This is a genomic window from Bradyrhizobium sp. Pha-3 (assembly GCF_042258615.1).
Lineage (GTDB): Bacteria > Pseudomonadota > Alphaproteobacteria > Rhizobiales > Xanthobacteraceae > Bradyrhizobium.
On record NZ_CP170152.1, the window covers coordinates 2,908,920 to 3,024,262 of the forward strand.

A 115,343-nucleotide genomic window follows, 5' to 3' on the forward strand; every position below is an offset into this window, starting at 1 on the left:
GCGACGCGCTGCACGATCCAGCCCTGGCGATAGTAGTTGTACATCACGAAGACGCCGTCCTGCTTCAGCACGCGGCGGACGTCCTGGAACGCCTGTTCGGTGAACAGATAGCTTTCGAGGCGGATATTGGCGTAGCCGCTGTGCAGGATCAGCGAGTCGACGAGCGCATACACGACCAGATCGTACTTGCGCTCGGTGGTGCGCAGGAAATGCCGGCCGTCGTCGAGATGCGGCACCACCCTCGGATCCTGATAGGGCTTGTCGGGATGGTTTTGGATGCCGATGGCCTGGATCACCGGATCGATCTCGACCGCATCGATGCGCTCGACGCCGAAGCGCAAGGCGTGCGCCAGGTCGTTGCCGGAGCCGGCGCCGATGATCATGACGTCCTTGAACGGCGCGCCGCCGCTGTGCTTCTGCAGCAGGTGGATCAGCGAATAGGACGAGCCGCGTTCGCTGAACGGCATCATTTCCTGATGGCCGATGCTGTTGACGGTGATCACGCCGTTCGATTTGTTGAGGTCGACGGCGTAATAGGGCGACCAGCGGATGTCGTGGCTGCCGGAACGATCGGTGTAGAAGGCGGTAAATCCCACCACGATGATGATCGTCGCAAGGCGCAGGATCGACAGCGCCTTGTCCTGGTAGAGCAGGTAGACGATGCCGGCGCAGCTGACCCCGAACCAGACCACCGGCGGCGCCTGGGCGAACGACAGCAGCGAGAACCCGACGATGCCCGCGAGGCTGCCGCCGATATTCAGCGAATAGCCGGCGACGCGGTTGGGGTAGGCGTCGAAGGCGCGGCCGAGCGTCTGGCCGAGGCCCACGAACATCAGCGCGATCAGCACGAAGAACAGCCCGGCGATCGCCTCGATCGGCACGACGAACTTGGCGAGATCCGGGTTGCGATACTCGGTGCCGAAAAACACTTCCTGCGGCGATGCCTGATGGCCGACGTCGACCGCGAACTGGCCCCAGTTGGAATACAGCATCATGATCGTGACCACGGCAGCGAAGGTCACGAGGGCGAGCCCCGGAAACAGCGCAAGCCAGTTGGTCGTCCGCCGCGCGGCAAGGCAGCCGCACGACATGCCGAGAAAGGCCGCCAGCAGCACGATATTGGTGAAGAATTGCAGGAACACGACCTTGGCCGAGAACCAGCGGATGCAGGCCAGCTCGAGAAACAGGATCAGGAATCCGACGAGGAAGAGATTGAAGCCGGCTTGGCGCTGATTGGGCCCTTCGGCCACGTTCGTCGCGGGCATGATCCCGATATCTCCTTAACCATCAAAATCGTCACCAAAACGCCGGCAGACTAGATGCAACCAGTTGAGCAAAGATTGATTTACCCAGCCGCGCACGCGCCGCGGTTGTCGCCGAGGCCATGCACGGAGTCATGGTGTAGGAAAGGTTTCGCTGCGAGCGTGCCATGCCGGGTTTGTCCCGGCATCGATTGTCCATGTGAGGAGCGACAGGGGGTCACGTGAGGCGAGCACTCTCTTCGGCTCCCTCCCCCCTTGCGGGGGGCCACAAGGGGGAGGGAACCCTTTCGTTGGTGCGTCCCTCACGAGAGGTAGGCGAAGTGGTGCTAGAGTCTAAACGTAGGCCTCGCGCCACTCACGCCGCGGCTTCTCCAAACACCATCTGCCAGCCCTTGCGGGTATCCATGTATTCCCGAACCTGCTTGATGCGGCCTGCCTCGACCACGAACACGAAGCAGTAGTCATTGTCGTAGCGCCGGCCGTCCGGCAGCGTTGCGCGCATGCGCTCCTCGACGATCACGCTGTCGCCGTCGGCATGAACGGCGCGGAACGCGATGTCGATCTCGGTGAACAGGCGATGCATCTCGGTTGCGATGAAGCGGGCGATCGCCTCCGCGCCAATCATGTGATCGGTGTGATCGAGCGCGACCGCGGTGGCGTTGCGGGCCGGCGCGATCCATTCGGCATCCGGTGCGAACACGGCAGCAATCAGGTCGGTGTCGCGGGTCCTGAACGTCTGCCAGGCGTTGAGGACGATTTCCTTGTTGGTTGGGCTCGTCATGCGATGTCTCCAGGGGTGATCGATCGGCACGATCTAGGTCAGCGTGGCGAGACCTGCTGGCCGGAATCGGACCTCATCACTGCCCGCCACTTTCCCCGATCGCGTGATGCGCTAGTGTGCGGACATGCTCAGCTTCGAGGTCTGCAACGCTGCGCGGCTGCGGCGCGACGCGCGCTATGACGGCCGCTTCTTCACCGCGGTGAAGACCACCCGGATCTATTGCCGCCCGGTCTGTCCGGTGAAGCATCCGCTGCCGCGCAACGTCACCTACTACCCGACGGCCGCCGCGGCCGAAGCGGCGGGCTATCGGCCGTGCTTGCGCTGCCGTCCCGAAACCGCGCCGTTCTGTCCGGCGTGGAACGGCACCCGCTCTACGGTTGCGCGCGCGCTGAAGCTGATCGACGGCGGCGCGCTCGAGCGCGGCTCGGTTGCCGCTTTGGCCGACCGGCTCGGCATCACCTCCCGCCATCTCGGGCGGCTGTTCGAGCGCCACGTCGGCGCCAGCCCGCAGCAGGTCGCGACCACCCGCCGCGTCCAGCGCGCCAAGCGCCTGATCGACACCACGGATGACGCGATGACCGAGATCGCCTTCCGTGCCGGCTTCGGCAGCGTCCGCCGTTTCAACGCCGCTTTCGCCGACCTCTACGGCCGCTCGCCGTCGAGCCTGCGCGCGTCCTCGCGCGGGCGGAGGTGAGAGGACAGGGACGGGGCGGAGCCATGCGGTACGATAAGGTCAACCCCACTGACCATCTTTACCCATTGCGGCGGCTTGCCATAATCGTCTAGAACGACGGCGTCCAAGCGCTCCCGGCAACCAACCGTCAAGGGTTTTGACCGAGGATTTCGGCGCTCAACAGGGTCTGGCAATGCTGATTCGCGGCCAAATCGATGGGATTTCAGGGGAGGTGGCCCAGGCTACCGCCACGATCCCGGCCGCGGCGCCCACCCTGCTTATTGGCGGCCTGCTTCTTACCTGCCCCTGAGGGCCGGCTGGGCGTTTGCGCCTGGGCACTCAGGGGTTTGTACGAGATCACCGGACCCTGATATCGCCCAAGCAATTGCTCAAGGAGCAACATGACGGGCGCAAAGCTTAAAGGAATTTCTGACATGGCCACCGTGAACAAGTCCGAGAAGGACCGCGTCATCATTTTCGACACCACCCTGCGCGACGGCGAGCAGTGCCCCGGCGCCACCATGACCTTCGAGGAGAAGCTCGAGGTCGCCGAGTTGCTGGACGATATGGGCGTCGACGTCATCGAGGCCGGCTTCCCGATCACCTCGGAGGGCGACTTCCAGGCGGTCAGCGAGATCGCCCGCCGCTCCAAGAACTCGGTCATCGCGGGGCTCTCCCGCGCCCATCCGGCCGACATCGACCGCTGCGCCGAAGCCGTGAAGTTCGCCCGCCGCGGCCGCGTCCACACCGTGATCGCGACCTCGCCGCTGCACATGCGGGTGAAGTTGAACAAGACCCCCGAGGAGGTCATCGAGACCTCGGTCGCGATGGTCGCCCGCGCCCGCAACCAGATCGACGACGTCGAATGGTCGGCCGAGGACGGAACCCGCAGCGAGATGGATTATCTGTGCCGGATCGTTGAAGCCGTGATCAAGGCCGGCGCCACCACGGTGAACATCCCCGACACCGTCGGCTACACGGTGCCGGAGGAATACACCCACTTCATGCGGACCTTGATCGAACGGGTGCCGAACTCCGACAAGGCGATCTTCTCGGTGCATTGCCACAACGACCTCGGTATGGCGGTGGCGAACTCGCTGGCCGGCATCGTCGGCGGCGCGCGGCAGGTCGAGTGCACCGTCAACGGCATCGGCGAGCGCGCCGGCAATGCCGCGCTGGAAGAGATCGTGATGGCGATCAACGTGCGGAACGACAAGTTTCCGTACTGGAACAAGATCGACACCACGCAGCTGACCCGCGCCTCGAAAGTCGTGTCGGCGGCCACCTCGTTCCCGGTGCAGTACAACAAGGCGATCGTCGGCCGTAACGCGTTCGCCCATGAGAGCGGCATCCATCAGGACGGCGTGCTGAAGGACGCCTCGACCTACGAGATCATGCGGCCCGAGATGGTCGGCCTGAAGCAGTCCTCGCTGGTGCTCGGCAAGCATTCCGGCCGCCACGCCTTCATCCACAAGCTGGAGGAGATGGGCTACAAGCTCGGCGCCAACCAGCTGGAGGATGCCTTTACGCGGATGAAGGCGCTGGCCGACCGCAAGAAGGACATCTACGACGAGGACATCGAGGCGCTGGTCGATCAGGAGATGGCCGCCGCCCACGACCGCATCAAGCTGACCTCGCTGACCGTGATCGCCGGCACCCATGGCCCGCAGCGCGCGACCATGAAGCTCGATGTCGACGGCCAGATCAAGATCGAGGAAGCCGAGGGCAACGGCCCGGTCGACGCCGTCTTCAACTGCATCAAGCGCCTGGTGCCGCATGAGGCCAAGCTGGAGCTCTATCAGGTCCACGCGGTGACCGAAGGCACCGACGCGCAGGCCGAAGTCTCGGTGCGTCTCGCCCACGAAGGCCGCTCGATGACCGCGCGCGCCGCCGATCCGGACACGCTGGTCGCCTCCGCCAAGGCCTATCTCGGCGCGCTGAACAAGATCGTGATGAAGCGCCAGCGCGACGTCCCGGCCGCCAAGGTCGTGGGCTGACGGTTCGCTCGATCAACGCATTCGTAAAACGCGGCGCCCCGGCGCCGCGTTTTTGTTTTGAACGCGCACATTCAGACCCGTCATCCTGAGGAGCCGCGAAGCGGCGTCTCGAAGGATGAATCGGTCCCCGCTGCTTCAGCGCGCAACAATCGCCTCGCGGCAAGAGCCGGGCCGTAGCCCTTCGAGACGCGCGTTCCGCGCTCCTCAGGGTGACGGTGAGAGATTGTGTGCAGTCGGTAGGGCGGGTTAGGCGCAGCCGTAAACCCGCCACTTGTTGCGCGCACCGAAGACGGCGGGTTACGTTTCGCTAACCGCCGTACAGTTCTGCCTCGAACCGCATGGAGTGCATCGTGAACGTTCCTCCGATCAGCTTTGTCGACAAAGACTCCGGAGACGAGGGGGTTGTGCTTGTCCGCGTGACCGGAGCCGCAGTCGGACTGGCCGTCTCGCTGCGAAAGAACGGAGATATCGAGGTCGTATTCGGAGCAGAGGAGTTGGATCGCATCATCGGCGCGTTGGAAGCGGCGCGCCTGGCGCTTCATGCGCAGGGAGAGGCTCGATAGTTCGCAGGGCGAGTTAGGCGCATCCGTGACCCGCCGCCTGTCGCGCAGACCGAAGACAGCGGGTTACGCTTCGCGACCTGCCCTGCGTTTCGCGCATTGGATTCGAATTCGTCTTTTTGTTCAATTCTTGGAATCATTTCCCAATAATCCGCCGCATCCCGCACCGCTTTGGAATCTTCAGCGCCATCTCCAGCGCTACGCTGCGTTCTTTCCCCGGGGACGCCGCCCATGCCGCTTGCCTCCATCGACGTCGACATCCCGCGCGCCGCCACGCGGGCGGAGACCGCGCTGACGCGGCGGGTGGACCTCACCACGCTCCGCCTGTTCGTCGCCGTCTGCGACGAGCAGAATCTCACTCGCGCCGCGCAGCGCGAGGGGATTGCGGCCTCCGCGGTGTCGAAGCGGATGAACGATTTCGAGCTGACGTTCGGCGTCACGCTGTTCAAGCGGCTCGCCAAGGGCATGGCGCTGACGCCGGCCGGCGAGGCGCTGCTGCATCACGCCCGGGTCACGCTGCTCAATGTCGAGAAGATCGCGGTCGAGCTGTCGGAATATTCGCAAGGCGTGCGCGGCTATGTCCGCATGCTCGCCAACCTCTCGGCGATCGTGCAGTATTTGCCGGAGGACCTCTCCGCCTTCTTCGCGGCGCATGAGCTGCTTCGCGTCGATCTGCAGGAGCGGCCGAGCGGGCAGGTGATCCGCGGTATCGAGGACGGCGCCGCCGAGATCGGCATCTGCTCGGCCGAGGCCGACAGCCGCGCGCTCGAAGCCTTCCATTATCGCTACGACAATCTGGTGGTGGTGATGCGGGGCGACCATCCGCTGGCCGGCCGCGAGAAACTGTTGTTCACCGAGACGCTCGATTTCGACCATATCGGCCTGCACACCGCGAGCTCGATCTATCTGCGCTCGCAATATGCGGCGTCGCAAGCCGGCAAGACGATGCGGCTGCGCATCAATGTGCCCGGCTTCGATGCGGTTTGCCGCATGGTGCAGGCCAATATGGGGCTCGGCCTGATCCCCGATCGCGCCTTCGCGGTCGTTGGCGCCGGCATGGGGCTTCGCGCCATCCCGCTGCGTGACGATTGGGGGCGGCGCGAGCTGAAGATCGTGGTCCGCGATGCCGCGCATCTTTCCGGAACCGGTCGCCTGATGCTCGACTATCTGCGCGCCGTGGAAACGGATCGGAGAGGGCGGGCCGGCGGGCAGCTCGGCTAGTGTGCCGAATCCGAAGTTCGTGCGATTTCGCGGTAGCCGCTTTCACGAACGTCGCATTCATAAAGCACACTAGAATCATAAGTTTGCTAGTGTCCTTATCGAATCCGACGTTCGCTCCGAAGGTGCGGCGAATGATACGAACTTCGGATTCGGGACACTAAAGCGGGATGAGTTTTGGTTGAATCGGCTTGGTGCGGTCTCGGTTCACCTCTCCCCGTCGGGGAGAGGTCGGATTGCGAAGCAATCCGGGTGAGGGCTCTTGCTCCTCGATAGACCGTAACCCCTCACCCGATTTGCTGCGCAAATCGACCTCTCCCAAGGGAGAGGTGAACTTTCGACGCCGTTCCAGCTCAACCTAATCTCATCAGGCTTTAGCTGCGTGCGTGCTCGCAGCCGGGGATGTTCGTTCCGGACGCAAGCGCAGGCGCGCGTCTCATCCGCCGTCGAGTGCGGCGAGGCGATCGGCTTCCGCGATGTCTTCAACGGTGTTGGCATTGAAGAACGGATCCAGCGGCTCGGTCGGCCACTCGACCGTTGCCAGCGGATAGCGCGCGGTCCAGCGATCGATCTTGCGCACGTCCTCCTCGACGAGCGCGTGGCGCAATTCGTTCCGCAGACGCACGCTCCAGAGACCGATGACCGGATGCGTCTGCCCACCGGATGAAGCGACCGCGAGCTCGGCATTCTCTGTGGTGCGCGCCTGCTCCAGGCGTGCGACAAGATCGCGCGGCAGAAACGGACAGTCGCCTGCCGCGCTCAGCACCCATTTCGCATCCGGCCGGTTGGCCGCGGTCCAGTCCAGCGCGGCGAGGATGCCGGCGAGGGGGCCCGGATAATCCGCGACATCGTCGGCGACGACGGGAAGGCCGAAGGCGGCGAAGCGCGCGGGGTCGCCATTGGCGTTGATGATCAGCCCGCTGCATTGTGGGGCGAGACGGTCGATCACCCGTTGCAGAATGGTTCGGCCGGCGATCTTGCGCATCGGCTTGTCGCCGCCGCCCATCCGCCGCGCGAGGCCGCCGGCCAGCAGCACGCCCGGGATGTCAGTCATTGTCGGCCTCTCCCTTGCGCTTGTGCCGCATCGATTCCTCTTCGACATAGTCGAGGTTCTGGTCGTAGACGATCCGCTCCTGGCCGGACAGCGCGATGAAGCGCTTGCCGCGCGCGCGCCCGACCAGCGTCAATCCGACCTGCCGCGCCAGATCGACGCCCCAGGCGGTGAAACCGGAGCGGGAGACCAGGATCGGGATGCCCATCCGCACCGTCTTGATCACCATCTCGGAGGTCAACCGCCCCGTGGTGTAGAGGATCTTGTCGGCCGGATCGACATTGTGGCGATAGATCCAGCCTGCAATCTTGTCGACGGCGTTGTGCCGGCCGACATCCTCGGTGTAGCAGACCGGGGTGCTCTCCTTGCACAGCACGCAGCCGTGAATGGCGCCCGCTTCCAGATAGAGCGACGGCATCGTGTTGATGGTGTGCGTCATCCGGTAGAGCCAGGAGGTCCGCAGTTCGGCCTTCGGCAGCGCGACCTTCTCGACGGCTTCGAGCAGATCGCCGAATGCCGTTCCCTGCGCGCAGCCCGAGGTCTGCGTACGCTTCTTCAGCTTCGCCTCGAAATTGGTGTGGTGCGCCGTGCGGACCACCACCACCTGGAGATCGTCGTCATATTCGACCTCGGTGACGACGTCGTCGTATTTGAGCATGTTCTGGTTCAAGAGGTAGCCGAGCGCGAGGTATTCGGGATAGTCGTTGATCGTCATCATCGTGACGATCTCCTGCGCGTTGAGGTACAGCGTCAGCGGCCGCTCGACCGGTACCCTGATCTCGGTCGACGCGCCGGTCTGATCGACGCCTGTGACGCGCTCCGTCAGTCGCGGATCGTCCGGGTCCGGAACAATAATGGGAGCGGTGGTCTTCTCGGTCACGGTCGGCGTCCCAATGGGTTCACATGGCAGCGAAGCAGGGGATATAAGCACGATCGGAGACGGACTGGCCACTCTCCGCCGCTTCGCCGGAACTGCCAGGGATTCGTCACGGATGGTCCGGCTTCGAGGATAACGCCGCAGTTCGCGATGTGGATCGAACAAATACTGTCGATGGCCGAGGACTGAGGACATCATGGCGCAGCTTTCCGACGACTGCTTCGCGTTCGGCGGACCGATGATGTCGGTCGACGAGGCCGTCTCGATCATCGCCTCGCGCGTCAAGCCTGTCGGCGAGACGGAAGCCGTTACCCTGGTGGACGCCGACGGGCGCATCCTCGGCCGCGACGTGGCGGCGCCCCTGCCGCTACCGCCGTTCATGAATTCCGCCGTCGACGGCTATGCGCTGTCCGGCACGGACCTGCCGGCGAGCGGCGAGCGTGCGTTTCCCATCGTTGGGCGCGTGCAGGCGGGAGCGCCGGCACAGCCCGCGCGGCGCGGCCAGGCGGTGCGGATATTCACCGGTGCGCCGATGCCTGAGGGCACCGACACCGTGTTCATGCAGGAAGACGTGCGGATCGACGATGCGGGCAACGTGATCCTGCCGTCAGGCCTGAAGGCCGGCGCCAATGTGCGTCCTGCCGGCGAGGACATTGCGCGCGGCCACGTCGCACTGGCGGCGGGCCGGCGGCTGCGTCCGCAGGACATCGCCGTTGCCGCGGCCTTCGGGCTCACCACGCTCGATGTGGTGCGGCGCCTGCGCGTCGGGGTGTTCTCCACCGGCGACGAGCTGGCCGCGCCGGGGAGCCCGCGTGCTGAAGCTCAATTGTTCGATTCCAACCGCTTCATGCTGATGGCGATGTTGCGGCGGCTCGGCTGCGAGGTCGGCGATCTCGGCATCCTGCGCGACGAACGCGCCGAACTTGCTGCCGCGCTCAAGCAGGTCGCGCGACGCTACGACCTGATCCTGACCACGGGCGGCGTCTCGACCGGCGAAGAGGACCACGTCAAGGCCGGTATCGAACAGGCCGGCTCGCTGGTGCTGTGGCGGATGGCGATCAAGCCGGGCCGTCCGGTGGCGATGGGAATCATCGACGGCACGCCGCTGATCGGTCTGCCGGGCAATCCGGTGGCGAGTTTCGTCACCTTCGTCCATGTGGTGCGGCCGACGGTGCAGGCGCTGTCGGGCGCGGTGCCGTCTGCCCTGCTGCCGATGCCGGTCCGGGCCGCCTTCAGCTACAAGAAGAAGAGCGGCCGCCGCGAATATGTCCGCGCCTCGCTGCGCCGGGCGGCGGACGGCGCGCTGGAGGCGACCAAGTTTCCCCGCGAAGGGGCCGGCCTGCTGTCGTCGCTGATCGAGACGGACGGGCTGATCGAGCTCGGCGAGTCCATCGTGCGGGTCGAGCCGGGCGATGCGGTCGGCTTTCTCGGCTACGCCGACCTGCTCTGAGGCCACAGACGCGGTCGAGATCGCCCGAGCCGGATGCTCGCGCGATTGAAAAATCAGATCGACCGATAGGCAAACATTAACAACGGCCTGCGCGGCAACCCGACGCTGCTAGAGGCGTTCTAAATGTGCTTGCCTGTGGCATGCCAGAGAATAGAGTTGGGTTGAACCGGCGCAACTTGCGCAAAGCCGGGTTCCAAGGCGAGGTTTCATGAGTGGAGACGACGTTCACAAGGTCCGCGCGTTCGAGCATCCCGGAGCCGGCAGGAAGCGGGCGAAAGCCACGCCCAAGGGACGCCAGGTCGATCCCGCGGCCGCTCATGAGATCGAGGCGCTGCTCGCGGACCGGCCGCGGCGTCGCGACCTGCTGATCGAATATCTCCATCTGATCCAGGACAAATACCATCAGATCTCGGCGGCGCATCTTGCCGCGCTCGCGGACGAGATGAAGCTGTCATTCGCCGAAGTGTTCGAAACCGCGACCTTCTATGCGCATTTCGACATCGTGAAGGAAGGCGAGCCTGACATCGCGCCGCTCACCGTGCGTGTCTGCGATTCGCTCACCTGCGCGATGCTCGGCGGTGAGCAGCTTTTGAAGGATCTCCAGAATCGCGCCGGCCCGGGCATCCGCGTCGTGCGGGCGCCGTGCGTCGGCCGATGCGACACCGCACCCACTGCGGAGGTCGGCCACAACTTCGTCGACCATGCGACCGTCAGCAACGTGCTCGCTGCGGCGAAGAGCGGCGACACCCATGTGCATCTCCCGCCCTACGTCGATTACGACGCTTATGTCGCCGACGGCGGATACAAACTGCTGACGCGGCTGCGCGCGGGCGAGCTGCCGCGGGACGACCTGCTGAAGGCGCTCGACGATGCCTCGCTGCGCGGTCTCGGCGGTGCCGGTTTCCCGACCGGCCGCAAATGGCGCGCCGTGCTCGGCGAGCCCGGTCCGCGGCTGATGGCGGTGAACGGCGACGAAGGCGAGCCCGGCACGTTCAAGGACCGCTACTATATCGAGACCGATCCGCATCGTTTCCTCGAGGGCATGCTGATCGGGGCCCTCGTGGTCGAGGCGCCCGAAGTCTACATCTACATCCGCGACGAGTACCCGGCGTGCCGCGAGATCCTCGCGCGCGAGATCGCAAAGCTTCCGCCAGGTGGTCCCGTGCTGCATCTGCGGCGCGGCGCCGGCGCCTATATCTGCGGCGAGGAATCCTCGCTGCTGGAATCGATCGAGGGCAAGCGCGGCCTGCCGCGGCACAAGCCGCCATATCCGTTCCAGGTCGGGCTGTTCGGCCTGCCGACGCTGATCAACAACATCGAGACGTTGTGGTGGGTGCGCGACATCGTCGAGAAGGGCGCCGACTGGTGGAAGAGCCACGGCCGCAACGAGCGCCACGGCCTGCGCAGCTTTTCGGTGTCGGGACGCGTCAAGGATCCCGGCGTCAAGCTCGCGCCCGCCGGCATCACCCTGCGCCAGTTGATCGACGAGTATTGCGGCGGCATGGCCGACGGCCACACCTTGCAGGCCTATCTGCCGGGCGGTGCGTCCGGCGGCATCCTGCCGGCCTCGATGGAGGACATCCCGCTCGATTTCGGTACGCTGGAAAAATACGGTTGCTTCATCGGCTCGGCCGCGGTCGTCGTGCTCTCGCAGGCCGATGACGTCAGGGATGCCGCGCTCAATCTGATGAAGTTCTTCGAGGACGAGAGCTGCGGGCAATGCACGCCCTGCCGCGCCGGAACCGAGAAGGCCGTGCTCTTGATGCAGCAGCCGGTCTGGAACAAGGAGCTGCTCGACCAATTGAGCCAGGCGATGCGCGATGCGTCGATCTGTGGCCTCGGGCAAGCGGCCTCCAATCCGCTGGCATCCGTGATCAAATATTTTCCGGACGGGTTTCGTCCGCAGCAAGCCGCCGAATAGGCGGGCCGGGCAGGGCGAACTTCGACGAGGATTTTGAATGAGCAACGATCACAACTCCGGCCCGACGATCCAGTTCGAGCTCGACGGCCACCAGGTCGAGGCGCGGGCTGGCGAAACCATCTGGCAGGTCGCCAAGCGCCAGGGCACCGAGATCCCGCATCTCTGCTATTCGCCCGCGCCGGACTACCGGCCGGACGGCAATTGCCGCGCCTGCATGGTCGAGATCGAAGGCGAGCGCGTGCTGGCGGCGTCCTGCAAGCGGACGCCTTCGGTCGGCATGAAGGTGAAGTCGGCGAGCCAGCGCGCCGTCGCGGCGCAGAAGATGGTGATGGAGCTGCTCGTCGCCGATCAGCCGGCGCGCGAGACCTCGCACGATCCGGACTCGAAATTCTGGCACTGGGCCGAGAAGACCGGCGTCACCGAAAGCCGCTTCCCCGCCACCGAGCGTTGGCACGCCGACACCAGCCACCCGGCGATGCGCGTCAATCTCGATGCCTGCATCCAGTGCGGCCTCTGCGTGCGGGCGTGCCGCGAGGTGCAGGTCAACGACGTGATCGGCATGGCTTATCGCAATCACGGCTCGAAAATCGTATTCGACTTCGACGATCCGATGGGCGAATCAACTTGCGTCGCCTGCGGCGAATGCGTCCAGGCGTGTCCGACCGGGGCCCTGATGCCGGCGGTGATGCTCGACGACAAGCAGACGCGCGTCACCTGGCCCGACCGCAAGGTGGACTCGCTGTGCCCGTATTGCGGCGTCGGCTGCCAGGTCACCTACGAGGTCAAGGACGAGAAGGTGATCTACGCGGAGGGACGTGACGGTCCCGCCAATCACAACCGGCTCTGCGTCAAGGGCCGCTTCGGCTTCGACTACATCCATCATCCGAACCGGCTGACCAAGCCGCTGGTGCGGCTGCCGGGCGTGAAGAAGGATGCCAACGACCAGGTCGACCCCGCAAATCCCTACACCCATTTCCGCGAAGCATCCTGGGAAGAGGCGCTCGATTTTGCCGCGGCCGGCTTGGAGAAAATCCGCGACGAGAAGGGCGCCAAGGCGCTCGCCGGGTTCGGTTCGGCCAAGGGCTCGAACGAGGAAGCCTACCTGTTCCAGAAGCTGGTCCGCACCGGCTTCGGCTCCAACAATGTCGATCACTGCACGCGGCTGTGTCACGCCTCGTCGGTGGCGGCGTTGTTCGAGGGACTGAGCTCCGGCGCGGTGTCGGCGCCGTTCTCGGCCGCGGCCGACGCCGAGGTGATCTGGGTGATCGGCGCCAATCCGACGGTGAACCATCCGGTCGCCGCGACCTTCATCAAGAACGCGGCCAAGCGCGGCGCCAAGCTGTACGTGATGGACCCGCGCCGCCAGGCGCTGTCGCGCCACGCCACGCAGCACCTCGCCTTCAAGCCGGGCAGCGACGTCGCGATGCTGAACGCGATGATCCACACGATCATCACCGAAGGCCTGACCGACGAGCAGTACATCGCCGGCTATACCGAGGGCTATGACGAGCTGAAGGCGAAGATCCAGGAGTTCACGCCGGAGCGCATGTCGCCGATCTGCGGCATTCCCGCCGAGACGCTGCGCGAGGTGGCGCGTGCCTATGCCCGCGCCAAATCGTCGATCATCTTCTGGGGCATGGGCATCAGCCAGCATGTCCACGGCACCGACAATGCGCGCTGCCTGATCGCGCTCGCCCTGATCACCGGCCAGGTCGGCCGTCCCGGCACCGGGCTGCATCCGCTGCGCGGCCAGAACAACGTGCAGGGCGCTTCCGACGCCGGCCTGATCCCGATGTTCCTGCCGGACTATCAGCCGGTCGGCCGCGATGACATGCGCGGCGCCTTCGAGAAACTGTGGGGGCAGGAGCTCGATCCGGTGCGCGGGCTGACCGTCGTCGAGATCATGAACGCGATCCACGCCGGCGAAATCCACGGCATGTATGTCGAGGGCGAAAATCCCGCGATGTCCGATCCGGATCTGCAGCACGCGCGCCAGGCGCTGGCCAAGCTCGATCATCTCGTCGTGCAGGATCTGTTCGTCACCGAGACGGCGTTCCACGCCGACGTCATCCTGCCAGCCTCGGCGTTCGCCGAAAAGTCCGGCTCGTTCACCAACACGGACCGCCGCGTCCAGCTGGCGCGCGAGGTGATCAAGCCGCCGGGCGATGCAAGGCAGGATCTCTGGATCATCCAGGAAATCGCCAAGCGCATGGGACTGCCCTGGAACTATGCGGGGCCGGGCGAGGTCTTCACCGAGATGGCGCAGCTGATGCCGTCGCTGAAGAACATCACCTGGGAGCGGCTGGTCCGCGAGGGCGCCGTGACCTATCCGGTCGACGATCCCGACAAGCCGGGCAATGAGATCATCTTCACGACCGGCTTCCCGACCGAGAGCGGCCGCGGCAAGATCGTGCCGGCCAAGGTGATCCCGCCGGATGAATTGCCCGACGACGAGTACCCGATGGTGCTGTCGACCGGCCGCGTGCTCGAGCACTGGCACACCGGTTCGATGACGCGCCGCGCGCAGGTGCTCGACCAGATCGAGCCCGAGGCGGTCGCGTTCATGACACCGAAGGACATGCGCAAGAAGGGGCTCGCGCCCGGCGACTTCATCCGCCTCGAGACGCGCCGCGGCGCGGTCGAGGTCAAGGTACGCGCCGACCGCGACGTGCCCGAGAACATGGTCTTCATGCCGTTCTGCTACGCGGAGGCGGCCGCCAACCTGCTGACCAACCCGGCGCTCGATCCGTTCGGCAAGATTCCGGAATTCAAGTTCTGCGCGGTCCGCGCCGAGAAGATCGATATCCGGACGGCGGCGGAATAGCCGTTCGGCCAAAACAAACGCAACGCGGCGACGCCAACCCGCAGGGAGATCAGCATGCGAACGATCATCGTCGGAGCACTCTGCGCCATCGCAATGGTCGCGAGCGCACACGCCGCGGTCAAGGAAGAGCCGGTCACCTACTCGGACGGCGAGACCACGATGAAGGGCTTCGTGGTCTATGACGACGCGACGACGGCCAAGCGGCCCGGCATCGTCATGGTGCACGAATGGTGGGGCATCACCCCGCATATTCATAGCGAGGCGCGGAAGTTCGCGGAGCAGGGCTACACAGCCTTCATTGCGGACATGTACGGCGACGCCAAGACCGCCGACAACCCGAAGGATGCCGGCGCGCTCGCGGGGGCGGTGATGAAGGATGCGAAGGTGATGGAGCAGCGCTTCAACGCCGCCCGCGAGCAACTCGCCAAGCAGGCTTCGGTCAATCCCCAGCGGATCGGCGCCGTCGGTTACTGCTTCGGCGGCGCGGTGGTGCTGAACATGGCGCGTGCCGGCGCCGATCTTACCGCCGTTGCGGGCTTTCACGCGACGCTCGGTCTCAACACGCCGGCACCGGCGCCGGGCACCGTCAAGGCGAAAATCCTGATTCTGAACGGCGCCGACGACCCGTTCGTGAAACGCGAGCAGTACGATGCGCTGAAGAAGGATTTCGACGCAGCGAAGGCCGATTACCGGATCATCGAATATCCGGGCGCCGTGCACGCGTTCACGAATCCCGAAGCCACAGAACTCGGCAAGAAGTTCAACCTGCCACTCCGATACGACGCCAAGGCCGATCAGGAATCGAAGGCCGAGGCGGCCAAGCTGTTTGCCGCGACCCTTCAGAAATGAACAGGCGGGCCGCCGACATGGTGCTGCCGCCTTGACGCCCGCCATCCCCAATACCGCGGAAACGATCAAGGTCATCATTTCCGGTGGCTTCGCTGCGGTCTACCGGGAAGTCCTGCCCGAGTTCGAGCGCAGCACCGGCATCAAGGTGGAGACCGGATCCGGCGCATCGGAGGGCACCGGCCCGAAGACGATCAGGCACCAGCTCGCGCACGGCACCAAGGCGGATGCGGTGATCCTTTCGCGAGAGGGGCTTCGCAGGCTGAACGAAGACGGACGGATCCGCGCGGGATCCGACATCGGCCTCGCGACGGCCCCTTTGGCGGCCGCGGTTCGGTCAGGCTCTCCGAAGCCGGACATCGGCACCGCTGCCGCGCTCAGGACAGCCTTGATCGATGCGGGCCGGGTCGTGGCGCCAAGCAGCACCAGCGGACAATTCGTCCGCGACAAGATCTTCCCAGGACTGAACCTGCCGGACACGGTGCAGCTCACCCTCGAGGCGCGCGGCACCGAGGCGGCCGAGGCGCTGCGCGCGGGCAAGGCGAATTTCTCGATCGGTCCGACCAGCGAGCTGGTGCAGGAGACCGGTATCGAGGTCGTCGGCCTGCTGCCTGCGGATCTGCAACTTGTGCAGACCTTCACGGCCGCTGTCGTCAGCGACTCAAAGTCGCCTGATGCCGCCATACGCCTGATCGATTTTCTTTCCTCGGATACCGCTATCCTGCGCGCGGCCATCAGGCGGGCGGGCATGGAGCGGCCGCGCGGATAGGCTGCCGTCACCAACTGGTTGCGTTGATCTTGCGCTGACCGCGGCGCGGCTCAGCGATCCCCGGCGCCGGGCGCCACGTTGAGCGGCGCGCCACCGGTCGAAATCGGACCTGCCGGTTTTGGCGCGCGAACCGGCGGCGGCCTTCTCGGCTTCGGGGCCGCCTGCGCGGCCGGCGCATGCGGCTGGTCGGCCGCTGCTGTGGCCGGCGATGGCACGGGGGCCGGAGCGGGCCGCTGGAGCGCGTCGACCTTCGACGTCAGGGCCGCCAACCGGTCGACGACGGTCTTCAGCTGCTCCTGCTGGTCCGCCACCGACTTGCTGAGCGCGCCGATGTCATCCTCGAGCTTCTGCTGGGTCGCGAGCAGGTCCGGCAACGTCTCCTTGTCGCCTGCGGCCACCTTTTCGCTCGCCGCTTCGTTGCCCAGGGACGGGACCAGCGGCGCGATCTGAGGCCAGGCGTAGACACCCCCGGCGCCCGCACAGGCGAGGATGACGACCAGCAGGAACCACGGCCAGCGGCGGCGAGCGGCGGGAATCGGGCTTGACGGCGCATGGTGCTGCCATGCCTGGTCGGAATCGTTGGTCACCCATGCTTCCTAGTCTGCTTCGGCAGCTGTTGCAATCGATGCCGAGTCTGACCACTTTGGCAGCTATGTCCCCCTCGTCCGGAGCCCCATTGGCGCCCACGCACACGTCCCAACTTCTTGAGGAACTCGTCGCTCAAGCACCGGACGGCCCCGTCGATCTCGAATGGCTCCTCAGCAACCTGGACAAGCGGTCGTTCGGCCTGCTCCTGCTGCTCCTGGGTCTGCTGGTGATCATCCCCGGCGTCGCAACGGTTGCGACGCTGGCGCTGCTGTTTCCGGCGGTCGAGATGATGCGTGGCCGCAGCGCGCCGTCGTTTCCGCGCTTCCTGTCGAAGCGACAGTTCGACTTCAAGCGCTTCAAGCGGTTCACCGTCCTTGTCCGCCCGATGCTGCAGGCAATCGAGCGCGTCAGCCGGCCGCGCTGGGACGCGCGTCGCGACGTGATCGACCGCCTCGTCGGATTGGTCGTGTTTCTCCTGGCCTTCTCGGCAGGCTGGCCGCTACCTCTGGTCAACGTCATTCCGGGAATGGTGGTCGTCCTGATCGCGGTCGCCTACCTGCAGGAGGATGGCCTGCTGCTGACGATTGCGATGGCGGCTGCGCTGATCTGCCTGCTCGGGCTCGGATGGACGCTCTGGGCAACGTTCGGAGCCGTGATGAACTGGATGGGGCTGTGACGGCTAGTGTCCCGAATCCGAAGTTCGTATCATTCGCCGCACCTTCGGAGCGAACTTCGGATTCGATAAGGACACTAGCAAACTTATGATTCTAGTGTGCTTTATGAATGCGAAGTTCGTGAAAGCGGCTGCCGCGAAATCGCACGAACTTCGCATTTAGCACACGAATGCAGCGAGACCTCCCGACTTCAGGGGTCGACATCTCGCGCGGGCATGATCATTATCTCGCCGGACGTCGCGGCAAACAGCGACGCGAATGGGGAGAACACATGCGTTGCATCACGCTCGCGGCGGTCGCCGCACTCAGCCTTGTTTCCACTGCGGCGGTTCTCGCTGCCGACAAGAAGTACGATCCCGGCGCCAGCGATACCGAAATCAAGATCGGGCAGACCATGCCTTACAGCGGTCCGGCTTCGGCGTATGGCACGCAGGGCAGGGCCGAAGCCGCATACTGGAAGATGATCAACAGCCAGGGCGGAATCAACGGCCGGAAGATCACGCTGCTGAGCATGGACGACGGCTATAGCCCGCCGAAGACGGTGGAGCAGACGCGCAAGCTCGTGGAGCAGGATGAGATCCTTGCCAATATCGGCTCACTGGGCACGCCGACGAATTCCTCGATCCAGAAATATCTGAACGGCAAGAAGATCCCGCATCTGTTGATCTCCACCGGGGCCTCGAAGTGGAACGATCCGAAGGAATTCCCCTGGACCACGCCGTTCTATCCGCCGTATGCGCAGGAAGCGAAGATCTACGCCAAGTATATCGGCAAGGAGCTGCCCAACGCGAAGATCGGCGTGATCTACCAGAATGACGACTTCGGCAAGGACTATCTGAAGGGCTTCAAGGAGGGGCTGGGAGAGAAGGCCGGTCTCATCGTCAAGGAGCTCAGCTACGAGGTGACCGATCCCACGATCGATTCCCAGATCGTCAATCTGAAGGCCGCGGGCGCCGACGTGCTGATGACGATCACGACGCCGAAGTTCGGCGCGCAGGCGATCCGCAAGGTCGCCGATCTCGGCTGGAAGCCGACGCACTTCATCGTGTCCGTCGCAAGCTCGATCGGCGGTGTGCTCGAGCCTGCCGGCCTGGAAGCATCCACCGGCCTCATGACGGCGCTGGCGACCAAGGTGGTGGGCGATCCCGCGTGGGACACCGACAAGGGCGTGCAGGACTATCTCGCCTTCATGAAGCAATGGTATCCGGAAGGCAATCCGATCGATGGCAGCAACCAGATCGGTTATCTGTCGGCGCAGTTCACGGCCATCATCCTGAAGAACTGCGGAGACGTGCTGACCCGCGAGAATCTGCTGAAGCAGGCCACGAACCTGAGCAAGGTATCGCTGCCGCTGTTGCTGCCGGGCATCACGGTATCGGTGTCACCGACGGACTATTCCACCTTCGACACGTTCAAGCTCGCGAAGTTCGACGGCAAGACGTGGAAGTTCTTTGGCGAGAACATCAGCACCGCGTCGCGGTGAGGACAGGTGAGGGGACGCAGCAATTGGCTGCGTCCCTGCGGTGGGGGTGGTACACCCGCGCAATCTTCTCGGTCGCCGCGAACCGGACGGCGCGGCCTTCCAATGTTTTGGCCAGAGCAATCAGCGCCGAGGTGTGGAACGACGTCGCTATTTGACCCAAACCGTTCGTTTGCTCTCCACTCTTCGTGGGAATAGTCCTATATTCGGGCTGCGGTAACTCCCTGGGTGAGCAAGCACGTGGGGTGAAGCATGCGCCAGATCGCTGCGATCGCAATCCTGATAGGTGTCTCATCATCCGCCTGCGCAGCGGAGATCGGAACCAAGGACTTTGCTGCCCGAACCGAACTGCGGGCCATCCAGACATTGACGCTCACCGACGAGCAATTCCTTACAGGTGACACCACCGGCAAGCCCACGACTCTCGTCGGTCAGCTTCGCATCGCCCAAGGGGCTGGCCGCCTGCCGGTCGTCGTGCTCCAACATGGCTCCAGCGGCTTCGCGCCCAACATCGAGTACTGGTCGCGAGAGTTCAACGCCGTCGGTATTTCAACCTTTGCTCTCGACGGCTTCACGGGGCGCGGCCTTACGGAAGTGAACAGCAACCAGGCCTTGCTTGGCCGCCTGAATTTCGTCCTCGACAACTATCGCGCGCTCGACGTTCTCGCAGCGCATCCGCGCGTCGACCCGCAGCGCATCGCTCTGATGGGTTTTTCACGAGGCGGTCAGGCCACGCTCTATGCCAGCCTGAAGCGGTTTCATCAGATGTGGAATAAGTCTGGCGTCGATTTTGCTGCGTATCTGCCGTTCTATCCGGATTGCATGACGACCTACGTCGGCGACACTGATGTCGAGAACCGGCCGATCCGTATCTTCGGCGGCACGGCAGACGATTACAATCCGATTTCAGCCTGCAAGGCTTACGTCGAACGATTGAAGGGCTCGGGTCATGATGTGGCGTTGACCGAATATCCAAATGCCTCGCATGCTTTCGACAATCCGCTCGGCGCCCAGCCGGCGGCGGTTTCACCGACGTATGAGAGCGTGCGCAATTGCAGGATTCAGGAAGCGTCCGGCGGAATTCTTGTCAACGTCGAGACCCAGCGGCCATTCAACTACAAGGATGCTTGCGTCGTGCATGGTCCGCATCTGGGCCACGATCCCGCTGCCACCGAAGCGGCCACCCGAGCTGTCAAGGCGTTCTTGAAAGAGACGTTCAAGCTTGATTGAGCAGGCTGGCCGGCAGGGAATCTGGATGAGATCCGCCTGCGCGGGGATGACGGAGCTGGCTCGCCCACCTCGTCCGCGGCGCAACGCGACCGGGTTCGTCCGGAATTGTGTTGCGCATTGGACACGACGGGCAACTCAGCAAAATCCTGTCAATCCTCGGGCGCAAAAATATTTCGCTTTATCCGAAGACCAACTCAGCGTATGAATCCGCCCGTCTCACCCGATCGAGGGGCGCTTCGCGATCGTCACGGGTGTTGCGGTGAGATGCGGTGGACGCTGATTGCGCGACTGACGAGTGCGCATGAGGCGGACGGCGAAGTCGTGTGGTCCTGACGCCCTAGCGGCAGGTGTCTTTTCGAATTGCGCGATGCGCGTTGCGAAGACGGTGACAAGCAAGCCCAGTCTCGCCGGGGAGAGCACGAAGTAAGCCGTAGCCCATCGCGCAGGGAAAGCCGGAGTCTCCGGTTACACCTGTGGTCCTACCCCCGAGCTTATCTCCATTGCTCGGGGCCCATGGGTGCGATCGGCACCCGGCTTTCCCTGCGCCCTCTGTGAGAGGAGGGCGGAACGAAGAGCAAGACTCGGACAATCATGTCGCGAGAACGCGGATGTATGATTCACAGGTGACGCAACAAACTCAGTGTCGTCCCTGCGCAGGCCGGGATCCATAACCACCGGTGGTCATTGATTCACGATGCTGGAACGACGAGTCCCGCTCCCAACTTCCGCTGCGGAGTATGGGCCCCGGCCTTCGCCGGGACGACGACTGTGGATGTGGGTCGTGCGATACAATCGGTGTCGTCCTGGCCAAAGCCAGGACCCATTATCCCAATTGAGAATTGTCGCGCGTCGACAGCCAGCTATGGCCCCAGCCTTCGTGCCCGGCGAACTCGCCATTGCCAAACTTCGCATTGACCGCACCGCCATGGCCGGGCACAGCGTGCGGGCGGGGTCATTGAACGGTCGCAAGAGCCGAAGGGGATACCGCCGTATCGATTTTTGCAGTGCAGCAATGGGGCAAATCAGCCCCTGCTAAAGGGGCAATGGCAATCGTCGTTGCTTGTCTGTAATGGTGCGACCGGATGTCTCGGGGCCGGTATTTCGTGCTCCGCAATTACGCGGGAGGAAACATGCGTAAGTTCATTTTGGCTGCGGCATCGATCGTGGCCTTGACCTTTGTCGGACCGGCCTCGGCGCAGTCGCCGATCGTCATCAAGTTCAGCCACGTGGTGGCCTCGGATACGCCGAAGGGCAAGGCGGCCGACAAGTTCAAGGAACTCGCCGAGAAGTACACCGGCGGCAAGGTGAAGGTCGAGGTCTATCCGAACTCGACGCTCTACAAGGACAAGGAAGAGCTCGAGGCATTGCAACTCGGCGCGGTGCAGATGCTGGCGCCGTCGAACTCGAAGTTCGGCCCGATCGGCATCAAGGAATTCGAAGTCTTCGATCTGCCCTACATCCTTCCCGACCTGAAATCGCTGCGCAAGGTGACCGACGGTCCGCTCGGCGCCCAGCTGCTCAAGAAGCTGGATTCCAAGGGCATGACCGGTCTCGCCTATTGGGACAACGGCTTCAAGCAGATGAGCGCGAACAAGAAGCTGGTCGCGCCCGCCGACTACAAGGGACTCAAGTTCCGCATCCAGTCGTCGAAGGTGCTGGAGGCCCAGTTCCGCGCGCTCGGTTCGATTCCGCAGGTGATGGCGTTCTCGGACGTCTACCAGGCGCTGCAGACCGGCGTGGTCGACGGCCAGGAGAACACCTGGTCGAACATCTACACCCAGAAAATGCATGAGGTGCAGAAGTACGCGACCGTCACCAATCACGGCTACATCGGCTACGTCGTGGTCGTGAACAAGAAGTTCTGGGACGGCCTGCCGGCCGACATCCGCGACGAACTCAACAAGGCGATGAAGGAAGCCACCGAGTTCGGCAACAACCAGTCGGCCAAGGAGAACGAGGACGCACTGGCCGAGATCAAGAAGGCCGGCAAGACCGAGATCGTCACCTTGACGCCGGAGCAGGACGAGGCGATGCGCAAGGCGATGATGCCGGTCTACAAGGACGTCGCCTCGCGCGTCGGCCAGCCGCTGATCGACGAATTCCTGAAGGAAACGGGCCGCAGCCCGATGAACTGAGGCGTGATCCGGAAAAGTGGGCTCCGGTTTTCCGGATAGATCATGCTCAACAAATCGCGGATCTGAACCGCAAATCTAACGAACGCCGCGGCCGCGTGAGGCCGCGGACTGGGTGCCGTGGCCGGTTGCCGCATCAGGCCATGTCAGGGGAGATCAATGCTGCTGAAAATTCTGGACCGGCTCGAGGAAATCATCATCGCGAGCCTGATGGGCGCTGCGACGCTTTTGACCTTCATCACCGTCGTGCACCGCTTCCTGGTCGACGTGCCGGTGCTCTATCCGTATCTGTTCGGCATCAATCTCGCTTGGTCGCAGGAACTCTGCATCTACATGTTCATCTGGATGGCGAAGTTCGGCGCCGCCTATGGCGTGCGCACCGGCATCCATGTCGGCGTCGACGTGCTGATCAACCGCCTCAATGACGCCTGGCGCAAGCGCACCATCAGCTTCGGCCTGCTCGGCGGTGCGCTGTTCACCGCGATCGTCGGCACCATGGGCGCCAAGTTCGTGTTCGAGCTGATGCACACCGACCAGGTCTCGCCGGACATGGAGATCCCGAGCTGGATCGTCTACGCCTGCATCCCGCTCGGCTCCTATCTGATGTGCTTCCGCTTCCTGCAAGTGTGCTGGACCTACTGGAAGACCGGCGAACTGCCGCACCATGACGCCTCCCATGTCGACGGCGTCGAGACCAGCAAGACCGCGCCCGTCGCGCTCGGAGAAGCGTGATGAGCGCAGCACTTATCTTCGGACTGCTGTTTGCCCTGATGCTGACGGGCATGCCGATCTCGATCTCGCTCGGCCTGACCGTGCTCACCTTCCTGTTCACGATGACCGAGGTGCCGATCGAGAGCGTCGGCCTGAAGCTGTTTTCGGGCCTCGACAATTTCGGCATCATGGCGATCCCGTTCTTCATCCTGGCCGGAACCTTCCTGACCCGCGGCGGCGTCGCGCGGCGCATGATCGCGTTCACGACCTCGCTGGTCGGGCATCTGCCGGGCGGCCTTGGCCTTGCCGGCGTCGCGGCTTGCGCGATGTTCGCGGCGATCTCGGGCTCGAGCGTTGCCACCGTGGTTGCGATCGGCTCGATCATGATGCCGGCGATGGTCGATCACGGCTATCCGAAGCGTTTCGGCGTCGGCGTGATCTCGACATCGGGCGCGCTCGGCATCCTGGTGCCGCCCTCGATCATCCTGGTGCTGTACGGTGTCTCGACCAACACCTCGATCGGCGCGCTGTTCATGGCCGGCATCGTGCCGGGCGTCCTGCTCGCGCTGATGCTGGCCGCGGTGACCTTCTTCGTGGCGCGGCGCAACGGCTATCCGAAGATGCCGCGCGCGACCATCGGCCAGCAGTTCACGGCGTTCCGTGAAAGCATCTGGGGGCTGTCGCTGATTGCAATCGTGCTCGGCGGCATCTATGGCGGCATCTTCACGCCGACGGAAGCGGCCGCGGTCGCCGCCACCTATGCTTTCTTCATCACCGTGTTCGTCTACAAGGAGCTAAAACTCTCCGAGGTGCCGAAGGTGCTGCTGCAGGCGGCGAGCATGAGCTCGATGCTGCTCTACATCATCACCAACGCGGTGCTGTTCTCGTTCCTGATGACGCATGAACAGATCCCGCAGGAGATGGCGGCCTGGATCATCGACAAGAACTTCTCGGTCTGGATGTTCCTGCTGGTCGTCAACGTCATCCTGCTGCTCGCCGGCAATGTGATGGACCCGTCGTCGATCCTGCTGATCATGGCGCCGATCCTGTTTCCGCTGGCGACCAAGCTCGGCGTGCATCCGGTGCATCTCGGCATCCTGATGATCGTCAACACCGAGGTCGGGCTGTGCCATCCGCCGGTCGGGCTCAACCTCTACATCGCGAGCAGTATCGCCAAGATGGGCATCAGCGAGATCACGATCTCGGTCCTGCCGTGGCTGTGCGCGATGCTGGTGTTCCTCGGCCTGATCACCTACGTGCCGGAGATATCGCTGTGGCTGCCGCGATTGTTGGGAATGATCTAGCCAGCGCATGATCCGGAAAAGTGTGAAGCGGTTTTCCGGCAAGATCATGCGCAAACAATCAGAAATCCAAAGCGCGACCTCGCGCTTTGGATGTTTCTGACGGGCAATGAAGCGGATTACATCTTGGCAAGAAAGGTCTCTCTGTCCAATCCGTAAGTTGATGGCCGCGGCAGGCGGTATCATCCTCAGGCAAACTTCAAAGGAGGTTTGGATGAAGAAAGTTCTGCTCGCCGGTCTCGCGGCGCTCACGATTGCCGGTTCGACCGCGGTCTATGCCCAGCATCGCCCGTGGATCCATGGCCAGACGCGGATGAGCCCCGAGGATCGGGCCGCCTTCCTCGACGCGCGCATTGCCGCGGTGCACGCCGGGCTCAAGCTGACCGCGGATCAGGAGAAGCTGTGGCCGCCGGTCGAGGCCGCGGTGCGCGACTTCGCCAAGATGCGGATCGATCGCGCCAATGCGCGGATGGCCGCCGAGAAGCCCGATGCGGACAAGGCCGACAGGCCGGATGATCCGGTGGCGCGGCTGCGCGAGCGCGCCGACAACATGGCGGCGACCGCGACGTCGTTGAAGAAGATCGTCGATGCCGCCGACCCGCTCTACAAGACGCTCGACGACAACCAGAAGCGGCGGCTGACCATGCTCACCCACATGGAAGGGCGCGGCTTCGGCGCCGAGGGCTGGCGCCGCCATCGCCTCGAGCGCGGCATGGACCGCTGGGAGCGCGGCGGCCGCGACCATCATTTCGACCGCGATGACGGTCCGGATCAGGAGCGCTCCGGCCGGCTCTGAGAGCCAGCCGCCGGCATCCTCGCCAAGCCCATGAAAGGCCGCCGGAATCCGGCGGCCTTTCGGCTGTCAGAAAGTCGGGAAAAGTTGCGCCAGCTTGCTGGACATCGCGGAATCGCTTTGCTAAACGACGGCCTCTCTTGCGAGGGTCATTTCCGGACAAGTTCCGGGCGCATAGCTCAGTTGGTAGAGCAGCTGACTCTTAATCAGCGGGTCCCAGGTTCGAGCCCTGGTGCGCCCACCACCCTTAAGAGACTGGCCCGCAAGGGCTTTTTTAGATTTCTCGGCAGAACAAACCGGGTCTCGTGCGACGCTTTTGGTGGTCGTACGTCGCACGCCGTGCGACGAGTCGGATAATTTGGGAGCCTTGTTCATCGGGCGCGGGCGATCGTCTATGCTCGACAAGACTGATGCCACCAAGCTGCTGACCAAGATTCGTCGGCAGTGGTTTGCCAAGCGAAAATCCATCGGCGCCATCCTCAAGGAGGTCATGACGAACGAGGCATCGACGCTGCTTGATACCGACGCCCATAACAAGGCGCTTGATGCCGACGCGGCGTTGCAGGAACTGGGGTCGGATCAGATCGGACAAGCCTTTGTCACGGCAACCATTACCGTCTGGGATCGCGATCCCAGTGCTGCCGATGAAAAGCTGAGGCTGGTCGAGAAGGTCATTCAGGGCCGCGATTTCACCTGCATGATCGAGACGGTGAACGCCGTCGAAGCCTGGCTTGGCAGTTTGCCCGGGCACGTCTACGCCAACGTGCGGCAGCCACCGGTATCGACTCTCAACCTCGCTCATATGATTCCGATGTCGGCCGTTTGGGCTGGTGAGGCGAGGGACCTCCATTTCAAGGGTCCGCCGCTTCTGTTCGGCAAGACCGAGGGATCGACGCCGTTCCGATTCTCGCTCCACGTCGGCGACGTCGGTCATACCCTTGTGGTGGGACCGACAGGCGCCGGCAAATCAGTGCTGCTCGCGCTGATGGCGCTACAGTTCAGGCGTTATCCGAACTCTCAGGTCTTTGCGTTTGACTTCGGTGGTTCGATCCGGGCGGCCGCCCTCGCCATGGGTGGTGATTGGCATGATCTCGGTGATACGGACTGAGTTGAAAAGCAGTAACGCTGTTTCCTTCGTCATGCCGGCCGGCGCCAGGCGCCATCGTCCTGCAGTTTCGGGGCGGCTCACGATGGCCACGAACGATCCGAATTCGGCAGGATGCAAGCGTCTCGACGGCCGAACCAGCGATAGCGGTTGCGCGCGACCAAGTCATAGATCGCGTCGCGGATCATCCGTGGGATGAATTGGAATATCCACGTCCACTGTAGAGTCAGGAACGAATGTATCGGCTACATAGTTTTTATCGACCGAACCAAACCGGATAATAGTGTGCGTATAAATCCAACCACCCGGCACTCTGAAACGAAATATGGTTTCGTCATACTGACCGGAGACATGATCTTTAAAGACTTCTTCGTGCGCGTGAAGCTTTTGCTTGGGCATGAACATCTTTCGAGTGCCGCGGCCGATAGCTGCCAAAATCAATTGACTCGCCACGCTTCAAAGACAAAGCTGCGAGGCGGTTGACTTGCTCACCGTTCGACAAACGGCCGTTGTCCCTCTCCAAGACCGCTCTTGAGCGTACTGCAAAAGGTACGCACCGGCGATGTGGTGATGGATGCATTCCAGTTCATCCATCCAGGTTGTCCATGGTAGCGGAGCTGAATTGCGCATGCCACTTCCAAACCACCATCCGGTCATAGTCGTCGTGCCGAAATCCTCCTCGCGTGAGCGCCATGTCACGCCTCTCACGGAACATCCGTCGTCTGTTCGCAGTGCAGATCTCAAGTCAGCCTATGAAATGCCGGCGGCAAGGGCTCACGGACGAGTTCACTCAAGTTCAGGACCTCGCCGCTTTCCGTGATGTCCGAGAACAGGACCTCGACAAAGGGATGCTGGCGGTTGGCCGCGGCGCCGCGCTGGTATTTCGCGCTCACGATCCGCTCAAGCACCGCAAGGTTCAGCTTGCCAAGCGCATTGTATTGACTGCGGAACAGACTTTGTCTTCCTCCAAGGTGCTCAATCGACTCGGCCCAGACGTCCATCACCTTGCGGCCGATGAACGCTTCGACCGGTTCAGTTCCATCTCGGGCAAAACACCGTAACCCGTCCATGGCATGCATTCCGTCATCGACGCGGAATTGTGTAAGCGACATGGAGTCCTCCTCTTGTTGGCGCACGTTCGCACTGCGACTCCTCGCGGAACGAGGCCTTCGCCCACCACGACGGGGCGGCGGGCCTCAAGGGCGCACCGCGCCTGGCATTGCCCGCTGCCGCGGCATCACCACTGGATAATGACCGCGCCGGCAATCATCAGACCGAGGAAAACCGGCACTATGATTGGAGGGACGAACCACTCATGCAGTTTGAATTTTTGGATGGTGGACATACTGACCGCCCACTTTGTGGCGGGAGTACTGGTCTCTCAGTCACCGATAGCAGCCAAGGGTGGACGGTGATAATTGCAGCAGACGCCCTTTCTTGCAGGATGTCGAGAGAAATCGCCAAGGCAAGGCTGTAAGCACTGTTTCCATTATATCGACCGCGCGCATCGCGCGGAGCTTGCTATAGGGTGCACCAGTCTCCATATGACTGATAGCGTCACCGACTTCCTGCAAGAAGGCGTGTTCGAAGACGCGACGCCTTAGCCAAGCAAATCTTAATCGACGAGATCGAGCAGCGGCACGTCGCTCCGGCGTGCGCGTCACCCGTCAGGACAACCTATGCCCATCGAACACGCTTCCGTGCGGGCCATGCACAAGCCCTGGGGCGTCAGCGATCTCCAGCCTTGGAGCGACATCGACGGTACGCGTGACGCCGTGGGGGAGCTGCGGTTCGAGCGGGCCGACAAGAGCGCTCCTGTCCCTGCGCTGCTGCTCAAGCTGTTGTTCACAAGCGAGCCATTGTCCATCCAGGTCCATCCGGACGACACCTTCGCGCGCGCGATGGGGATGCCGAACGGCAAGAGCGAAGCGTGGTACATCATCTCGGCGAAACCGGGCGCGCAGATCGGCATGGGTTTGAAGCGCCGGGTAACGCCACAGGAATTGCGGGCGTCGATCACGAACGGCTTGATCGTCGAACTAGTTCAATGGCGTCCAGTTGCGAAAGACGATGTCATCTTCATCCCGGCCGGCACCATCCACGCTCTCGGCGCCGGCATCGTGCTGGCCGAAATTCAGCAGCGCAGCGACACCACGTTCCGCCTGTTCGACTATGACAGAGCGCGTGAATTGCACATCGAAAACGGCGTCGCGGTTGCCAACACCTGGCCGCTTCGACCCCCAGCCGTCCCGACCCGCCTCACCGATGAACGGACGGTTCTCGTCGCCAGCCGGCATTTCGTGCTCGAGCGCGTTGACCTGCAGGAGGCTTCAAGCTGGGCACTGGTTGCGGAACCGGAGACGTGGATTCTTGTTCTCGACGGCCATGCGGCGATCGGATTGGCCACGGTATCAATCGGGCAGGCGGTATTCGTTGGCGGTGGCCGCAGCAGCATCGAGGTTGGCGCCAATGGGTTGACCGCCCTGATTGCGTATCCAGCGGCCCAGCCAATCGATTCGCTTTTGCAGAGGCTCTGCGAGCTTTCGACCCCACTCGTTCAATCAGCCGCGCCCGCTGATCTGATCGCCCTGGCAAAGGCGCGTACGTGACGCCGCCCCGCAGGATTGCGCTGATCGGCAATTCGCTGCCTCGCCGCTGCGGCATTGCGACGTTCACGACCGACCTGCTACGCGCGATCTCGAATTCAGGGCCAAACCTGCAGGCCTGCGTCGTGGCGATGACCGACCGCGATCAGGCCTATGACTATCCTGCGTCGGTCGTCCTGCAGATCAGGGACGACAACCTTCAGGAGTATGCCCGCGCCGCAGCTTCCCTCAACGCCGGTCGATTTGACGTCGTCTGCCTGCAGCACGAATTCGGGATTTTCGGCGGCGACGCCGGCGCCTACATCCTCGAATTGCTGACGCGCCTAACCGTGCCGGTCGTCACCACACTGCACACCGTTCTGGCAAGCCCCAGCGCAATCCAGCGCACGGTAACGGAGCGAATCGTCGAGGCGTCCGCGAAGGTCGTCGTGATGGCCGACAAGGGCCGTGAGCTACTGCATAGCGTCTATCGGGTGCCGCACGAGAAGATCGAAGTCATTGCCCATGGCATTCCCGACTTTCCGTTTGTCGCGCCAGACACGGCAAAAGCAAGATTGGGATTCAGCGGCCGCTCCGTCATTCTGACATTCGGGCTGTTGTCGCCCAGCAAGGGCATCGAGGTCATGATCGACGCCATGCCTTCGATCCTGAGACGACGACCGGATGCGGTCTACGTCGTGCTCGGCGCGACGCATCCCAACCTGGTTCGCGATCAAGGCGAAGCCTATCGCGAAAGCCTGACGGCACGCGTGCGCGAACTCGGCGTTGAAGATCACGTCGTATTTCTCAACCAGTTCGTTGATCAGGCCACGCTGCTCGAGTTCATCTCAATGTGCGATGTTTACGTCACGCCCTACCTCAACGAAGCGCAGATGACGTCGGGTACGCTGGCCTACAGCTTTGGCCTCGGCAAACCTGTCGTCTCGACACCCTATTGGCATGCGCGCGAGCTACTGGCCGATGGGCGCGGCATCCTCGTTTCCTTTGGGGATGCAGCGGGGATCGGCCACGAAATCGCTGAATTGCTCACCGACGCCCCCCGCCGGCAGGCGATGCGCAAGCGGGCCTATGCCACCAGCCGGTCGATGACATGGGAGCGCACCGCCGAGCGTTACATAACCACCTTCGAGCATGCGCGGCAGGGCCACCGTCTGAAGGTGATCGCGCGCGCAGCGCCTGAGGCGATCGCGCCGCTCAGCCCCGCGGGAGCGCCTGACATGCGATTGGAGCACTTTCTATCGATGTGCGACGATACCGGCCTGTTCCAGCACGCCGTGCATTCGGTACCCGATCGCGCGCACGGTTATTGCGTGGACGACAACGCCCGCGCGTTGCTATTGGCTTGCGCACTCAATGAACCGGGCGAGCAGCCCCTTCCGGAAATTCTGACGGGCTGCTTTGCGGCTTTCGTGCAGCATGCCTGGAATCCCGACACCAGACGATTTCGTAACTTCATGGGCTTCAACCGGACCTGGCTCGAAGACAGAGGGTCCGAGGACAGTCACGGGCGAACGTTGTGGGCTCTGGGCGGTTGCGCGCGCAAGGACGCCAGCGTGTCACGGCGTCGCTGGGCCGCTACCCTGTTTGCCGAAGCACTACCTGCCGCGGCAGCGTTTCGTTCACCTCGCGCATGGGCCTTCACGTTGCTTGGTCTGGACGCCTATTGTGCGACCGCTCCCGATGATCTTCACGCCCGGGAAATCCGTCATCTTCTTGCCGGCAAGCTGATGTCCAGTCTGTCGTCGGTCGAGACGACGGACTGGGTGTGGTTCGAGGACGGCCTCGCTTACGACAATGCGCGCTTGCCTCAGGCTTTGGTCGCCACAGGTATGGCGACGCAAACACCCAGCTATGTCGAGGCCGGGCTAAGATCCCTGCGCTGGCTGACGACCCAACAGGGGGCAACGGGCCATTTCAGGCCGGTCGGTACGGCCGGGTTCGGCGATCGGCGAAAACCCCCTCGTGCGTTCGATCAACAGCCGTTGGAGGCCACAGCGACGATTGCGGCCTGCTTGACCGCGTGGCGCGCGGACGGCGATGCAGAATGGAAGGCGCTCGCAACGAAGGTGTTCTGCTGGTTTCTCGGCAGCAACGATCTGTCGGTTGCGCTCGTCGATTCCGAGACTGGCAGTTGCCGCGACGGTCTGCACCCCGATCGTGCCAATGAAAATTGCGGGGGCGAGTCTGTCGTATCCTATCTCCTGGCGGTTGCCGATATCCGTCAGCTTGGGCGCGCTGATGTCAACCCAAAAAACCCGGTATCGCTTCGGGCCGTTGGCACCTGATCTGGCATGACTCGGGCGAACAGAGGAACTTCATTGCAAGCCACTTTTCTGAATCGGCAGGCACTTCATCTGCGTCCCGACCCCGCCCGCGTGATCGTGCGCCCGTTCAAGCCGGCGACCGAACCGCGCGATCTTAATCCGACCGACAAGACGCGCGCCAACCATATCGTCGAGCGCGTTCTTGCGCTCGACGCGAAGACAGCAGCGGGCCAACTGGCGGACGTGCTGGAGAACTTCCAGGGCCGGCACCCTAACCTCCTGAAGACGTTTGAGCTCCGGGCCGACGAAATGGAAGAGGCGCTTACGACGCACGGCACTTTTTCCGAAGTCCAGCGCCAGCTCATTGGCGCCTATTTCTTGCATGAGTATTCGTTCGAAGCATCGGCGCTGTTCAATCCCAGCATCGTTCCGCACCCCGACCAGTCGGAAGCCCCGCCAGGCAGCCTGCGCTTCATTCTCAGCCTCCGTGCCGTCGGCGAAGGACATGTGTCGTCTCTGACGTTTCGCGCTGGCACCATCGCGGCCGACGGCAGCATTACGGTCGATCCGACGGCCCGGCTCGCCTCGAGTCCAAGGATCGGATATCGGGCACCCGGACCGATCGGCGACGAAGTTGAGGTAATCTTCAGGCCGGAGCAGGATATCAGCGAACGCGTTATCTTTCCGGTTACGGAATCCCAGTCCAACGGCATCGAAGACGCCCGCTTCGTCGAATTCAGCGATGGCGGACGGACGACCTATTATGCAACCTATACCGCCTACAAGGGCACGGCGATTCGATCGGAATTGATCGAGACAAGTGACTTCCTATCAGTTCGCATGTCGCCCCTGCATGGTGCCGCCGCTCGCAACAAGGGCATGGCGCTGTTCCCGCGCAGGATCGACGGCAAGTACGCTATGATCGCGCGACAGGATAACGAGAACCTCTATCTGGTCTATTCGGACGATCTGTACAGGTGGGAAGGCGGTCAGGCGATCCTGAAGCCGCAGTTTCCCTGGGAGTTTGTGCAGATCGGCAACTGCGGATCACCGATCGAACTGCAGGAAGGCTGGCTGCTGTTGACGCACGGTGTCGGCCCGGTCCGGAAATATTCGATTGGCGCCGTGCTGCTCGACAAGCGCGCGCCATCCAGGGTGCTGGCGCGTTCGAGCGAGCCGTTGTTGCGGCCCGAACCAGGCGAACGCGAAGGATACGTTCCCAACGTGGTCTATACCTGCGGGGCGATGACCCACAACGATCAACTCATTCTGCCGTACGCCGTATCGGACACCTTCTCCAATTTCGCGACCATCAAGATTTCTGCGCTGCTGCAGTCGATGTCCTGAATCCGAAATCGCACGGTGCGACCTGCGCGCTCAAAGAAGCGCCCCAAAGAGAGGGCCAAGGAGACGCGCATGGCTCGCGAAACAAGCTACTTCGTCCAGGCGTTCAACGCCGGCCGGGGAGGATTCCTGAAAGCCGATGCTCCGATCGCCTGCAAGACGGCAAGGGGCGCACTGCAGACGGCAGAGAGACTGGCGTTAAGTAAGCTCGGCGTCATTGCCTTCTCATCCACCGGCGATCCCGAGATGGGTGACTATGACGACGAGCCAACCGTCATCTTTCGCAAGGGTGAGCTTCCATCCGCATTCGACTGAGGTCGATCGCGCGCGCCGAAAAAGCTGGTGACCTGGACGGCCGCACGTGCTCGAGGCACAGCTACCGATGGCTGTGGTGGCTCAAGAGTCCGGAATTAGGACGCACAACGCCGCCAGGCCGAATAACGCGTGGCGGCGTTGTGTCAGTCCGGACATTGCAATCCTCCGGTAGCTATCTGTCTGCACTGAGTGTGCCAAGGTTCACGCTCGCCCCGTTGCTCTCGAACGGAGGCTGGAACCAATTTCAAGGGGACAAACCAGGTAAGAGGTGACCGGATGCCGTCCCCCTTGGTATCCGACGAATGACGGCCCCAGTTCTTCCCCCTGCTGGGGCCGTTGTTTACCGGACCAGCAATATCCCCTGGCTCCGTCAATCGATCTGAATACGGACTTACGCCGCCGGCGAAGTCAGAGAAGCGATCGGCACGTCGAATGCGTACACGAAACCGGTCGGCTCGTAGGTCAACCGCACGTCGCCCTTGAGCTGCTTGCCCAGCGTCTCTATCAGCCTCGTGCCGAAGCTGCGCTTTTCTGGAGGCTGGACTGCCGGACCGCTTTTCTCGGTCCATGCAATGTGCAAGCGCTGTGTCTGTGGATCCAGCGCCCAGGCGATGTCGACGTGTCCCTCCGGGACCGACAGGGCGCCAAACTTCGTGGTGTTCGTGCAAAGCTCGTTAAGCGTCATCGCGAGGGCGATGACGGCACCCGGCGTCATCCGGATATCTGGTCCCGAAATCGAGAATTTCGGCGCATCCGGACTGTCAAAGGCTTCGGTGGCGCCGCGGACGACGGTGCCAAGATCTGCGCTGGTCCATCTTGCCTGTAGAAGGAGATCGTGCGCTCGTCCGAGCGCCAGCAGCCGGCCTCCGATCGCGTGCTGCGCGTGTTCAGCTCCCTGCAAAGTGCGCAGGCTCTGGGAGACGATGGCCCCCACGGTCGCGAGCGTGTTCTTGATGCGGTGGTGCAGCTCTTCAAGGATCAGCCTCTGCAACTTGTCGGACGCCTCGCGCTCCCGCGCCTTAATGCAAGCAGACTGCGGGTATTGATCTCGGCCTGCGCAAGCAGAAGCCGCAGGCTGACATTCTCCGCCGCCAGAAAGTCCTGGTGCGGTTCTGCACCGCTCCCGGCGCGCTGGTCTGTGTGGAAATCGTCTTCAGCCATCCCCAATTGTATCACTCTGAGTTGGTTGCCGCACCGATCTTCGGCGGCTCTGACGACGCCATCATACGACGTTGCCGGCATTCGACGTGAAGGCTGCCGTCGCCAGGTCTGGCCGATCATGCTCTGCATCTGGGCTATCATTTGCCTGGCGTCGAGTGGCTTGCCGAAAAACTTGCTGCAGGCAGGCAGATCGCTGTTCGACGGGTTCAATTTTCCCGACACCACAATGATCTTGATCGACGGCCAACGTTCATGCACGGCACGTGCAAGTCCCAGGCCGTCCATGCTGCCGGGCATCTGGATGTCGGTGCACATCAGCGCGATGTCGGACCTGGATTCCATGATCGCGATGGCTTCGTCGGCATCCAGGCCTTCAACCGGCGTGTAGCCGGCGTCTTCCACCATTTCGACTGCGCGCATACGGAGCATCATCTCGTCCTCGACGATGAGTACGACGGCTGGAACGCATGAAGGATCGAGCACCATCGGATGGGCGTCCACGACAACGGCTATCGACTCGGACAGGCGGTCGATCAGGGACAAGCATCTTGGCGCCCATATGATCAATGCCAGAGCGCTCTTTTCCTGAATGCGCGAGCCAATCACTATGCGTGAACGGTGGATCGGGAAGGAAGTCGCACTAAACGGCCGTCATTGTGCCGGCGCGCCGCTCTTGCTGAAGAAATGCTCGTGCATTTCAGCGGCATTTCGCATGACCATTGCCTTGTTCATTGCCTCCGCTGATCTCCCGGCGAGCTTCATCCAGGGCGGCCACCGCTCTGGCGTCCAGCTCCTTAGCCAACGATGGCCGGGTTCTTTTCGTCGAGGCGAACGAGCTGTCTGCCTGAGCCGATTGTGTCGGCCCGCCGAAGTAGACTACCCTTGAATGAGCATCGCGGCGGCGATCAGCACCACAAAAAAGATCGGCAGCAATACCGGGGGCACCAGCCACTCGCGAACACTGAACTTGTAGAGATTGAACATATCGGCCGCCTTTTGGTTGCGGCGGGAACGCAATGCTCTCAGTCACCGATGACGGCCGGGGAAGCGCGCGGTGATATGGAAGATATAGTGACACGTCGCTGAATAGCGAGGTTGGTTGAAACTTATTTGTCGGGGCTGGATCGAGCAGGGTTGTAATCCGATTCCGGCGTAGCCATCTGTACGTGACCGCGACCGGATCGCTTCAGTCACACTCCCGCTGCGCGGGTCTGCAAACGGGCAGGGCGCCTCGTACACCGACAAGCTGATCGGTCACAGCCACATGATTGAGTTTCCAAATCACAGTCGTTCATATGATCGAACGCGGCATGCCGTGCGATTTTGGGGACACGATAGCGCGATAGAGGCATCGTTTTTCATAGACGAAGGCGCGTTGAGGCGCATCCAACCAGAGGCCCATCCTGACGAGTCGGGTCTTCTGACCGCGTTCGATTCCAACCGTGATCGGATATGCGCCGCCGCTGCCAAGGTCTACGTTCGCGGAAGCAGGGGTTCCTACGATCTGGTCGCCGCTAATTTTTGAGCGAGTATCTGTGGCGGAGCCTCGGTCTTGATTGGCGAAAGGTTCGAAACGGCGGAGCAACGCTGGTCTCGATGATCCGATCGCTGAAAGACATTGGGACAGCGGCGCTAGATTCGAATCGAGACTACACGCGATCAACCTCCTGAGAAGACGTCATGGTTACAGATTTTGCGTCGATGTTCCTTGCGTGTGGAGGAATTTTCCTCCTCTCCTTTTTCATGATCTGGGCGTTCTGGTTTGTCGAGCGGCTGCGAGGCGCGAGCGCGCCCCAGTTGGGGAGGTGAGGCCAGGTTTAGTTAGAACACTCAAATATTTCAGATTACGACGGAACGAACGATCTTTGGAGTTCTTGGTCCTCAGCAATCGGTGATCTTATCTCCGAGAGCCTAGCCTACTGACCGGTCGACATTTTGCTCAATGCCCGGCGGAAGGTTTCAAGCGGCCTCAGATGCCACCTGCTCTGAGGCCGTTTCTCTGGCGCCCTTGATCGACCGCGTGCCCTCCGGCAAACAATGGATTCACGAAATCAAGTTCGACGGTTACCGCGTTCAGAACCACATCGCCAATCTCGCGGCGATGGTGTTCACGCGGCGCGGAAGGACTGGACGGACCGGAAGATCGCCAGCAGCCGAGCCGGCCTTGCGCTGCTCCAATTCGGAGACTTGTCAATGTAGCCACACTAGAAGCGCGCCACTCAAGACGATTGGCGACACGCCGAAGGCCATTGCACCCCAAAACAAGGCGTCCTTGAAAACATCGAGGTTACGATGCATGGCAGATCCTTTCCACCTGCGTCGCTTAGTCAAGGATTAAGACCGAAGCGCTCGTCGGCTATAGCCATCGTCAACATTCTCGGCACCGGCGATGTCGTGGCGGCGGCGGGAGCACTCGCAGGTCACGCCCTGTTCAGGACACCGTGGTGTTACGGCCGTTTGCTGTCGCTTTGTGCATCGACTGCAGGGTCGATACGCGTTAGTTCTATGGATTGTCCATCTTCGAATATATTTCCGATCAGCCCGGCCCTCGTGGCCGGGCTTTTCGTTCTAGGAGGCGTCGCGGCGGTGCGGCGGCCCGCTTCAACCCAGTGTGCTCAGCCCCGGGGCGAGGAAAGCCACTCGTTCATCTGGGAGGCCGTATCGGCTTGTTGGGCTCTGCAGATAAGGCGCTCGCGTTTGATGCGCGGCAGAGGGCCCGTCGCTTGTTGGCGCAAACGAACAGCCGCTAGCGTCAGTCTAATTTGACGCATTTCAGATTGTTGAATACGACGATGCCTATGCATGCGCTGCTCCATCCCTTCGGGATTGGCGGGAGCGCGACCGGCGTTCTCATCACCGATGTTTGCCACGGTACCGGGCGGTGACATGGTGATTGTGCGCCCTAAATCCGGGACATGCCACAAAATAAACCAAGGCGTGGAGGGGAACCAAACCCGAAACGCCCCCAAGAGCGGGTAGGCCGCGCCATGTCGAGGGGGGTAGCGGGGCCGATGCGAACTGCTGTAGTCCGATGCGGCACGATGGGCCCTATAACCCATTGCGACCTTGAAACTCCCGACGGCCGCTAAAATCGCTCCAGCGAGGCACAGCGTCACAAAGGTCCAATCGCGTTTCTTCACGTCGGTCGCGGATCCCGCGTTGAGCAGATAGGCGTCGTTAGCGATCTTTTTGAAGCGGCGGGTCCAGTCGTTGCCGCGGCGAGAAGACCTTGCCGGTAGACCGCGTAGTTTTGGCCAATTAACAGAATCTCCTCGCCTTCGTTGCCTAACTTATCGCTCTTACCCTCTACAAGATCGCGCAGTAGAAATGGTTTTGTGCAACGGCCGCTTCCATCTGTGCCCGCTCAGCCAATCCTATCGCAGTGTGGTCGTCCATTTCGTACGCGTCCGGCGAAGACCCCGGCCGCGGAGCTTGAGCGCGTTTAGGCGGCGGCGGCAGTCTTGGATTGCTGAGCGGCTTTCCAAGTCCGCGGAAGCAGCTCGGCGACTTGGCTGGCGGGATGATCAGGAAGCCGCGCCAGCACGCCGGCCAGCCAAGGTTGCGGATCAACATCATTCATTTTGCAGGTCTCGATCAACGTATAGATCACCGCCAGCGTCCGGGCCGGCAAGAGTCTCCGATCGCGATGCCACGCAAGGCACGTTTGGTTGCGTTGTTTGACAAGCAGCCACGACCGTCGTCGAGGAAGCGGGTGAACACTGTCCAGCGGTTGAGAAGGTAGTTGATCGCCTTGGCGGTATCGTTCTTGGTGCAGAGTAAGGCTCGCTGCTGGCGCATCCAGATTTCTCGCTCGGAAAAGCGGACCTGACGCTGGGCAGCAACCCGCAGGCGGTGAGATTGGCCAGAGGCCTTTGCTTCAAAACTCCCGAACAACTGGCTAAACTCGGCGACGAATTCTCCTGATTGCTTACTCGCTCGAATGGGGCAGAACTGCAATTTCGGTTCGGGCGCGCATATCGCGCTGTAAATCTGAGAAAAACTGGCGCACCGCACCGGGTGATGATGAGAACTATATCTCCTCCATAGCCCTCAAAGGCCCTCCATAGACCTGGTAAGCCTGGCAAGCACGGTGACACGTTAGTTCGAATCCCTCCCTCTCCTGCGGCCCTGATCAGTCTGATGCCGCGTTCGCGTCGGAGGCGAGCGCTGCGCGCCATGCTTTCAGCGAGGCGAAGATTTGCCAGGAAATAAAGAGCCCGAGCACGGAGAGCAGTGTCGCGCTGATCGGATGCTCGAAGAAGGTCAGGAAGTTGCCACGGCTGATGATCATCGATCGCCTGAAATACTCCTCCAGCATGGGCCCTAGGATGAAACCGAGCATCAGCGGTGCCGGATCGAAGGACAGCCGCATCAGGATGTAGCCGATCAGCCCGAAAGCCGCCGTCGTGTAGATGTCGTGGAGACTGTTGTTGATGCTGAAGGTGCCGATGCAGCAGAAGAAGAGGATCGACGGAAACAGCACGTTGTAGGGGATCTTGAAGACCGACAGCCAGAACCGCACCAGCGGCACGTTGAGCAGCAGCAGGAAGCAGTTGCCCACCCACAGCTCCAGCATTGGTGCTCCGTCTGCTGCTGCATGCTTACGTCTCGCGCATAGGCCTCACAAAGTCACTGCAGATGCAACTCCTACTGCACCATAAAGCGCGAGTGATACGGTAGGTTGGCTGCTCCCACAGCCTTTGGTGCAACAGAGTTCGCGCCGTAGAGGAAGTCTACCTCGGGTACCTCCTCATGAAGTTCGGAGCATAGCGTCTGCCCGAGTTTCGGCGGTGCGTAACTTGATATGACCACTGAGTTGAAACTGACAAAGCTCAGGAGTGAACGGACAGCCCCGACGAGGTGGCGGCAATACAGGCGACGCCATTCGGCGTAGTACTCTGCGGCAGCCGGCGGCAGGGTTTCCCGTCCGATGTCACTCAGCACGAGCCCATGCCGCTTCAATTCCTCGCGCAGGCGCAGCAGTCCGACGTCATGACTCATGCCGAACCTGCCGCTGTGAATTTGATAGTTCAGGACGAGTCGGCTGTGCAGGTGAGAACCCAGATAAAAGAAGAGAAAATCGGGCAGCGAGCGCGCTACGCCGAACAGGCTTTCCCCGCCTGCAGCCGCCGTTATGTCATCCTGGATGTATACGGAAAGATTAAGAGCGCTCTCAATGCTAGCCTGTAGACTTGGCAGGTCACTCCCCAAGAGCTCTCTCACATGACGTGGTGAGCCTGCTTCGTTGGGAGCCGCCAGTCCGATGCCCGCAACTCGGGTTCGGCTCGATGGCGGAAGCGCCGCGAGAGTCTCCTCGATCTTCGCAGCGAGCGCGCCGGATCCCTGCAAGGCCGAATATGGATGCGCAGCGTGGTGCTGCACCTCGCCGACGAAATCGATGACGGCAATATCGGCCGCGCTCTCGCCGAAGCTCACGCCGATTGAGAATGCTCCCTCGGGATTGAGGGAGAGGGGAATCGTCGGCGGCCCGACGCGACCACGCTGGGCCTCACCTTTCGAGACAAGGCCTTCCTGCTCGAGCGAACGCACGATGACAGATACGGTCTGTGCGGAAAGACCGGTTTTCTCGCCGATCTCGAGGCGAGAAATTCCAGAGCTCTGCAACAGCAGTGAGAGTACCAGGCGTTCATTGTAGCTTCTCACGCTAGGCGCATTCAGGCCGCTCGCCCGATCTGCGATCCGCAGCGGGTTCGGTGGCGCAAATCGCATGTCAGGCAAGGAACTGCTCCTCTCTGAAGAACTCAGGCGGGATTTCACTCAGCGCTGGGACTCGCTAGGCCATCCGATCGCGTCGATCTCCTGCGCCAGCGCTGCTCCCAGCGCACGATGCGCCTCGGCGTTCAGGTGAAATCCGTCTGCTTCGTCGCATTGGCATATCGCCCCCGCGTTGAAGAAATGCACGCCCAGGGAATCCGCCATGATTTCGAATTCAAGGGCAAGCTGTCGTGACTTCTCTGGTCCCCCTGCAAAGATTGATTTCCACTCCTTGATGTCGTCGAGCATCGGAGGAGGTGCAACGATCATGATCTCGGGTACGCTTCCTCCGGGTCCTGGCGCCAGTTCTCGTATGTCGTAAATCAGACACCCCATTCCCATCGCGACCTCCGAAGGTGGCTTGTTGAAGCGCACCTTGAGGTCATTGGTGCCCAGCATGATGATGACGAGGTCGAGAATGGTGTGGCTCTGGATGCACGGGCGCAGATAGGTCCGGCCGTTCTTGTGCGCTCCCTCAATGGGATCGTCATGAACGGTCGTTCTGCCGCTCAGACCTTCCTCGATGACGTACCATTTCGGCCCCAGCTCGGCCTGAAGCACACCCGGCCATCGAATGTGTCGATCGTAGCGCTCAAGCGGTCCGCGACCCGGCATTTGGCCGTGGGTATTGGAATCGCCGAAACATAGAACCGAACGCACCCGCATCGTCCTGAATCCCTGTGCTTTTTCGGTGCCATCATTGTCTGCGCAGTCAAGAATCTGCAACAGATCAATTGATCATTCAATCTGAATAACTATTGACACGAGGATTGACGCTGTGCATCGTAGGCTCGCGGCGGACTGAAAAGCCCGCCAGCACTGGGAGTAGAACGTCAAGAGGCAAGCTCTTCGTCGAGAAGAGCCGATCCATCAACTTGAATGGATGCGACAACGTACGCCGTGCTGCGGCGGACGCGCGCTGACCTGCGCTCTGCTTTCCCTACCAAAGAGAATTGGCGCTTCCACTGCGTTGAAGGAGGGATTCATGCACCAGGGACTTAAACTTCTCGGAATTGGACTAGTCGCCGCGACGTTGGCTGCCTGGACGCAGGCTCGCGCTCAGGAAGTCAACTTGATGAATGGCGTCACGCCACGGCCGGGCGATGAGCGCACGACGGCACCGAACCAGTTCAAGAAGGACGGGCCATGGAAGATCGGGATGAGCCATTTTGGCGTGAACGCCAACACCTGGACAGTCCAGATGGCGCATGACGCGGAAGCGGCCGCTAAGCTCGACAAGCGAGTTGGTCAATTCATCCTGCTCGATGCCAACATCAGTCAGGCCAAGCAAGTCGCCGACATCGAAGATCTGGTTGCGCAAAAGGTCGATGCGATCATCGTGACACCGCTGACGCCAACCTCTGCCGATGCCGGTATCGAAAAAGCCGTCGCCGCCGGCATTCCCGTTATCGTCCACACAGGCCTGACCGAGACAGATAAATACACCGTCGACATCCAGGGCGGAGGTGTCCACTTCGGAAAAGTGATGGGGGACTTCCTTGTCAAGCAGCTCGGCGGCAAGGGAAAGATCTGGGTCTTGCGTGGGCTTCCGGCGCACCCTGAGGACATCAACCGCTACAAGGGGCTTTTGGAAGCGATCAAGGGTACCGACGTCAAGATCATCGCGGAAGATGCCGGCAAGTGGCAATATGACGTCGGCAAGCAGGTCTGCGAGACCCTCTATCTGAACAATCCGCAGGTCGATGGCATCTGGTCATCGGGTGCCGATATGACCCGCGCCTGCGTCGATGTCTTTCAGCAATATGGCGCAAAGATTCCGCCTATCACCGGTGAAGGCAACAACGGCTTCTTTGCCAGGTGGATTGAACTCGGTTTCCCTTCCATCTCGCCGGAGTACGGTCCGGAACAGGGCGCTGCCGGCGTGCGCGCCGCGGTCGCTCTGCTCGAGGGCAAGCCACTCCATAAGCGCTACATCTATGAGCCCGAAGGCTGGGATTTGGAGAAAGCCAAGAAATATTATCGCAAGGATCTGAGCGCGAATGCCTGGTTCCCCACAAGCCTGACCGAGCAGGATCTGCAGAAGTATTACGGCAAGCACTGATCTCCGTTGGTGCCGGCGCCCATTTGGTGCGCCGGCACCAATTCCACTTATTCCTCCTTGGATCGAAGCGATGACCATGCAGCCGCTTGTCCAGATGACATCCGTCTCGAAATCTTTCGGGGGGATTGCCGCGCTCGAGAACGTCGATTTTCAACTGCTTCCCGGATCCGTTCACGCGCTCATGGGCGAGAACGGAGCCGGCAAATCGACCCTCATGAAGATCTTGGCTGGCGTCGTTCAGTCTGACGGCGGCATGATTCGGAAGAACGGGCAGATCGTCCGCTTCGACTCGCCTCGCGAGGCGCTTGATGCCGGTGTATCGACGGTGTTTCAGGAACATTCGCTGCTTCCCAATCTGTCGATTGCCGAGAACATGTTCCTTGGCAAGGAGCCAGTCACCAGGTTCGGCGTAACCGACAGGGCCCGGATGGAGCGGGAAGCGAAGGAGGTCTTGTACGGTCTTGGCTTGAAACTCGATCCAGCGTCCCTCGTCGGAAATCTCTCGATCGCGGAGAGGCAGTTTGTGGAGATCGCCCGCGGCATTTCGGCACGCGCCGACGTGGTCATTCTCGACGAACCAACGGCCGCGCTTAATGCCGCGGACGTCGAAGTTCTCAATACTCAGATTCTGTCGCTCAAGAAGCAGCAGAAAGCTGTCGTCTACATCTCGCACCGCATGGAAGAGATATTCAAGGTCTGCGACACTATCACCGTGCTGAAGGATGGTCGCAACGTGGACACCGTGCCAGTTTCGTCAATCCGTCCCAAACAGCTGATCGCGATGATGGTCGGCCGCGAGCTGAGCGAGCTATTCCCGCCAAGGCCGGATCAAACGCAGGGCGAGGTCGTTCTCTCGATTGAGGGGCTTCGACTGACTGCCGACGCGACGCCGTGTTCAATCGTGCTCCGGCGCGGCGAGATTGTCGCGCTTGCAGGTCTGGAAGGGCAGGGGCAGAGGGAGCTTGTCAGGTCGCTCGTCGGCGAATACGTGCCCCACGGCGGCAAGGTCGCCGTCAGAGGACGCGAGTTCGCCTTCCCGCTCTCAGAAGAGCGCGGCATTCGCCAGATGCAGGCGCTAGGCCTCGGCTTTGTGCCTGAGGACAGAAAGCTCGAAGGCTTGTTTCTTGATCTCTCGCTCGCGCACAATCTCACCATCGGACTGCACAGCCGGCATTTCGAACTGAAGCCGGCTGCGGCTCATCGCGAGGTGATTGCAAACTCGATGAAGAGCCTTTCCATAAAGGCTGCAAGGCCGTCGCTGCCGGTGAACGCGCTCTCCGGCGGAAACCAGCAAAAGGTTCTTCTGGGACGATATCTGGCCCTGGGGGCCGACATATTGATCATCGAGGAACCGACACGAGGTGTCGACGTCGGCGCGAAAGCAGAGATCTACAAGCTCCTTCGCGACTATGCGAACGCCGGCGGTTCAGTCGTTGTCCTCTCGCGCGAGACCCTGGAGCTGATTGGGCTTTGCGACCGGCTGTACGTCATCCATGACAAACATGTGGTTGCCGAGATGCCCGCCAAATCGGCTACCGAGCACGCCATTCTCGAAGCCGCTCTGCATGGTTGAGGGGAACACAACAGCGATGAGCCAATTTGGTCGCATGTTTCTAGGAACAAACTCGCGGGACGGGTTGTGGACGGTCCCGTTGATCGTCGCTCTAGCCTGTTGTGCAGGCCTGGCTTTCTCGACGGCTGAGTTCGCGAGCTCAGAGAATATCCTCAACCTGATCGCACAGGCGGCGCCGCTCATCCTCGTGAGCATCGGACAGATGATCGTGATCCTTGTCAGAGGCCTCGATCTATCAGTCGGCTCTGTCGTAAGTCTGACCACGGGGATTCTGTCGCTTAATGTCCCGGTCTACGTTTCGGTGCCCGCGGTCATGCTCGCGGCAGCAGCGATCGGCCTCCTGAACGGGATCTCGGTAACCACGTTCAGAGTGCACCCAATCATCGCAACCCTCTCCATGATGGGCATTGTGCAGGGCGTTACGATGTTTGTCAGGCCCTCCGCTGGAGGCACGGTCCCACCGGAGATTCTTGCTCTCGTGAGTGGTCGGCTTTTTGGCATCTACATGCCGGTCATTTGGGTGATCGTTGCAATACTGGTGGCGTGGAAAGTGGTGCACGGCTCCCGTTTCGGTTTGCACCTCGTCGCGATCGGCGGAGGTGAAACGGCAGGTACTTTCGGCATCGACGAACAGCGCAATGTCCTCGCCGCGTATGTCCTGAGCTCCTGTTTCGCCGCCGTGGCCGGCATCTTTCTGGCGGGTCGCATCGTTTCGGGGGATCCAAACATCGGGACGCAATATGCGGTCGACTCGATCACCGCCGTTGCGCTTGGCGGCACCCAGCTTGCCGGGGGAATCGGCAGCCTCCACGGCACTGTCATCGGCTGCGCGCTTCTGGCGGTCATCGCAAATGGCATGAACCTGCTCAACGTCTCGGCCTTCATCCAGACGATCGTGAAAGGTCTGATCCTGCTTGCCGTAATCTCGCTCCAGCCACGCAAGACAATTGGCCTGTAGGTCATGAACAGACTTTTCAATCTGTCCCGCGCGGCTTTGCGAGTACCGCCTTCCTATATCGTTTTCGCAGTGCTCCTTGTCACGCTGTGGGTGATGCGGCCCAACCTGATGAATGTCGCGATCCTCGGTACGTTTGCGCGTCAGGTCGTGCCGCTCGGGATCGTCGTTCTCGGACAGCTCCTTGTAATCTCCTCGCGCTCCATCGACCTGTCCGCGGGCGGTGTCGTTCTGCTCGTCAATTATCTGATATCTTCCGGCCTTCTTTACGACTGGCCCGTTTGTCTGGTCATTCTTCTGTGCCTTGGTGTCGGGTTGTCGGTCGGTCTTGCAAATGGCCTACTCGTGGGCAAGCGCAGAGCCTCCGCCGTCATCGTGACGCTTGCGCTGAACATCATTCTTATCGGATTGGTCGAATATCTCGCGAACGGCAAGCCGCCGGGAGATGTGCCGAAGTATTTCCGCGAGCTCTATAACCTAAGGTTCTGGACGCTGCCGGCCCCGGTCATCTTCTGGTTCGCGCTCGCCGGACTTATGAGCGCGTTTCTCGGCAGATCCGTGTTCGGCAGATTCGTCTGGTCGATCGGTAGCAATCCGATATCCGCACATTTCTCGGGCGTGCCCGTCGAACGCACGGTCGTGCTTGCGCACACGATCTGTGGACTCATGTCTGCCGTGGCCGCGCTGGTTCAGACGTCCTCGATCGCGGTCGGGAGCGTGCGATTCGGACCCGAGCTCGTCATGAATTCGATCGCGGCGACCATATTGGGCGGCGTGGTCTTCGGCCGACCTGCGCTTGTGTGGGGCCCGTTCGTCGGCGTCCTCTGCTTCGCCCTTCTGTTCGTGGTCATGACGACCATGGGCGTGCAGGAGCCAGGCAAGCTTATCGCTCAGGGGCTGATCATCCTTCTCGCCGCGATCTTCTACGGCGTTCGTTCCAAATCAAACTCATGAGGGACCGATGACGAAACGTATCCTGTGCTTTGGAGACTCGCTCACCTGGGGATGGGTTGCCGTCCCCGAAGGCTCGCCCACGACCCGTTTTCCCTATGCGGAGCGATGGACGGGCGTCATGGCTGCGAAGCTGGGACCCGACTACGAGATCATCGAGGAGGGGTTAAGCGCACGTACGACATCGATCGATGATCCGGCTGATCCGCGACTGAACGGTTCAGCCTATCTTCCATCAGCTCTCGCAAGTCATCTTCCGCTGGATCTCGCCATCATCATGCTCGGGACCAACGATACCAAGAGCTATTTCCACCGCACGCCCTACGAGATTGCGGTCGGTATGTCGAAGCTGGTGGGACAGGTGCTCACTTCGGGCGGCGGAGTCGGCACCATCTATCCCGCGCCCAAAGTGCTCATCGTCTCGCCGCCGCCACTCGCCAAATTGCCGGACCCGTGGTTCCAGGGAATGTTTGAGGGCGGGCACGAGAAGACCATCGAACTCGCCAATCAGTATAGTGCGCTCGCCGCCTTCATGAAGGTCGACTTCTTCGATGCTGGTAGCGTGATCTCAACCGACGGTGTGGATGGAATTCACTTCACCGCCAAGAATAACGCGGACCTTGGAAGAGCGCTTGCCGGGAAGGTAGCGGATATCTTTGCCACGACCGCGAAACGCGAGAAGGTCTTAACGTAGTCTGCATTCACGCCAGACAAGATGGTGCCTCAACCTCAAGGGATCAGTTGCCATCAGCCGCATTTGCGAATTGCGTCGCGGTTGCGCCGCGTGCGCTCCGTGGTCCCGCATGGGACGTTCCTCCCGAAACTGGTCATGACCTTCATGACCGAGCCCGCACTTCCCACAAGTGCGGGCTTTTTTCGGAACGCCAGCCGAATGTGCGGTTTTGGCCACCCTGCATTCAAAGGTGCGACCGCCTCTTCGAGGAGCGTATCCAGCTCAATCAAGGCATCTGTCCACAGACCATCCAACAACTCCGCCGATCTTTAACTGGCCGATCCGGATTTGACTTAGAAGGGAGCTGGCATAAGATCGAATGAAGGGCGTTTTGTCGCCCGGTGCCCATCTGCCGTGAATTTCGCCAGGCGTAGGCCCGCGAGATGGGAAGTCGGAATCGGGAGGAGTTGTTGGGCACACAAAGCCAGGAAGCGTGGCATGCCCCCGCCCTTGCAGAGGATATCCGCGAGGATGTCTTTGCAAAGCAGCGGAAGCTGCGCACCCGGCTTCTTGATCGTGGTGCAATCCGCTACGCCCACGCGCGCGATCTAGCCGCACACATGCTTCTTCATCTTGATGACCTGTCGGGCTGCTGGTCGATTGCCACCAACTGGCTGCGGGCCGAACTTCGATGTCAGCGCGTCGACACCGGTTTCGGAATGCGCGAGGCCAGGGACTATTTCCCCGGCTTTGCGGAAGCAAAGGACGCAGACTACGATGTTCCCTCGTTCGGCGGCAAAGCCGTCGACAATCGGGATGTCGCGATGCAGGCGATGTGGCTGGATCCCCGCCCGGTGATCTTTGCCGATATCAAGCAGGACAGCCGCATCACGATGCGACTGCGGCAGAGGCTTTCGGGGGCGCGGACGAAATCAAAGTTCGCTTGGGCGCTCCGGGCCGGACGCGGCAGCTACGGCCTGATCTGCGCCGACTGGACCGAGCATTTTGCCCCTTGGGAATCCGGCCTTTATGATTGCTTCGAGCAGACGGTGGTCGATGTCCTTAGCCCGATCGTTGCCGTTGCCAAAGAGATTGCCGATCGAGACCCGACGAGTCGGAATGGAGAGGCGCAGGGTAGCTATCCACTGACCTTATCCATGAGCCTTTCAGCGACTGCGTGGCTAGCAACCCTTACGGATTCAGAAGTCGAGGTCGCCAGACTGGTCGCGAAGGGCCTGAGCTACAAGGAAATCGCTAGAATTCGCCGCAGGTCCTTTTCCACTATCGATCATCAACTCAGAAGCATCCGGCAGAAGACCGGCGTTTCAAGCACCTCCGCCTTGGTCAGCCTGCTGGCGCGGACCGGCTTGCCGCTGGCCTGAAGAGCAGCGGACGTCGCGCCGACCACATTCGCAACGTCGGGGAGCGAACGTCTACTCCTGACGAAAACCAGCATTCCCAAGATGTTAGATCGATGAAGCCATGCTTCACCGATCCTGATCGGTATCGCGAACCTTCGCGATAGATGGCTCCGCACGTCTCTTGGTAGACCCGTATTGCACGCAAATCATCGTGCCGCGCTGAACCATCTCAGATGGGGGTTTTGCGAAGGGCGGGGGAGACGAGATGACCAAGCAATTGCTTGCGGCAACAATGCTCATGGCTTGCCTGCCAACGCTCGGCATGGCCGAGGGCTTAAAAGGCAAGCCCATACTTACCTACGGCGCAGCCGAAAAGATGATTGCGGCCTGTTTCGCTGCGCAGGCGGCCGCCGGGTATGCGAAGGTCAATATCGTCGTGGTCGACGACGGGGGGCGTCTGATCGCCGCCGCGCGACAGGATGGGGCCTGCAAGGCCTGCACCGGCATTGCGGAGAACAAGGCGATCACGTCGTCGCTGTATGCCGCGCCAACCCGGGCATTCGCCGATCTGTCCTTTGGCGCTAAGCGCGATGGCGTGAACGCCCTATTGCCAGGCGCGGCGTTTGTTCCTGGCCTTGTGGCGTTTGCAGGCGGCCTACCGATAAAGACCGGGACGGGCGATGTCGTCGGCGGGATTGGTGTCAGCGGCGGCAGCGAGGACCAGGACGAAAGCTGCGCGCAAGCGGGCCTTAATGCAGTTTCAGAAAGCCTGAACTGAGTGGCGCCATGATCGAGAACCCGTTTTACGGCCGCGAAACGCAGGGCGAGTTCAAGCTTTACGAACTCGGCAACCTCATCCTTGAAAGCGGCGAAACGCTGCGTGGCGCAAAGCTGGCCTATCGCACCTTCGGCAAGCTGAACGCAGAAAAATCCAACGCCATTCTGGTGACAACCTGGTTCTCGGGAACCGGCAAGGTGATGCAGGACGTATATGTCGGCCAGAGCCACGCGCTTGATCCGGACCGATACTTCATTGTCATTGTGGATCAGCTTGGCAGCGGCGTGTCGTCGTCGCCACAGAACACCCCCGCGCCACAGGCGATGGCGAAGTTTCCGAAGCTTACAATTGGCGACGATGTCCGCGCGCAGCACCAGATGTTGACAGACCTGTTCGGAATCGAACGGCTGGTGCTTGTGGTCGGCGGGTCGATGGGCGGGCAGCAGGTCTATGAATGGGCGGTCGCCTATCCGCTGATGGTTGAACGGGCGGCGCCGATAGCTGCGACGGCCCGTATTTCGCTGCACCAGCAGGTCTTTGTCGAAACTCTCAAAGAGGCGATCACGTCCGACCCCTGCTGGAACGGCGGCTGGTACGCCTCGGGCCTCGTTGTGCGCGAGGGCATGGACCGGATGGCGCGGATCGTGGCGACACTCGGCTGGTCTACGCAGTTCTACCAAGAAGAACGTTGGCGCAGCGTCGTTGGCATGTCGTCGCTTGACGATTTCATCAACGGCGTGATGAAGGCCTATTTCGAGCCGATGGATCCCAATGTCCTATTGTGTGAGATGCACAAATGGCAGCGGGCTGACGTGTCGCGGCACGCAGGGGGCGATCTTGCTCGAGCGCTGGCTCAGGTCAAGGCAAGGACAATGGTCATGCCCATCAGTCATGACAGTTTCTTCCCCCCGCAGGAATGCGAGGCCGACTGTCGCCTTGTGCGGGGCGCTCTGTTTCGGGTGATCCAGTCCCCCGAGGGTCACATGGGCCTGAATGGGTTCGAGCCGGGATACATGGAGCAGGTGGACCGCCATCTGAATGAACTGCTAGCCACCTGACGACTTCCAAAATCAATTTTGACCGCCCCCGAGTGCTGTGGCGCCGGGGAACGGAGGGGCATGCCCCGACGACCGCGCCGGAGGACGCGTTCAAGATGCAACAGATCAAGAGCAAGGCTCTCAACGTCAGAGCTGCCACCAAGACCTACACGACCCAATCGGGCGAAGTTCATGCCCTGAAGGACGTCGATCTGACGGTGCGGCCGGGCGAGTTCATCTCGGTCGTTGGACCCTCCGGTTGCGGCAAGACCACGCTGCTATGGTCGATCGCGGGATTGCACAAGCTAACCTCCGGCGCCATCGCTCTTGGCGAGGAATGGATTACCGGCCCACATCCCAGCATCGGGATGATGTTTCAGGAGGCAAACCTTCTGCCTTGGCGGACGATCCGCAAGAACATCGAGCTTCCGTTCGAGATCCGGGGACATCGCCCGGATACCGCGCGGATCGATACATTCCTGCTGCGTGTGGGGCTGGGCAGTTTCGGCGACAAGATGCCCCGCGAACTGTCCGGAGGCATGCAGCAGCGCGCGTCCATCGTGCGCGCGCTGGCCAGTGATCCCACGGTTCTTTTGATGGACGAGCCCTTCGGGGCGCTTGACGCTTTCACCCGCGACGAGATGAACAAGCTGGTCGAGGAGATCTGGCTGGAATCCCGCAAGACGGTGATGCTGATTACCCATTCCATCGCTGAGGCGGTGTTTCTGGCCGACAAGGTCTACATCATGAGCGCCCGCCCCGGTCAGATCGCGCGAATGGTGGACATTCCATTTCCGCGGCCACGGTCGCTGGACCTGATGGAAACGCGCGAGTTCTTCGAACTCGTCAACATGATCAAGCACGACATCCAGCACCAGCCGCCGGCCAGGCTTGCGGTTGCTGCGGCGAGATGAGGGCAACACCATGAGCCAGACAACTCAGACCGGTTCGGGCATCGCGGGTGCAACAGGAATTGCCAGCGGACTTGGTGACCAAGGGGTCAAGGAAGTGGCCGCGATCATCGCTGTGGCTCTGCTCGTCGTCGGTGGCGGAGAGCTGCTTTTGCGCCTGTTTGGCGTGCCGCAATACATTCTGCCCACTCCATCGGCTATCGCCAGCGTGTTCTTCTCGCACGAAATCTCGACCATCTGCGAACACTATTCCTACACGCTCATCGAACTGTTGGCAGGCTATGCCATCGGAGCGTCGATCGGGTTGGTCCTGGCTGCGGTCATCACGCAATTTCCGTTCGTGGAAAAGGTGATCACGCCGTACATCCTGTTGCTGGTGACCACGCCGATGCTGGCACTGGTGCCGCTCTTGATCCTGAACTTCGGCTTCGGATTCACACCGAGGATCATCGCCGTTGCTCTCGCGTCCGGTCCGATGGTGATGATCAACGCAGCCACCGGATTTCGGCGCGTCGACACGATGAAGATTGCGCTGGCGCGATCCTGCGGAGCATCGACCCTGCAGATATTCACAAAGATCCGCATTCCGATGGCCATGCCGATGGTGATCGTAGGCCTGATGATCGGAGCGATCTTCGGCATGATCACCGCGGTCGGCGCCGAGATGTCGGGCGGTGGGTTCGGGCTTGGCAGCCGCCTGACAACCTATTCTTCGACGCTTCGCATGCCGGAATTCTTTGCTTGCATCGTGATCCTCGCTGTCACCGGGATCACGATCTACGCCTTTTTCTTCTGGCTCGGGAAAAGGCTGGCCGGCTGGGAAAGCTGACCAGAAACGGGCGAAACGCCGCGCTCGACCCGGGACATACCAACATCGCGGCCTAACCAACGAGGGAGGAGATCCTATGACTCACCAAATGATGACGCGTCGGCGGCTGCTGCAAGTCAGCGCCACCGGCCTTGTGACAACCACCGTTCTCGGCGGCGGACTGCTGACCTCGGGCGCGGCCCAGGCCAGGCCCTACAAGTCTCCCTTCACCTGGATTTCGCCACGGGGCACCATCGAGGTGATGGACGACTACCCTTACTGGGTCGCCAGGGAGAAGGGCTACTTCGGTGACCTCGGAGTAGAGACCGCTATGGAGCCGGGCCCTTCGGACGGGACCGCGGTGGTGAAATTCCTGGCGGTGCAACAGGCCGATATCGGTTTTCCCTCGCCGGGCGTTCTTTCCTTTGCGGTCAACGCGGGGATGGACCTTGTCTCGGTGTTCGGCAGCGGCTGTCTCGATCTCTTCAACGTCGCCTTCCGCAAAGGCGAAGGAGTCAAGGATCTGAAGCTACTCGAAGGCAAGACCGTGCTTGTGGGGTCGGCCGCTTGGCAGTCGATCTGCGACCCAATGTTTGCCGCCGTCGGCGTGAATCCCAAGAAGATCACCTATGTGGAGGCGGGCTGGCCGACCTGGACAACTGCGCTTGCCAGCGGACAGGGGCATGCCTGCCTCGCCTGGGAAGGCCTCAGGGCCGATCTGGGCGCAAAGGGTCTCAATTTCGACTACTGGCTGGGCATGCGCGGCTCACCTCTGCCGTCGAATTCGTTGGTCGTGCGGCGGTCCGATCTGGAGGATCCGGATCGGCTGAAGTTCCTGAAGAAGTACCTGAAGGGCTGGGCCATGGGCAGCGAGTTCGCCGACCGCAACCCGCGCGCCGCCGCCGATATCGTGTTCAAGGCGTTGCCGACGACCAAGGCCAACTACGGTCCGCGAGCAGGCACGGAAAGCCTCATGCAGATCCACCGCACCTTCAAGGGCAATATGGCGGCACGCGCAGGCTGGGGCGAGCACAACATTCCGGCTTGGGACAAGTTCTTCAAGACACTCAAGACCATCGGCCAGTCGAGCATCGACATCGATACCACCCGCTATGTCACCAATGAATTCATCGCGGGAGCGAACGACTTCGACAAGGCGAAGGTTCATGCCGATGCCGATGCTTATGCGCTGCCCAAGGAACTCGCGGCGATCGACATGGCTGACGTCGAAGCGAAGTTCTACAGCAACGTGATCAACTGACAGAACCGCGGCGCTGGCGGCGTGCGCACCGAAGCATGGCGCGATCTCGGTCACGTGAAGGACCGGGAACAGGCATCAGCCATGCCACCTCGCCGGGCACCTACCTCCCGGTGCCCGGTGAGGAGTTGCATTCGGGTTGATGTCGCAAACAAGGAGACGATCAGAATGGCGCAGTTCATCAATTCCAAGGAAGACATTGTTCAAGAGGCGATCGACGGCCTCGTCGCCGCTTCCGGTGGACAACTCGTCAGGTTGAGCGGGTATCCGTTCATCCGGGTCGTCGCTCGGTCGGATTGGGACGGATCCCGTGTGGCGGTGATCTCCGGCGGCGGGGCGGGGCATGAACCAGCACATGCAGGCTTTGTCGGCCCGGGCATGCTGACGGCGGCAGTCTGCGGCGACATCTTTGCCTCTCCATCCGTCGAGGCGGTCCTGGCAGGAATCCTTGCTGTGACCGGACATGCCGGCTGTGTCCTGATCGTCAAGAACTACACCGGCGACAGGCTGAACTTCGGTCTTGCCGCTGAACGGGCTCGGGCCCTCGGCAAGAAAGTCAACATGGTCATCGTCCAAGACGATATCGCCATCCCGGACATCAGCCGTCCTCGCGGCGTCGCTGGAACTCTCTTCGTGCACAAGCTTGCCGGCGCGGTGTCCGAGCGCGGAGGCGACCTGGATGCCGTGACTGCAGCAGCACGCCGGGCGGCCTCCAATGTCATGAGCATCGGCATGTCGCTGGATACCTGCACGGTGCCCGGTTCGCGCAAGGAAAACCGAATCCGCCCGGGAGAGATCGAGCTGGGGCTTGGCATCCACGGCGAAGCCGGCGCTTCGCACATCCCGTATCTTGGCGCACGTCAGGCTATGGCGGATGCTGTTGCAAAGCTCCTCCCAAGAATGAACGGCAGCAGCAGCTACGCAGCGCTCCTGAACAACCTCGGCTCTACGACCGAGCTTGAAATGTCCATCCTTGCCGGAGAGTTGCGGCAGTCCGCCATCGGACCCGCGATTTCCCATATCGTCGGTCCTGCCTCGATGATGACGGCACTGGACATGCACGGCTTTTCGCTGACGCTCTATTCGCTGAACACTGAGGACGAAAAGCTGCTGACCACAGAAACGCCACTGCGTACCTGGCCGGGGCTTAAGCCTTTCACGGCGCCCCGCATCGTGCCGTTGCCTGATGGGTTGGCTCCCCTGCGTCCAACGCCATCCGCCGATCCAGCAACCGAGGCACTCCTCATCCGGTGTTGCAAGGCGCTGATCGCGGCTGAGGCCGATCTGAATGCGCTCGATACAAGAGCGGGAGACGGCGATACCGGAACAACCCTGGCCAGGGCGGCGCGAGCCTTGATCCAAAACATTGGTCTGCTTCCGCTGTCGGACCCCACGCAACTCTGTCGCGCGCTGGGGCAAGAACTCAGCCAGACCATGGGCGGCTCTTCGGGGGTCCTGCTCGCGATCTTCTTCGCTGCCGCAGGGGATGCGGCATCAAGCGGGCACAGCCTGATGGGTGCGCTGAAGGTTGGATTGGCAAGGATGCAGGATGTGGGTGGCGCGCAACCGGGTGACCGAACCATGATCGACGCGCTGCTGCCCGGCCTTGATGCCTTGCCACGGGGGTTGGCCTATGCAGCCCGCGCAGCAAGAGAGGGGGCGAACCGGACGGCCACCATGTCCAGGGCGCATGCTGGAAGAGCCACCTACATCAGCGCGGAACAGCTGCAAGGACATGCCGACCCGGGGGCAGAAGCCGTTGCGAGATTGTTTGAGAGCTTGTGCCAAGTCGGTGTTGAATGAGTTGTTGTTCGCATTGACCAGGCGCTTCAGTAGGCCTTCTTCCAGCCGCAGTTGCAGTGCGTCGGCAGTTGGGAAGCCTAATCCTCACGGGCGCTCGCGCAAGCGTTTGTCGTCCAACACTCTTTCTTCGTCACTTTCACACCAGCCGGCTTGACGCGTGCCTTCGCAGGGCAACGGTTCTGCGTCGGCAGGACATCCTGCGATCGATGATCTTGGCCCCGAGAGCATTTTTAGGCCGCTGCACGAAAGAGCCCGTTCTTCAACGCCAGAGCCCCCACTGCCAGGGTCGAAGGAAGCAGGGGATTGTTTCGCAATTTGAGATGGTTGCAGGTCCCCGCAACCACTTTTGTTATAGCTCACTCACTGTTCCGGTTTAACCGCTGGGGCGGCCCTTTCTGGTAACGTGCAGCCGAGCGACAAACGGTTCGGCCGTGTGCAGCGTTACTAGGCCATCGAGAATGACGCGCGGAGGTCGCCGTCTAATGTTTTGCCGCAAGTTCTGAGAAGGGGCGGCCTAGAACTGGGAGGGCATGCGATTGAATCAAGAAAAAATAGGGCTGTATCCTTTCGAGATATCGACACAACTGCAAAGGACCTGAAAGTCCTCTATCCAAATGATTTGTTTACCGGTGTTCTGGGCGGTAGTCGGCTGAGGCTCCACCTAGCAATTCCACGTTTTTCCGTGTGCGTTGGATCCCGGAGGAGAGAACCAATTGCCTTTCGCACGACGGACGCTTCACAATATTTCTCACGTTGCTGCCGATTTTGCATAGCTTCCAACTGAATGGCACCTAGCCTACGCGAGGATATGCGGCCTGACGCCTGCGGCATGTTCCTGGTGCACTACCCGATCGTGCTCTGGATTCAGTACTGGCTTTTCGACGTCGATTTTCCCGCCATCGTCGAGGCGCTGGTCGCTTTCGTGCTTACCGTGGCCCTAAGCTGGGCTGTGACGGCGGCTTTGCGAAAAATTCCCGGCGCGAAGCACGTCCTGTGAGGGAGGTCAGGGCCGGCCGCTCGGCCGCTTACAGGTTGAGGCAATGCGTAGCCCCTTACACTAAGTTAGCCATCAATGTGACTGGGAGTGCGCGCGGGCGTGAGATATCGCCGACGTTGGTCATCGGATTAGCGAGGCCATTTGCTGCGGAGCATGAGTCTCTCCTGTTGGCACGTTTGAGACATGCCAATCGGCTTGAGAATTGTCTGCTTATCGGGCTGAACCGGAATGTGCGGTTGACGGTCAAAGACGCTGCTATTGGGACGCGATTGACCCATGCCGGACATGAAACCTGATCCGCGCCTGAGACTGGTAGCTGCCATTTGTCACCCACAGGACGGCTCTAGGCTGCTATAGTTCAGGGATTGCGCATGGCACGTCCTCGGCGAGGCCACATGCGAAGGCGCGAGTTCATCAAGTGCTTTGGCGGTGCAGCGGCAGCTTGGCCGCTCGCCGCGCTTGCGCAGCAACCGGACATGTTGAGACGGCTGGCCATAGCCGTTTGCCTGGTCCTGCTCGCATCGCATCCTGCCGTTGCGCGCGATCCGGTGTCCTTGCAGCTCAAATGGAAACACCAGTTCCAGTTTGCCGGCTACTACGCTGCGCTGGAGCAGGGCTTTTACCGTGACGCCGGTCTCGACGTCACCATCCGAGAGGGCGGTCCTGATATCGACGCCACTGAGGCGGTTGCCAGCGGCAAGGCAGATTTCGGCGTCTGCAGTTCCAGCGTCCTGCGCGAATGGGTGATGGGCCACCACCTGGTCGTGCTGGCCGTCATCTTCCAGCAAACCCCGGCCATCATTCTGGTGCCGCGCCGGGCCGACATCAGAAGCGTTTCGGATTTGCGCGGCCGCACGCTGATGGACGCGCCGGGCAGCGATGAAATCGCAGCGATGCTAAAGTACGAAGGGGTCGATTATGCGGCACTGCCGCGCGCCGACCACCGGGGCGACCCGCGCGATCTCCTGGTCGGCATGGCCGACGCGATGGTCGCCTACAGCACCAACGAACCGTTCGTCCTTGAACAGCTCGGCGCCGCGTTCCGCACCTTCTCGCCCGCCGCATACGGTGTCGATTTTTACGGCGACAATCTGTGCACCTCCGAAGCGGAGGTGAAGGCCCACCCGGACCGGGTGGCGGCATTCAGGACGGCGAGCCTGGAAGGCTGGGCCTATGCGCTGGCGCACAAGGAGGCGACGGTCGATCTGATCCTGAAAACCTATTCGGCAAAAAAGAGCCCCGAGGCCCTGCTGTTCGAAGCAGCCCGCACGGATCCGATGGTCCGGCGCGGATCCGGCGATATTGGTCATCAGGATGCTGAGCATTGGCAAAAAATCGCCACGACGTACCACAAGCTCGGGTTGTTGGCTGACGATACGCTGCCCGCGGGACTGATGTGGACCGGAGAGGACGTCCTCGAGGGGCGCTGGCTGATCCCACTATTGCTTGTGCCAGTCGGATTGGCGATTGCGGCGCTGGTCGGGTACCGGAGCCGCCACTCCCTGCAGGGGGCATTGGCCCGGTTGGGAGCGTTTGCGCTCGCCGCCGGGATGGGGCGGCCAAGGCTGAGTTTGGTCATGTCGTTGCTGTTCATCGGCCTCAGCATTCCCGTTCTCATTTTCATCCTGATCTACAACTACAACAAGAATTCGGCCGGTATGGTGTCGATCCTGAACGACGCGGTCGCGCAGACCAGCCGGGCCGGTGTCGAGCGCACCGAGAATTTGATCGATAGTACAGAAACTCCGCTGCGCTTTCTCGCCGAGGTGGCCGCGGCGGATCCCGGCTATTTCCGCACCGAGCAAAGCAATGATCTCTTGTACCGCGCGCTGACTTCGGCGTCGCATATCGACGCCGTCTACGTCAGCTTCGAGGATGGCTATCATCGGGTCGTCACCCGGATCGACGAGGACCGCAGGCGTAGCGACCCTCGTATTCCTGGGGCGGCGAATTGGCACGCGAGCTACATCGATGCGATCACCTTTGCGCTCTCGCGGGTACGGCATCGTAAATTTTTTGACGTCTGGCCGCATTTGATCGGCGGCCGCGATGTTGCAACCGACCTCGACATCAGGACTTTACCCGGTTACCAGGTGGCCAAGACAACGCGGACGCTCGCGGTGACCGAGCCGGCAATCAATCCCGACACCGGTTTCCCTATTCTCTCCCTGCGCGTTCCAATATTCCGTGGTGTCGATTTCATCGGCTGCGCGTCGGCCAACATCACCATGGACGTGCTGTCGCGCTTCCTCGATAAGCACCGCGCCAGCGCACGCAGCACCACCCTGATCGCCGACCGCAACAATGGCAAGATTATCGCCTTCCCGAATATGCAAAAGAGCGTGCGCGTCGAGAATGACAAGCTCAAGATCGCGACCCTGGCCGATATCGACGATCCGGATGTGCGCGAGGCATATCGCCAGCACGCCAGCGCCGATACCGACGATTTCGTGTTCCTATCCCCGACCAATGGAGAGGATCTGATCGCGGCGTTCGCCAATTTCCCCGATAGTTTCGGCCGGTCCTGGCAGGTGATCACAGTAACGCCGATCGATGATTTCGTGGGCACGTTGAAGGCGACCAATCGGTTGATCATGGTGGTCATCATCATCCTCACCATGATCGAGCTGTTCTTCATCTATATCGCGTCCACCCGGCTGTCGCGGCCTGTCGAGAACGTGGCGGAGCAATTGCAGGCGATCGAAGGCCTGCGATTCGACGTGCCGGCGGCGCGGCCATCCAATATTCGGGAGATCGCTAGGCTCGAATCCGCGGCTTCACTGCTTCGCAACTCGCTGCAATCGTTCTCGTCGTTTGTGCCGCTGGATATCGTCCGCCAGCTCATCAAGTCGGGCATTCCGCTGACGCTCGGCGTCGAACCGCGATTCCTCACCGTGTTCTTTTCCGACCTCGAAAGTTTTTCCACGCACTCCGAAACCTTGGCGCCGGACGATTTGCTGGTGCAGATCTCGACCTATCTCGAGCAGGTTTCCGCCGCGATCGCGCAAGAAGGCGGGACCGTCGACAAATTCATCGGCGATGGCGTCATGGCGTTCTGGAATGCCCCGGTCCAATGCCCCGACCACGTGTTGCGCGCCTGCGCCGGCGCGTTGCGGGCGGCACGGCGCATGGAGCGCGTCAACGATAGCTGGGAAGCGGAAGGACGGCCACGAATCCGTATCAGGGTCGGGCTCAATTGCGCTACCGTCCTGGTCGGCAATGTCGGCTCTTCGGCCCGGCTGAGCTACACCGCCCTGGGAGACGGCGTGAACGTCGCCGCCCGCCTCGAAGGCATCAACAAACTGTTTGGCACCACCATCTGCATCAGCGACAGCATCTACGACCAGGCGAAGGCCGACATACTCGCGCGGCCGATCAAGCGGGTTCAGGTAAAGGGCCGCAAGACCGAGTTTATGATCTATGAATTGCTCGCTATTCGCGCCGGTGACGATCCGGACCTGAAGGTCCGCGATCGAGATGAGCAACTGAGCGCGATGACCTGGCAGGCCTCGCAAAAGTTTGAGACTGGCAATTTTCCTGCAGCAGAGCGTGCCTATCGTGACATCCTGAGCGAGTTTCCCGAGGATTCCCTGGCGAAGTTCATGATGGCGCAATGCGCCGGAATACGACGATCAGATCTTGCCGTCGTTGCCCCCCGTGACGACAGCTGAGCCATAAAAAACTGCAGCTGCCTGTATTTCGAACCGGTCCATCAAGCGGAGAACGAAACGATCGCGCCAATCAACGAACCGCTTTAGCAGAGGAGAAGGTAAGGCCGTCGCAGTTGGCGGTTTCTTTTATCACGGTGGCTGTTGGCACTTTTCGGACATGGAGCAATGTCCGACTTGAGTCCGTTGTGCGCACCCAAGCGGACTCCGTCGACTGCTACAGATTTATGGGTTCACGCCCTAGCAACTGCGCGCGGCGAAGAGTATGGCGCGTCTCTGGTAGGCTCCAGGTAAGGTGGCCAAAACGCCGTCGCGGCTGCAGTCGACCGCGACAACTCGTCGATTCAGGAGATTGATACGACCTCCGTTTCGATCCATTTTGCGAGAATCGATCGTGTGCGGCTATGCGAAAACGGCAAACATAAGTGGCGAGCTGTGGCGTCCAAGGCACTATCTCAACCCCGCGACGGGGCATGAATTTTCCGGAGTGGCCGGCTTCACTTACAATTTCAAGAACACGGATACGCAACATCAGAGCGGAATTGATTTCTATTTTGACTGGGGTGCGTCGCAGCTCCTCTCAAAGCAGTATTTTGTGGGCCTCGTCGGCTACGCTTATCAGCAGGTGACTGCCGATTCCGGTCAACACCCGATTCTGGGACCTTTCGAATCCCGGGTGATCGGCATCGGCCCCCAAGTGGGCTACATTTTCCCGATCGGAAAGATGCAAGGATATTTGAACTTGAAAGGCTACGGTGAATTCGATGCGGCAAACCGGCCCTCGGGTTGGAATACCTGGCTGACGTTCGCGATTTCCGAGGCACCGCCTGAAAGCACCGTGACGCCGACCCGGCACATGGTGACGAAATGAGTATCGTGTTGACTGATTGACCATGCGCCGCGCTGGCGAACCAGCGTGAGTTTGTGGGAGGTGAGCGCCGTGCCGGAAACTGCGACAGCCAGGTTGCTGCAAAACGAATTTCGCGGCGGCAACGCATGAAGCACATTGCAGGTAGCCGACGGTGGTGGATTGTTCTTGCGGGCGTGCTCATCGCATACCTGATGCTGGCCTATATCATCCTGCCCGCCCTGTGGAGCCATCTCGAACATGAGCCGGGCCTCGCTTCCGTGCCCATGGTAACGCGTACCGCTGACGGTATTCCGGGAGACGCGCTCAATGTCGGGCTTGTCGGCAGCAAGGAAGATGTTCTCCGCGCCATGCATGCGGCCGGCTGGTTTCCGGCCGACCCGATTACGTTGCGCACGAGCATCGACATCGTCGGCAGCGTGGTGCTTGACCGGCCATACCACGATGCGCCGGTCAGCCCACTCTATTACGATGGAAAAAAGGAGCTGTTCGCGTTCGAAAAGCCGGACGGCAGAAGCGCCGACAAGCGACATCACGTCCGCTTTTGGCAGGTCCTGGAAAAGGGAACGGACGGCCGTCCGGTCTGGCTTGGTTCAATTACGTTCGACCGCGGGGTGGGCCTCAGCCGCGATACGGGGCAGGTCACCCATCACATTGCGCCCGACATTGATGCCGAGCGCGATCTCCTGATGCACGATCTGCGCGAAGCGGGAATGGTTCAGGCTTTCTTCAAGATTTCCGGAACGGGTCCGACACTATTTGGCCGAAACGGCGAAGGCGATCCGTACTGTACGGATGGCGAAATCGACGTCGCCAGTCTAGTCATCGACGGCGTCAAGCGAACAGAGGCACCGGTGACACTACCGCCGCCCCCGCTTATCGCGCTGAAGGATGAAGTGTGGCACGGCGTCAGGAGTGCGGTCAGCCAATAATCGTCACGATGTGTGTCGAGCTTTATCGTTTCAAGCGTGCGCGAAGATCGTCGGTCAATCGGGTCAAATCACGATCATTCGGGGTAAGGCGAGAGAGCTGCTCGGCGTATTCGAGGGCGGCATTGATATCTCCGACATCGCGGTTGAACGTGACGAGGGCCAAAATGGTTTCGCGATCGTCCGGATGCCGGGCCAGGTTTTCCTTCAGGACCTTCATCGATTCGTCGATCCGGCCCGACGAATGCAGCGCGATGGCATAGACATAGCCGTATCGGGAACGATCAGGTTCAAGCTCGGCCGCCGTGCGGAATTCAGCGAGGGCGTCATCAGGCCGTTTTTGTCGGGTCAGGGTTAGCCCGAGCACATGGTGCAAGCCGGCGTCCTGGCGTGAAGACGCAATCGCCGTCCTCAGCAAGGTCTCCGCGTCGCCATCCCGGCCAAGCCGCCGATACAAATCCGCCAGATTGATCGCGGCAAGCGCATATTGCGGGCTGAGCCGCAGTCCCGCCTTGTATTCGTTCTCGGCCTCGGCGGTAAGCCCGCGAAGCGCATAGAAGTTTCCGAGCGTCGAGCGGGCTTCGGGCCGATCGGCGTTGAATCGCTGCGCCGCGATAAATTCGGCTGCCGCGCGTTCGAAAGCTTCGCGGTCGGTCGCAGGCTGGTTGGCTACCGGCATGGCGGCCAGCACCGATGCCGCTCTGATGCGAACGCCGCGGCTGGGATCGGAGAAAAGCGGCGAGACAAGGGGCCAGATCCGATTGCCTGGAAGACCATCAAGCATGTCGAGCGCCGCAATTCTCACCATCGGATCGACATCCGCCAGGCCCTTGCGAGCCAGTTCGATGTTGGCGGGCGAAACCCGCGAATGGAGTTCGCTCAGGGCGCTCGCCCGCGCGATCGCCGGCGTTGTCGGGCTGGCGGCGACCACCGCCAGCAGCGCCGCCGCATCCGAACGGTCGCTCCAGGAAGCATGGAACGCCTCAGCGTAGGTCTGGAAGCCTTTCCGCGCCGGTCCGTGCCACTGCTCGATCGTGTCGGCTGCCCATTGCGGGGATCTGTCGGCATGACAGCTGTTGCAGGCATTCGGGGTGCCAAGCTTCACCGACAGATCCGCCCTGGGAATTCGAAGGCTGTGGTCGTGTCGCTTGTCGATCACCATGTATGTGCTGACGGGCATATGGCATGACGCGCAGGTCACCGTCGGCGTCACGCCTTCGTGGCGGGTGTGTGAGACAACTTCATATTTGTCGGCGGCGTGACATTGCAAGCAAACGCCGTCGCCTGAAGCACGGAGCTTGGCGGAGTGCGGTTCGTGACAATCGCTGCAGGTAACACCGGCTGCGAACATCTTGCTCTGCTTGAACGAGCCGTAGTTGTAGACCTCGCCGAGCATCTGCCCGTCTGCATGGTAAAGCCCGCGAGCGAGGGTGGAGACCATGTGAGTATCCGACAACGGCTGTCCCGGGATCCAGTCTTCCGAAAATTCCCCGCGTCGCGCATGGCACAACCCGCAGGTCTCAACTTCCCTGCGCGTAACCGCAGGGGCGACACTGCGCTGTGGATTGCCGGTTTTGGGGTCGTGTTGCCACGTGACGCCATCACGTTCATTCAAGAAGACCGCAAGCCCTTTCAACGGGTCCTCATTTCGCCCGAACGGCCACCAGCTATGCTGGCCATGCGCCCAGTCGACGTGACGTGAGCCTTTGCCGTGGCAGGCTTCGCAGCCAACGCTGATTTCCGTCCACGTCGTGTGGAAGCGATCATTGGCCGCATCGTAGTTTTTCTGCACGCCGGTCGAATGGCATTCGGCGCACATGAAGTTCCAGTTTTGATTGAGCTTGGTCCAGTGCAGAATGTCGTCGTGTTTGATTTCTTCGTTGGGATAGAGATGAAACCAGCGTTCGCCGCCCTGGTCCTTCGGTCGGCTGTCCCAGGCGACTGAAAGCGCCTGTATCCGGCCGTCGGGAAATTCGATCAGATATTGCTGCAAAGGTTCTACACCGAACGTGTACTTCACCTCAAAGGTCGCAAGCTTGCCGTCGCGCCCATCCGTCTCGACGAAGAACTTGTTGTCCTTTTTGAAGAAGCGCGTATGGACGCCGAAATAGTCGAAGCCTGCGTCGTCAAAATTTCCAAGTATGGTAGCGGCACTGGCGTGCTGCATGGCATGCTTGTGCTGGGAGTCTTTCCACAACGCCGTTTCGGTTTGGTGGCATCCGGCGCAGGCTTCGCTGCCGACAAAGGCGGGGGCAGGGGCGGCGCTGCTGGTACGCAGCGCTCCAGGCAAGGCGAATTCGCCCTCGGCGACCAACAGCCAGGCCAGACCACCCATCGCGACGACGATGACTGCCGTCAGCATGGCTATCCGCGGCATCGACCTCCACGAGCGAAGGGGTAAGGCGCTGGTACCGTCGCTCCGAGCGTCTGCCGCGATTCCAACCGGTTTCGAGGTCGCGGCGCGCTTCGATAGCTTGTCGCTCCTGTCAGCCCGGCCCTTGTTGCGCGCCACTGTTTCTATCCGCAAATTGCTGAGCTGCTCAACGGAAGGTTGGTCGAAGCAGCCCATTCGGGCTATGCACTTTCGGCAAATCTCCAAGGTCCTGGCGACGCGTCAGGACATCGCAATCCATCGATCGGGAGTGTTCATCTGCTAATTTGTTCGACGGAGGATTTCTGAGCTTCTCCACGGCTTGCTCGACCGTGAGCGAGCCGGGTCCGGCGACGAGATCGCGCTGGTCGTCGCCATCGAGGTGAACCCTGAAATTCTTGTCCACCGCATCATAGTCCTGCAACAACCTGTTCTTGATATCGGGTTCGCCGGCAGCGGCGATAGTGCTTCTTCGAAACGAACCATGACAGCGGCGTGATGGTGTATTGCTTTGGGATTGTCGTCCGTTTCATTGGCGGCGAGGCAAGAAGCGGAAGTGCGCATGCGCAGCGGCGGATCGCGCCAACGACCCGCCGCTACCGGCGCTGCGTGCCGCGACTAGCCGCCGCCGCCCTTGACTCGTGGCGGATTCTTCATATCCAGCAGCGGCACAGGGTTGTTGGGCTCCTGGAGGTTGGGCCTCCAGTCGTTCGAGGCTCCTCCGGGCGTCCGCTTGATGCTCGGATACTCAACAATCGACTTGTTGAACTCCATCACGACAGGAACAATCAGTGCCAAGATCCAGCCGTTGTCCTGCCCCGCATACTTGCCGGGCGAGGTCTGGGCCAGGCGCGCGGCGACCGCGCCATTGAAGACCATGTCGTATTTCTCGAACGGGTCCATGGTGAGATTGTAGACCGCGCCGATTGAGCCGAGGTTTTGCTCGGAACCGAGCCAGGTGTCCTTAGCCGTCCACAGGTATTTCCACGCGATGCTCAGATCTGGATTGCTTGGATCACCGCCGACGTCCACGCGCGCTCCCATGAAATTTTCGCCATCGACGTAGATCCACGATCTCCGGGCAGAATGCTTTGCCTGGCCGAGGATGTAAGCACTGTTGTCGATGCTGTCGAAGTAGATCGGCTTGCCGTTATTGTCTGTCCACGCGCCCTGTGGCGGCGGGGTGAGCCCGACCATCTTGGCCAGCGTCGACCAGCAGTCGATATGCGACATCATTTCGTCGTACCTCGCGCCGGCAGGGACGTGTGCGGGCCACCACATCAAGCCCGGCACGCGCCACCCGCCTTCAAACGCTGTACCTTTTTCGCCACGGAACGGCGTGGTGCCAGCGTCAGGATAGGCGTCCTGCCAAGCACCGTTGTCCGCCGTCACGATGACGATTGTGTCGGGTGCCTCCGCGCGAATGGCATCCATGATCCGGCCAATGTCGTCATCAAGCTCCAAGAGCGCATCCGAGTAGTCGCCAAGACGCGACTTCCCAGCGAACTTTGCCGCGGGATTGGTCGGGTTGTGCATCTTCATAAAGTTGACGTCCATGAAGAATGGCTTGGCGTCTCTCGCGTGCTTCTTGATGTAGTCAATGGCGGAGTCGGCTTGCCGAGTATCGAAAGTCGTCAGATAGTCATAGGTGATTTCCGAAACTTTCTTCGCTGGTTGACCGGCAACTCCCTCCCATTCGTACATGTTCACGACGTCGAAATAGGCATTCTTGAACTCTGGATTGTACGAGGGGAACCACGGATGGAAGTACCGAGAGGTGTCGCTATAGGTGTAGACGCCCGGATAGTATGCGGCAAACTCCTTCATCTCGTCGAAGCCGTGCTCGATCGGGTAGGCCGCAGCCTTGTCGCCGAGATGCCATTTGCCGGAAAAATACGTCGAATAGCCGTTCTTCTGGAAGAATTCGGCGATGGTGGGCGTTTCCTTCTTCAGCGCATTTTCGTCACCCGGGGCCACCACGATCGAGAGCGCGGATCGAATCGGGATGCGCCCAGTTATGAACGAGGCGCGGCCCGCCGTGCAGCTCGCCTGACCGTACCAGTTAGTGAACACCGCGCCTTCCTTGGCGATCCGGTCGATGTTCGGAGTCGGGTGGCCGAGGGCCGCGCCGCCTCCTGAATAGGCACCGAAGTCGTTCCATCCGGTGTCATCGGTCATGAGCATGACGATGTTGGGCTTCTTCTGCGCGGCCGCCGGAACGCTTGCCACCATCAAGGCGGCGAACGATGCCAACAGGCTGGTCCAGGTGCTTCTCCCTATCCGTTTACTGATCTTCATGATTCCAGATCCTCCGTTGCGAGTTCTGACCGGTAATGGGCAGCGTTTTCGGATTGCCTATGCGGAGCGCGGCAAGAGGTCGTGGCTCTTCGCCGCCGGCCACCACCAGGCCGTCCGCTCCGTTGTCGATCCGGCGATTTTCCAGTGGTTGCTCTGCATGCGCTATGCGCTTTCGGCAACTTGCGCCTATGTTTGCGGATCACGTTGCAGTGTGGCTGACGGCGATTCACCGAAGGTGGTGCGGTACGTCACCGCAAAGCGCCCAAGCTCAAGGAAGCGATGACTTCGGGCGACCTCCGCGACGCTCGCTGTGGCAGGATCGGCACGCCGCAGCGCCGAGCGAGCTTGGTTCAATCGTTGCAACAAGAGATAGCGCGTGGGGCTTACGCCGAGGAAGTCGGCGCAACACATCCGTAGCGTTCGTGCCGGCACGCCGAGTTCCGCACAAAGCGCGGGCATGCTGAGTTTTTGGTCAATGTGTTTGTCTAGCGCTTCTTCGAAACGAACCATGACAGCGGCGTGATGGTGTCTTGTTTTGGCATTGCCGTACGTCTCGTTGGCGACCAGGCAATTGATGATCGCGTGAAGCATTTCCTGCTCCAGCGCTCTTGCGACCTCCGGGCGCTCGATCAATTTTTGTCTGGCTTCCGCAAGATGGCAGGCCTGCGCAAAAAGGCGCTGGAATCTTGATATCTCCGCGCGCGCAGGGCGGAGTATTCTGCTTGCTTGCGGCGGCGCGATCGCCTGGCCGGTCAATGCCTTGCCGCAACTCGCGAATTGCTCGGGCGATAGCGATATCAACCCCCATTGGCATGCTTCGTTAGATCGTTGATGCGTGCGCTGGCCGCGACCGTGCAAAACGATGTCGTCGTTTCGCAACGCAAATCCGTCGGAGATCAGAGATACCGTACCGACCGGAAACGAGAGGAACATCTGCTCGGGGGGCAGTGAGATATAAGCAATGCGCGGGAGGCTTTCGCAACACCGATAGATTTCCAGATCTGTCAACTTCAGCCGTGTCAGCCGTGCTTTGAAATCTCCGGCACCCGTTATCGTGAGATTGACACGTGCATCGCCGAATCCGGCGGCGTAACCATCAGGATCGCTGAACGAAAGTGTGCCGTTTTCTGCCATATGCCCCGTCCCGTCGGACCGGCGGACAGTTCTTGCGACTTGTTGAAGCTATTGGTCTCACCGCGGCAGGCAGCATCAAGCAATTGGCCGCTTTCGACTATGCGGGTTCGGAAGATCGACAGGTGGCGGGGGCGTCCGACGAATATGCAATTCCGGCAAGACGGCAGGCGATCTTGACCTTGTGCCGCTATCAATTGAAAGACTGCCTGACAGCCCGGATACCGTATTCCGAGTCGGGCCGACGATAATCCGGGAAGCGCGGCCGCAGCCGCTATGCAATAATGGCAAGGACGGCGAGTCTGTTGAGGATATTTGCCGAGGCACGAGGGCGCCCGGCGCTGAAATTCTGCTGACGCTGCTGATCCGCGCCGACGAGGTGATCGAATAGGTCCTCTGCAAGCGCTATCGAAGTCGTTCCACTTGCGCCTCCATGTCAGGAAAGCGGCTTATCCGATATGTCGCGTTGCTACATTTGAGAACCCAGACTTCGTGATCCGGCTTCGATCGCTTCGCGTCCCTCACAGCGCTGAGTGGTTTGTCACAGGAAACGCCTTGCATGCGAATCTGTGCAGCCAGCATGTCCTTCGGCGTTTCGCCCGCGGCCTGTGCAGGCGATCCGATCAGGCCACCGGCAACAATCAGAATGGAAACGATGGAGAGGAAGCTCACGCTAGGAGCCAGAAGAACAGGAGTCAAAACAGCAAGGCTCTGGAGATGTTGACGGGCTTTCATGGGACGCCTCCAACGTCAGACGATTTCGAACAAAGCGTCTTCGAACGAAGAATGCCGTGCGCTTTCCGGACTGGCGCAACGACGATACTTGTTTGTTCAGCTTCTTTGCGAGCTGTTGGCCCTGGTATGAGCGTGCATGCCGGTGGCAAGACAACGATCGCGTTCTTCCGCCATTGGCTCGCGGGCACCGTGCTTCTGGAAATGTATGAAGGTGACATCCGTCTTGTCATCGATCACGGTGCCTCGGGAGCACCGGTCATCGATTGCGGCGGTCGCGTTGCGGCGGCTATCAGCAACGTGTTTACTTAAAGTTTGGAGTGGGCATCCCGCCGAATACGAATTTCGACGGCTTGGGGAACCTCCAACGTTGTCTCGGTGCCGGTTCACGGACTGAAGGACCTTCCTCAGCTCCGCTAGGGGCCGAAAGCTCGCGCTACACTCTCTTTAGCCATACTGTATCACGACTAGGAATTGTTTAGGGCGACCGCGAGCAGCTACCCTATCGGGCTGCGCCAGGTTGAGTAGGTGGGCCAGGATAATCAGATCGCAGGTTGTTCGGGTCATTTCGGTCGAACAAATCCTGCCTGAATGCGAAAGGGATCTTGCCGCTACCAGCTGGTGCTGGAATTTTCCACGCATCCTGAGCTGGCGCATGCGTCGTACGCGTTGCCTGCGCCGATGCGGATACGGTCATTGCCAAGGCCGCTGCGGCGACGGCAAGGACGCAGAACGGTTTAAGGAACATGGCAACCCCTCCATAGGGTGCGGGCGGCCGTCGACAAGCTTTGCCAAGTTCAAGCCAAGCCAAGTTATGTCAACTTCGCAGCCACTGACTATGCAGATTCGGCGGCTCTCAACGGCAAAGCCGCAGGTGGTCTGCGAGTTCGAGCGGGGCTCGCTCCATGTGGTCGGCTATGTGGAGCGTGCGCAGTTCTAACATTAACGCGGATCCTGGACGAACAACCGATTTACAGGGTTCTTCAAACGCCATTGATAGCCTCGCACAAGGCCGGCAACCATTCGCCAGTGAGCCTTAGACGCGCCGTCAGTGGAACGACCAAGCATTGGTATCGAGTGGTGATGTACGATTGAGATAGATTGCGGTTTGCTGCTGGGGCCGGCGCAAGGTCTCCGAGGGACACTCCCCAAAAAGCTGCCTGTAAACAACCGAAAAACGGCCAAGCTCCCAGAAGCCGTGGTCGGTGACAAGGCGGGTGACGGTTGTATCGCGGACATCTGCTTTCAACAGCGCTCGTCGCACGAGATGCAGTCGGCGCAAAGTCAGATAACGGATCGGTCCCATACCGAGATGCTCTTTGCAGGAAGCCCGGAGTGTTCGTTCCGCAACCGCGATGCCTGCGCAAATTTCGGTCAGATAGAGCGGCCGGTCACGATTTGCCGCCAAGAATTCCCCGAACAGCCGCATAATGACATCGTGGCGCCATGCACCCTTTGTCATTTCAGCGCCGGCGCCTTCGGCGAGGCACCGTACCATCGCGTGGATTAGCTGCTGTTCCAGCGCGCGACGTACCCCCGGTTGCTCGAGTATGTCCGGCGTATCATGGGCGAGCTGTCCGACACTTCTGTGCAGGCTCAGGAGTCGGTGCATCAGCGCAGCGGGTGGGCGGATAACCGGCTTCTGCGACATCTTTGGTAGCTCACGACCGATTATGGCCTTGGCAGCAATAACCAGCCCATCAAGCGGAAGAGACAGCGTGCCATAACGGAAGTTAGCTTCAGATCGTTGGTGTACGACATCGGATCTGTTCAAGACGATGTCACCGGGGAGGACCTCCAAGCCGCAGTGCAGCAACGGCGCTGAATCAGGTTCGGTAAGAAAGCCAATCGATCTACGACCGCGCTTCACAGCGACCGTACTAATCTCTGGGAGGGATATGTGAACTCGATGCATCAAGAGCCCGTTCATGCCAATTTGCGTAATCTTGGCATGAAAATTTCCCTTCGTTGTGGGAAATAGCTCGACATCGGCAGTCCCAATAGCCGCTTCGCAGGCCAGCGGATCCGCAAAGCTTAAAACTCTACGCAAGAACACTGCCGTCTCCTCCAGTACAGAATCAAAATCAGACCTGAAGTGCTAATTGAATGCTCAATCCCTTCGTCCGCCCGGTTCGAATGTGTCTCGATGGCTTATCGCCCGCGCTTCAGCACGTCTTGCGCAGAAGCAGACACATAGCTGCCGCCATCAAGAACGGCTTGAACCGCATTCGCCAATTCATCGCCGGCGTCGGCCTTGACCACGTATCCGCGTGCTCCTTGTGCCATGGCTTGTCTGATAACGGCCGGCTCGACCCGAACTGAAACGAAAATAATGCGAGCTTCGGGATGCGCGGCGAGGATGTCCCGGGCCGCTGCCAGTCCGCTGTTGCCTGGCATGGTGATGTCAGTGATGACGATGTCAGGCATCTCTAACCCAACAGCCACCATCAACGATTGTGCATCCTGTACGACCTGAACGTCGCAATCGGAGCTGATCAGCGCGCGGAGTTGCTGAGCCATCGCAGGATGATCCTCGGCCAGGACGACGCGTATCCGTGTCACATAGCTGTCTTTCTCAAACGATGGTCAGCCAACTCGGTTACCCTTGTCGCATTTGCACTCCCTTAGTCTCCCTCTTGGGTGTGGTTCAGAGTACGACTGCAATGGCCTGCGCTGACACCATCAGGGCCGCTGCGGTGTAGAAGACGACGCAAACGCTCACGGAAGGGGTGGGAAAGGTAATGGCTCTTGACATTGAGCACCCTCTGCGTCCGCCAGCGAGTGATTATAGGGGACCGTGGTGGCCCCTACGGCCGCGCGATGAGACTACGCGCGCAACTAATCAGTGCATCGGGGAAGGCCCCGGTCTGTCAGGCGTGGGAATCACGGGGGCCACCAACCGGATTTCCCCGATGTCGGACTACTCGGAAACGAGCCCCAGCTTGAGAGCAAGTTTTATGAGATCGGCAGTGCTATTCGCGTCGAGGGTATGGAGCAATTGCGACTTGTGGTCTTCAACAGTCCTTATGGAGATGTGCAGCTCCGCCGCAATTGCCTTCATGCGCTTGCCTTGCGCAATGAGTTGAAGGACCTCTCGCTGGCGCTGCGTCAAGTGGCTTGCTTCCTTACCCTCGGGCTGCGAAATTGCCCGTAGAACGTCTTTGGTGACGTGCGGAGTCAGATATACGCGGCCGGCCATGACAGCCCGGATCGCTTCAAAAAGCTCCTCGCCTGCTGCGGCTTTGAGAAGATATCCGCTCGCGCCTGCGCGCAGCGCTTCCGCGGCGACTTGCGGCTCAGTATGGACTGTCAAAAATATGAAGCGGGACCGCGAGCCCGCCGCTTTGAGCTCGCGCATGGCGTCGAGGCCGCTCAGTACAGGCATCGTAATATCTGATACAACGATGTCAGGCTGAAGTCGCCGCACAGCATCGACGAGTTGTCGACCATCCGTAACTTGCGCTATCAAATCGGCCACATCGCCGATCAAACGACCGAGTCCTTCGGCAACCATCAGATGGTCGTCCGCGAGAATAATCTGAGGTCTCAATGTCTGTCTCCCGGTCCGTCTTCCGTCGGGATGGTCACGGTAGCGACTGTGCCTGCATTGGGCGACGACGTCACCTCAAGACGGCCTCCCAGCATTCTGACGCGTTCACGCATGCTCAGAAGACCTATCCCACGTTGGTCGATCGCGCCGTTCGTTTTGAACCCAAGCCCGTCGTCGGATATGCTCATCACAACATGACCGTTGAAGCGCGCGAGCGAGATGCGCCCTGTCTTGGCATGGGCATGCTTGGCGATGTTGCGAAGCGCTTCCTGTGCGACCCGGTAAAGACAGAGTTTGACGTCGTCCTTGACTTCCAACCATCGATCAGGCACTTCGAGCCACATCTGAGTGCCTGACGTGGCGCTTATTTCATCGCATCGCTCGCGCAAAGCCTCAGGCAATGCAACGTGATCGAGCACGCCTTGATGCAACTCGTGCGACAAGTCTCGCAAGTCTCCGGCCAGATTTACCGTCTGCTGCTGAAGCCGGGACAATTCGCGCCTTACGGCCTCCTCAGAATCCGGCACGCGGCCCTTCAGACCGCTTAGTCCGATGGAGAGCGATGCAACGCGCTGCCCGACGTCATCGTGCAGTTCCCTAGCGATACGGGCCCGTTCCTCCTCCTGTGCGTTGATGAGTCGCCCGGCCAGTTGCCGAACTTGTTCGTAGCTAAAGCGAAGGGCGCTCTCCTTGCTTCGAAGGTCGATCTCCGCCGCTTGGCGGCGGGCTCGTTGCAGGAAAAGACCCACAATAAGGAGGGCTTGAAATAGAATAAAGGAAACCGCTCCGATCAGATACCAGCGATATTGCTCCAATATGGTGGGCTCCCGGTACCCAACCACGCTGCCGGCGGGCAATCGGTTCTCACTTATGTCCCATCTCTGCAGTTCCCTCCAGTCGTACATTGGTGCCCCGAACACCACAGGGGGAGGCTTTATGCCGCCGGGCGCCTCCCCCCCCAAGATACGCAGGGCTGCCGCCGCCGCCTCCTGGCCGAGAAACTGTGTTTGCATCAAAGGGCCGCCGACAATGCCTCGGCCCAGCTCGTAATCGCCCATGCCGAAAATGGGGACGGCGGCAACTTCGCGCATTTTTTCGAGCGCGCGGTCTTGCGAGTAAGGGACGCCTGCTGCGTCTTCCGAGAGTAGGAACCAAAAGATCGCAGAGGACGGCGGCATCGCAGCAGCGCGGTCGAGCATTTCGCTGAACGTCAAATCATTTAACCATTCAATTTTCACTCGATCGGCTAGTCGCTGAAAATCACGTTGAAGTTCGGTGGTCCAGTATCTTTCAACGGGCGAATCTCCAACAACGACGGCGATATCTGTTGTTTCAGGTCGTAGGCGCAGAACGTTCTCAAGATAGGCGGGAAGGTCGAGGTCCAGCAGAACGCCCGTATCTCTTTCGGTCAGAGTAGCGTCGGGTATGCGACGCGTGTCCGCTCCAACGATTAGCATCGGCGTCATCGGAAACAGCTCCTGCCGATGGCGCTGCATGAAGAATGCAGCCGGCGCTCCTACTGGCACGATCAGGTCGGGCCTATGTCCCGAAAGGAGAGTTCGAATATATTCAATGAACGGAGCCTCGTCCTCGGGACTGCGAATCTTCTTCGCAGTGTCCAGCGAGACCTCGAAGAGATCGATCGGATCTGAGGATGTCTTGATCAGCTCCGCACGGAAGCTTCCGGCCATGTCGCTCCACGGCGAGAAGGGATGACCGAACGCGTGCAACAGCAACACGCGCCGCGGCTCGGAAGCCAAAGCGTGGTTACTCAGTCCGAACATTAGAAGGAGGAGGCCCGCCACGGCGGCTCCCACGCGTCTCATCCTTTGTAATCCTCTCGCGATACTGCCGGGTACTAGGGAACTCGGGTCACAGCAGGATCGGGATGGATTGCGCCGTTTTAGTCGAGGACTTGCTCTTGAACTTGGGGCGACGAACGTCAGGAGAAGGCGCTTCGGATCGCAAAAGTGGAGCTTAGTAGTAATGGCTGCAACTGAATTCCCAGTTGTATTTTAGTTTTCCCAATACTTCTGATCAATGTATTTATTTCGACAATGGCATGTTGCATCGCAACATCGCGCGCGATGTCAACGGACTACCGTTGTCCCTAATTACGCCGTCAAGATCTTCGAGCGCAAGCGCGAGCTGATCCGGATCGAGGCGCTCGGAGCGGCGGCCGAACTGCGTGCGCTGCAATTGCTTGATAAGCGATTTGAGGCGCTCAATCGCGCTGTTGCGATGTTCGATTCCGCCGACAATATCGCGAACCGTGCGATGCAGAAGTGCTGTATCTGTCGGAGATCGTCGAGGTCGAGCTGTATGTCCGAGTCTTGTCGAACACGCTGATTCGAAGAAGCAGCTTCACCTTATTTCATCGGGATTTTGGCGGTTAAGCCGGCAAGAGCTGGCTTCCACACACGTTCTGGCGCGCGCCAGTCGATGCCCTCGATCAGCATCGCAAGTTGTGCCGGTGTCAGCCTGATCGAACCGTCGTAACCTGGCATCACCGGCCAAACGAAGCGCCCCTGGTCGATCCGTTGCCGATCTGTTGGAAACGGAACTGCCGCGCCTAGCCTACCAAAACGGCGAGCGTATCGAAGCTCCTGCCGAACACCTAAGGCAGATGTGCGGCTTTACGCGCAGCTGCAATCCAGTCCGTGACATCGTCCGAGTTCAAGATCGCAACTTCCCAAGCACTCTTGGCGGCCGCCAACCGCGCGCCGAACTCGCCGAACGCGAGTTGACCGCCTTTGCCGCATGCATGATCGATCTCGAGTTGGATCTTGAGAAATTCCTCGGCCGCCTTGCGCACCTTGCCGATAGCATGCAATCGCTCCGAGATCGACCGGTCGCGTTGGGTCGTCTTCGGCGCTGCCTTTTTTGGGGCCGGCTTGCGCTTCTTCGCGGACTTGGCGGCCTTCTTCGTCTTCTTGACCACCGACCTCTCCTAACGTTCGGCCGGCCAGGCTACAGGTCACTTTTCAGCGGGCAACCTACGGATGGTGCGGTTCGCCCGCGCATGCCGGCCTCGGGCCTCCAAGGGGCCGCACTTGCCATTTACATCGGCGGAGGGTTGTGTCCGCCGAGAGTGCAGGGGCACGCTTGAGAATAGGTGGAAATCCGACGCAGCAAGCGCAACACAATGAAATCGGAAATTTTCAACTAACCCACTGATATCATTGCCGCGCCATGGCCGCTGAAGATGCGCACTATTGTTTCGCCGTCGCGCTATGATGCTCGAGCCCATTGCGGCAGGACGCACGGAGGTTAGCTGGCAACTTTGATTGTGCTGTTCACGGACTTCGGGTTGCTCGGCCCGTATGTGGGTCAGATGAAGGCGGTGCTGGACCAGATGGCGCCGGGCACATCCATTATTGACCTGTTTGCTGATGCGCCGGTTGGTAATCCCAAGGCTTCGGCCTACCTGCTGGCGGCCTATGCCGCATGATTTCCGGCGGGTACCGTTTTTCTTGGCGTGGTCGATCCCGGCGTCGGCGGGGCACGCCCGCCTGTCATCGTCGAGGCCGACGGCCGCTGGTATGTCGGCCCGGGCAACGGATTGTTCGAACTGGTCCAGCGCCGTGCCGGACAGACGCGGAGCTGGCACATCGACTGGAAGCCGGAGCGCCTCTCGGCCAGTCTTCACGGTCGCGATCTCTTCGCACCGGTTGCAGCCAGGCTGGCGCGCGGGGAGCCGCCTCAGGGCCAGCCATGTCAGGATGACGCGAATCGCCACCCGGATTGGCCGGACGACCTCTGCGAGATCGTGTACGTCGATCATTTCGGCAACGCCATGACCCGGCTCCGATCTACGCCTCGCTGGTCAAGGTCGAAGGCGACGAGGATTTCACCCTGATCTGGTCGCGCCGCAGCGGCGACTGATCCAATCGGATCATCGGTCCCGCTCCTCCGAGGCGGGGCCTTTTTTTCGTTGCTTGCGCCGCTTTGAGAGGGAGGAGGAGCGCCTTTGCGTTCGGAAGAGGGGCTTCGCCGCCTGCAAAATGCGATCAATTGGACGGATTTTGAGCCGGTATTTTGGGCTGAGCGATCGGAATATTGCGTCGGATCTGACTCGGATTTTCGATCTCAGGAGGTGATATTTCGTCAGCTTGCAGGAGCGACGACGGCCCCTTGCTGCAGCGAAATTGTGCCGTTGATGGGCGCGGAAACCGGCACGGCGCACCGGGATTTTCGCGGCCTGCGACGCCACGTGGTGTCGATGCAAGGACCTTGTCACGGCGGAGAGAGGAAGCTTGAGCGAAGTGAGCGTGAAGAGGGGGAGAGCGCAAGATAAAAGCACTGACGCTCGACGAGCTCCAGGTCATTGTCTGCACGTCACAGTTTTGGCGCCCTCGATATCGGCGGTGTCGCTACCCCTCCTCTAACGCAATGATAGGGCTGATTGGTTGCGTCTGTATCTTGGCATGCGGGTGCCGCTCTACATCTTCGCGGGCCACGGCATGCAGGTACGAGGACCATGCAAGAGTTCGACAACGAATTCGACGTGCAGCGCAGACGGATCCGTGATCGAAGGGACTGGAAGACCCTGGCGCCCCTGGCGCGCGTTCTCGTAGCTCGGTGTGTGTGCGACGGCCCCCGAACACTCCAACGCACCCAGAGTGCGTTCCGGCGTCGCGCGAGCATCTGCTCGGGGGCGGAGCATCTGCCTGGGAGCCGCGGGAGGATCGCGTGGCAAACCCCTCGGGGGATCATCGCACGCCGCAATGAATTTGGCAGGCGACGGAACGATCAGCGGATGCTGGTGTTGATTTGCAAGTCCCCATGACTCATACGGTGGATCCGGGCGAACTGGATGAGCAGACTGCAGGCCTTATGGTCAGGCCATGAAGCAACACAGCGTGGCGGTAATCCTTCCTTGTCGCAATGAAGAGGCGGCCGTTGGCGCCACGGTAACAGCATTCCGTGCGGCTTTGCCTGACGCCGTCATTTATGTCTACGATAACAATTCGACTGATAGCACTGTGAATGTAGCTCGCGCTGCTGGCGCGATAGTTCGAACAGAACTGACGCCAGGAAAGGGCAATGTCGTCCGCCGGATGTTTGCAGACATTGATGCCGACGTCTATGTGATGGCCGACGGCGACGCGACCTATGACGCAGCGGCTGCTCCGACGATGGTACGGGAGTTGATCGAAAGTCGGCTAGACATGGTGGTAGGGGCACGAAGTTCGATCGCGAAGACCGCGTATCGGCCAGGCCATCGCCTCGGCAATGCGATCCTCACTGGAATGTTGTCGCGTATCTTCGGTCGCTCGTTCAACGATGTCCTGTCGGGTTACCGCGTATTCTCGCGCCGGTTCGTAAAAAGCTTCCCAGCTCTCTCGGAGGGTTTTGAGGCAGAGACGGAGATGAGCATCCATGCTCTGGAGTTGCACATGCCGGTGGCCGAGGTCGTGACTGATTACAAAGTACGGCCGGAAGGTTCGACGTCCAAGCTCTCCACATTCCGCGACGGTTGGCGCATCTTGTTAACAATCCTGACGCTGTTTCGAATCGAAGAGCCGATGTTCTTCTTCGGTACAGCCGGCGCGGTGCTCGGATTCGTTTCGATCGTGATCGCGGTGCCTGTTGCCGTCACGTATGCTGAGATCGGCTTGGTGCCGCGTTTGCCCACCGCGGTTCTTTCGACAGGACTGATGATACTCGCCTTCCTTAGCTTCTTCACTGGAATGATTCTCGACACCGTCGTGCGTGGCCGCCGCGAGTTGCGGCGGCTTGCTTATTTGGCCCTGCGCCCTCCGGGGCGAGAGACGTCATTCGATCTGTCCCGATCGGCGTCCCGTCAGGACCCGTCCCACGCAGGCGATGCGCCCGGGTCTTCCGCGCACACGAGACTCGCGAGTGGCGCAACTAGTCCCTCCGCCGGCATGCGGCCAGTTCGACGGCGCAAAGGGACAGCATGAGACTCACCATCGGCACTGCGGGAACCAAATATCGCCAGACATCGAGGGTGTGGGCGCCGGCGGCGGTCATGATCGAAGCCGCCCACATCACAACCACGATCCCTGCGCGCGCCGAGAACTCGGGGCGCCGACGCCACACGGCGGTCACCGCCCAAAATATGACGGCGATAACGAAGGCGGTGGATAACGCCTTGAACAGATAGGCGGAGATGCCAGGGAGGTCGGACAATAGGCCGATCCGAACTGGTGCGCCTTGCCGATCGATGGGCTGAGCCGCCCGGCCGTGCCGCGTTATGATGTCGGACACGAGCGGCACGTCGTCGGTCGACACCGGTATGGCGGGCTCGAGTCCGTAGGGCGGCCATGCGACCGACGCTCCATAGGCCATCTGATGGACGAATTTGCCAGCGTAGGCCAGCGGCCGATCGCGCACGGCGGCTAGGAAAATGCTGCGATAGGCTGAGGCCGCGCCGACAGCACTCCCGGTATCGTCGGCGACGTCTCGATCCAGTGCAGCGTCGAAGAGGCACGCGTCGCCGAAGAACCCGAGCACGGGCCAGCGACCCGGCTCCGCAGCGAAGTCGGCGGCAAGCCGTGCCATCGTGGCGTCGGCGCGGTCGCCGGCCGCCGACACTATCTCGCGTCGCGCTGCATCGCTTGCAAGTACGATGTTCAGGTGATTGCAGAACAGTGTCTTGGGGAGGAACACAGTGGACGACTGGTCGGAGTCGGAAGCCCCGAACCGGGAACCGGCGGCGAGGAGGGCCAGCGCCGCCGCGACGGACAGGGCGATCACGGCAAGGCGCGCGGGCGTGTCTGGCCGGGCGACGCAAGCACCCACCAGGACGACGGCGATTGGGACCAGCATTCCCTGCGACCTGAGGCACGCCGCGACTGCTGCACACAGGACGGCGGCTGCGACCGCGCAGCACCGCGCCGTTCTGCCGGCGCAGGTGGCAACGAGCAATCCAGCCGTTGCCAGATTGACGAACACCGCAAAGAGAAGGTCTGCGGTGAGGACGTGCCTGAACAGCAGCAGGCCCGGATACAAAGCCACAAGGATGATCGGCACGAGCCCAGCGGCATTGCGCGTCGCCGTCTGGGCGGTTGCTGCAAGTGCCAACATCAGGACGGCCCACGCCGCCTGCTGCAGCCGCACCACCGTACTGAGGTCACCTCCGAACGCGAACGTCACGGCCAGGAGCGCCGGGTAACCCGGATCGCGCCCACCCGCCACGGTCGGCTTTCCGGTCTCGAGCGTAAGAAGCGCAGATTCAACGAAGGGCGGCGTGTCGCCCCAGATAACCGGGACCGTCGGCCTGAACGACACGACGATCGCCACCAGCAGCGCGGTCCACGCCAGCACGGCCCATGGCCACGGCCACCCGACGCCGCCCAGAGAGGCGGCTCCGCCCATTGTACGCGCTGGAGCATCGCGGTCGGACCGCAAGATCGCCGTCCACTCGGGAGTTCGAACGCTGCCCCAGCTTCATGCTAGACCAAAACGCTCTACGGGACCATCGGAGAGCACAGTGTGCTCCCGTCAGCGGACGAGGCGCATTTTGACTTCGAACGCCGGCTTCACTTCCGGACTTCCAAGAGCCAGGCGAGCGGGGGCATCGGTCGCGCCGCTTCAAGGGGCGGGTCATCGCTGAGGTGAGGGACGAAAGGCGCCGGATTCATTTTCCACTCTCTGCTGAGGCTCGGTCGATTGCGTCGAGCTCGGCCTCACTCAAGCGCCTACCGAGTGCATCGAGATTGGCCCTGGCGTGATGAGGCTTGGTTGCGCCGGGAATGGGAATCACGTGACTGTCGCGCGCCAACAGCCAGTTCAAGGCGACCCGGCTGATGCTGGCGTCGTGCGCGCCGGCAATATCGGCGAGACACGTCAGCAGCACTTTCGTATCCATGCTCTCCGACGGCTGCGTGAGGCGGCCGGACGCAAGGGGAAAATACGCGACCGTGCCACATCGAGCTCACTGCAGGCTTCGAGCACGCCATTTGTTTCCGCTGCTCGTCGGCGTAGTTGACCTGATTGGGGGCGAGCGGAACGCCTGCCCTTGCGAGGTGATCGGCCATGCCGCGCATCTGGTCCGCATTGAAATTTGCCGCGCCGACCGCGCGTGCCGCCGTGTCAAGCACTCGGGGGATCATCGCATGCTACAATAAGATTGGCAGGCGACAGAACGATCAGCGGATGTTTGTGTTGATTATGCAAAACCCACATGCCCCTGCGCTGCAAAGCTATGGCGCGATGGCGCAGGGGCCGTTGGCAACGCTGGTTTTGGAGCAATCCAGGCAGGTGGCGAGCAACGAGAAAGAGTAGCTGCAACATTCGTTGGAAAGGTAGGCGCTCCGCAACCGGGATGAGGGGGCGCGGTCGCCGGCGCCCAAACGATCGCACCACCCACCATGGGGTGGGTGAGGAACATAGGGAGATGGCTATGACCAGAAAGCAATGGCTTCTATCGAGCGTTGTCGCGTTCACAACCCTTGTTTCGACCGCTGCCGGCGCAGGATCGATCGAGAATTACAGCCCGGTGACCGCAGCCCGGCTGGAAAATCCGGAGCCGGGCAACTGGCTGATGACGCGCGGCGACTACAAGGGGTGGAGCTACAGCTCGCTTGATCAGATTAACACCAGCAACGTGAAGTCGCTCGTACCGGTGTGGAGCTTCTCCACGGGTGTGGATTCTGGTCACGAAGCGCCGCCGATCGTGAACAACGGAGTGATGTTTATCTCGACGCCGTACAGTCAGGTGATCGCGCTGGATGCGGCCACTGGCGAGCTGCTCTGGCGCTATAAGCCCAAGCTTCCCGAAGGGTTCAGCGCCCTACACAACACCAACCGTGGCGTGGCGCTGTACGGCGACAAGGTTTACCACGCCGGGCTCGATGCCGTACTGGTCGCGCTCGACGCCAAAACCGGCAAGGTCGCCTGGCAGGCGAAGGTCGAGGATTGGAAGACCGGCTACTACATGACCATGGCGCCCCTGGCCGTGAAAGGCAAGATTCTGGTCGGCGTGGCGGGCGGCGAGTTCGGCGTGCGCGGCTTCGTGCAGGCATTCGACGCCGAGTCCGGCAAGTCGGTGTGGAAGACCTACACGGTTCCGGCACCCGGCGAGCCGGGAAGCGATACCTGGCAGAAGCCCGACACCTGGAAGACCGGCGGTGCCTCCACCTGGATGACCGGCACCTATGACGCCGAGTCCAACACGGTCTATTGGGGGACCGGCAACGCCTCGCCATGGTTCGGCGATCAGCGGCCGGGCGATAACCTGTACACCGCCTCCACGGTCGCGCTCGATGGTGATACCGGCAAGATCAAGGGCTATTTCCAGTACCAACAGAACGAGTCGTGGGACTGGGACGAGATGGGCGCCCCGTTGCTGGTGGACTTCCAGAAGGACGGCGCCACCACCAAGGGCCTGCTGAAAGTGGCGCGCAATGGCTACATTTACTGGCTCAAGCGCAATCCGGACGGCGTGATCTCCTACATCAACGCCCAGGCCTACGTGCCGCAGAACGTCTTCAAGAGCATCGATCCAAAGACCGGGCGGCCTGAGGTCGACATGGCCCACAAGCCGGCCACCGGCAAGGCGGCCCAGTTCTGCCCCGGCCTGTGGGGCGGCAAGGACTGGCCGTACGAGGCCTATAACCCCAAGACCGGAATGGTCTACATTCCGTCCAACGAGAACCACTGCAACAACCTTGAAGGCAAGGTCGAGGAGCGCGTCCCCGGACAGTGGTGGACGGGCGTTGCCATCCCGGATTTTCACTTCTCGGTCGACACCAAGGCGAGCTTCTACGGCGAGCTCCAAGCGTACGACGTTAACAGCGGTAAGCGGGTTTGGCGCAACCTGTATCCGGCCTCGATGATGTGGGGCTCGGTGCTCGCGACCGGCGGCGGCCTGCTCTTCACGGGCGGCACCAACGACCGTGAGTTCCGCGCCTACGATGCCAGGACCGGCGAGCAACTTTGGCGGTTCAAGACTAACTCCGGCATCATGGCGCCGCCTTCGACCTACGAGGTCGACGGCGTGCAATATGTGTCGGTGCAGTCCGGCTACGGAGTCGACCCGGCCTTCCAGCAGGAGCTGATGAGCCAGTTGGTCGGTTGGCAGAAGGATGTGCCGCAGGGCGGCGTCGTCTGGGTCTTCGCCGTCTCCAAGTGAGTCCATCTTGGTTCGCGACCGGCCGCCAGCAATGGCGGCCGGTTTCTCGGCCGGTGGGCGTTGTCTTGTCAAGCGACCTGGTCGGGTCTCACCCGTTAGGGATTCTGACGATGATCCGCTTCTCTGCCTTTTCACTGGTCGCCGCGCTGGCGACCTCTCTGGCCTGGCTGGGGTTCGAACAGGCGCGAGCCGATGATTCGCCTGCCTACGTGGTCGAGGTGACCGACGTGTCCGCCAAGGTCGGCGAGCCGGCAGTGCTGCACGCCACGTTGCATATTCGCGACGGCTACCGCGTTCTCCAGGGTTACAACAATCGCGTGATCGAGCTCTCGTCGTTTGACGATGGGGTGGCGTTCGAGCGTCGCGTGGTGCGAGGCACCATCCGGGAGGGTGGGCTCGACTTCGCGATCGGCGTCCGGGCCACAAAGCCCGGCAGACACCCGATCAACGGCTACTTCAGGGTCGGCTACATCCATGGCCCCGATGAGCTGGCAATGGTGTCGCTGCGCCTGATCGCGAACGTCAATGGAACCGAATAATGGAAGGAGCGAGCACATGCCTTGCGATGACTGGCTGCACTGTCGCTGCTACAAGCGTCGAACGATCCTCGGGCTGGCGCTAGCGCCGCTGCTGTTGGCCGGCCCCGCGCGCACGGCCGAAGAGGGCGAGGGCGCCAAGCCCCCGGCGCCGGACGATCGCTTCGCGTTTTTGACCGGTCCGAAGAAGGGACAAGTGGCGCGGGCCGAGGACCTTGCGCGCGGTGGCCCGCAGGTACAGGCCTATCCGATGGCTCCGGACGGCACGGTGCGCAGCGACAGCCGCCTCAATCTGGTGATCCTGGCGAGGTTCGACCCCGCCGCACTGACCGACGAGACGCGGGCGCGCGCCGCAGACGGCGTCGTTGCCTATTCGGCGATTTGCACGCACCAGGGCTGCCCCGTGAACGCGTGGTCGAATGAGCGAAGCGCGTTCGTCTGTTCCTGCCACGGCGCCATCTACGACCCCCGAAACGCCGCTGAGGTGATCGGTGGGCCGGCTCCGCGTCCGCTTGCGGCGCTCGGGCTGAAGCTCAAGGACGGCGTCGTGATGGTCGCTTCGACCTTTTCGGGTCGCGTCGGTGCCACGCAGGGCTGATCTGCGCCTCACATTGCGACCGTCCGAGCGCCGATAGACCGCCAACGACAACTGCCGCAGAGGTTTCAGCGGCGCGAAGCTACCGCTGGATCCCCGTAAGCTCTAAGGCCTCAAGGTGCGCTCGGGGCGCCGATCATTATGGTGAAGTGCAAGCGTGGGATCCCACCCGGGAACGAAGACCTGGTCGTACAATTTCCCAAAATCGCAGTTGTTTGGTTCGGTCACAGCGACTGCAGGCGAGCTCTTCTTCGCCGGCGGGACCAACGACCGCAACTTCCGGGCCTTCGACGCCACGACGGGCGAACTGCTCTAGGAGCAGAAGACCAACTCCGACCAACAACATCGGTCTCGAAACAACGTGCTCCAAGGCGGCGTGGTCTGGGTGTTCGCCGTCAAGAAGTAGCCCAGCACCAACCGCCGAGCGCGGTATTCGAGAACAAGAAAATGCGGCCGAACATATCCGCCGCATTCCTTTTGTTTGAGCGACCGTTTCGCCGTCGGGTCGATGAACCGGTCTCTGCGAGCAATGCCTCTACGTCTCCAGTTGCTTGCCGATTGGCAGCACCCGAATACGCTTGCCGGTCGCGGCAAAGATGGCGTTGGCCAATGCCGGGGCGAAGGGCGGCACGCCCGGCTCGCCGACGCCGCTCGGCGGCGTGTCGGGGCCAGGAGGCACGATGTAGACGTTGGTCACGCGGGGAGCCTCGTCAATTCGGATCACCTGGAAGTCGTCATAGTTGCGCTGCTGTACCTTGCCGTCCTTGAACGTGATCTCGCCATATTTGGCAAGGCTCATTCCCATGATCGCGGCGCCCTCGATCTGGGACTGGATTCGCTCGGGGTTCACATATGTGCCGCAGTCGATCGCGGTGTCGACCCGAGGCACCGTGAACTTGCCCTTGTCGTCCACGGCCACCTCGACAATGGTCGCGATATAGCTGACAAAACTACGGTGGACAGCAATCCCGAGCCCATGGCCTTTGGGCACCGACCGCCCCCATTCGCCCTTCTCAGCGACCAGCTCGACGACACGCCGCAGCCGCGCCGTGTCGATGGGATAGCTGGAGTACGGCTCGCCATAGTTCCAGAGATCCTTCACGGAAGACAGGTCAACGATTCGCGGAGAGCCGATGAGGTCCAACAACATTTCCTTCTGATCGCGGTTGGTGGCCTGCGCGAGCTCGCCAACCATGGACTGCACGGCGAAGGCGCGCGGGATATTCGACACCGAGCGGAACCAGCCAATGCGGGTGTGTGCGGCCACTTCCGGGTTCTCGCACTGGATATTGGCGATCTCGAAGGGCATGTCGACAAGTCCCATGCCGAGTTCGAAAGGTGCCTGATGCACCGTACCCGCCGCAAATGTCGATGCGATGCTCGGTGCGACACTGCGGTGCCGCCAGGCGATCACCTTGCCCTTCTTATCAAGGCCGGCCTCAATGCGTTCCACCGAAACGGTGTGAAGGAAGCCGTGACGAATATCGTCGCCCCGCGTCCATTGCACCTTGACCGGCGCACCGAGTTCCTTCGAAAGCAGGGCCGCTTCCAGCGCGAAATCGCACTTCGACTTTCGTCCGAATCCGCCGCCTAGCAGCGTGACGTTGACGGTCACGTTCTCCTCGGGAATGCCGAGCGTCTTCGCGACGTCTTCGCGGGTTCCACCCGCACTTTGCACAGGCGCCCAGATATCGGCCTTGTCGCCTTTGACGTCGGCGACCGCGACGGGCGTCTCCATGGCGACATGGGCAAGGTGCGGCAGGTAATATTCACCCACGATCACCTTGTCGGCCCCCTTCAAGGCGGCATCGACGTCGCCCTCCTTGCGCACGATCAGCCCTGGCTTGCGCGCGGCCTCCTCAAGTTCGGCCCGATAGGCGACCGAGTCGTATTTGCCATTAGGTCCGTCGTCCCAGACAACCTTTAGCGCATCGCGGCCCTTGATCGCAGCACCGGTGTTGCGAGCAATCACGGCGACCCCGCCGAGCGGCTGGAACTTGGAGGGCCACGGCCATCCTTTCACTTCCATGACCTTTTCGACGCCGGAAACCTTCATGGCCTCTGCTGCGTCGAACGACGCGAGCTTGCCGCCGGTGACCGGAGGCCGCGCGATGACGGCGTACTTCATGCCGGGCAGGCGCGTGTCGGAGCCGTAATGCGCCGCGCCGGTGGTGATGTCGCGCAGGTCGACGATGCCGATCTCGCCTTTGCCGAGATAGCGAAAATCCTTCGGGTCCTTCAGCTTCAGGCCTTCGATACTCGGCACTGGCTCCTTCGCCGCATCGGCAGCCAGATCGCCGAATCCGATGCGGCGTCCACTCGCATTGTGGACCACTTCGTGATTGGCGGCCTTCACTTCGGTCGCCGGTACGCCCCAGCGTTTCGCCGCAGCGGTTTCAAGCATCGTGCGAGCCGAGGCGCCGATCTGGCGCATCGGGATCAGATAGTGCCGTGTGCTGCGCGATCCGTCAGTATCCTGGTTGCCGTATCTGACTTCGTCGCCATGGGCCTGCTGGACGCGGACGCGCGACCAGTCGGCTCCCATCTCTTCGGCTACGATCAACGGCAGGCTGGTTCTGACGCCCGTTCCCATCTCGGCACGGTGTGCGAGGATCGTAACCAAGCCATCCGGTGCGATCGACACGAAGACACGAGGGTCGACCACGGTGCCGTGCGGCATCTTGCTCGCGCCGGTCTCGTACGCGGCGAAAGCGCGGCGTGACATCACGGGAGCGGCGAGCACGAAGCCTCCGGCGATGCCGAGGCCCTTCAGGATGCTGCGACGCGAAACGTTCTCAACCTTGACCTTGATGAACTGTTCAAAGCCGCGGAGTTTTTTGGGGTTCGTATTGATGGTCATGGTCACACCCCCGTCGATGCGAGATGCACTGCGTTTTCGATGCGCTGGTAACAGCCGCAGCGGCAGATGTTGCCGGACATCGCTTCAACTATCTGATCGTGGGACGGTTTTGGATTTTGTATCAGCAACGCGGCCGCCTGCATGATTTGGCCGACCTGGCAATAACCGCATTGCGGGACGTTGAGTTGTCGCCAAGCCTTCTGAACCCGATGGTCGCCGGTCGGGTGAAGGCCTTCGATGGTGGTGACCTCACGGCCGACCACGTCGGAAACGGAGGTGATGCAGGCGCGTACCGCTTCCTTGTCGACGATGACGGTACACGCACCGCACAGCGCCACGCCGCAGCCATACTTGGTCCCGGTCAGGCCCACCTCATCACGGAGAAACCAAAGCAGCGAAAGATCTGGGTCGCCATCCCAGTTTTGTTCTTGGCCATTAATCTTCAACTTGATCATGATCGTTTCTCGCTCCTCTTGAGCTACTGACGTCTGGTTCGGTGCAAGCGGAACAGGCATCCATTCGCCTGCATCAACCGCTTCGACTTCCCGCACGAGCTCATCGTGTCAGGAAGGCTGACAGACTTCATTGCACGATCTGTTCGACAGTTCTGTTTTGCTCACGGCTCCTGCTTCTCTTGATTGTTGGTTGTTGTGCAGGCGCGCCTTTATCGCCAACGATGTTATCAGAAATTGACATGGAGCTGACTTCACAGACAGTTGTTTTGGCATTTTTCGTTTGTCAAAAGCGGGGCGCCAATTGCCGGAGCTTTTCAATTTTCCAACAAACATGGTTTGAGAGACCGCAGCAGCGACGAGAAAAAATGCCTCGCTCGGCGACTGCGGAGCGAGGCAAGAGTTAAGTCATTGGGGGAGCATGACGCACCTGATCAGACCTGCAACGCGACGCGATCTAAGCAAATCGTATTCTCGAAAGAGGCCAAGTTCACCTTGATCACGGGAAGCCGCTCTGGCCGGAGCCAATGTCCGAGTCGGGTCAACAGGAGACTCGCGCAGCGCAGCAATTACCACCTGAATGAAATTTCGCCTTGAGCGCACAATCATCCGTCCGGCGATCCTTCGCCCTCACAGGCGGATACCCAGATGACCAAGGCGATCATCGACATCGCCGGCCCGCTCGGAATGTCGGTGTATGACCAACATCATCGTCGGCAAGAACGGGCATGCGAGCTTTCGAACGCTGAAGCTGATCCAGTGAGCGAGTGGCGAGCAGTGAGGGAGACTGCACCCCTCTTGTCACCCGCAATTCGCCATTCGCTTCAGTTGAGCGCCATCACCAAGCGTGACCCTATCGTCGTCCGCCCAGGACGCGACCATTTGGCTGTTCTAAGTTGGTAAGAACTGCGGTAAGATTGCAACGTTCACGGATCGCCAAGGAGACGATCCGCCGTTGGTCTTCCTTCAGAGGGAGGAACCATCATGGAGAAGACACCTACAGTAACACCTACAGTAAATCGTCGCGCCTTTCTCAATACGTTGGGCGTGACCGTAGGCGGGACAGGCCTCATCGGCGCCGGCCTGGTCGGCGGCTCACAATTGCTCAAGGCCGCGCAAGATCCTGCCAAGGGACGGGTTCCCGACACGCCCTTCAGAACCGGCCATATGACGTTCTTGACCGGCGCCGGCGCGGTGCTGGGCGAGCCGTCGATCAAGGGCCACACCATGGCGGCGGAAGAAATCAACGCGCAGGGCGGGCTGCTGGGCAAGCGCAAGATCGAAACCATTACCGCCGATGAAGCCGCCGGTACCGACGCCTGTGTGAAAGAGGTGCGGCGGATGAAGCTCGACGCCAAGATCGACATGTTCACCGGCGTCATATCCAGCGGGACCAGCCCGGCGGTTGGTCCGGTTGCCGAGGAGCTCGGACTGCTGACGATCCTGACGGACGGATGCACCGACTTCCTGTTCGACAAGGCGATTCCCAATCCCAAATACGTCTTCCGCATCACCAACATCCAGTCGTCGGACGGGATCACGGCCGCCATCGGCGTGGCGCAGACCTGGCCGCATGTCCGCAAGATCGCCCATATCCATCCGGACTACGCCTACGGCCGCAACGCGTCCGAGCATTTCACTCTCGCGCTCGAGCGGCTGGTGCCTGGAACCGAGGTCGTCTCGGAAAGCTGGCCGAAGCTCTTCACCACCGACTTCACTGCCCACATCACCAAGATCATGTCGGCGCAGCCCGACCTTTTGGTGGCTTCGGTGTGGGGCGGCGACTATGTGGCCTTCTACAAGCAGGCGCTGCGCTACGGCCTGTTTGACAAGATGAAGGTCGCGAGCACAATCGCCTTTGGCGTTGCCCCGCACGCGATCGGCAAGGATCACCCCGAGGGTGTGCTCGCCGGGGTCCACTCCAACTATTACTTCACCTATCCGGGCGGCGACCGCTGGCCGCTGAACAAGAGCTTCGTCCAGCGCTACTTCAAGCGCTGGAACGAGTACCCCAACTTCCAGTCGGAGGGCGCGTACATGGCGCTCTACCTACTGAAAGCCGCCATCGAGCGGGCCAACAGGCTGACCGGCGGCTGGCCCGAGGACGAAGCGATCATTAGCCAGCTCGAGGGCCTCGGCATAGATGCTCCATCGGGCTATCTCTACATGCGGCCCGACCACCAGGCCTACAAGGACGCGGTCACCGGGTTCAGCAAGAACCTTCCCGATTATGAGTTCGCGAGCTGGGATCCGGCCCGGATCATCACCATTCCGATCCGGAACATCACCGCACCGCTCGGCTGGCCGAAGCCCGGCACGACGCACAACGAGTCGACCGCGGCGGCGAACTGGATCAAGACCACCTGGCCGAAGGTGGTCGGGTGACCTCGGCGAAGTGACTTCAGTGAAATCCCCTCGCGCCCTTGCAAACGGGCGCGAGGGGCGCGTGTCGGCGATAATTGCACGAAGCTGTGTCACGTGACCCGTGAACCGGCGGTTCGCGGAAGCTTGGGTGTCCCGGACCTTCGCGGCGACCTCGCGCCAGGATCCAGGGTTGCGTCATAAGCGCCAAGGCGGAGGAGCACCGGGTGGCCTTCCTGACGATTCAGATCCTGAACTCGTTGCTCTATGCCTCGGTGCTCTTCCTCATTGCCGCTGGTCTCAGCCTGATCTTCGGGGTCATGCGGATCATCAATCTGGCGCATGGCAACCTCTATGCTGTTGGCGCCTACGTCACCGCGTGGCTGGTCGGCCGGGGGATTGCGCTGGGCCTGCCGCCGGGCTGGCTGTTCCTCCTGCTGCCCTTGGGGGCGCTGTCGGTGGCTCTCATCGGCATCGTCATAGAACCTTTGTTGCTTCGACCCTTCTATCGCCGCGCCGAGGAATACCAGTTGCTCGTCACCTTCGGCCTCATTCAGATCCTCGAGGATTCGATCCGTTTCATCTGGGGCGGGACGCCCCTCTCCGCGGACGCGCTGATGGACGCGCTGCCGATCATCCATATCGGCGGCCTGCTCTATCCTGCCTACAATCTGGTGGTGATCGGGATCGGCGCGGTGGCGGCCTTGGCCCTCTGGGTGGCAATCTATCACACCAAGTTCGGCGTCATGTTGCGAGCGACGTCCCAAGATCGGCGCATGGCTTCGGCGCTCGGCCTCAATGTGGGCCTCGTCTATGTGATGGCGTTCGGGATCGGCTGCTTCATGGCGGGTCTCGGCGGAGCCATCGTGGTTCCGACCCAGGCGGCCGTGCTTGGCATGGGGATCGATGCGCTGGTCATCGCCTTCGTGGTCGTGGTGATCGGCGGGCTAGGCAGCCTCAAGGGGGCTCTGGTCGGGGCCTTGGTCGTGAGCTTCGTGCGGACCGCAGGAATTCAGTTCTTCCCGGAGCTCGAGTTGGCGGTGCTGTACCTCATCGCCGCCCTGGTGCTGCTGGTGCGGCCGACCGGGCTGTTTGGAACCGCGTGATGAAATCCGATCCAAACGCGCCGCGCGATCATTCGTTGGCACGGCTCGCAGCCGCGATGGCGCCGGTCCTGCTCCTGTTGATCTTGCTGCCGACCTTCGTCGAGACGTATCAGATCCAGCTCGTGACGTACGGGCTGATCGCGGCGATCGCCGCGCTCGGGTTCAATCTGCTGCTCGGCTACACAGGTCTGTTGTCGTTCGGTCATTCCGCCTATTTCGGCCTCGGCGCCTACACCGTCGCCTTCGTGGTGCAGCGTCTCGGACCGCATTCCATGGAGTTCTATATCCTGATCGGGATTCCGGTCGTCGCGATTGCGTCGGCGCTGTTCGGTTATGTCTGCGTCCGGCATACCCGAATCTTCTTCGGCATTCTTACGCTGGCGATTTCGCAGGTGGTCTACAGCCTGGCGCTAAAGTTGTATTGGGTGACCGGCGGCAGCGACGGTCTGCGGGTACCCCGTCCGGCTCTGTTGCTGGGCTTGTTCAATTTCTCGGGCCCCCGCGGCTTCCAGCAATTCATCACGTCCTATTATTACTACGTACTGGCCATCTTCGTCGTATGCGTCGTCCTGATGTGGGTGGTCGTGCACTCGCCGTTCGGCAAAGCGCTTCAGGCCATACGAGATAACGAGGTCCGCGCGCGCTTTCTCGGCCTGAGGATCCGCCGGTTCCGCTGGATATCCTTTCTCGTTTCCGGAACTTTCACCGGGCTCGCGGGCATTCTCTGGGTGCCGCTCAACGGCTTAACGACACCCGACGTCCTCTACTGGACCTTCTCGGGCGAGATCGTGTTCTCTGCGCTGCTCGGCGGCTTCCGCAACTTTACCGGCCCGATCGTCGGCGGCATCGTGTTCACTTATTTGAAGACCTACGCGGTGGCCACGACCGAATATTGGCAACTTCTGCTTGGCGTGGTTCTGGTCACTCTCGTGCTGGTGCTGCCAACAGGCATCGTCGGGGCGCTGTCGACGCTCGGGCTGAGGCTGAGGAAGGGGAGATCCTGACATGCCCCTTCTCAAGACAGTTGACCTGAGGAAGCAGTTTGGCGAGACCCGCGCCTGCGACGGCGTCAATTTCGTGGTGAACCAGGGTGAATTCTTGTCCCTTGTGGGATCGAACGGCGCGGGCAAGACCACGCTCGTCAACCTGATCAGCGCACATCTGCAGCCGGACAGCGGTCAAATCCTGTTCGAGGATCGCGACATCACCTTTACTACGGTGACCGACCGCATCAAGGCGGGAATTGTCCGCAGCTTCCAGATCGTCAACCTGTTCGACGGACTTTCGGTTTTCGACAACGTCGCACTGTCGATCTTCTCGCGTGACGGCAAGGCCGTGCAGATGGCGACCTTGGCCGACCACGACTATGATGTGCGCCGCGAGACGATCGAAGTGCTGGGCGAGTTCGGCTTGACGAATAAGATCGAGGTTCCGGCGGGGGGCCTCGCGCAGGGCGATCGCAAGCTGCTCGACGTGGCGGTCGCCTACGCGCTGCGTCCCCGGCTGCTGTTTCTCGACGAGCCGACCAGCGGCGTGAGCACCCACGAGAAGGCGCAGATCATGGATACCGTGTCGTCGGTGGTGCGCAGAGGAATGGTGACCGCGGTCGTCATCGAGCACGACATGGACGTGGTGTTTCGCTACTCGGATCGCATCGTGATGATGCATGAGGGCTCCTTCCTCGCCGATGGCACGCCCGACGAGATCCGCGCGAACAAGGACGTTGCCAGCATTCTGCTTGGCGCGCCGCTGGCGAGTTGAGGCGAGAAAAGCTGATGCTGCTCGAGGTCAAGGACATCAACACCTATCGAGGCCCTGCCCATATCCTGCGCGGCGTGTCGATCAGCGTCGATACGGACGAGGTCGTGGCCCTGGTCGGACGCAACGGAGCCGGACGCACGACCATCATCGAGAGCGTCACCGGCCTGCTCCCCGTCCGTTCAGGCCAGATCCGCTTTCGCGATGAGGAGATCACCTCGTTGCCACCGCATCGGCGCGCCAAACGCGGCATCGGCTACGCGCCGGAGAACTCCGGCATTTTTCCCGAGTTGACGGTCGCCGAGAACCTGATGATCAGCCGTTGGCTCGCGCGAAAAACGGAGCGCGGCGCCGCAGGCAATGGCAACACCGAAGCGCGGGCGTTCACCGTATTTCCTGAGGTACGCCAGCTTGTCGACCGACAGGGGCAGAATTTGAGTGGCGGCCAGAAGAAAATGGTGGCGATCGCCAGGGCCATGGCGCTCGCCCCTTATCTCTTGATCCTAGACGAGGCTTTCGAAGGGCTCGCACCCGCCGTCGTGAAACGTTTCCGCGAGGCGGTCATGACTATCAAGGCCATGGGAATCTCGCTGCTGATCGCCGAATCGAATCTCGTGAGTGCGGCGACGATGGCCGATCGGCTCTACGTGGTCGATCGCGGCGAGATCGTCTTCCATGGCAAGCCGCAGCAGGCGCTCGCCGATGACCAGGTGATGCGCACGCTGCGCGGGTGATGGCCATGTCCGGTTCTTCCAGGCCGCGTCCCATGGTGAAGCCGCTGAGCCTGCTCGTTGCGGTAGCGGCGACATTGGCGATCGCAACCGCGGGGAGGGGCGGCCACGAGCTGCCAATGTACCCGTCCTATTATCCGCACGAGATCGCCATCGAGACCATACCGCCTGAGCGCGCCGCTCCGTTGCTGCTCGAAAACAAGATTCAAGCCTATCTCGGTCCGCAGCCGCGCTTTTCCGGCGACGTGCCGGTCTCGATCCGTGCGGTGGAGTCGCTCGGCAGTTTCGTCATCGTGCTGCGCAATCCCGCCGCGCCAGCGCCCACAGACGCCGCGTCCGCGTGTGCTGCCGTCGAGACGGTCGTCGGCGACATCGCCGGAAAGCAAGGCTTTGTATTTCATCCCTATCCGATCACGCTTTTTCACGGCGATTATCTCTATTACGCCGATCTCGCCGAGGCCGCGAAGGCGCGCTTTCTGCGTGCGCGCGCCCGGACATCGGCGGCGCCCGCAAATCTTAGAGTCAAGGCCGACGGCGCGTTGCAACATCTCATTCGTCCCGAATGGATTGCACAGGGTCCGGAATGGGATGTCGCGGTCCAGGAGGTCAGCGCGGCGGACCTCGTCGCCTCATCGATGACCTCGGTCAATGGTTGGCTCGGGCCTCCGTGGGTGAAGGCCGGGTGGTTTCACGCCGAGCGCATCCTGGCTGATGCGATCGAGGATGGCGATACGAGGGCTCGCGCTGACGCCATGGTGGGGCGGATCGAGGCGAGCGATTATCGCGATGCGGTCGAGCGGATAAACTTGCAACGCGACCTCGTGACCACGCTCACTAGCAGTTGTCGCAAGCTCGTCGTCGGATACACCGTGAAGCGGCAGTATATCAGCGTCGAATTCAGGGACGGCATCGAGAATATCGGATTCGATTCCATTGAGGGCCTCAATTCGCCGATGTTCATACGCACGGTGAAGCTCAAGAACTTTCCGTGGAACGGTTGGCTCATGGTAGGGATCGACAAAGCGCCGAACGCAGCCTGGAATCCGATCGCAGGATTTAACGACAGCTTCGGACGGCTGCTTTGGTCGGCGGTCGGCGATCCGGCCCTAGTGCCCGCACCTTATGATTCGGGCTGGATGCTCAATCGCGTCTCGGACGTTCAATCGAATTCCGGTCGGTGAAGAGCGAGGGGAGCCAATGTTTCACGTCCGCTTCGTGCTCGCCACGTTTGTATGGGCGTTCTTGCTGATCGCGGCGGGCAGCGCGTTCTTCGGCGCTCTTGCCGCGGAGCTTACCTTCGACCTCAGGGTGGCGCATGGTCGCGTTCCCGACTCCATGCGGCTCATCCGTGTCAGGCAGGGCGATGTCGTAAGGCTGCGATGGAGCGCGGATCAACCGCTCACCCTGCATCTGCACGGCTATGATATCGAGAAACACGTCGAACCGGGCACCACCACCGATCTCACATTCGCGGCTTCTGCGACGGGGCGATTTCCGGTTCACGTCCACGCGCAAGGGGGGCGCCCCGACGGTCACACGCACGAGGAAGAACCGCTGGTGAATATCGAGGTTTATCCGCGCTAGACCATGCGGCAAAGCTGCGTCCTGCCGGTGAGCATATGTTCGGATGTCTTTCGTGACCCAGGCTCTCATCGCCTCCCTGCTCCATGGCGGGCCTGAAAACAACGAAGCCGTACGGTTCGGCCACGTGAAACGGCCGGCCTTCACCTTCGCCGCCGTCGTGGCGGGTGTTTGCTCGCTCGCTTTCCCGGCACATGCCCATGGCTTCGGCCAGCGTTACGACCTACCCCTGCCGCTGTCGCTCTATCTGTTCGGCACGGCGGCGGCCGTCGTTCTGTCGTTCGTCATCGTCGGGTTATTCGCCCGCCATGCGCCAGGCGCGAGTGGCTACCCGCGCATCGACCTCCTGGCGCACCGGCTGCGCCGGCAGATTGCGCGCGCGCTTGGGACCTTTCTTAAGCTCTTCTCGATCAGCCTGTTGGTCTTGACCGTGATCGCCGGGTTTTACGGAAGCCAGAACCCGTATCAGAACATCGCGCCGACGCTTGTGTGGGTGATCTGGTGGGTAGGGCTCGCGGTGTTCTCGGCTTTCTTCGGAGACCTGTGGGTATTGATCAATCCATGGCGTACCCTTTTCGACTGGGCCGATCGGCTCTACCGGACCGGCGGCGGCCGCGGTTTGGGCTTGCGCTGGCCCTATCCCGAGGCGCTCGCAGTGTGGCCGGCATTCGCTTTGCTGTTTGCCGTTTCCTGGACGGAGCTCGTATTTCCGAGCCCGGCGGTGCCAGCCAACATCGCCTGGTTGGCTCTATTCTATTCGCTACTCACCTGGGCCGGCATGGCCGCGTTCGGCAGCGAGGCCTGGGTCAAGCATGGCGAGGTCTTTAGCGTTTTCTTCGGCGCATTTGCTCGCTTTGCGCCGACCGAACCGAGCATCCGCGATCGTTCCGGCGAACATGGATTGGCGCTAAGGCCCTTCGGAGCGGGTCTGCTCGCCAACGAGCCGGCCTCCACCTCGATGGTCGCCTTCGTCCTGCTCGTGTTGTCAAGTGTTCTCTATGACGGGTTGCTGAGCACGCCGGAATGGGCGGAGGTCGAGCGCCAACTCCTCGGTGTGCTGCCCGGTCTTGGGGAAGCTGATTCCATCATCGTCAGGACTATCGGCCTCGTTGCGTTCTGGGCTTTGTTCTTCGGCGCCTATGTGGCCGTAAGCGCAGTCATGAGCATGGTGGCAGCCTTCCACTCGCCCTGGGAAATAGCACGGAACTTTGCCTTCACTCTGGTCCCGATCGCGATCGCCTATCACCTCGCGCATTACCTCGTGTACCTGCTGACCCAGGGACAATACATCGTGCCGCTCGCATCCGATCCATTCGGATATGGCTGGAATCTCTTTGACACCGCGGGATACCGCGTCGACATCGCCGTCGTCGGCGCGCGGTTTGCATGGTATACCGCGGTGACGTCGATCGTGCTTGGCCACATCGCCGCCGTCTATCTCGCCGATGTGAGGGCACACCAGATCCTCGAAACGCGTGGCGCCGCGCTGCGCTCGCAGGTGCCGTTGACCGCGCTGATGGTGGTCTACACGTTCGTAAGTTTGTCGATTCTCGCCGAGCCGATCGTTGAGCGCCGCGTGCCAGCGCAACCGACCGCAACGGTACCGGAGGCCCTGACCGTTCCCGAAGACGCGCTTATTCCCGAGCCTGGGACCGGCCGGTTGCGGCCGGTTGGGGCGGGCCGATTCGCCACCTTGAAATTGACCTACCGCGTGCTCGGCTCGGTATTTCATGACGGGACGCGCGCGACCTTCGCGGACCTGCTCTATGCCTACATGTTCGCCTATCGCTGGGCCGTCCGCGGCGAAGCGGATTCTCATTACGACCCCGTAATCGCCGCGGCGACCGCCCCGCTGCGGCAGCGACTCGCCGGCGTGCGGGTCGCGGGTGTCGATACGGCGTCGAAGTCGTTCCGGGTGGGCGACGTCAATTTCGTCCGCGAGTTGGTCGTGGTCGACGTCTACGCCAATATTTCGCCGGAGGATGCCGAGCAGGACGCGGTCTTCGCACCGCCGTGGAGTACGCTACCCTGGCATTTGCTCGTGCTGATGGAAGAGGCAGTCAGCCGCGACTGGGCCGCGTTCTCGCAAGCGGAAGCTGCCCGCCGCGGCATCGAATGGCTCGATCTCGTGCGTTCCGATACACTGAAAGCGCGGCTCGCGGCGCTCACCGATCAATTCGAACAGGAGGGGTTTCGTCCCGAAATCCTGCGATCGCAGGTAAGCGCCGAGGAGGCGCGCAAGCGCTGGGCAGCGATGGCGGCGTTCTACCGAGACCACGGGCATTTTCTGGTGACCAACGGTCCCTATCAGCTCAAGAGCTGGGCGGGCGACAGCGCAACGCTCCAGGCGTTCCGGGATCTCAGCTACCCCTTGGGAGTGGGTTCCTACGACGCCTACGCCATTCCGCGCCGAGGCTACGTCACCAAAGTCGAGAGCGATGGCGGCGGACTGCGCCTCTCCGCCGATATTGAAATTCTCGAGAGGTTCATGCGCGACTACCGCATCCTGCGCCGACCGATGCAGTCGGTTGACGCCGTTCTCCTCAAGCGTGCTGCCCCGGAATGCCGCTACGTGGTGCTGAACGCTGACGGTCGGGTCGTGCTGACGGGCGCTGCTCGTCTAAGGGAGGACCTGATGTTCCAGATTGAGTTTGACGGCAAGCTGCCGCCCAACCGGTACGACGTCATGGTCGAGATCGTTGTCAACGGCGACGCGATGCTTGCGCAGATCGAGCGAATCCCGGTCGTGATCGGCGCCAGCCCTGCCTCGCCCTCCCATTGACTGCTACGGTATCGGCCCCGGTAGGTCTGGCCCAAGTCAGCTCAAGGTCATTTTCGATCGACTTAGCCGGTTATCTCACCGGTTGATGTCCGTGTTGCCCCGGAAGCAGACCTGAAGCAGACGGGACGAATTGCGACTCCAGCCGCCGCCGGGCCTTCGTGATGCCGCTAGTCAAATCGCACATGTGCAGCAAATGCTGCCGCACGCGGCAGTCTCAGATACGAAACATGTTAACAGGGCTCGGCTTTATTCGTCCTTCCATTTGATCGAGCAGCCAATCGACGCCTTTTGGTCAGCCGGAGCCAGACCGGTGGTCGCAATCGCGCGGATGGCCTCGACAAGCTCTCGGGGCGCCCCCGCGCGAGGCGGAGTTGTGCGGCCTTCGTCGAGCCGGCCGCGATACTTGAGCTTGCGATCGGCATTGTAACCGAAGAAGTCCGGCGTACAGACCGCCCCATACGCCCGAGCGACTATCTGGGTCTCGTCGTGGAGATATGGAAACGGGAAATCATGAGCCTTCGCGAAACGCTTCATATTCTCAAATGAGTCTTCGGGATAGCTCGCCGCATCGTTCGAGCAAATCGCCGCAAAGCCTATGCTCTCCGACATCAGCACGCGGGCGTCCGAAACCATGCGGTCGATCACCGCTTTAACATAGGGACAATGGTTGCAGATGAAGACGACGACCGTGCCTTTTTCGCCCGCAACGTCGTCCAGTGCGTAAGTCTTGCCGTCGGTGGCCGGAAGCCGGAACTCCGCCGCCTGCGTATCAAGAACGACTTGGGTAGCTGTTGTCGCCATAACGCACCTCCTTGTGCCCAAACATATGCTGACGACGGCCTGCCGGGGCACTGAGGCGGCCCTACACTACTCTTTAGCGTCGCTTCCCTTTGTGGTCGGCCTCAAGGCGCTCTTCAGGACCGTCTCAATAAAATTGGTCAGAGTCCGGTTTTCTCGCTCTGCGCGTTCACGCGCACGCGCCAATATCTCAGTTTCTACGCGGATCGAAATCGCTTGTTTCATGCCGAGCTTTTAACTGCGGGCCTTGTCATCCCATCATAAGCCAAGCCACGCTTGCGATCAGGGCCACAAAAGACACCGCCGCTGTGCAAACAAATGCAGCCTCGGTGCCGTCAATTGGGTGGTGATCTGGGTGCATCGGCGCCTCCTAGATCGGCGCCCGTGGACCGGGGGACATCAGCCACTCCGTCAAACGGGCGGCGGTCTCATCATGCCGCGCTTTCCTCAGCAAGACTTCTCGCTCTCGACATGGGGGAAGTTCCCTTGCTCGTTGGCGTAGCGTTTCGGCTTCATTGGTGAGGCGTTCTTCAAGGGGGAATATCTGTTGAACCCGGCGTCGTCGCTTCATGGCTCCTCTCTCCAAAGCTGACGTTGCTGCCCCGAAAACGGAATCAAAAAGCACCGGGAAGCAAAAAGTTCCCGCGGATGAACCGGCGTCACGGAGCGTGAAGAACGAATTGCGACCTATAGAGATCTATGTGCCCAGAAAAGTGAATAGGGTCTCAGTAGTCCTACCGAGAACACCGGCCAGGCCTACGGCTAAGCGAACAGGTGGTTCCCAGCCTGCAGGATGCTCACGAACGCTCCGCTCTCGTGGTACTCGAGCCAGCCCTGATTTTTTGCGTTTGCAGGCCAGCCCAATATTCGGCCGGCGTCGCCCTGTCCTGGTCGATCATCGGGTAGTTGATCTTCTCGATGTAGATCCGGCCGTCCTGGACGGGCTCGACCGCTCGAGCGTGCTCCATGAGCCTGCGCGCGGCTTTCTCGGGACTGGCGTAAGGACGCTCTGCAGTGAGTTTCATCGGCGGGGAAGCACGACTTCCATCCCACACTGCGGCGCCACAAACCGCGCACGCCAAGCGCCAGCCGATGCGCGACCAGGTTGATCTTGGGGCAGGGCGTCCGGCGTAAAATCGACCAACCGATCGCAACCGCCGTGGCATTGGATATTGCAGGTAACGTGGCCGTCCGCGAGCCAATCAGCCGGACTGCCCGGCGGGTGGCGGCCGGACCATTTCGTGGATCGACGCTGGTGCATGGGCCAGATGATCGCGCCGACCGCGTTCGGAGAGAAGCTGCTAGGAATCGGTCGCCTATGGGCGGCGATCACCAATGGTGGGTCAATCGCCTAGCGCGATTGGTCCGGATTTTCTTTCCACGTCGTCGAGTGCTCAAAAATCCACCTGGTCGCGTCGTGCTCCGTAACAAAACCCTTGATGACTTCCGTTTCGCCATCGGGCCATAGGATATCGATCCTCCAGCCGGTGCCGGGATTCTTGCAAGCCATGAAAGCTGGTTGCTGCTCGATCATCGGGGGACTATGCGCCGACGGTGGCCGGCTACAAGCCAGTGATCCTGCCACACTTCGCTTTCTGGCCCCGCAATCCTACTGCCGCTGAAATCCCGATCAACGCCGATCCTTTCCGTGATCGGGAGGCTCCGGTAGTCATCCCTCGATAATGAGGCGACCCAGGAACGCATTGCAGGCCTGCTCGGCTTCAGCGAACGTGCTGAAGGGCGATCCGGACACTTGAGCCGCGGGCATATTCAGAAAGTCTGGGCGATATGACGCAACAAAGCCGGGCTCTCCATGTAGGCCAGGTCCACTTCGGCTCTCGCTGCTGATGACGAATGAATAGTCGTCGCTGCTTGCGATCCAAATTTCCAGATCCTCAGCAGTTTCCACGCGGCGAAAGTGCAGGGCCATTTCACCCTCCACCAGGCAGGGGTCCAAGCTTGGTCCTCCGCCGTCATCCAGATGACGCTTAACCTGCTCTTGTGCGGTTGGCCGCTTCAGCCTCCCGCGCCAGCCGTTCCGCCTTTAGGCGCTCTCGATTGTCGTGAAGTGCTTTTTGCGCTTTCGCGTATTCGGTCATAGTTTCCTTCGCCCTGACCGTTTTAAAGATCTTATGGGCTTCGCGTTCTGCAGCTGGCGGCGCCCGGCGGTTTCGGTCGTTAATCATTGGTTGACCTCCCATTGGGCTCGATGAGTTAACGCATAGATATGGTTTTCGATCCTGTCGGCTAGCGGGCAACTCGCGGTCTCTGATTCCGATCAGACCAGCCGGTCGGCAAGGAGCGAGTAAACCGAACACCACGCAGCCGACTTTTACGGGGCGGGCTGGGGCGCCGACTGTAAGCAGGAGGCTCCTAATGAATATGTTCGTCTCGACCGCGGCGGTCGCCGCGGCGCCCGCTGCTGCCAAGAGCTCGCCCGCCGATGAGCCGCTTGCGATCGATCACAAAGGCATCTTGGCCCGTGTCGAGCAAATCATCGACCTGCTGCGCACGCGATACATCTGCGACGGATGGAAAATAGATGAGGACGGCGCGGCGCGGGCTCTGGACTGCTTCCGAAGACACGTCCATGGACCCGCCTTCAAGGATGAAGACAAGGACACGGCTGCACACACTATCAAGCGCTAGAATTCTTCAGTTCGCACGGTCAGAGCCTTGATTGGATCCACATGGGGGATCCCGGGGTGACGATTTGCAGCCTGGCGTACCATTCGGCGCGGGCAAACGAGGCGACAGATGCTGAACTGCCGGCCCTGGAGGAGGAGATCTTCCACCAGTTCGAACTGGCGCACGCCAACGACGTCGAAATAGCTCGGCTCGACAACATTTGTCGAGACGAGCTGAAGCGGCTCCGCGCCGAAGAGGTATCCTTGCGGATGACGACCACTGGAAGCGCGTAGCGCAGATGCCCGAGTTCAAGGATTACATTCGTCTCTGCGCCCAACCGCACTGGGATCGGGTGGATGCCATCATACACGAGATGAAATCGATCAAGGTAACGGCTGATGGCCGGCGCGAAGGCTTCGGTTCTATTGAATTGCGTAATGCCACGCGAATGGCTCAAGGCGGACGACAAGGCCGAATGGAAGATCAAAGAGACCCGTGAGCTTTTATTCGAACTCGTCGGGGGCGAGCCGAGTGAGCAGCTGCGCGAGCAGTTCACGACGGCGCTGGGCAGCATGATCGCCTAGATCAGAAACTGCCGTCAGTCGCACCGCCCAACCCGCCGGTTCATGCCCGGCGGGCTTTCTATTTTTGAGCGAGCGCAAGGTGGCCGCTCAGTGGCGATGGTGCTCCCAACCATAGTGGTAGCCGCGGCCCCAGCCGTAGTGATGCCCACGACCGCCGCGGTGGCCCCACCCATGGCCATGGCCATGACCGCCCCTGACATGGATGATAGCATTGTCGCCGCCGAGAGCATTCGGCACTGCGGCAGGCAGTGCGGACGCTGTTCCTCCGGTAGCAAGGCTACCGAGGGCAGCAAGTCCAACAAGTGCAAATTTGAGCCTCATGGTCTCCTCCTGTGGCACTCTGGAACGTTGCGCACAGTAGGAAGCTCAATGTGAACGCAACTGTGGTTTGTCCCAAGATCAAGTGCGCGTGACGTGTAAGGCCGTTCACATTCGAAAAACGCGATTTGATGTAACGACCGAGCGCCACCCAGTATCGGGAGAATCGCGATGCTATTATTCAGCAGCCAGAATGGAACAAGCGCCACGGTGGTCGCTGTCCTCCTTATTATGCTCGTGTTGAGTTTTGCGCTCGTTCGCTACGTGGAATGGTCATCGAACGCTCGTTTTGCAGAGTTCATTAGCGCGATCGAAGCGCCGGCGACTCAGTCGGCTCCGATTCCGCCTCTCAAGGGGCGAACGGGCTGTGGTCAGGGTAAGAAGTCTGCACCTGCGCCACTTTCTCTACTGCCCGGCCAAGCCTTGGGTCAGTCCGGTGACGCGCTTTCCTCGCCGTCGACGAGCCGGTGAAAAAGTCGGCTCCTGTTGTCACTCTGATCGGGGCAACGACTGCGCCTGATCGGGCTTGTTGCTCATGCGCTTACCGGCTGCGGCTGCTTCACAACCGGACGTGTACTCAAGGGCGCGGAACCTCCGGGCTCCGCACCTTCATCGGTATAGCAGCGGCTTTGATGGATTTTGGTTTCAGGGCTCTCCGCTTCATGGTCGCGGTTTGCTTTTTCGACTTTAACGGCTGTGGTCGCTCGTTTGCTTCGCTCACGAATTGCCCCCCTCGAAATTATTCTGGCCACGGACTTGAGCCGGATTTGCGTGACGTGACGAGTCGTAACTGCATTTTGACGGACGAACCTCCTCGTTTGTTGCGGAATTGAGACAGAACCAGCCCGCGCTTATCGTTGCCGGCGCCGGCTAGAAAGCGGGCAAGCGGGCTGATGGCGCCGGCGGGCTTGACGCCGTTACCGACACCAATCTGGCCCAATTCGTCAGCCGGACCGAGTTGGAAGAGGCTTGGCGGTCACAATGTCCCGCTATACAGCCATTATCAGAGGACAAACGGAAGTGGCTCGGACATCGTCGAGCCGACGTGATTGACCCTGGCTGTGTGAAAACGCTGCTGCTTTGCTATGATTCTCTCGTGATTCTGCGGGGGAAGCTGATGCGGCGCTTCGTTGAGCAGGCGGATCGTGGGCAATGGACGCTATTGCCCGGATGCCTCGACGATTTCATTGACGAGAGCAACCCTGTTCGCGTGATCGACGTGTTTGTCGATGCGCTCGATTTGGCTGAGATGAGCTTTGAGGGGGTGGAACCAGCGGCGACTGGTCGGCCATCGTACCACCCCTCGGTTCTCCTCAAGCTTTACATCTACGGCTATCTGAACCGGGTGCAGTCGAGCCGACGGCTCGAACGCGAGGCCGGCCGCAATGTCGAAGTCATGTGGCTGCTGGGTCGGCTCGCACCTGATCACAAGACGATCGCGGACTTCCGCAAAGACAATGGCCTGGCGCTGCGCAGGGTATGTGCGCGCTTCGTCGAACTCTGCCGCGAGATGGGCCTCCTCGCGGCGGCGAGCGTTGCCATCGATGGCAGCAAGTTCAAGGCCGTGAATAACCGCGACAAGAACTTCACGCGGGCGAAGGTGCAACGGCGGCGTGCCCAGGAGAGCGTCGCGCGCTATCTGAGCCAACTTGACACGGCCGACCGGCAAGAGCCGACGGAGGCACTGGCCGCGAAGGTGACGAGGCTTACCGAGAAACTGACCAAGCTGAAGGAGGAGATGGGCAAGCTTGCCGTTTACGAGAAGCAGATGCTTGCTTCGCCTGACCAGCAAATCTCACGGACCGATCCTGATAGCCGTTCGATGGCGACGAGCGGACGTGGTTCCGGTGTCGTCGGCTACAATGTGCAGGTCGCCGTGGATACCGAGCATCATCTGATTGTGACGCATGAGGTGACGAACAGCGGCTCGGATCGGGCTCAACTGGCCAATATGGCCAGGCAGGCCAAGGCTGTTCTCAAGACCGAGACGCTCGAGGCCGTTGCCGATCGCGGCTACTTCAGCAGCCTGGAGGTCCTCGCATGTCACGAGGCGGGCACCACGGTAACTCTGCCCAAGCCGCAGACGTCGGGTGCCAAGTCAGATGGCCGCTTCGGCAAGCAGGACTTTGTCTATTTGCCGGAGGAGGACGCCTATCGCTGTCCAGCCGGAGAACAACTGCCATATCGCTTTACGAGCGAGGAGGATGGCAAGCGGCTACGGCGCCACTGGACTACAGCCTGTCAAGATTGTTCGCTTAAGCCGCAGTGTACGACAGGGCCAGAGCGGCGGATTCCACGATGGGAGCATGAGCATCTGCTAGAAGCTGCGCAGCAGCGCCTTGATGCAAATCCACAAGCCATGCGCCTGCGTCGCGAGACGGTCGAGCATCCGTTCGGCACGATGAAGGCCCGCATGGGAGCGACACACTTCCTCACCAAAACGCTCCCTAAAGTAACCGCTGAAATGGCTCTCTCGGTCCTGGCCTACAATTTGACACGGGTCATGAACATCGTCGGGACCAAGCCGCTGATGGCTGCGATGGTGGCCTGAGACCGAACCAGTCCTGGCTTCTCACTGACTTCCCGGGGAAGGTGTTTTTACACGGCCAAGACCCTTTGCAGACATTCCAGAAGACGCGATCGACATTGCGCAGACGTGGTTGTTTGCCAGCAACCTGAACTGCCGTTGGTCGGGGCGACTTCACACCCGGCTTGATCCAAGGCAGACTTTGATCGGTTTATCTTTTGGGCAAACGCACCGGGTGACACGGGACACCCGGTGCAACGCCTTGACCAGCCACGGTGCGCTGAGAACGCTTTGGTCAAGGGGTTGGCGCCCTAAGCTATCACGACCCGGCCGTCAAAGCCGTTTTAACGGTCTCAAAGGTCGTCTTCAGGTTCGTACCAACACCGCTGACTGCCCCGATGATCGCAATCGCAATGCCAGTCGCAATCAGCCCGTACTCAATGGCCGTAGCACCCGACTCATTCTTCAAGAATGCACCAAAAACAGTCTTCATCATTGCACCTGCCCAGTTTCTATCGAGACGCATTGTCGCGTCCAGAAACGAACTAGAGCGGCAAAGCCTAAGGTTGTTTAAATAGCCGATGCGTGGATTTGCGAGACAATCGAACTAAATTGTGACTCGAATTTTCGGGAAGCTGTGCGGTCGGACTCGAACGCTGCATGCATGCAACCTCAGATATGGTCACCGCGTTAGCCAAATCGCGGTGATTGCAATGCCTTATGAGCTTGTATTTCGAACGCTAGGCAATTTCGGAGGAATGCGAATTGAGCTTGGCTGCAAGTGGAACTTGCCACTGCTGCGACGCGCGCGACGATAGTCGTGTGACAACTTGTCGCTGTGCGAACCGCGCATGCTCGCGTAACGAGATACCGCATCGTAGTCGAAAGACGAGAGTCCGCATTTGGCCCTAAGCAGACTTCGACGCGCCCGCAACCGAAGTCGGATTTTGACCCTGACCGGACATCGTTGAAAAAAACGTGCGATTCTAAACCACCTGCGCCTGCGGCGACCAGCAGCTATCCCGCCACGCAAGAAGTGGACTGCATCAGGCCAGCCGGTCGCGCAGCGCCTTAGCGTCCCGCAGGACTGGCGTGTCGAAGCCTTCGGTGAACCAGCCATACACCAGCGCGAGGAGGTCGTGAGCTTCCGTGCACTTGCCTTGATCGCGCCATAGGCGGGCGAGGCTGGACGCAGCGCGCAGCCCAAACGTCTTCGCGCTCTGGCGCTCCGCCACAGCGAGCGCTCGATGATAATTCTGCTCCGCAGCGGCTTGGTCGCCTCGCGCATTCATCATATCGCCTCGAATTCGATGCAGCTCGACCTCACCGGACCGCTCGTGGGTCGTCTCGATGAGCTGCGCAGCCTCGACGAGGCAATTCTGTCCCTCCTGCAGATCCCCGACCTTGGCGTGAGCCTCGGCGAGAAAGCAGAGCGCGCGCGGCGTGTGCACGACGGCTCCGGCACCACGAAGCACCAAGAGCCCCCTCGCGAGCGTCGCGACGCCATCCTGCGCCTGTCCAAGTGCTGTCAATGAGCGACCATGCTGGAGAAGTCCGACGCCCAACCAGAGCGGAAAACCGTGCTCGTCCGAGAGAGCGACCAACTCTTCCGCGTGCCGCCGTGCGTCATGCAGCAAGCCGGCGGCCGTCTCCACCGCACACGCCTTGCTCAACACAAAGGCCACCGTAAACGGATGGTCGAGCCCGCGGGCTTCCGACAACGCCTCGTCCACGCGCGCGCGTCCCTGATCGATGTGGCCCAGAAGCGCCAATGTCAACGCCAAGTGACCCAGGCTCGCAGCGTACGGATCGGCCACCGCTATGGCGGCGCAAATCGCGCGAGCGGCCGGATCTCTCAGGCCATCACACAGATCGAGAAGGGCGCGCGCTGTCACAAACTCCCCGCGAAAGTAGCAACTGGCGCCGTGGATATAGTGACCCAGCAGCAGAGCGACCTGATCTTTTCTAGTCTCGCCAAATTTCTCCATCTGCTCGGCAAGGGACACCGCCAGTTCGTGCTCGGACCGAACCATATGGAAACCCCATTGGGAATAGAGCAGCGGGACGACGCGATCCGGCCGATCGAACCGCTCAGCGAGCGCTCGCGCCCTGACGAGGGTATCGCCCACCACCGGCGCCGAATACCCTCGAGCTGCCATCAGCGCCCGCCCCAGGGCAATTTGCAGGTCGAGTTCGTGCTGCACGGGCCGGGAGTTCTCAGGCATGTGCGCCAGCAATTCCAGGCCCTTCTGCAACTGCGCCACCGCTTCCGTCATCGCCGACCGCGCGACCGCTTGCTGGCCGGACTTGAGCCGATAGCTTACCGCCTTCTCGTTGAAACCGGCCTCGGCGCAATGATGGGCCATGAGTTGCGGCTGAGCGGCCACGATTTCGGGGAACTGACTCTCCATCACCGTTGAAATGCGGGCATGGATCTGCTGGCGTCGACCGCGCAACAGGGTGCTATAGACTGCGTCCTGCACCAGCGCGTGCTTGAAGGTGTACTCTGCATCGGGTGGGGTGCCACGCTGGAAGACCAACTCGGCGCCTACGAGCTGGGCCAGGGCCCCGTCCACCTGGTGCTGCGGCACAGCCGCGACGGCGCTGATCAGCTCATGCGAGAACGACCGCCCGAGGGCCGCACCGATCTGCGCCACCTCGCGCACGGGTGCCAAGCGATCGAGCCGTGCCAGGAGCGAGGCTTGGAGCGAGGTAGGGATGGCAAGCCGAAGCACGGGCCCCCTCGCATCAAAGCGGTCGCCGGCGTCGGTCAGCATGCCGCTCTCGATCACCGCCTTGGTCAATTCCTCGATGAACAGCGGCACGCCATCGGTCCGATCGATGATATGTTCGGCGACCTCCTCGGGCAGCGCTTTGCCGCCGGTCACCCGCATGACCATTTCGGCGCGCTGTCGACGCGGCAGACGACCGAGACTGATCTGTGTCACGTGCGAGCGCCCCATCCAGGCCGGCGCGAACTCTGGCCGGAAGGTGATGACCAGCAAGGCCCGGAGGGTGGCCACCCGGTCGACGATGAGGTCCAACAGGTCGAGCGAAGTGGGGTCGATCCAGTGCACATCCTCGAACACCATCAGTACGGGCCGACGCGCCGCCAGTCCCTCGAGCTGGGCTAGGAGGGCCCGAAGCGTATTCTCCTTGCGCTTCTGTGGTGTGAGGCTGAGCGGTGGATAGCGATTGCCGATCGGCACGGATAGCAGGTCCGCGATCAGAGGGACGGCCTCGCTGAGGTCAACGTTTGCCTCCGCAAGCAACGCCTCGAGCTTGTCCAACCACTGCTGGTCCGTATCGTCACGCCGGAATCCCGCTGCCCGCTCGAGCTGTGAGATGGTCGGGAAAAGCGCGCTGTCCTGATGGTGCGGCGAGCAGAAACGGCGCAAGCGGATGTGTGGATCATCGCTCAGCCGCTCCACCGCGGTCTCGGCGAGGCGCGATTTGCCGATGCCGGGCTCACCCGATATCAGCACGACCGAGCCATCGCCGCGTTTTATCTGCTGCCAGCGGCACATCAGCAGCTCGATCTCCTCATCGCGGCCAAGCAGTGGCGTTCTGCCTACGCGCAAGGCCTCGAAGCGGCTATCGACCGCGCTCGCGCCCATGACTCGCCAGACCGGCACCGGGTCGCTGAATCCTCTGATGGACACGGTCCCGAGAGCGAGATACTCGAAGAGTCCTCCGACGAGGCGGCGGGTGCTGCCGTCGATGACCACCGTGTCCGGCTCGGCCAGCGCCTGAAGCCGCGAGGCCAGATTGGGGGTCTCGCCCACCACCTCATGCTGCTGGGACGCGCCATCCCCGATGAGATCGCCGACGATCACCAACCCGGTGGCAATGCCAACTCGCACTCGCAATCTTGCCCCCGAACCGACATCGAGTCCTGCCACGGCCGCGACCAATGCCAGCCCGGCGCATACCGCGCGCTCAGCATCGTCCTCATCCGCCCGCGGATAGCCGAAATATGCGAGCACGCCGTCGCCCATGTATCTGGCAACGAACCCGCCAAATTTCTCGATCTGCTCGGCGCAGCAGCGATGGTACGCGCCCATGATTTCCTGCAAGTCCTCAGGGTCGAGCGTTGTCGAGAGCGCTGTCGAACCAACAAGATCAGCGAACATCAGCGTGAGATGACGTCTCTCGGCCGCGGTCCGAGGAGCAGGCGTGGGTCTCGGTCCGGCCTCATCGAATTCCGCAATCGCGCGCAATATCTTCCTGCGATGGCCGAGCGATACACCGATTTTTTCGAGGTCATGGTCGGTCAGATCGCGCAGAACGCTTGGATCAATGTCGTTCTCGGCAAAGCGCTGCGCGTATTGCCCAAGCCCAAGCTTCTCGAGCCACTCCGCAATCTGCTGCATTGGCTCCACCGACATCTGGTTGACGGCCGGCCGAATTTTACACCACAGCGAAGAAACGTTATCCCGATGTTTCCGGAATAGCACGTCTTGTTTACAGCAGTTCGCCTGCGTGGGCCTTCGATTATTTGCCAAGGTGGTGCGTTAGTACGGATGTTCGCTACCAAGAAGCGCATGGCATGATGAGAACAACTGTACAGGCCCGATTTCGGCAGCAAGCACCGTTGCGCGACCAGACCAATGTGACTGGTACCGGAAACCAATTGAGCGGGTCCATGAGCCGGCGTCAAAGGATTGCGTGACGTCCTGTTCTGGCACTTTGCGAAGTAGCGCCGGACGCCGATTATGTCCGATGCCGGGGGTAAATCAGAATCTATCGCCGAGCGGTCAAACCGACGCGACTGACCCTAAGCGGGCGTTGCCCTTAGGCCGCCTCGGATGTCCGCGCCGCTCGCATCGCGTCTGCGGGAACCGAAACATTTTCTGGCCTGAATGATTTACTCTTGGGGCTTCGCAAGATGCGACGCATTCATGAACCCTCTCTCGGCGAGCGACGTATTCCTTACGGTCGCGATCATGAGCGTTACTTTCCTGGCCGAAATCGCTCTTTTTATCTTGATTGGACTGATCTGAAATGATCGCGCCGTGCTGTACAGCGCGCAGCCAGGGTCTAGTTCTCGGTGATCCTGATGGTTGAGACCGGCCATCTTCCGTCATGACCTTTGATCGAAATCCGAAGCCCGTGCAATTCGTCCAGCCAAACGTGCTCGACCGTGCCTGCTTTGCCATCGGTAAGGACGACGGCTTTGCCGATCAATTCGGCTTGCGCCTCGCCGTACTCATTCAGGATTTTTGACGCACGGCGCTTCACCGATGGCATTGCTCATCCAATTCGGCCGAACCGTCTTTGGCTCAAGCGGCGAACCTTGTCCCAGCGCTCAGTCGCTGGAAAGATCGATGGTGATTGCTCATCCAATTCGCGGAGCCGGTCGATTTGCTGTCTAAGTCCCTCTGGTAGTCCCGGCTCTGGCTTCAGCGAATCGCCCAATCTCTCGCCGATCTCTCGAACGATGGCGCGGCTGTGCGTGTGGTCAAGGTCAACGCCATGGTCCATGCAATTGCTTTCGTTCCGGTAATGGCAACGCCAGCCATGTCCAACATCGTAGCCACCCCTCCGCAACCTCAATGGAGGCACGGCCAGCAACTTTTGAATGGAACCGGAGACCGCCGCTTTTGGCTATCTGCGCGAGCGCTCGTTTTGACAACAGCGGGTCTTTGGTAACGACCTTTGGCTATCCGCGACATGCGCCGGCTTTTTACCAGCGTGCGGCGGTCTCGTATTCCTCTAAAGCCCCGCATGCGCTTTCGTTCCTTTGATCTCCGATCGCGACGCGATGTTCCATTCGGAGGAACCCGGAGTGGGAGGTCGACGCATCCCACAAGGCTTACCGAGTTCGCGCTCGGCGCCATCGTTGCGCGCGGGAACCATTTATGAGAATGCCCAGTTAGTTCATGGGGCGATGAAGGGACCATCGTCATGAGGACCAAATATCTCGCTGCGATCGCGATAGCTGTTCTTGCCGCTTGTAGTGGGCTGGTCGTGAATTCCGTCGGCTCGCTTCATCCCGAAAAGCAGTCCACGCTGTCCGCCAGACAAGTAGCGGACCGACTAGCTGGATCTTTGGATCCGTATTTGACACGGTCTGGTGGCTAACAGCCGGTGTAACTCAGAATGCGTTGGCGGCGCTCCTAAGTCATGAGGCATCGTGCCCGTTCGCCAAGCTAGGCTGTAACATATCCCATGGCGCTCGCACCCATACGTCGCGTTCCTCGTCTGTCAGATTGAACGCTGCTTCTGCGTACGCCGCAACGTCGTGTCCGTTACCTCCGATATTGGCCCCCAGCGGTAGTTGGCGCAGTGCGGCGTCATGTCCGGAGTTAGCGGAAAACCGGAAGCGGGTCACCGACTGTCAAAGTGGAGCGATTGACCCACAGCGGCAGTGGGCCGAGCCAACTCGCCCACGTGACTAACCGAAATGTGAAAAGCAGAATATGTTGCCGCTTTTCGCGGCGCGTTTTGCGTGTCACCATCCCTTCGCAACGACGGGAGGGTTGCCATGCGCTGGAGTGTCTCGATCGGAGCAGCGCTTGTGGCCGGAGCGATGGCGGGGAGCGACTTAACGGGCGCTGCAGCCCCGGGGCCCAACTCTCAACAGGCCGACCCCAACGGCGGTGTGCCGTCCGTTGACGTCGAGCTTGTGATCGCCGTCGATGTTTCCTATTCGATGGACTTGGACGAGCTTGCTGTTCAGCGCGAGGGCTACGCGCTAGCTTTCGTCTCGAAAGATTTTCTTCAGGCGATGAAGGCTGGTCCCCACAGCAACGTGGCTGTGACCTATTTCGAGTGGTCGGCTTCGAGCGACCAGAAGATCATCATTCCGTGGCGGTTGATTGATGGTCCGGAATCGGCTGATGCAGTAGCCAACGAAATCATGAGTGCGCCGGTTCGCCGGGGCTCGCGCACCTCGATCTCAGGTGCGATCTATTTCGCGATGCCGCTGTTCGATGAGGATCCCTATCGCGGCTTGCGCCGCGTCATCGACATCTCCGGCGACGGCCCCAACAACAACGGCGCGCCCGTGACCGGCGCGCGCGACGAGGCGCTGTCGAAGGGCATCGTCATCAACGGTTTGCCAATCATGGTGAAAGAGCCGTCCTATTCGACCATGGATATCGACAATCTCGATTGGTATTATGAGGACTGCGTGATCGGCGGCCCTGGCTCATTCGTGGTGCCGATCAAGGATCGGGAAAAATTCAAGGAGGCGATCCGCGCAAAACTCCTGCTTGAGGTCGCGGGCCGTACGCCGGAGCGCCGGATCGTCACGGCAGCTGAGAAACAGCCGCGGGTGCCCTGTTTGATCGGTGAAAAGTTGTGGCAGGACCGCTGGGGCCGGTGAGCGTCAAGAGCAGATATTTAACAAAGTCGATCACTTCGCGGTTCGGACTACCGTGTCCGGTCATGGCCCTTTTCGAGGTAGCGGCGGGCACCGAAGACGTCCGATTATCGGGGAGGCCGAAAGTGACCGGCCGCCCGTGACAAGCCTTCAGCGGCTGAAAAAAGCGCGAAGCGGTCCCGCAGTGGGCAAAGGTTATTTGGCTTCATCCGAGCAGTAGGCCTTCTCGGTGTGCATGCAAGCCCGGTAAGCGCAACCGGCAGAGGCTGGCGGCGCAGGCCAGGCGACTGAGACGGTAGCTTATCCGAAACCTCGGCGGCGCTGGCGTCTTATGTCGCGCCGGCACCGCCAAATGCCTGGGCGAGGGGCGCGATTTTTTGGCAGCGCAATCACTGCCGTACTGATTTTCATGCAGGGAATATGCTAAAGTCCGACCACGCAACCGATGGGGGTCGCAGATGAAGATTCCCCCGACTGTCGAGCCGATCGCGCATATCTCGCCTTATCGCCGCATCGATCCGTTGCATCCCGGACGGAAGCGCGTCATCACGCTGGAGGAATGGCAGGCAAGCGGGAGCACGCGCAGCCAGACCCGGCAATCTACAGCTATGACGCACGGAACCGGCGCTGGGTGCTGAAGGAGGATGTGCGATAAGGACGAATGCCGAGCGCGGACACTTCGGTCACGCGCCCTAAACGCAGCATGGAGCAAAAATTACAGTTCCGAGTTAGGGGGGTGAAAAAATCAGGAGGGTCTCATGGATCCGATAACGCACTGCCCCAAATGCGGAAAACGACGGGTGCCGGTTGTCACCTTGTCCGGCCGCACCGACCTTCAATGCATAAGCTGTGACGACCCCGCGGTGAAGTGGGCTGAAAGTCCGCTTATAGCTCCTGAGATCGTTGCAGAACCCGTTAGCCACTCGGCAGGCATGCGGAGCTGACACAGCGCGCCTGCGCCGGCGGCTTGGACGATAGAAGGAAACAGGGCGGGTTGCGGTCCAGCGCTCACGCCGCCGCTGCAGGCTGCTTCAAACACGCCGCCTCAATCTGGCGGTTTTTTTCCTTGGCTTGGTCAAGCGCTGGCGCCGGTGGTCCGGCCTGCCTTTCGGGCTGATGCTTTTCAGGCGCTCCCGTCGGAACTCGCGGCGCAAATCTGGCGGCCCACCGCTGTTCGAACTTCCTTTGCAAGTCCCGAGGAACGTCGCACATAACCCACCTCCGCGTTCAGCCCCTCGATGGGCCTCAACGCGTGGGGTGCTCTAACGGCCCTAAACGGTGCCACGGGGAACCAGCGTCGGGCGCGGGTGCGAGGGGTCAACCGGGTCTGGGACACCGTCACCACCTCGTGCGGGTTACTTGGGCGCGCCAAAGGGTGCTGATGATCCGGGGCTACCGCAGGCCGGAGGCGGCCCGCTATCGCCGACTAGGCCTCTTTGGTGATGCACGTTCCGGGATCGTTTAACCATCGAAATGCGGTGCGGGGGATCGATGATGGCCTGATGAAATTGGATTCGGCGGCCAACAAATAAAAACTTCGAACGTCGCTTCTTGGCCTTCTACGAAGTGGCGGCCGACACTGGGTCCGTCCGATTAGAGGGGTAGACCGGAAGCGAACGGCCGTCGCTCGCAGATGGAAGGACCACATCAAGACCGCGCGCGCCGCGCTCAGCAAGTAAACGCCACGCTGAACGAGTAGTCTCCATTTTTTCGGCCGTGGCGCCCCACGACCACCACCCGCATCGGAGGCCCCACCAACGCCGCTCGCTCGCGCCGGCGAGGTGATCGAAATAGGACTCTCTTGTGCGGTTCAAGGGTCCGCAAATGTGCCCTCAACAGAGCGGCGCACAAATCGCCGCCACGTCCATTATCAGGGCGACAATCTAACGCGCATCGGCGATCGCGGCGGAGGGAGAATCGGGCCACTAAATTTCAGGCAAATCGTTAGGGGTTGGGGCGGCCCACGTTCTCGACCAATGAGTGAGGGGTGGGTTCGCGCGATAGAGAGCATGTGTCGCGAAGCGAGGACGGCTTTTTTCTTCAAACGATAGGGCGGCGTTCGCAAGGGCCGTACCGGCAGGCAATATCGGGGGGCGCACCTTCGATGAGATGCCGTCCACCATTGCCGACATTACCTGCTCTGCGGATTGCCCAGGCAGTAGCCTTAGCAATGACGAGAAACTCGGCCTCACTTTATTTGAAGGTCAAGGTCTACCGCTCTTCAACCCTGGTGCGCCACAGGGCATCGAAAGTATTCTGGTGAGCCGGCGCCAATTCTTCTGAACCGATCGGATCGCTAGGCTTCTCAATCAGGGCGCTTGCAAGCTCTTCAGTGGGGCGCGGCTGCGTCGAAACCTGCGCAGGCCACTCCAATAATGATTTTGAAAGCATGGGCTTGCCTTCGTACCAGCATTTTCGTCCGTCGATGAGGCGCCAAGACCAATACTCGCGCGGATTTGGTGGCACCGCGGCACTGCATTGTTGTTTCGCCTGCGCAGTCGGCGTTCCAATTAATAAGAAAGTAGCGATGCAAGCGGCCAAAGGGATAAATGGAGATTGTTTCGTCATCGGAGTACTCAGAGACTACTTCGTTGCCGCAATCGGCTTACGGCAACGACCAAATCGGGCCGCTCGAGAACCTCAACCAACTTGTCGAGGATGCTTTCACTGTCGTGGGGGCGGGGCTGAAGGTATTTGTCCAATATGCACAGGGCTTCGCTGACGGCCTGAAGTGCCAACTGTTGATCGGTCATCGCTTCTTACCCATTTGAATGGAGGGAGAGTCGCGCTATCAAGGAGGCTGAAAGATCAAGTCGTCTTTTAGACTTATCCCATCAAATTTTATTTCAATACGGGGCCTCACCTCATAAGGAGGGCCTCTCGTGAGCAAACAGCGGTTTTCCTTCGCGGGGCGTTGGATCAAAGAATGCTGCGACGAGCACGAGAGCAAACGCTCGATCACGAGATCAAACATGGAGGATTAGCGGAAGACCATCAGATGAAGCAGTTCCTGATCCGTTATCGCCGCACGTCCGCTACCGCCGAAGCCTGGCAAGAGGACATCAAGCGCTTCATCGCGCAGATCGAGGCCGATCCGGAATTGCGCGGACGGATCTCCTACCGGTGCATGAAGGTGCGCGACAGCGACGAATATATGCACCTTGCGACGCCAACGGACGACGCCGCAGTCAAGGCGCTGCAAAGCCGCGACTGGTTCAAGCGCTATAACGAGCAGACCCGCGCGGCCGCAGGTGGCTCGGTCGAGGTGCTGCCGCTTGAGACCGTCGCCGAGACCGCCCCCGCGTAACGAAAAAAAGCGCCCCTGCGCTCGAGGCTGTCCTTCCTTTTGTGCCGATCATGTTGCGGTGCATGAGTCCGGAGTTGGCCCGTTTGAGCATGCTTACCGGCTCTGAACGTTCCGTTGATACGGGTAGGTCGGAAGTCAACGCCAAAGAGTCAAACCGGCGCTTTTGACCCGAAGCTGACATTCGCTCAGACGGAGAGGCCTTGCAGTCCATTGGCTCGCTTCATCGCCATGTCTCTTCTCGCCAGCGTGCCAGGCGGTCAAAGACCGTCCGTTCGAGCCATTGTCGGCCGGATACTCGGTGCGAGCTGGGAGTCCCCGACCGGTTCCCAGGCGCGGAGGACCTTTGGAGGAGGGCATACTGGGCCTTCTGAAAGACACTTTCAGGTTTGCCGCAACAAAGCGATCCGCGTGAACCCCTGCGAAATACTGCGTCTTGCAAGGCATCTTGGCATCTCGACAACGCAGTTCATCAAGAATCACACCGAGGCGGGAGGAACCGTGCTCCGGTCAAAGGAAGACGGCGATTGCGGGTTTCTAGGCGAGCGCGGTTGCAGCGTTCATCCGGACCGGCCGCTGGCTTGTCGGATCTATCCGCTGGCGCGACGGGTTGCCGGGCAGTCCTGTTTTCACCGCGCAAGGCTTTTCGAGAATTTCCCTCGGCCGGGGCCGCACGACGCGAGTCGGCCCCTTTCTATTCGGCGGACGGGTGAGGCGGCCCCAGCGTTCGTTCGAACGCGCTGAGGCCGTTTCCATTAGGAAGGTGGGCGGTTAAGTTTGCCGTATGTCCGGTGCTGTTCGGCCTCAGACGGTGCCGGATGATACCAAGTGAAAACTCGGCCCCAGTTCGACCCTCGCTGGGGCCAATCCATCGTGGCGTCGGTTCTAATGAAAGCGGCCGCCAACTGAGGCGCCTCTGATTGAGCGGCCCCAGCAACCTTTGGGGGCCTGTGTGAAGGGAGGCGAGTTGCTGGGGCCATCTACCGGCTCGATGCGCCGAACCTGGTTGCGAATTATTGCACGTACATCGCCACCCCAATGATGACGAGCGGGCTTAGCCCAAATGGTACGATCCAAACGCTTTCAAGTATGTCATTTCCCATAACACAACCTCTGCGTTGAGGTTGAAGCCTACGCTCATGGAACTCCGTGGGACAGTGCAGTTCGTGTCGAGCAATCGAGCGAAATAAAAATGCGACGCTTTGCGGCGAGAGCGGCCGCCAACTGTGATGGCCTTACTTTTCGTCTGGCTCGACAAGTTGCTGTTCCAGATCGGCAATGATCCGCCGCAGCCTCTTCAACTCCGAATTAGAGTCGGCGTCAGGCTCCGCAGCGAGGCGCTGCTCTACGAGGCGACCCATCAGACGGTTGCGCTCGATATTGTCAGGCGGCCGAAGTGGACACCGATCCACGAGTTGGAGCGGTACATGCGATGCAAGGAATGCTCGCGCCGGCAAGGTCACCCCTACAAGCGCAGCCGCCTAGTGGCATTGCGGACGAACAAGGTCTCAACCACGAACCCGCCGTCGACATGGTGGCCGGGAGAGCGATAGCGAGCGACCCGCTCACAATCATATTGTGAGATGAGTTATTCTTTGGGAACGATATGAAGCAGCGAACCTTGCCTTTTCGGAGCTGAAACGATCGCAAGAGTTGCCCCCATGACCATTCTTCCTGTTGATCGCGCACTAAGGATATACGGCGTCCTCGCCGACCGTTGCGAGACGAAGGGATCCCGTGAACAGCTTTCCAGACATCTGATGAAACTGTACATCGCTGGCGAGAGAGACCAGCACCGATTGACAGTGCACGGTATGTCGTACCTTCGCGACCTGGATCGGAGGATCGATTCCAGCAATTGAGCAGGGAACCCGCTGCCCCGGGGCTAGCGCCTCTGCGCTTCACGCTGCTTCCGCAGGGAATTGCGACGCATGATCCGTGCGATCGCAGCGCGGACGGCATCTGCCCTTGCCTTTTGCTTTTTCGGAAGTGGCGTCCCTTGTTGCTCGCCGACCGTCGGAGCCATAGCCAGCTGTTGAGCGGCTGTCGAGCTATGCTCGGTAAGCTGCACTCTCATTGGGCCAGTCGATGGTGATTTGGGTATCGTCATAAGGGCCAACTCGCTGCCATGGAGTTCGTTCAATAGCTCCAGAGCCCAGCCCTCCAGAAAGGGGTGCTGTCCGCATTTAAGCCCCGTGTCCTAAGTTGATTTTGAGAGTGTCCTAATTCCGATTAAGCGAACCGAAACCATGGCTTGGCCGTTGTTCTCGGTAGGACTGTTGAGAGACCTTATTCACTGTTCCGGCCTCATCGTTTTCCATAGGACGCTAACCGTTCTCGCATTGAGCGACCGGATGTTACCGAGGGTTCTCCGTGGGTGAACGGAATTCCGGCTCGCCCAATTTGAATTTAACGGTCGTGTGGCAACGGCAAGGACTGTGCCATTCGACAGACGAGCAGGAATCGAGACCGGGCTCACGAGGTATCTCGCAACCAAGGCACTTCACTTCGAGATAGCGGTAGCCGGCATTCAACGCATCGCCGAGAGCGGGCGAGGGCTGGGCAGGCCCT

Annotated in this window: 93 protein-coding genes, 1 tRNA gene and 12 pseudogenes (2 of these 106 cut by a window edge); 66 read left to right on the forward strand and 40 right to left on the reverse strand. The window is 61.1% G+C overall.

The genetic code is table 11. The annotated features are described in order from the left end of the window. On the reverse strand, positions 1-1,265 hold the 5' portion of the coding sequence (locus tag ACE10Z_RS13620; protein WP_375788365.1) for a spermidine synthase. 931 nt of this gene lie to the left of the window's left edge; 1,265 of the gene's 2,196 nt are visible here — the first part of the coding sequence; it begins with the start codon at positions 1,263-1,265; its stop codon lies beyond the left edge, outside the window. Positions 1,266-1,617: 352 nt separating this feature from the next. Continuing rightward, positions 1,618-2,043 (reverse strand): nuclear transport factor 2 family protein, encoded by a 426-nt coding sequence (locus tag ACE10Z_RS13625; RefSeq protein ID WP_375788366.1) that lies wholly within the window; start codon positions 2,041-2,043, stop codon positions 1,618-1,620. Between the two features lie 124 nt (positions 2,044-2,167). Between ACE10Z_RS13625 and ACE10Z_RS13630 the strand changes: the two genes are divergently transcribed. The 4 genes from ACE10Z_RS13630 to ACE10Z_RS13645 all read left to right on the forward strand — a co-directional run bounded on the left by ACE10Z_RS13630 (position 2,168) and on the right by ACE10Z_RS13645 (position 6,494). Beyond that, positions 2,168-2,737, forward strand: a complete 570-nt coding sequence (locus ACE10Z_RS13630; RefSeq protein ID WP_279706917.1) for a bifunctional transcriptional activator/DNA repair enzyme AdaA — start codon at positions 2,168-2,170, stop codon at positions 2,735-2,737. Between the two features lie 413 nt (positions 2,738-3,150). Then, positions 3,151-4,713 carry a 2-isopropylmalate synthase gene (locus ACE10Z_RS13635; RefSeq protein WP_375788367.1) on the forward strand — a complete coding sequence of 521 codons (1,563 nt, stop codon included), beginning with the start codon at positions 3,151-3,153 and terminating at the stop codon, positions 4,711-4,713. Positions 4,714-5,063: 350 nt separating this feature from the next. After that, on the forward strand, positions 5,064-5,276 hold the full coding sequence (locus tag ACE10Z_RS13640; protein ID WP_375788368.1) for a hypothetical protein: 213 nt from the start codon (positions 5,064-5,066) through the stop codon (positions 5,274-5,276). Positions 5,277-5,504: 228 nt separating this feature from the next. Beyond that, on the forward strand, positions 5,505-6,494 hold the full coding sequence (locus tag ACE10Z_RS13645; protein WP_375788369.1) for a LysR substrate-binding domain-containing protein: 990 nt from the start codon (positions 5,505-5,507) through the stop codon (positions 6,492-6,494). Between the two features lie 433 nt (positions 6,495-6,927). On the opposite strand, the gene mobA is transcribed toward ACE10Z_RS13645, so the two are convergent. Together mobA and ACE10Z_RS13655 are read right to left on the reverse strand one after the other, a co-directional pair. Further along, the gene (gene mobA / locus ACE10Z_RS13650) at positions 6,928-7,545 is read right to left on the reverse strand and encodes a molybdenum cofactor guanylyltransferase MobA (RefSeq protein ID WP_375788370.1); all 618 of its coding nucleotides are present in this window, start codon (positions 7,543-7,545) and stop codon (positions 6,928-6,930) included. Further along, a complete protein-coding gene (locus ACE10Z_RS13655; RefSeq protein ID WP_375788371.1) occupies positions 7,538-8,422 on the reverse strand; it encodes a formate dehydrogenase accessory sulfurtransferase FdhD in 885 nt (294 codons plus the stop codon). Before ACE10Z_RS13655 ends, mobA begins: the two co-directional genes overlap by 8 nt. 193 nt (positions 8,423-8,615) lie before the next feature. On the opposite strand from ACE10Z_RS13655, the gene glp reads away from it, so the two are divergent. The 5 genes from glp (at position 8,616) to ACE10Z_RS13680 (ending at position 16,229) form a co-directional block, all read left to right on the forward strand. Then, positions 8,616-9,869, forward strand: a complete 1,254-nt coding sequence (gene glp, locus ACE10Z_RS13660; protein WP_375788372.1) for a gephyrin-like molybdotransferase Glp — start codon at positions 8,616-8,618, stop codon at positions 9,867-9,869. 208 nt (positions 9,870-10,077) lie between these two features. Continuing rightward, positions 10,078-11,790: an NAD(P)H-dependent oxidoreductase subunit E gene (locus tag ACE10Z_RS13665; protein WP_375788373.1), complete on the forward strand. Its 1,713-nt coding sequence runs from the start codon at positions 10,078-10,080 to the stop codon at positions 11,788-11,790. 37 nt (positions 11,791-11,827) lie between these two features. After that, positions 11,828-14,614 (forward strand): formate dehydrogenase subunit alpha, encoded by a 2,787-nt coding sequence (gene fdhF, locus ACE10Z_RS13670; RefSeq protein ID WP_375788374.1) that lies wholly within the window; start codon positions 11,828-11,830, stop codon positions 14,612-14,614. A gap of 54 nt (positions 14,615-14,668) precedes the next feature. Continuing rightward, a complete protein-coding gene (locus tag ACE10Z_RS13675; RefSeq protein WP_375788375.1) occupies positions 14,669-15,463 on the forward strand; it encodes a dienelactone hydrolase family protein in 795 nt (264 codons plus the stop codon). 31 nt (positions 15,464-15,494) lie between these two features. After that, positions 15,495-16,229 (forward strand): substrate-binding domain-containing protein, encoded by a 735-nt coding sequence (locus ACE10Z_RS13680; RefSeq protein WP_375788376.1) that lies wholly within the window; start codon positions 15,495-15,497, stop codon positions 16,227-16,229. A 50-nt stretch (positions 16,230-16,279) separates the two neighbouring features. Here the strand turns inward: ACE10Z_RS13680 and ACE10Z_RS13685 are convergent, their stop codons facing one another. Next, entirely contained in the window at positions 16,280-16,816 is a 537-nt protein-coding gene (locus ACE10Z_RS13685) for a hypothetical protein (RefSeq protein WP_375788377.1), read from the reverse strand. Between the two features lie 89 nt (positions 16,817-16,905). Between ACE10Z_RS13685 and ACE10Z_RS13690 the strand changes: the two genes are divergently transcribed. The 9 genes and pseudogenes from ACE10Z_RS13690 to ACE10Z_RS13730 all read left to right on the forward strand — a co-directional run. Beyond that, entirely contained in the window at positions 16,906-17,493 is a 588-nt protein-coding gene (locus ACE10Z_RS13690) for an exopolysaccharide biosynthesis protein (protein WP_212310425.1), read from the forward strand. A gap of 269 nt (positions 17,494-17,762) precedes the next feature. Next, a complete protein-coding gene (locus ACE10Z_RS13695; protein ID WP_375788378.1) occupies positions 17,763-18,974 on the forward strand; it encodes an ABC transporter substrate-binding protein in 1,212 nt (403 codons plus the stop codon). Between the two features lie 249 nt (positions 18,975-19,223). Continuing rightward, positions 19,224-20,201 carry a dienelactone hydrolase family protein gene (locus ACE10Z_RS13700; RefSeq protein WP_375788379.1) on the forward strand — a complete coding sequence of 326 codons (978 nt, stop codon included), beginning with the start codon at positions 19,224-19,226 and terminating at the stop codon, positions 20,199-20,201. A gap of 1,130 nt (positions 20,202-21,331) precedes the next feature. Continuing rightward, positions 21,332-22,336 carry a TRAP transporter substrate-binding protein gene (locus ACE10Z_RS13705; RefSeq protein WP_375788380.1) on the forward strand — a complete coding sequence of 335 codons (1,005 nt, stop codon included), beginning with the start codon at positions 21,332-21,334 and terminating at the stop codon, positions 22,334-22,336. Between the two features lie 156 nt (positions 22,337-22,492). Next, positions 22,493-23,065 carry a TRAP transporter small permease gene (locus tag ACE10Z_RS13710; RefSeq protein ID WP_375788381.1) on the forward strand — a complete coding sequence of 191 codons (573 nt, stop codon included), beginning with the start codon at positions 22,493-22,495 and terminating at the stop codon, positions 23,063-23,065. After that, on the forward strand, positions 23,065-24,348 hold the full coding sequence (locus tag ACE10Z_RS13715) for a TRAP transporter large permease (protein WP_176529941.1): 1,284 nt from the start codon (positions 23,065-23,067) through the stop codon (positions 24,346-24,348). The genes ACE10Z_RS13710 and ACE10Z_RS13715 overlap by 1 nt, the downstream gene beginning before the upstream one ends. A gap of 211 nt (positions 24,349-24,559) precedes the next feature. Next, a complete protein-coding gene (locus ACE10Z_RS13720) occupies positions 24,560-25,141 on the forward strand; it encodes a Spy/CpxP family protein refolding chaperone (protein WP_375788382.1) in 582 nt (193 codons plus the stop codon). A 165-nt stretch (positions 25,142-25,306) separates the two neighbouring features. Next, positions 25,307-25,382, forward strand: a tRNA-Lys gene (locus ACE10Z_RS13725). A 141-nt stretch (positions 25,383-25,523) separates the two neighbouring features. Beyond that, a pseudogene (locus ACE10Z_RS13730) lies at positions 25,524-26,234 on the forward strand (conjugal transfer protein TrbE); the annotation flags it as partial. 89 nt (positions 26,235-26,323) lie between these two features. Here ACE10Z_RS13730 and ACE10Z_RS13735 read toward each other — a convergent pair. The 3 genes from ACE10Z_RS13735 to ACE10Z_RS13745 all read right to left on the reverse strand — a co-directional run bounded on the left by ACE10Z_RS13735 (position 26,324) and on the right by ACE10Z_RS13745 (position 27,355). Then, positions 26,324-26,431: a hypothetical protein gene (locus ACE10Z_RS13735; RefSeq protein WP_083641038.1), complete on the reverse strand. Its 108-nt coding sequence runs from the start codon at positions 26,429-26,431 to the stop codon at positions 26,324-26,326. Further along, positions 26,409-26,684, reverse strand: coding sequence for a hypothetical protein (locus ACE10Z_RS13740; protein WP_375788383.1), 276 nt, complete (start codon positions 26,682-26,684; stop codon positions 26,409-26,411). The genes ACE10Z_RS13735 and ACE10Z_RS13740 overlap by 23 nt, the downstream gene beginning before the upstream one ends. Before the next feature lie 299 nt (positions 26,685-26,983). After that, a complete protein-coding gene (locus ACE10Z_RS13745; RefSeq protein ID WP_375788384.1) occupies positions 26,984-27,355 on the reverse strand; it encodes a signal transduction histidine kinase in 372 nt (123 codons plus the stop codon). 567 nt (positions 27,356-27,922) lie between these two features. Between ACE10Z_RS13745 and ACE10Z_RS13750 the strand changes: the two genes are divergently transcribed. The 4 genes from ACE10Z_RS13750 to ACE10Z_RS13765 all read left to right on the forward strand — a co-directional run bounded on the left by ACE10Z_RS13750 (position 27,923) and on the right by ACE10Z_RS13765 (position 32,772). Further along, on the forward strand, positions 27,923-28,852 hold the full coding sequence (locus ACE10Z_RS13750) for a class I mannose-6-phosphate isomerase (RefSeq protein WP_375788385.1): 930 nt from the start codon (positions 27,923-27,925) through the stop codon (positions 28,850-28,852). Next, positions 28,849-31,134, forward strand: coding sequence for a glycosyltransferase family 4 protein (locus ACE10Z_RS13755; RefSeq protein WP_375788386.1), 2,286 nt, complete (start codon positions 28,849-28,851; stop codon positions 31,132-31,134). The genes ACE10Z_RS13750 and ACE10Z_RS13755 overlap by 4 nt, the downstream gene beginning before the upstream one ends. 6 nt (positions 31,135-31,140) lie before the next feature. Beyond that, positions 31,141-32,460, forward strand: a complete 1,320-nt coding sequence (locus ACE10Z_RS13760; RefSeq protein WP_375788387.1) for a glycoside hydrolase family 130 protein — start codon at positions 31,141-31,143, stop codon at positions 32,458-32,460. Positions 32,461-32,529: 69 nt separating this feature from the next. Continuing rightward, the gene (locus ACE10Z_RS13765) at positions 32,530-32,772 is read left to right on the forward strand and encodes a hypothetical protein (RefSeq protein WP_375788388.1); all 243 of its coding nucleotides are present in this window, start codon (positions 32,530-32,532) and stop codon (positions 32,770-32,772) included. A 391-nt stretch (positions 32,773-33,163) separates the two neighbouring features. Here the strand turns inward: ACE10Z_RS13765 and ACE10Z_RS13770 are convergent. Both ACE10Z_RS13770 and ACE10Z_RS13775 read right to left on the reverse strand, forming a co-directional pair. Then, positions 33,164-33,933: pseudogene (locus ACE10Z_RS13770) on the reverse strand (sensor histidine kinase). Positions 33,934-34,197: 264 nt separating this feature from the next. Continuing rightward, positions 34,198-34,419, reverse strand: a pseudogene (locus tag ACE10Z_RS13775) (response regulator); the annotation flags it as partial. A 778-nt stretch (positions 34,420-35,197) separates the two neighbouring features. Between ACE10Z_RS13775 and ACE10Z_RS13780 the strand changes: the two are divergent. Next, entirely contained in the window at positions 35,198-35,458 is a 261-nt protein-coding gene (locus tag ACE10Z_RS13780; protein WP_375788389.1) for a DUF1488 domain-containing protein, read from the forward strand. Positions 35,459-35,875: 417 nt separating this feature from the next. Continuing rightward, positions 35,876-36,072: pseudogene (locus ACE10Z_RS13785) on the forward strand (hypothetical protein); the annotation flags it as partial. A 1,303-nt stretch (positions 36,073-37,375) separates the two neighbouring features. On the opposite strand, the gene ACE10Z_RS13790 reads toward ACE10Z_RS13785, so the two are convergent. The 5 genes from ACE10Z_RS13790 to ACE10Z_RS13810 form a co-directional block, all read right to left on the reverse strand. Beyond that, complete coding sequence (locus ACE10Z_RS13790) at positions 37,376-37,543, reverse strand: transposase domain-containing protein (RefSeq protein ID WP_375788390.1); 168 nt, start codon at positions 37,541-37,543, stop codon at positions 37,376-37,378. Continuing rightward, complete coding sequence (locus tag ACE10Z_RS13795) at positions 37,540-37,890, reverse strand: transposase (RefSeq protein ID WP_375788391.1); 351 nt, start codon at positions 37,888-37,890, stop codon at positions 37,540-37,542. Before ACE10Z_RS13795 ends, ACE10Z_RS13790 begins: the two co-directional genes overlap by 4 nt. 175 nt (positions 37,891-38,065) lie before the next feature. Beyond that, positions 38,066-38,509 carry a tripartite tricarboxylate transporter permease gene (locus tag ACE10Z_RS13800; protein WP_375788392.1) on the reverse strand — a complete coding sequence of 148 codons (444 nt, stop codon included), beginning with the start codon at positions 38,507-38,509 and terminating at the stop codon, positions 38,066-38,068. 71 nt (positions 38,510-38,580) lie between these two features. Further along, on the reverse strand, positions 38,581-39,663 hold the full coding sequence (locus ACE10Z_RS13805) for an ROK family transcriptional regulator (protein WP_375789824.1): 1,083 nt from the start codon (positions 39,661-39,663) through the stop codon (positions 38,581-38,583). Between the two features lie 48 nt (positions 39,664-39,711). After that, entirely contained in the window at positions 39,712-40,374 is a 663-nt protein-coding gene (locus ACE10Z_RS13810; RefSeq protein WP_375789825.1) for an SGNH/GDSL hydrolase family protein, read from the reverse strand. Positions 40,375-40,693: 319 nt separating this feature from the next. Between ACE10Z_RS13810 and ACE10Z_RS13815 the strand changes: the two genes are divergently transcribed. From ACE10Z_RS13815 to ACE10Z_RS13890, 16 genes and pseudogenes are all read left to right on the forward strand, one after another. Beyond that, entirely contained in the window at positions 40,694-41,770 is a 1,077-nt protein-coding gene (locus tag ACE10Z_RS13815) for an ABC transporter substrate-binding protein (RefSeq protein ID WP_375788393.1), read from the forward strand. 76 nt (positions 41,771-41,846) lie between these two features. Next, a complete protein-coding gene (locus tag ACE10Z_RS13820; protein WP_375789826.1) occupies positions 41,847-43,343 on the forward strand; it encodes a sugar ABC transporter ATP-binding protein in 1,497 nt (498 codons plus the stop codon). A gap of 79 nt (positions 43,344-43,422) precedes the next feature. Next, positions 43,423-44,301: an ABC transporter permease gene (locus ACE10Z_RS13825; protein ID WP_375788394.1), complete on the forward strand. Its 879-nt coding sequence runs from the start codon at positions 43,423-43,425 to the stop codon at positions 44,299-44,301. Between the two features lie 3 nt (positions 44,302-44,304). Then, positions 44,305-45,252, forward strand: coding sequence for an ABC transporter permease (locus ACE10Z_RS13830; RefSeq protein ID WP_375788395.1), 948 nt, complete (start codon positions 44,305-44,307; stop codon positions 45,250-45,252). Positions 45,253-45,259: 7 nt separating this feature from the next. Next, a complete protein-coding gene (locus ACE10Z_RS13835) occupies positions 45,260-45,943 on the forward strand; it encodes an SGNH/GDSL hydrolase family protein (RefSeq protein ID WP_342726350.1) in 684 nt (227 codons plus the stop codon). Positions 45,944-46,392: 449 nt separating this feature from the next. Further along, positions 46,393-47,304 (forward strand): response regulator transcription factor, encoded by a 912-nt coding sequence (locus tag ACE10Z_RS13840; RefSeq protein WP_375788396.1) that lies wholly within the window; start codon positions 46,393-46,395, stop codon positions 47,302-47,304. 244 nt (positions 47,305-47,548) lie between these two features. Continuing rightward, positions 47,549-48,061, forward strand: a complete 513-nt coding sequence (locus tag ACE10Z_RS13845) for a heme-binding protein (RefSeq protein WP_375788397.1) — start codon at positions 47,549-47,551, stop codon at positions 48,059-48,061. A gap of 8 nt (positions 48,062-48,069) precedes the next feature. After that, entirely contained in the window at positions 48,070-49,119 is a 1,050-nt protein-coding gene (locus tag ACE10Z_RS13850) for an alpha/beta fold hydrolase (protein ID WP_342726353.1), read from the forward strand. 95 nt (positions 49,120-49,214) lie between these two features. Beyond that, entirely contained in the window at positions 49,215-50,012 is a 798-nt protein-coding gene (locus ACE10Z_RS13855) for an ABC transporter ATP-binding protein (RefSeq protein ID WP_375788398.1), read from the forward strand. Continuing rightward, positions 49,990-50,838 carry an ABC transporter permease gene (locus tag ACE10Z_RS13860; protein WP_375788399.1) on the forward strand — a complete coding sequence of 283 codons (849 nt, stop codon included), beginning with the start codon at positions 49,990-49,992 and terminating at the stop codon, positions 50,836-50,838. Before ACE10Z_RS13855 ends, ACE10Z_RS13860 begins: the two co-directional genes overlap by 23 nt. Before the next feature lie 76 nt (positions 50,839-50,914). Continuing rightward, positions 50,915-52,078: an ABC transporter substrate-binding protein gene (locus ACE10Z_RS13865; RefSeq protein ID WP_375788400.1), complete on the forward strand. Its 1,164-nt coding sequence runs from the start codon at positions 50,915-50,917 to the stop codon at positions 52,076-52,078. Positions 52,079-52,243: 165 nt separating this feature from the next. Next, positions 52,244-53,878 carry a dihydroxyacetone kinase subunit DhaK gene (locus ACE10Z_RS13870; RefSeq protein ID WP_375788401.1) on the forward strand — a complete coding sequence of 545 codons (1,635 nt, stop codon included), beginning with the start codon at positions 52,244-52,246 and terminating at the stop codon, positions 53,876-53,878. A 790-nt stretch (positions 53,879-54,668) separates the two neighbouring features. After that, positions 54,669-54,875 (forward strand): annotated as a pseudogene (locus tag ACE10Z_RS13875) (acyltransferase); the annotation flags it as partial. A 395-nt stretch (positions 54,876-55,270) separates the two neighbouring features. Continuing rightward, positions 55,271-58,546: an ABC transporter substrate-binding protein gene (locus ACE10Z_RS13880; protein WP_375788402.1), complete on the forward strand. Its 3,276-nt coding sequence runs from the start codon at positions 55,271-55,273 to the stop codon at positions 58,544-58,546. Between the two features lie 448 nt (positions 58,547-58,994). Beyond that, a pseudogene (locus tag ACE10Z_RS13885) lies at positions 58,995-59,414 on the forward strand (transporter); the annotation flags it as partial. Between the two features lie 125 nt (positions 59,415-59,539). After that, entirely contained in the window at positions 59,540-60,343 is an 804-nt protein-coding gene (locus ACE10Z_RS13890; RefSeq protein ID WP_375788403.1) for an LssY C-terminal domain-containing protein, read from the forward strand. 22 nt (positions 60,344-60,365) lie between these two features. Here ACE10Z_RS13890 and ACE10Z_RS13895 read toward each other — a convergent pair whose 3' ends face one another. From ACE10Z_RS13895 to ACE10Z_RS13915, 5 genes are all read right to left on the reverse strand, one after another. Continuing rightward, a complete protein-coding gene (locus ACE10Z_RS13895) occupies positions 60,366-62,702 on the reverse strand; it encodes a tetratricopeptide repeat protein (RefSeq protein WP_375788404.1) in 2,337 nt (778 codons plus the stop codon). A 178-nt stretch (positions 62,703-62,880) separates the two neighbouring features. Further along, positions 62,881-63,135 carry a hypothetical protein gene (locus ACE10Z_RS13900; RefSeq protein WP_375788405.1) on the reverse strand — a complete coding sequence of 85 codons (255 nt, stop codon included), beginning with the start codon at positions 63,133-63,135 and terminating at the stop codon, positions 62,881-62,883. Positions 63,136-63,329: 194 nt separating this feature from the next. Next, the gene (locus ACE10Z_RS13905) at positions 63,330-65,009 is read right to left on the reverse strand and encodes an arylsulfatase (RefSeq protein WP_375788406.1); all 1,680 of its coding nucleotides are present in this window, start codon (positions 65,007-65,009) and stop codon (positions 63,330-63,332) included. A gap of 186 nt (positions 65,010-65,195) precedes the next feature. Next, entirely contained in the window at positions 65,196-66,143 is a 948-nt protein-coding gene (locus tag ACE10Z_RS13910; protein WP_375788407.1) for a helix-turn-helix domain-containing protein, read from the reverse strand. Positions 66,144-66,545: 402 nt separating this feature from the next. Continuing rightward, complete coding sequence (locus ACE10Z_RS13915; RefSeq protein ID WP_375788408.1) at positions 66,546-66,875, reverse strand: hypothetical protein; 330 nt, start codon at positions 66,873-66,875, stop codon at positions 66,546-66,548. A 126-nt stretch (positions 66,876-67,001) separates the two neighbouring features. Between ACE10Z_RS13915 and ACE10Z_RS13920 the strand changes: the two genes are divergently transcribed. Then, on the forward strand, positions 67,002-67,184 hold the full coding sequence (locus tag ACE10Z_RS13920; protein WP_375788409.1) for a hypothetical protein: 183 nt from the start codon (positions 67,002-67,004) through the stop codon (positions 67,182-67,184). 736 nt (positions 67,185-67,920) lie between these two features. Here ACE10Z_RS13920 and ACE10Z_RS13925 read toward each other — a convergent pair. The 7 genes and pseudogenes from ACE10Z_RS13925 to ACE10Z_RS13955 all read right to left on the reverse strand — a co-directional run bounded on the left by ACE10Z_RS13925 (position 67,921) and on the right by ACE10Z_RS13955 (position 73,363). Beyond that, the gene (locus ACE10Z_RS13925; RefSeq protein ID WP_375788410.1) at positions 67,921-68,928 is read right to left on the reverse strand and encodes a helix-turn-helix domain-containing protein; all 1,008 of its coding nucleotides are present in this window, start codon (positions 68,926-68,928) and stop codon (positions 67,921-67,923) included. A 95-nt stretch (positions 68,929-69,023) separates the two neighbouring features. Next, entirely contained in the window at positions 69,024-69,392 is a 369-nt protein-coding gene (locus tag ACE10Z_RS13930) for a response regulator transcription factor (protein WP_375788411.1), read from the reverse strand. A 400-nt stretch (positions 69,393-69,792) separates the two neighbouring features. Beyond that, complete coding sequence (locus ACE10Z_RS13935) at positions 69,793-70,422, reverse strand: response regulator (RefSeq protein ID WP_375788412.1); 630 nt, start codon at positions 70,420-70,422, stop codon at positions 69,793-69,795. After that, a complete protein-coding gene (locus ACE10Z_RS13940; RefSeq protein WP_375788413.1) occupies positions 70,419-72,227 on the reverse strand; it encodes a histidine kinase in 1,809 nt (602 codons plus the stop codon). Before ACE10Z_RS13940 ends, ACE10Z_RS13935 begins: the two co-directional genes overlap by 4 nt. Before the next feature lie 307 nt (positions 72,228-72,534). Further along, positions 72,535-72,624, reverse strand: a pseudogene (locus ACE10Z_RS13945) (transposase); the annotation flags it as partial. Between the two features lie 167 nt (positions 72,625-72,791). Continuing rightward, positions 72,792-72,929, reverse strand: a complete 138-nt coding sequence (locus ACE10Z_RS13950) for a hypothetical protein (RefSeq protein WP_375788414.1) — start codon at positions 72,927-72,929, stop codon at positions 72,792-72,794. A 110-nt stretch (positions 72,930-73,039) separates the two neighbouring features. Beyond that, a complete protein-coding gene (locus ACE10Z_RS13955; RefSeq protein WP_375788415.1) occupies positions 73,040-73,363 on the reverse strand; it encodes a hypothetical protein in 324 nt (107 codons plus the stop codon). Between the two features lie 393 nt (positions 73,364-73,756). On the opposite strand from ACE10Z_RS13955, the pseudogene ACE10Z_RS13960 reads away from it, so the two are divergent. Beyond that, positions 73,757-74,281 (forward strand): annotated as a pseudogene (locus ACE10Z_RS13960) (S-adenosyl-l-methionine hydroxide adenosyltransferase family protein). Positions 74,282-75,269: 988 nt separating this feature from the next. Next, positions 75,270-76,349 (forward strand): glycosyltransferase family 2 protein, encoded by a 1,080-nt coding sequence (locus ACE10Z_RS13965; protein WP_375788416.1) that lies wholly within the window; start codon positions 75,270-75,272, stop codon positions 76,347-76,349. On the opposite strand, the gene ACE10Z_RS13970 is transcribed toward ACE10Z_RS13965, so the two are convergent. Both ACE10Z_RS13970 and ACE10Z_RS13975 read right to left on the reverse strand, forming a co-directional pair. Beyond that, the gene (locus tag ACE10Z_RS13970) at positions 76,297-77,715 is read right to left on the reverse strand and encodes a hypothetical protein (RefSeq protein WP_375788417.1); all 1,419 of its coding nucleotides are present in this window, start codon (positions 77,713-77,715) and stop codon (positions 76,297-76,299) included. The two genes, ACE10Z_RS13965 and ACE10Z_RS13970, sit on opposite strands and share 53 nt — an antisense overlap. Before the next feature lie 313 nt (positions 77,716-78,028). Continuing rightward, positions 78,029-78,259: an aldo/keto reductase gene (locus ACE10Z_RS13975; protein WP_375788418.1), complete on the reverse strand. Its 231-nt coding sequence runs from the start codon at positions 78,257-78,259 to the stop codon at positions 78,029-78,031. A 167-nt stretch (positions 78,260-78,426) separates the two neighbouring features. Between ACE10Z_RS13975 and ACE10Z_RS13980 the strand changes: the two genes are divergently transcribed. The 5 genes and pseudogenes from ACE10Z_RS13980 to ACE10Z_RS14000 form a co-directional block, all read left to right on the forward strand. Beyond that, positions 78,427-78,675, forward strand: a complete 249-nt coding sequence (locus ACE10Z_RS13980; protein WP_375788419.1) for a hypothetical protein — start codon at positions 78,427-78,429, stop codon at positions 78,673-78,675. 118 nt (positions 78,676-78,793) lie between these two features. Continuing rightward, the gene (locus tag ACE10Z_RS13985) at positions 78,794-80,524 is read left to right on the forward strand and encodes a PQQ-dependent dehydrogenase, methanol/ethanol family (RefSeq protein ID WP_375788420.1); all 1,731 of its coding nucleotides are present in this window, start codon (positions 78,794-78,796) and stop codon (positions 80,522-80,524) included. 110 nt (positions 80,525-80,634) lie between these two features. Then, positions 80,635-81,063 (forward strand): hypothetical protein, encoded by a 429-nt coding sequence (locus tag ACE10Z_RS13990; protein WP_375788421.1) that lies wholly within the window; start codon positions 80,635-80,637, stop codon positions 81,061-81,063. Positions 81,064-81,079: 16 nt separating this feature from the next. Then, positions 81,080-81,658 (forward strand): ubiquinol-cytochrome c reductase iron-sulfur subunit, encoded by a 579-nt coding sequence (locus tag ACE10Z_RS13995; RefSeq protein ID WP_375788422.1) that lies wholly within the window; start codon positions 81,080-81,082, stop codon positions 81,656-81,658. A gap of 40 nt (positions 81,659-81,698) precedes the next feature. After that, positions 81,699-82,061: pseudogene (locus ACE10Z_RS14000) on the forward strand (PQQ-binding-like beta-propeller repeat protein); the annotation flags it as partial. A gap of 129 nt (positions 82,062-82,190) precedes the next feature. Here ACE10Z_RS14000 and ACE10Z_RS14005 read toward each other — a convergent pair. Next, positions 82,191-84,515 (reverse strand): molybdopterin cofactor-binding domain-containing protein, encoded by a 2,325-nt coding sequence (locus ACE10Z_RS14005; protein ID WP_375788423.1) that lies wholly within the window; start codon positions 84,513-84,515, stop codon positions 82,191-82,193. 2 nt (positions 84,516-84,517) lie between these two features. Further along, entirely contained in the window at positions 84,518-84,970 is a 453-nt protein-coding gene (locus ACE10Z_RS14010) for a (2Fe-2S)-binding protein (protein WP_298376935.1), read from the reverse strand. 597 nt (positions 84,971-85,567) lie between these two features. Here ACE10Z_RS14010 and ACE10Z_RS14015 point away from each other — a divergent pair. From ACE10Z_RS14015 to ACE10Z_RS14055, 9 genes and pseudogenes are all read left to right on the forward strand, one after another. Then, positions 85,568-85,730, forward strand: a pseudogene (locus ACE10Z_RS14015) (JAB domain-containing protein); the annotation flags it as partial. Positions 85,731-85,951: 221 nt separating this feature from the next. Next, on the forward strand, positions 85,952-87,352 hold the full coding sequence (locus ACE10Z_RS14020; protein WP_375788424.1) for an ABC transporter substrate-binding protein: 1,401 nt from the start codon (positions 85,952-85,954) through the stop codon (positions 87,350-87,352). 203 nt (positions 87,353-87,555) lie between these two features. Beyond that, positions 87,556-88,434: a branched-chain amino acid ABC transporter permease gene (locus ACE10Z_RS14025; protein ID WP_375788425.1), complete on the forward strand. Its 879-nt coding sequence runs from the start codon at positions 87,556-87,558 to the stop codon at positions 88,432-88,434. Continuing rightward, on the forward strand, positions 88,434-89,438 hold the full coding sequence (locus tag ACE10Z_RS14030) for a branched-chain amino acid ABC transporter permease (protein ID WP_375788426.1): 1,005 nt from the start codon (positions 88,434-88,436) through the stop codon (positions 89,436-89,438). Before ACE10Z_RS14025 ends, ACE10Z_RS14030 begins: the two co-directional genes overlap by 1 nt. A 1-nt stretch (position 89,439) precedes the next feature. Then, a complete protein-coding gene (locus ACE10Z_RS14035; protein WP_375788427.1) occupies positions 89,440-90,195 on the forward strand; it encodes an ABC transporter ATP-binding protein in 756 nt (251 codons plus the stop codon). Between the two features lie 14 nt (positions 90,196-90,209). Then, a complete protein-coding gene (locus tag ACE10Z_RS14040) occupies positions 90,210-90,926 on the forward strand; it encodes an ABC transporter ATP-binding protein (protein ID WP_375788428.1) in 717 nt (238 codons plus the stop codon). Positions 90,927-91,189: 263 nt separating this feature from the next. Beyond that, complete coding sequence (locus ACE10Z_RS14045; protein ID WP_375788429.1) at positions 91,190-92,104, forward strand: hypothetical protein; 915 nt, start codon at positions 91,190-91,192, stop codon at positions 92,102-92,104. Positions 92,105-92,120: 16 nt separating this feature from the next. Further along, positions 92,121-92,507 (forward strand): hypothetical protein, encoded by a 387-nt coding sequence (locus tag ACE10Z_RS14050; protein ID WP_375788430.1) that lies wholly within the window; start codon positions 92,121-92,123, stop codon positions 92,505-92,507. 52 nt (positions 92,508-92,559) lie between these two features. Continuing rightward, on the forward strand, positions 92,560-95,286 hold the full coding sequence (locus tag ACE10Z_RS14055) for a hypothetical protein (protein WP_375788431.1): 2,727 nt from the start codon (positions 92,560-92,562) through the stop codon (positions 95,284-95,286). Positions 95,287-95,532: 246 nt separating this feature from the next. On the opposite strand, the gene ACE10Z_RS14060 is transcribed toward ACE10Z_RS14055, so the two are convergent. The 4 genes from ACE10Z_RS14060 to ACE10Z_RS14075 all read right to left on the reverse strand — a co-directional run bounded on the left by ACE10Z_RS14060 (position 95,533) and on the right by ACE10Z_RS14075 (position 98,270). Then, positions 95,533-96,087, reverse strand: a complete 555-nt coding sequence (locus ACE10Z_RS14060; RefSeq protein ID WP_375788432.1) for a thioredoxin family protein — start codon at positions 96,085-96,087, stop codon at positions 95,533-95,535. A 794-nt stretch (positions 96,088-96,881) separates the two neighbouring features. Beyond that, on the reverse strand, positions 96,882-97,052 hold the full coding sequence (locus ACE10Z_RS14065; RefSeq protein ID WP_375788433.1) for a hypothetical protein: 171 nt from the start codon (positions 97,050-97,052) through the stop codon (positions 96,882-96,884). A gap of 701 nt (positions 97,053-97,753) precedes the next feature. Further along, positions 97,754-98,014 carry a hypothetical protein gene (locus ACE10Z_RS14070; RefSeq protein WP_375788434.1) on the reverse strand — a complete coding sequence of 87 codons (261 nt, stop codon included), beginning with the start codon at positions 98,012-98,014 and terminating at the stop codon, positions 97,754-97,756. A gap of 58 nt (positions 98,015-98,072) precedes the next feature. Next, positions 98,073-98,270: a hypothetical protein gene (locus ACE10Z_RS14075; RefSeq protein ID WP_375788435.1), complete on the reverse strand. Its 198-nt coding sequence runs from the start codon at positions 98,268-98,270 to the stop codon at positions 98,073-98,075. Between the two features lie 196 nt (positions 98,271-98,466). Here ACE10Z_RS14075 and ACE10Z_RS14080 point away from each other — a divergent pair, with 196 nt between their 5' ends. From ACE10Z_RS14080 to ACE10Z_RS14095, 4 genes are all read left to right on the forward strand, one after another. Further along, positions 98,467-98,733, forward strand: a complete 267-nt coding sequence (locus tag ACE10Z_RS14080; protein WP_375788436.1) for a hypothetical protein — start codon at positions 98,467-98,469, stop codon at positions 98,731-98,733. Between the two features lie 56 nt (positions 98,734-98,789). Further along, complete coding sequence (locus ACE10Z_RS14085; protein WP_375788437.1) at positions 98,790-99,005, forward strand: hypothetical protein; 216 nt, start codon at positions 98,790-98,792, stop codon at positions 99,003-99,005. 105 nt (positions 99,006-99,110) lie between these two features. Then, positions 99,111-99,296, forward strand: a complete 186-nt coding sequence (locus tag ACE10Z_RS14090; protein ID WP_375788438.1) for a hypothetical protein — start codon at positions 99,111-99,113, stop codon at positions 99,294-99,296. Positions 99,297-100,731: 1,435 nt separating this feature from the next. After that, complete coding sequence (locus ACE10Z_RS14095; RefSeq protein ID WP_375789827.1) at positions 100,732-102,165, forward strand: IS1182 family transposase; 1,434 nt, start codon at positions 100,732-100,734, stop codon at positions 102,163-102,165. A gap of 295 nt (positions 102,166-102,460) precedes the next feature. On the opposite strand, the gene ACE10Z_RS14100 is transcribed toward ACE10Z_RS14095, so the two are convergent. From ACE10Z_RS14100 to ACE10Z_RS14110, 3 genes are all read right to left on the reverse strand, one after another. Beyond that, positions 102,461-102,634 (reverse strand): Flp family type IVb pilin, encoded by a 174-nt coding sequence (locus ACE10Z_RS14100; RefSeq protein WP_375789828.1) that lies wholly within the window; start codon positions 102,632-102,634, stop codon positions 102,461-102,463. A gap of 553 nt (positions 102,635-103,187) precedes the next feature. Further along, positions 103,188-106,514 carry an AAA family ATPase gene (locus tag ACE10Z_RS14105; protein WP_375788439.1) on the reverse strand — a complete coding sequence of 1,109 codons (3,327 nt, stop codon included), beginning with the start codon at positions 106,512-106,514 and terminating at the stop codon, positions 103,188-103,190. A 667-nt stretch (positions 106,515-107,181) separates the two neighbouring features. After that, complete coding sequence (locus ACE10Z_RS14110) at positions 107,182-107,391, reverse strand: PRC-barrel domain-containing protein (RefSeq protein ID WP_375788440.1); 210 nt, start codon at positions 107,389-107,391, stop codon at positions 107,182-107,184. 1,237 nt (positions 107,392-108,628) lie between these two features. On the opposite strand from ACE10Z_RS14110, the gene ACE10Z_RS14115 reads away from it, so the two are divergent. Further along, the gene (locus tag ACE10Z_RS14115; protein ID WP_375788441.1) at positions 108,629-109,471 is read left to right on the forward strand and encodes a DUF1194 domain-containing protein; all 843 of its coding nucleotides are present in this window, start codon (positions 108,629-108,631) and stop codon (positions 109,469-109,471) included. Positions 109,472-111,679: 2,208 nt separating this feature from the next. Here the strand turns inward: ACE10Z_RS14115 and ACE10Z_RS14120 are convergent. Further along, positions 111,680-112,036 carry a hypothetical protein gene (locus ACE10Z_RS14120; RefSeq protein WP_375788442.1) on the reverse strand — a complete coding sequence of 119 codons (357 nt, stop codon included), beginning with the start codon at positions 112,034-112,036 and terminating at the stop codon, positions 111,680-111,682. Between the two features lie 23 nt (positions 112,037-112,059). Here ACE10Z_RS14120 and ACE10Z_RS14125 point away from each other — a divergent pair, with 23 nt between their 5' ends. The 4 genes and pseudogenes from ACE10Z_RS14125 to ACE10Z_RS14140 all read left to right on the forward strand — a co-directional run. Beyond that, on the forward strand, positions 112,060-112,239 hold the full coding sequence (locus ACE10Z_RS14125) for a hypothetical protein (protein ID WP_375788443.1): 180 nt from the start codon (positions 112,060-112,062) through the stop codon (positions 112,237-112,239). 227 nt (positions 112,240-112,466) lie between these two features. Next, positions 112,467-112,775, forward strand: coding sequence for a hypothetical protein (locus ACE10Z_RS14130; RefSeq protein ID WP_375788444.1), 309 nt, complete (start codon positions 112,467-112,469; stop codon positions 112,773-112,775). A 228-nt stretch (positions 112,776-113,003) separates the two neighbouring features. Beyond that, on the forward strand, positions 113,004-113,516 hold the full coding sequence (locus tag ACE10Z_RS14135; RefSeq protein ID WP_375789829.1) for a YkgJ family cysteine cluster protein: 513 nt from the start codon (positions 113,004-113,006) through the stop codon (positions 113,514-113,516). A 611-nt stretch (positions 113,517-114,127) separates the two neighbouring features. Then, a pseudogene (locus tag ACE10Z_RS14140) lies at positions 114,128-114,325 on the forward strand (hypothetical protein); the annotation flags it as partial. 909 nt (positions 114,326-115,234) lie between these two features. Here ACE10Z_RS14140 and ACE10Z_RS14145 read toward each other — a convergent pair. Further along, positions 115,235-115,343, reverse strand: a pseudogene (locus ACE10Z_RS14145) (hypothetical protein) (its annotated part continues 131 nt past the right edge of the window); the annotation flags it as partial.

What these genes read in the sequence shown, in the direction of transcription:
- ACE10Z_RS14030 (WP_375788426.1), top strand. Translation starts at nt 88,434, where the DNA reads ATGAAATCCGATCCAAACGCGCCGCGCGATCATTCGTTGGCACGGCTC.
- ACE10Z_RS13810 (WP_375789825.1), bottom strand. Translation starts at nt 40,374, where the DNA reads ATGCGGGTGCGTTCGGTTCTATGTTTCGGCGATTCCAATACCCACGGC.
- ACE10Z_RS13710 (WP_375788381.1), top strand. Translation starts at nt 22,493, where the DNA reads ATGCTGCTGAAAATTCTGGACCGGCTCGAGGAAATCATCATCGCGAGC.
- ACE10Z_RS13625 (WP_375788366.1), bottom strand. Translation starts at nt 2,043, where the DNA reads ATGACGAGCCCAACCAACAAGGAAATCGTCCTCAACGCCTGGCAGACG.
- ACE10Z_RS13915 (WP_375788408.1), bottom strand. Translation starts at nt 66,875, where the DNA reads ATGAAAGCCCGTCAACATCTCCAGAGCCTTGCTGTTTTGACTCCTGTT.
- ACE10Z_RS13760 (WP_375788387.1), top strand. Translation starts at nt 31,141, where the DNA reads ATGACTCGGGCGAACAGAGGAACTTCATTGCAAGCCACTTTTCTGAAT.
- ACE10Z_RS13695 (WP_375788378.1), top strand. Translation starts at nt 17,763, where the DNA reads ATGCGTTGCATCACGCTCGCGGCGGTCGCCGCACTCAGCCTTGTTTCC.
- ACE10Z_RS14075 (WP_375788435.1), bottom strand. Translation starts at nt 98,270, where the DNA reads ATGATTAACGACCGAAACCGCCGGGCGCCGCCAGCTGCAGAACGCGAA.
- ACE10Z_RS14110 (WP_375788440.1), bottom strand. Translation starts at nt 107,391, where the DNA reads ATGCCATCGGTGAAGCGCCGTGCGTCAAAAATCCTGAATGAGTACGGC.
- ACE10Z_RS14105 (WP_375788439.1), bottom strand. Translation starts at nt 106,514, where the DNA reads ATGCAGCAGATTGCGGAGTGGCTCGAGAAGCTTGGGCTTGGGCAATAC.
- ACE10Z_RS13830 (WP_375788395.1), top strand. Translation starts at nt 44,305, where the DNA reads ATGAACAGACTTTTCAATCTGTCCCGCGCGGCTTTGCGAGTACCGCCT.
- ACE10Z_RS13665 (WP_375788373.1), top strand. Translation starts at nt 10,078, where the DNA reads ATGAGTGGAGACGACGTTCACAAGGTCCGCGCGTTCGAGCATCCCGGA.
- ACE10Z_RS13990 (WP_375788421.1), top strand. Translation starts at nt 80,635, where the DNA reads ATGATCCGCTTCTCTGCCTTTTCACTGGTCGCCGCGCTGGCGACCTCT.
- ACE10Z_RS14010 (WP_298376935.1), bottom strand. Translation starts at nt 84,970, where the DNA reads ATGATCAAGTTGAAGATTAATGGCCAAGAACAAAACTGGGATGGCGAC.
- ACE10Z_RS14090 (WP_375788438.1), top strand. Translation starts at nt 99,111, where the DNA reads ATGGCCGGCGCGAAGGCTTCGGTTCTATTGAATTGCGTAATGCCACGC.
- ACE10Z_RS13720 (WP_375788382.1), top strand. Translation starts at nt 24,560, where the DNA reads ATGAAGAAAGTTCTGCTCGCCGGTCTCGCGGCGCTCACGATTGCCGGT.
- ACE10Z_RS13845 (WP_375788397.1), top strand. Translation starts at nt 47,549, where the DNA reads ATGACCAAGCAATTGCTTGCGGCAACAATGCTCATGGCTTGCCTGCCA.
- ACE10Z_RS13910 (WP_375788407.1), bottom strand. Translation starts at nt 66,143, where the DNA reads ATGGCAGAAAACGGCACACTTTCGTTCAGCGATCCTGATGGTTACGCC.
- fdhF (WP_375788374.1), top strand. Translation starts at nt 11,828, where the DNA reads ATGAGCAACGATCACAACTCCGGCCCGACGATCCAGTTCGAGCTCGAC.
- ACE10Z_RS14050 (WP_375788430.1), top strand. Translation starts at nt 92,121, where the DNA reads ATGTTTCACGTCCGCTTCGTGCTCGCCACGTTTGTATGGGCGTTCTTG.
- ACE10Z_RS13865 (WP_375788400.1), top strand. Translation starts at nt 50,915, where the DNA reads ATGACTCACCAAATGATGACGCGTCGGCGGCTGCTGCAAGTCAGCGCC.
- ACE10Z_RS13965 (WP_375788416.1), top strand. Translation starts at nt 75,270, where the DNA reads ATGAAGCAACACAGCGTGGCGGTAATCCTTCCTTGTCGCAATGAAGAG.
- ACE10Z_RS14120 (WP_375788442.1), bottom strand. Translation starts at nt 112,036, where the DNA reads ATGACGAAACAATCTCCATTTATCCCTTTGGCCGCTTGCATCGCTACT.
- ACE10Z_RS14130 (WP_375788444.1), top strand. Translation starts at nt 112,467, where the DNA reads ATGAAGCAGTTCCTGATCCGTTATCGCCGCACGTCCGCTACCGCCGAA.
- ACE10Z_RS13895 (WP_375788404.1), bottom strand. Translation starts at nt 62,702, where the DNA reads ATGCTGACGGCAGTCATCGTCGTCGCGATGGGTGGTCTGGCCTGGCTG.
- ACE10Z_RS14060 (WP_375788432.1), bottom strand. Translation starts at nt 96,087, where the DNA reads ATGGCGACAACAGCTACCCAAGTCGTTCTTGATACGCAGGCGGCGGAG.
- ACE10Z_RS13880 (WP_375788402.1), top strand. Translation starts at nt 55,271, where the DNA reads ATGCGAAGGCGCGAGTTCATCAAGTGCTTTGGCGGTGCAGCGGCAGCT.
- ACE10Z_RS14095 (WP_375789827.1), top strand. Translation starts at nt 100,732, where the DNA reads ATGCGGCGCTTCGTTGAGCAGGCGGATCGTGGGCAATGGACGCTATTG.
- ACE10Z_RS13855 (WP_375788398.1), top strand. Translation starts at nt 49,215, where the DNA reads ATGCAACAGATCAAGAGCAAGGCTCTCAACGTCAGAGCTGCCACCAAG.
- ACE10Z_RS13675 (WP_375788375.1), top strand. Translation starts at nt 14,669, where the DNA reads ATGCGAACGATCATCGTCGGAGCACTCTGCGCCATCGCAATGGTCGCG.
- ACE10Z_RS13715 (WP_176529941.1), top strand. Translation starts at nt 23,065, where the DNA reads ATGAGCGCAGCACTTATCTTCGGACTGCTGTTTGCCCTGATGCTGACG.
- ACE10Z_RS13700 (WP_375788379.1), top strand. Translation starts at nt 19,224, where the DNA reads ATGCGCCAGATCGCTGCGATCGCAATCCTGATAGGTGTCTCATCATCC.
- ACE10Z_RS13815 (WP_375788393.1), top strand. Translation starts at nt 40,694, where the DNA reads ATGCACCAGGGACTTAAACTTCTCGGAATTGGACTAGTCGCCGCGACG.
- ACE10Z_RS13985 (WP_375788420.1), top strand. Translation starts at nt 78,794, where the DNA reads ATGACCAGAAAGCAATGGCTTCTATCGAGCGTTGTCGCGTTCACAACC.
- ACE10Z_RS13975 (WP_375788418.1), bottom strand. Translation starts at nt 78,259, where the DNA reads ATGGATACGAAAGTGCTGCTGACGTGTCTCGCCGATATTGCCGGCGCG.
- ACE10Z_RS13980 (WP_375788419.1), top strand. Translation starts at nt 78,427, where the DNA reads ATGCCGCGCATCTGGTCCGCATTGAAATTTGCCGCGCCGACCGCGCGT.
- ACE10Z_RS14100 (WP_375789828.1), bottom strand. Translation starts at nt 102,634, where the DNA reads ATGAAGACTGTTTTTGGTGCATTCTTGAAGAATGAGTCGGGTGCTACG.
- ACE10Z_RS13890 (WP_375788403.1), top strand. Translation starts at nt 59,540, where the DNA reads ATGAAGCACATTGCAGGTAGCCGACGGTGGTGGATTGTTCTTGCGGGC.
- ACE10Z_RS14065 (WP_375788433.1), bottom strand. Translation starts at nt 97,052, where the DNA reads ATGGAGCACGCTCGAGCGGTCGAGCCCGTCCAGGACGGCCGGATCTAC.
- ACE10Z_RS13745 (WP_375788384.1), bottom strand. Translation starts at nt 27,355, where the DNA reads ATGTCGCTTACACAATTCCGCGTCGATGACGGAATGCATGCCATGGAC.
- ACE10Z_RS13635 (WP_375788367.1), top strand. Translation starts at nt 3,151, where the DNA reads ATGGCCACCGTGAACAAGTCCGAGAAGGACCGCGTCATCATTTTCGAC.
- ACE10Z_RS13800 (WP_375788392.1), bottom strand. Translation starts at nt 38,509, where the DNA reads ATGCTGGAGCTGTGGGTGGGCAACTGCTTCCTGCTGCTGCTCAACGTG.
- ACE10Z_RS13630 (WP_279706917.1), top strand. Translation starts at nt 2,168, where the DNA reads ATGCTCAGCTTCGAGGTCTGCAACGCTGCGCGGCTGCGGCGCGACGCG.
- ACE10Z_RS13765 (WP_375788388.1), top strand. Translation starts at nt 32,530, where the DNA reads ATGGCTCGCGAAACAAGCTACTTCGTCCAGGCGTTCAACGCCGGCCGG.
- ACE10Z_RS14135 (WP_375789829.1), top strand. Translation starts at nt 113,004, where the DNA reads ATGTCTCTTCTCGCCAGCGTGCCAGGCGGTCAAAGACCGTCCGTTCGA.
- ACE10Z_RS13950 (WP_375788414.1), bottom strand. Translation starts at nt 72,929, where the DNA reads ATGCCAGGTTACGACGGTTCGATCAGGCTGACACCGGCACAACTTGCG.
- ACE10Z_RS13870 (WP_375788401.1), top strand. Translation starts at nt 52,244, where the DNA reads ATGGCGCAGTTCATCAATTCCAAGGAAGACATTGTTCAAGAGGCGATC.
- ACE10Z_RS14005 (WP_375788423.1), bottom strand. Translation starts at nt 84,515, where the DNA reads ATGACCATCAATACGAACCCCAAAAAACTCCGCGGCTTTGAACAGTTC.
- ACE10Z_RS14040 (WP_375788428.1), top strand. Translation starts at nt 90,210, where the DNA reads ATGCTGCTCGAGGTCAAGGACATCAACACCTATCGAGGCCCTGCCCAT.
- mobA (WP_375788370.1), bottom strand. Translation starts at nt 7,545, where the DNA reads ATGACTGACATCCCGGGCGTGCTGCTGGCCGGCGGCCTCGCGCGGCGG.
- glp (WP_375788372.1), top strand. Translation starts at nt 8,616, where the DNA reads ATGGCGCAGCTTTCCGACGACTGCTTCGCGTTCGGCGGACCGATGATG.
- ACE10Z_RS14080 (WP_375788436.1), top strand. Translation starts at nt 98,467, where the DNA reads ATGTTCGTCTCGACCGCGGCGGTCGCCGCGGCGCCCGCTGCTGCCAAG.
- ACE10Z_RS13835 (WP_342726350.1), top strand. Translation starts at nt 45,260, where the DNA reads ATGACGAAACGTATCCTGTGCTTTGGAGACTCGCTCACCTGGGGATGG.
- ACE10Z_RS13850 (WP_342726353.1), top strand. Translation starts at nt 48,070, where the DNA reads ATGATCGAGAACCCGTTTTACGGCCGCGAAACGCAGGGCGAGTTCAAG.
- ACE10Z_RS14020 (WP_375788424.1), top strand. Translation starts at nt 85,952, where the DNA reads ATGGAGAAGACACCTACAGTAACACCTACAGTAAATCGTCGCGCCTTT.
- ACE10Z_RS13820 (WP_375789826.1), top strand. Translation starts at nt 41,847, where the DNA reads ATGCAGCCGCTTGTCCAGATGACATCCGTCTCGAAATCTTTCGGGGGG.
- ACE10Z_RS13805 (WP_375789824.1), bottom strand. Translation starts at nt 39,663, where the DNA reads ATGCGATTTGCGCCACCGAACCCGCTGCGGATCGCAGATCGGGCGAGC.
- ACE10Z_RS13920 (WP_375788409.1), top strand. Translation starts at nt 67,002, where the DNA reads ATGAGCGTGCATGCCGGTGGCAAGACAACGATCGCGTTCTTCCGCCAT.
- ACE10Z_RS13995 (WP_375788422.1), top strand. Translation starts at nt 81,080, where the DNA reads ATGCCTTGCGATGACTGGCTGCACTGTCGCTGCTACAAGCGTCGAACG.
- ACE10Z_RS13930 (WP_375788411.1), bottom strand. Translation starts at nt 69,392, where the DNA reads ATGGCTCAGCAACTCCGCGCGCTGATCAGCTCCGATTGCGACGTTCAG.
- ACE10Z_RS14070 (WP_375788434.1), bottom strand. Translation starts at nt 98,014, where the DNA reads ATGGCCCTGCACTTTCGCCGCGTGGAAACTGCTGAGGATCTGGAAATT.
- ACE10Z_RS13905 (WP_375788406.1), bottom strand. Translation starts at nt 65,009, where the DNA reads ATGAAGATCAGTAAACGGATAGGGAGAAGCACCTGGACCAGCCTGTTG.
- ACE10Z_RS13735 (WP_083641038.1), bottom strand. Translation starts at nt 26,431, where the DNA reads ATGATCCGCGACGCGATCTATGACTTGGTCGCGCGCAACCGCTATCGC.
- ACE10Z_RS13645 (WP_375788369.1), top strand. Translation starts at nt 5,505, where the DNA reads ATGCCGCTTGCCTCCATCGACGTCGACATCCCGCGCGCCGCCACGCGG.
- ACE10Z_RS13705 (WP_375788380.1), top strand. Translation starts at nt 21,332, where the DNA reads ATGCGTAAGTTCATTTTGGCTGCGGCATCGATCGTGGCCTTGACCTTT.
- ACE10Z_RS14115 (WP_375788441.1), top strand. Translation starts at nt 108,629, where the DNA reads ATGCGCTGGAGTGTCTCGATCGGAGCAGCGCTTGTGGCCGGAGCGATG.
- ACE10Z_RS14035 (WP_375788427.1), top strand. Translation starts at nt 89,440, where the DNA reads ATGCCCCTTCTCAAGACAGTTGACCTGAGGAAGCAGTTTGGCGAGACC.
- ACE10Z_RS13750 (WP_375788385.1), top strand. Translation starts at nt 27,923, where the DNA reads ATGCCCATCGAACACGCTTCCGTGCGGGCCATGCACAAGCCCTGGGGC.
- ACE10Z_RS13780 (WP_375788389.1), top strand. Translation starts at nt 35,198, where the DNA reads ATGATTGAGTTTCCAAATCACAGTCGTTCATATGATCGAACGCGGCAT.